The 110,917-nt window shown below is 60.8% G+C and carries 115 protein-coding genes and 2 tRNA genes (2 of these 117 cut by a window edge); 39 read left to right on the plus strand and 78 right to left on the minus strand.

Annotation, left to right across the window (positions count from 1 at the left end; translation table 11 throughout):
* A protein-coding gene (locus tag FHX03_RS03000; RefSeq protein ID WP_183852557.1) for a DUF2093 domain-containing protein crosses the window boundary here: on the plus strand, window positions 1-91 show its final stretch. 140 nt of this gene lie to the left of the window's left edge; 91 of the gene's 231 nt are visible here — the last part of the coding sequence; the start codon falls outside the window, past its left edge; the stop codon is at window positions 89-91.
* 117 nt (window positions 92-208) lie between these two features.
* Here the strand turns inward: FHX03_RS03000 and FHX03_RS03005 are convergent, their stop codons facing one another.
* The 3 genes from FHX03_RS03005 to FHX03_RS03015 form a co-directional block, all read right to left on the minus strand.
* Window positions 209-1,126 (minus strand): sugar ABC transporter substrate-binding protein, encoded by a 918-nt coding sequence (locus FHX03_RS03005; protein ID WP_183852559.1) that lies wholly within the window; start codon window positions 1,124-1,126, stop codon window positions 209-211.
* Window positions 1,127-1,205: 79 nt separating this feature from the next.
* On the minus strand, window positions 1,206-1,970 hold the full coding sequence (locus tag FHX03_RS03010; RefSeq protein ID WP_183777254.1) for an ATP-binding cassette domain-containing protein: 765 nt from the start codon (window positions 1,968-1,970) through the stop codon (window positions 1,206-1,208).
* Window positions 1,967-3,025: an ABC transporter permease gene (locus tag FHX03_RS03015; RefSeq protein WP_183852561.1), complete on the minus strand. Its 1,059-nt coding sequence runs from the start codon at window positions 3,023-3,025 to the stop codon at window positions 1,967-1,969. Before FHX03_RS03015 ends, FHX03_RS03010 begins: the two co-directional genes overlap by 4 nt.
* 99 nt (window positions 3,026-3,124) lie before the next feature.
* Here FHX03_RS03015 and FHX03_RS03020 point away from each other — a divergent pair, with 99 nt between their 5' ends.
* Window positions 3,125-4,009: a GntR family transcriptional regulator gene (locus FHX03_RS03020; protein WP_097624012.1), complete on the plus strand. Its 885-nt coding sequence runs from the start codon at window positions 3,125-3,127 to the stop codon at window positions 4,007-4,009.
* A gap of 99 nt (window positions 4,010-4,108) precedes the next feature.
* Here FHX03_RS03020 and lpxK read toward each other — a convergent pair whose 3' ends face one another.
* The 6 genes from lpxK to FHX03_RS03050 form a co-directional block, all read right to left on the minus strand.
* A complete protein-coding gene (gene lpxK / locus FHX03_RS03025; protein ID WP_183852563.1) occupies window positions 4,109-5,182 on the minus strand; it encodes a tetraacyldisaccharide 4'-kinase in 1,074 nt (357 codons plus the stop codon).
* 103 nt (window positions 5,183-5,285) lie between these two features.
* Window positions 5,286-6,008 carry an HAD family hydrolase gene (locus FHX03_RS03030; protein WP_183852565.1) on the minus strand — a complete coding sequence of 241 codons (723 nt, stop codon included), beginning with the start codon at window positions 6,006-6,008 and terminating at the stop codon, window positions 5,286-5,288.
* Window positions 6,009-6,017: 9 nt separating this feature from the next.
* Window positions 6,018-7,337 carry a lipid IV(A) 3-deoxy-D-manno-octulosonic acid transferase gene (waaA, locus tag FHX03_RS03035; RefSeq protein WP_097624009.1) on the minus strand — a complete coding sequence of 440 codons (1,320 nt, stop codon included), beginning with the start codon at window positions 7,335-7,337 and terminating at the stop codon, window positions 6,018-6,020.
* Between the two features lie 188 nt (window positions 7,338-7,525).
* Window positions 7,526-7,765: a DUF4170 domain-containing protein gene (locus FHX03_RS03040; RefSeq protein ID WP_012556727.1), complete on the minus strand. Its 240-nt coding sequence runs from the start codon at window positions 7,763-7,765 to the stop codon at window positions 7,526-7,528.
* Window positions 7,766-7,826: 61 nt separating this feature from the next.
* The gene (locus FHX03_RS03045) at window positions 7,827-8,636 is read right to left on the minus strand and encodes a 3'(2'),5'-bisphosphate nucleotidase CysQ (RefSeq protein WP_097624171.1); all 810 of its coding nucleotides are present in this window, start codon (window positions 8,634-8,636) and stop codon (window positions 7,827-7,829) included.
* Between the two features lie 74 nt (window positions 8,637-8,710).
* Entirely contained in the window at window positions 8,711-10,057 is a 1,347-nt protein-coding gene (locus tag FHX03_RS03050; RefSeq protein WP_183777251.1) for a TldD/PmbA family protein, read from the minus strand.
* Window positions 10,058-10,176: 119 nt separating this feature from the next.
* Between FHX03_RS03050 and FHX03_RS03055 the strand changes: the two genes are divergently transcribed.
* The 4 genes from FHX03_RS03055 to FHX03_RS03070 all read left to right on the plus strand — a co-directional run bounded on the left by FHX03_RS03055 (window position 10,177) and on the right by FHX03_RS03070 (window position 14,397).
* A complete protein-coding gene (locus FHX03_RS03055; protein WP_183852566.1) occupies window positions 10,177-11,991 on the plus strand; it encodes a monovalent cation:proton antiporter-2 (CPA2) family protein in 1,815 nt (604 codons plus the stop codon).
* An 81-nt stretch (window positions 11,992-12,072) separates the two neighbouring features.
* Window positions 12,073-12,474 (plus strand): DUF2946 family protein, encoded by a 402-nt coding sequence (locus FHX03_RS03060; protein ID WP_183777249.1) that lies wholly within the window; start codon window positions 12,073-12,075, stop codon window positions 12,472-12,474.
* An 86-nt stretch (window positions 12,475-12,560) separates the two neighbouring features.
* Window positions 12,561-13,934 carry a PepSY-associated TM helix domain-containing protein gene (locus tag FHX03_RS03065; protein WP_183852568.1) on the plus strand — a complete coding sequence of 458 codons (1,374 nt, stop codon included), beginning with the start codon at window positions 12,561-12,563 and terminating at the stop codon, window positions 13,932-13,934.
* A 13-nt stretch (window positions 13,935-13,947) separates the two neighbouring features.
* Window positions 13,948-14,397: a copper uptake system-associated protein gene (locus tag FHX03_RS03070; protein ID WP_183852570.1), complete on the plus strand. Its 450-nt coding sequence runs from the start codon at window positions 13,948-13,950 to the stop codon at window positions 14,395-14,397.
* Between the two features lie 9 nt (window positions 14,398-14,406).
* Here FHX03_RS03070 and FHX03_RS03075 read toward each other — a convergent pair whose 3' ends face one another.
* From FHX03_RS03075 to FHX03_RS03085, 3 genes are read right to left on the minus strand one after another with little or no spacing between them, the layout of a single operon-like run.
* Window positions 14,407-15,288 (minus strand): patatin-like phospholipase family protein, encoded by an 882-nt coding sequence (locus FHX03_RS03075; RefSeq protein ID WP_183777246.1) that lies wholly within the window; start codon window positions 15,286-15,288, stop codon window positions 14,407-14,409.
* Window positions 15,289-15,301: 13 nt separating this feature from the next.
* The gene (rsmD, locus tag FHX03_RS03080; protein WP_012556719.1) at window positions 15,302-15,862 is read right to left on the minus strand and encodes a 16S rRNA (guanine(966)-N(2))-methyltransferase RsmD; all 561 of its coding nucleotides are present in this window, start codon (window positions 15,860-15,862) and stop codon (window positions 15,302-15,304) included.
* On the minus strand, window positions 15,843-17,873 hold the full coding sequence (locus FHX03_RS03085) for a pseudouridine synthase (RefSeq protein WP_183852572.1): 2,031 nt from the start codon (window positions 17,871-17,873) through the stop codon (window positions 15,843-15,845). The genes rsmD and FHX03_RS03085 overlap by 20 nt, the downstream gene beginning before the upstream one ends.
* A gap of 90 nt (window positions 17,874-17,963) precedes the next feature.
* Here FHX03_RS03085 and FHX03_RS03090 point away from each other — a divergent pair, with 90 nt between their 5' ends.
* Entirely contained in the window at window positions 17,964-18,401 is a 438-nt protein-coding gene (locus tag FHX03_RS03090; protein WP_097624000.1) for a nucleoside deaminase, read from the plus strand.
* A 40-nt stretch (window positions 18,402-18,441) separates the two neighbouring features.
* On the opposite strand, the gene FHX03_RS03095 is transcribed toward FHX03_RS03090, so the two are convergent.
* Window positions 18,442-19,071, minus strand: coding sequence for a hypothetical protein (locus FHX03_RS03095; protein ID WP_097623999.1), 630 nt, complete (start codon window positions 19,069-19,071; stop codon window positions 18,442-18,444).
* Window positions 19,072-19,202: 131 nt separating this feature from the next.
* Complete coding sequence (gene ileS / locus FHX03_RS03100) at window positions 19,203-22,094, minus strand: isoleucine--tRNA ligase (RefSeq protein ID WP_183777244.1); 2,892 nt, start codon at window positions 22,092-22,094, stop codon at window positions 19,203-19,205.
* Window positions 22,095-22,488: 394 nt separating this feature from the next.
* Here ileS and FHX03_RS03105 point away from each other — a divergent pair, with 394 nt between their 5' ends.
* The gene (locus FHX03_RS03105) at window positions 22,489-22,800 is read left to right on the plus strand and encodes an antitoxin Xre/MbcA/ParS toxin-binding domain-containing protein (RefSeq protein WP_245426701.1); all 312 of its coding nucleotides are present in this window, start codon (window positions 22,489-22,491) and stop codon (window positions 22,798-22,800) included.
* 3 nt (window positions 22,801-22,803) lie between these two features.
* A complete protein-coding gene (locus FHX03_RS03110; RefSeq protein ID WP_097623996.1) occupies window positions 22,804-23,238 on the plus strand; it encodes an RES family NAD+ phosphorylase in 435 nt (144 codons plus the stop codon).
* Here FHX03_RS03110 and FHX03_RS03115 read toward each other — a convergent pair.
* Entirely contained in the window at window positions 23,227-24,219 is a 993-nt protein-coding gene (locus FHX03_RS03115; RefSeq protein WP_097623995.1) for a bifunctional riboflavin kinase/FAD synthetase, read from the minus strand. The two genes, FHX03_RS03110 and FHX03_RS03115, sit on opposite strands and share 12 nt — an antisense overlap.
* A gap of 31 nt (window positions 24,220-24,250) precedes the next feature.
* Entirely contained in the window at window positions 24,251-25,099 is an 849-nt protein-coding gene (locus tag FHX03_RS03120) for a TIGR01459 family HAD-type hydrolase (protein ID WP_097623994.1), read from the minus strand.
* 284 nt (window positions 25,100-25,383) lie between these two features.
* On the opposite strand from FHX03_RS03120, the gene groES reads away from it, so the two are divergent.
* From groES to FHX03_RS03135, 3 genes are all read left to right on the plus strand, one after another.
* Window positions 25,384-25,680: a co-chaperone GroES gene (gene groES, locus FHX03_RS03125; protein ID WP_003545797.1), complete on the plus strand. Its 297-nt coding sequence runs from the start codon at window positions 25,384-25,386 to the stop codon at window positions 25,678-25,680.
* Window positions 25,681-25,751: 71 nt separating this feature from the next.
* Window positions 25,752-27,392 carry a chaperonin GroEL gene (gene groL / locus FHX03_RS03130; RefSeq protein ID WP_097623993.1) on the plus strand — a complete coding sequence of 547 codons (1,641 nt, stop codon included), beginning with the start codon at window positions 25,752-25,754 and terminating at the stop codon, window positions 27,390-27,392.
* A gap of 566 nt (window positions 27,393-27,958) precedes the next feature.
* Complete coding sequence (locus FHX03_RS03135; RefSeq protein WP_097623992.1) at window positions 27,959-28,405, plus strand: hypothetical protein; 447 nt, start codon at window positions 27,959-27,961, stop codon at window positions 28,403-28,405.
* Between the two features lie 71 nt (window positions 28,406-28,476).
* On the opposite strand, the gene FHX03_RS03140 is transcribed toward FHX03_RS03135, so the two are convergent.
* Window positions 28,477-29,187, minus strand: a complete 711-nt coding sequence (locus FHX03_RS03140; RefSeq protein WP_097623991.1) for a glutathione binding-like protein — start codon at window positions 29,185-29,187, stop codon at window positions 28,477-28,479.
* Window positions 29,188-29,399: 212 nt separating this feature from the next.
* Here FHX03_RS03140 and FHX03_RS03145 point away from each other — a divergent pair, with 212 nt between their 5' ends.
* Window positions 29,400-29,813 carry a DoxX family protein gene (locus tag FHX03_RS03145; RefSeq protein WP_097623990.1) on the plus strand — a complete coding sequence of 138 codons (414 nt, stop codon included), beginning with the start codon at window positions 29,400-29,402 and terminating at the stop codon, window positions 29,811-29,813.
* 81 nt (window positions 29,814-29,894) lie between these two features.
* On the opposite strand, the gene hisG is transcribed toward FHX03_RS03145, so the two are convergent.
* The 3 genes from hisG to hisS all read right to left on the minus strand — a co-directional run bounded on the left by hisG (window position 29,895) and on the right by hisS (window position 33,406).
* The gene (hisG, locus tag FHX03_RS03150) at window positions 29,895-30,590 is read right to left on the minus strand and encodes an ATP phosphoribosyltransferase (RefSeq protein ID WP_183852574.1); all 696 of its coding nucleotides are present in this window, start codon (window positions 30,588-30,590) and stop codon (window positions 29,895-29,897) included.
* Complete coding sequence (locus FHX03_RS03155) at window positions 30,587-31,708, minus strand: ATP phosphoribosyltransferase regulatory subunit (RefSeq protein WP_097623988.1); 1,122 nt, start codon at window positions 31,706-31,708, stop codon at window positions 30,587-30,589. Before FHX03_RS03155 ends, hisG begins: the two co-directional genes overlap by 4 nt.
* A 174-nt stretch (window positions 31,709-31,882) precedes the next feature.
* A complete protein-coding gene (gene hisS / locus FHX03_RS03160; RefSeq protein WP_097623987.1) occupies window positions 31,883-33,406 on the minus strand; it encodes a histidine--tRNA ligase in 1,524 nt (507 codons plus the stop codon).
* Window positions 33,407-33,540: 134 nt separating this feature from the next.
* On the opposite strand from hisS, the gene FHX03_RS03165 reads away from it, so the two are divergent.
* The 3 genes from FHX03_RS03165 to FHX03_RS03175 all read left to right on the plus strand — a co-directional run bounded on the left by FHX03_RS03165 (window position 33,541) and on the right by FHX03_RS03175 (window position 35,157).
* Complete coding sequence (locus FHX03_RS03165; RefSeq protein ID WP_183852577.1) at window positions 33,541-34,296, plus strand: hypothetical protein; 756 nt, start codon at window positions 33,541-33,543, stop codon at window positions 34,294-34,296.
* 59 nt (window positions 34,297-34,355) lie between these two features.
* Complete coding sequence (locus FHX03_RS03170) at window positions 34,356-34,721, plus strand: hypothetical protein (protein ID WP_183777241.1); 366 nt, start codon at window positions 34,356-34,358, stop codon at window positions 34,719-34,721.
* 76 nt (window positions 34,722-34,797) lie between these two features.
* Window positions 34,798-35,157: a DUF305 domain-containing protein gene (locus tag FHX03_RS03175; protein ID WP_183777240.1), complete on the plus strand. Its 360-nt coding sequence runs from the start codon at window positions 34,798-34,800 to the stop codon at window positions 35,155-35,157.
* A 189-nt stretch (window positions 35,158-35,346) separates the two neighbouring features.
* On the opposite strand, the gene FHX03_RS03180 is transcribed toward FHX03_RS03175, so the two are convergent.
* Entirely contained in the window at window positions 35,347-36,396 is a 1,050-nt protein-coding gene (locus FHX03_RS03180) for an aldo/keto reductase (protein WP_183852579.1), read from the minus strand.
* Between the two features lie 352 nt (window positions 36,397-36,748).
* Between FHX03_RS03180 and FHX03_RS03185 the strand changes: the two genes are divergently transcribed.
* Entirely contained in the window at window positions 36,749-37,453 is a 705-nt protein-coding gene (locus tag FHX03_RS03185; RefSeq protein WP_003588314.1) for an HAD family hydrolase, read from the plus strand.
* A gap of 19 nt (window positions 37,454-37,472) precedes the next feature.
* Here FHX03_RS03185 and FHX03_RS03190 read toward each other — a convergent pair whose 3' ends face one another.
* Entirely contained in the window at window positions 37,473-37,982 is a 510-nt protein-coding gene (locus FHX03_RS03190; RefSeq protein WP_097623983.1) for a hypothetical protein, read from the minus strand.
* Entirely contained in the window at window positions 37,979-38,608 is a 630-nt protein-coding gene (locus FHX03_RS03195; RefSeq protein WP_097623982.1) for a DNA-3-methyladenine glycosylase I, read from the minus strand. Before FHX03_RS03195 ends, FHX03_RS03190 begins: the two co-directional genes overlap by 4 nt.
* A 261-nt stretch (window positions 38,609-38,869) precedes the next feature.
* Here FHX03_RS03195 and FHX03_RS03200 point away from each other — a divergent pair, with 261 nt between their 5' ends.
* The 3 genes from FHX03_RS03200 to FHX03_RS03210 all read left to right on the plus strand — a co-directional run bounded on the left by FHX03_RS03200 (window position 38,870) and on the right by FHX03_RS03210 (window position 41,240).
* Window positions 38,870-39,619 carry a L,D-transpeptidase gene (locus FHX03_RS03200; RefSeq protein WP_183777237.1) on the plus strand — a complete coding sequence of 250 codons (750 nt, stop codon included), beginning with the start codon at window positions 38,870-38,872 and terminating at the stop codon, window positions 39,617-39,619.
* A 135-nt stretch (window positions 39,620-39,754) separates the two neighbouring features.
* Window positions 39,755-40,441 carry a L,D-transpeptidase gene (locus FHX03_RS03205; protein WP_183777236.1) on the plus strand — a complete coding sequence of 229 codons (687 nt, stop codon included), beginning with the start codon at window positions 39,755-39,757 and terminating at the stop codon, window positions 40,439-40,441.
* Window positions 40,442-40,565: 124 nt separating this feature from the next.
* The gene (locus tag FHX03_RS03210) at window positions 40,566-41,240 is read left to right on the plus strand and encodes an outer membrane protein (protein WP_097623979.1); all 675 of its coding nucleotides are present in this window, start codon (window positions 40,566-40,568) and stop codon (window positions 41,238-41,240) included.
* A gap of 99 nt (window positions 41,241-41,339) precedes the next feature.
* Here the strand turns inward: FHX03_RS03210 and FHX03_RS03215 are convergent, their stop codons facing one another.
* The 4 genes from FHX03_RS03215 to FHX03_RS03230 all read right to left on the minus strand — a co-directional run bounded on the left by FHX03_RS03215 (window position 41,340) and on the right by FHX03_RS03230 (window position 46,003).
* The gene (locus FHX03_RS03215; RefSeq protein ID WP_097623978.1) at window positions 41,340-41,780 is read right to left on the minus strand and encodes a hypothetical protein; all 441 of its coding nucleotides are present in this window, start codon (window positions 41,778-41,780) and stop codon (window positions 41,340-41,342) included.
* 39 nt (window positions 41,781-41,819) lie between these two features.
* Window positions 41,820-43,130 carry a glycolate oxidase subunit GlcF gene (glcF, locus tag FHX03_RS03220; protein WP_097623977.1) on the minus strand — a complete coding sequence of 437 codons (1,311 nt, stop codon included), beginning with the start codon at window positions 43,128-43,130 and terminating at the stop codon, window positions 41,820-41,822.
* A gap of 237 nt (window positions 43,131-43,367) precedes the next feature.
* Window positions 43,368-44,567, minus strand: a complete 1,200-nt coding sequence (locus FHX03_RS03225; RefSeq protein ID WP_183852581.1) for an FAD-binding protein — start codon at window positions 44,565-44,567, stop codon at window positions 43,368-43,370.
* Window positions 44,564-46,003 (minus strand): FAD-linked oxidase C-terminal domain-containing protein, encoded by a 1,440-nt coding sequence (locus FHX03_RS03230; RefSeq protein WP_183852583.1) that lies wholly within the window; start codon window positions 46,001-46,003, stop codon window positions 44,564-44,566. The genes FHX03_RS03225 and FHX03_RS03230 overlap by 4 nt, the downstream gene beginning before the upstream one ends.
* A 147-nt stretch (window positions 46,004-46,150) precedes the next feature.
* On the opposite strand from FHX03_RS03230, the gene FHX03_RS03235 reads away from it, so the two are divergent.
* Window positions 46,151-47,047, plus strand: a complete 897-nt coding sequence (locus tag FHX03_RS03235; protein ID WP_097623974.1) for a LysR family transcriptional regulator — start codon at window positions 46,151-46,153, stop codon at window positions 47,045-47,047.
* Window positions 47,048-47,060: 13 nt separating this feature from the next.
* On the opposite strand, the gene FHX03_RS03240 is transcribed toward FHX03_RS03235, so the two are convergent.
* A complete protein-coding gene (locus FHX03_RS03240; RefSeq protein WP_183852585.1) occupies window positions 47,061-47,912 on the minus strand; it encodes a LysR family transcriptional regulator in 852 nt (283 codons plus the stop codon).
* A gap of 134 nt (window positions 47,913-48,046) precedes the next feature.
* Here FHX03_RS03240 and FHX03_RS03245 point away from each other — a divergent pair, with 134 nt between their 5' ends.
* Window positions 48,047-49,060 (plus strand): zinc-dependent alcohol dehydrogenase family protein, encoded by a 1,014-nt coding sequence (locus FHX03_RS03245; RefSeq protein ID WP_097623972.1) that lies wholly within the window; start codon window positions 48,047-48,049, stop codon window positions 49,058-49,060.
* A gap of 110 nt (window positions 49,061-49,170) precedes the next feature.
* On the opposite strand, the gene FHX03_RS03250 is transcribed toward FHX03_RS03245, so the two are convergent.
* Window positions 49,171-50,328 carry an adenosylhomocysteinase gene (locus FHX03_RS03250; protein WP_183777232.1) on the minus strand — a complete coding sequence of 386 codons (1,158 nt, stop codon included), beginning with the start codon at window positions 50,326-50,328 and terminating at the stop codon, window positions 49,171-49,173.
* Between the two features lie 65 nt (window positions 50,329-50,393).
* A complete protein-coding gene (locus FHX03_RS03255) occupies window positions 50,394-51,299 on the minus strand; it encodes a LysR substrate-binding domain-containing protein (protein WP_183777231.1) in 906 nt (301 codons plus the stop codon).
* A gap of 263 nt (window positions 51,300-51,562) precedes the next feature.
* Between FHX03_RS03255 and FHX03_RS03260 the strand changes: the two genes are divergently transcribed.
* The 5 genes from FHX03_RS03260 (at window position 51,563) to FHX03_RS03280 (ending at window position 56,942) form a co-directional block, all read left to right on the plus strand.
* The gene (locus FHX03_RS03260; RefSeq protein ID WP_097623969.1) at window positions 51,563-52,093 is read left to right on the plus strand and encodes an NUDIX hydrolase; all 531 of its coding nucleotides are present in this window, start codon (window positions 51,563-51,565) and stop codon (window positions 52,091-52,093) included.
* 64 nt (window positions 52,094-52,157) lie between these two features.
* Window positions 52,158-53,657 (plus strand): inorganic phosphate transporter, encoded by a 1,500-nt coding sequence (locus tag FHX03_RS03265; RefSeq protein WP_097623968.1) that lies wholly within the window; start codon window positions 52,158-52,160, stop codon window positions 53,655-53,657.
* 16 nt (window positions 53,658-53,673) lie between these two features.
* A complete protein-coding gene (locus FHX03_RS03270) occupies window positions 53,674-54,411 on the plus strand; it encodes a 16S rRNA (uracil(1498)-N(3))-methyltransferase (protein ID WP_097623967.1) in 738 nt (245 codons plus the stop codon).
* A gap of 146 nt (window positions 54,412-54,557) precedes the next feature.
* The gene (locus FHX03_RS03275; protein WP_183852587.1) at window positions 54,558-55,931 is read left to right on the plus strand and encodes a glutamate--cysteine ligase; all 1,374 of its coding nucleotides are present in this window, start codon (window positions 54,558-54,560) and stop codon (window positions 55,929-55,931) included.
* Window positions 55,932-56,078: 147 nt separating this feature from the next.
* Window positions 56,079-56,942 (plus strand): DUF937 domain-containing protein, encoded by an 864-nt coding sequence (locus FHX03_RS03280; protein WP_097623965.1) that lies wholly within the window; start codon window positions 56,079-56,081, stop codon window positions 56,940-56,942.
* 88 nt (window positions 56,943-57,030) lie between these two features.
* On the opposite strand, the gene FHX03_RS03285 is transcribed toward FHX03_RS03280, so the two are convergent.
* Window positions 57,031-57,330 (minus strand): DUF1127 domain-containing protein, encoded by a 300-nt coding sequence (locus FHX03_RS03285; RefSeq protein ID WP_012556688.1) that lies wholly within the window; start codon window positions 57,328-57,330, stop codon window positions 57,031-57,033.
* Window positions 57,331-57,534: 204 nt separating this feature from the next.
* Here FHX03_RS03285 and FHX03_RS03290 point away from each other — a divergent pair, with 204 nt between their 5' ends.
* Entirely contained in the window at window positions 57,535-58,491 is a 957-nt protein-coding gene (locus FHX03_RS03290; protein WP_003588350.1) for a LysR substrate-binding domain-containing protein, read from the plus strand.
* A 20-nt stretch (window positions 58,492-58,511) separates the two neighbouring features.
* Here the strand turns inward: FHX03_RS03290 and FHX03_RS03295 are convergent, their stop codons facing one another.
* From FHX03_RS03295 to FHX03_RS03305, 3 genes are all read right to left on the minus strand, one after another.
* Entirely contained in the window at window positions 58,512-59,153 is a 642-nt protein-coding gene (locus tag FHX03_RS03295) for a TetR family transcriptional regulator (protein WP_097623964.1), read from the minus strand.
* Between the two features lie 290 nt (window positions 59,154-59,443).
* Window positions 59,444-59,860 carry an MAPEG family protein gene (locus FHX03_RS03300; RefSeq protein ID WP_097623963.1) on the minus strand — a complete coding sequence of 139 codons (417 nt, stop codon included), beginning with the start codon at window positions 59,858-59,860 and terminating at the stop codon, window positions 59,444-59,446.
* A gap of 108 nt (window positions 59,861-59,968) precedes the next feature.
* Entirely contained in the window at window positions 59,969-60,724 is a 756-nt protein-coding gene (locus FHX03_RS03305) for an SDR family oxidoreductase (protein ID WP_183777229.1), read from the minus strand.
* Between the two features lie 92 nt (window positions 60,725-60,816).
* Between FHX03_RS03305 and FHX03_RS03310 the strand changes: the two genes are divergently transcribed.
* On the plus strand, window positions 60,817-61,734 hold the full coding sequence (locus FHX03_RS03310; protein WP_097623961.1) for a LysR family transcriptional regulator: 918 nt from the start codon (window positions 60,817-60,819) through the stop codon (window positions 61,732-61,734).
* Window positions 61,735-61,741: 7 nt separating this feature from the next.
* On the opposite strand, the gene FHX03_RS03315 is transcribed toward FHX03_RS03310, so the two are convergent.
* From FHX03_RS03315 to FHX03_RS03325, 3 genes are all read right to left on the minus strand, one after another.
* Window positions 61,742-62,293, minus strand: coding sequence for a hypothetical protein (locus FHX03_RS03315; protein ID WP_183852589.1), 552 nt, complete (start codon window positions 62,291-62,293; stop codon window positions 61,742-61,744).
* 2 nt (window positions 62,294-62,295) lie between these two features.
* Window positions 62,296-63,780 (minus strand): IMP dehydrogenase, encoded by a 1,485-nt coding sequence (gene guaB / locus FHX03_RS03320; protein WP_183777228.1) that lies wholly within the window; start codon window positions 63,778-63,780, stop codon window positions 62,296-62,298.
* Window positions 63,781-63,989: 209 nt separating this feature from the next.
* Window positions 63,990-64,982: an MBL fold metallo-hydrolase gene (locus FHX03_RS03325; protein ID WP_097623959.1), complete on the minus strand. Its 993-nt coding sequence runs from the start codon at window positions 64,980-64,982 to the stop codon at window positions 63,990-63,992.
* A gap of 249 nt (window positions 64,983-65,231) precedes the next feature.
* Between FHX03_RS03325 and FHX03_RS03330 the strand changes: the two genes are divergently transcribed.
* On the plus strand, window positions 65,232-66,653 hold the full coding sequence (locus FHX03_RS03330; protein ID WP_097623958.1) for a DHA2 family efflux MFS transporter permease subunit: 1,422 nt from the start codon (window positions 65,232-65,234) through the stop codon (window positions 66,651-66,653).
* Window positions 66,654-66,708: 55 nt separating this feature from the next.
* Here FHX03_RS03330 and FHX03_RS03335 read toward each other — a convergent pair whose 3' ends face one another.
* The 3 genes from FHX03_RS03335 to FHX03_RS03345 are packed head-to-tail and all read right to left on the minus strand — an operon-like array spanning window position 66,709 to window position 69,439.
* Window positions 66,709-67,092 (minus strand): VOC family protein, encoded by a 384-nt coding sequence (locus FHX03_RS03335; RefSeq protein WP_097623957.1) that lies wholly within the window; start codon window positions 67,090-67,092, stop codon window positions 66,709-66,711.
* 55 nt (window positions 67,093-67,147) lie between these two features.
* Window positions 67,148-67,867: an RlmE family RNA methyltransferase gene (locus tag FHX03_RS03340; RefSeq protein WP_012556679.1), complete on the minus strand. Its 720-nt coding sequence runs from the start codon at window positions 67,865-67,867 to the stop codon at window positions 67,148-67,150.
* A 9-nt stretch (window positions 67,868-67,876) separates the two neighbouring features.
* Window positions 67,877-69,439: an exopolyphosphatase gene (locus tag FHX03_RS03345; protein ID WP_183777227.1), complete on the minus strand. Its 1,563-nt coding sequence runs from the start codon at window positions 69,437-69,439 to the stop codon at window positions 67,877-67,879.
* A 244-nt stretch (window positions 69,440-69,683) separates the two neighbouring features.
* Here FHX03_RS03345 and FHX03_RS03350 point away from each other — a divergent pair.
* Window positions 69,684-69,757 (plus strand) — tRNA-Gln (locus FHX03_RS03350).
* 232 nt (window positions 69,758-69,989) lie between these two features.
* Here the strand turns inward: FHX03_RS03350 and FHX03_RS03355 are convergent.
* Both FHX03_RS03355 and gmd read right to left on the minus strand, forming a co-directional pair.
* Window positions 69,990-70,940 (minus strand): GDP-L-fucose synthase, encoded by a 951-nt coding sequence (locus FHX03_RS03355; RefSeq protein ID WP_310806854.1) that lies wholly within the window; start codon window positions 70,938-70,940, stop codon window positions 69,990-69,992.
* A complete protein-coding gene (gmd, locus tag FHX03_RS03360; protein ID WP_012556676.1) occupies window positions 70,941-72,002 on the minus strand; it encodes a GDP-mannose 4,6-dehydratase in 1,062 nt (353 codons plus the stop codon).
* Between the two features lie 183 nt (window positions 72,003-72,185).
* Here gmd and rfbB point away from each other — a divergent pair, with 183 nt between their 5' ends.
* Entirely contained in the window at window positions 72,186-73,241 is a 1,056-nt protein-coding gene (rfbB, locus tag FHX03_RS03365) for a dTDP-glucose 4,6-dehydratase (RefSeq protein WP_183777226.1), read from the plus strand.
* Between the two features lie 40 nt (window positions 73,242-73,281).
* Here the strand turns inward: rfbB and FHX03_RS03370 are convergent, their stop codons facing one another.
* The 21 genes from FHX03_RS03370 to rfbA form a co-directional block, all read right to left on the minus strand.
* Window positions 73,282-74,253: a hypothetical protein gene (locus FHX03_RS03370; RefSeq protein WP_097623953.1), complete on the minus strand. Its 972-nt coding sequence runs from the start codon at window positions 74,251-74,253 to the stop codon at window positions 73,282-73,284.
* Window positions 74,250-75,062, minus strand: a complete 813-nt coding sequence (locus FHX03_RS03375; RefSeq protein WP_097623952.1) for a class I SAM-dependent methyltransferase — start codon at window positions 75,060-75,062, stop codon at window positions 74,250-74,252. Before FHX03_RS03375 ends, FHX03_RS03370 begins: the two co-directional genes overlap by 4 nt.
* Window positions 75,062-75,943, minus strand: coding sequence for a glycosyltransferase (locus FHX03_RS03380; RefSeq protein ID WP_239619872.1), 882 nt, complete (start codon window positions 75,941-75,943; stop codon window positions 75,062-75,064). Before FHX03_RS03380 ends, FHX03_RS03375 begins: the two co-directional genes overlap by 1 nt.
* Window positions 75,944-76,205: 262 nt before the next feature.
* Window positions 76,206-77,213 (minus strand): class I SAM-dependent methyltransferase, encoded by a 1,008-nt coding sequence (locus FHX03_RS03385; RefSeq protein WP_097623950.1) that lies wholly within the window; start codon window positions 77,211-77,213, stop codon window positions 76,206-76,208.
* A complete protein-coding gene (locus FHX03_RS03390) occupies window positions 77,210-78,088 on the minus strand; it encodes a glycosyltransferase family 2 protein (RefSeq protein WP_097623949.1) in 879 nt (292 codons plus the stop codon). The genes FHX03_RS03385 and FHX03_RS03390 overlap by 4 nt, the downstream gene beginning before the upstream one ends.
* 3 nt (window positions 78,089-78,091) lie before the next feature.
* Window positions 78,092-79,006 carry a TIGR04325 family methyltransferase gene (locus tag FHX03_RS03395; protein ID WP_097623948.1) on the minus strand — a complete coding sequence of 305 codons (915 nt, stop codon included), beginning with the start codon at window positions 79,004-79,006 and terminating at the stop codon, window positions 78,092-78,094.
* Window positions 79,003-79,869, minus strand: coding sequence for a hypothetical protein (locus tag FHX03_RS03400; RefSeq protein ID WP_183852591.1), 867 nt, complete (start codon window positions 79,867-79,869; stop codon window positions 79,003-79,005). Before FHX03_RS03400 ends, FHX03_RS03395 begins: the two co-directional genes overlap by 4 nt.
* Complete coding sequence (locus FHX03_RS03405) at window positions 79,854-80,486, minus strand: PIG-L deacetylase family protein (protein WP_003556714.1); 633 nt, start codon at window positions 80,484-80,486, stop codon at window positions 79,854-79,856. Before FHX03_RS03405 ends, FHX03_RS03400 begins: the two co-directional genes overlap by 16 nt.
* Window positions 80,483-81,184, minus strand: a complete 702-nt coding sequence (locus FHX03_RS03410; protein ID WP_097623947.1) for a WbqC family protein — start codon at window positions 81,182-81,184, stop codon at window positions 80,483-80,485. The genes FHX03_RS03405 and FHX03_RS03410 overlap by 4 nt, the downstream gene beginning before the upstream one ends.
* Window positions 81,181-82,146, minus strand: a complete 966-nt coding sequence (locus FHX03_RS03415; protein ID WP_097623946.1) for a PseG/SpsG family protein — start codon at window positions 82,144-82,146, stop codon at window positions 81,181-81,183. Before FHX03_RS03415 ends, FHX03_RS03410 begins: the two co-directional genes overlap by 4 nt.
* A complete protein-coding gene (locus FHX03_RS03420; RefSeq protein ID WP_097623945.1) occupies window positions 82,128-82,805 on the minus strand; it encodes a cytidylyltransferase domain-containing protein in 678 nt (225 codons plus the stop codon). The genes FHX03_RS03415 and FHX03_RS03420 overlap by 19 nt, the downstream gene beginning before the upstream one ends.
* The gene (locus FHX03_RS03425; protein WP_097623944.1) at window positions 82,802-83,818 is read right to left on the minus strand and encodes an N-acetylneuraminate synthase family protein; all 1,017 of its coding nucleotides are present in this window, start codon (window positions 83,816-83,818) and stop codon (window positions 82,802-82,804) included. Before FHX03_RS03425 ends, FHX03_RS03420 begins: the two co-directional genes overlap by 4 nt.
* Window positions 83,819-83,901: 83 nt before the next feature.
* Window positions 83,902-84,972 (minus strand): radical SAM/SPASM domain-containing protein, encoded by a 1,071-nt coding sequence (locus FHX03_RS03430; RefSeq protein WP_097623943.1) that lies wholly within the window; start codon window positions 84,970-84,972, stop codon window positions 83,902-83,904.
* A 1-nt stretch (window position 84,973) separates the two neighbouring features.
* On the minus strand, window positions 84,974-85,819 hold the full coding sequence (locus FHX03_RS03435; RefSeq protein WP_097623942.1) for an NAD-dependent epimerase/dehydratase family protein: 846 nt from the start codon (window positions 85,817-85,819) through the stop codon (window positions 84,974-84,976).
* The gene (locus FHX03_RS03440; RefSeq protein WP_097623941.1) at window positions 85,812-86,525 is read right to left on the minus strand and encodes a nucleotidyltransferase family protein; all 714 of its coding nucleotides are present in this window, start codon (window positions 86,523-86,525) and stop codon (window positions 85,812-85,814) included. Before FHX03_RS03440 ends, FHX03_RS03435 begins: the two co-directional genes overlap by 8 nt.
* Window positions 86,518-87,498, minus strand: coding sequence for an NAD-dependent 4,6-dehydratase LegB (locus FHX03_RS03445; RefSeq protein ID WP_097623940.1), 981 nt, complete (start codon window positions 87,496-87,498; stop codon window positions 86,518-86,520). The genes FHX03_RS03440 and FHX03_RS03445 overlap by 8 nt, the downstream gene beginning before the upstream one ends.
* Complete coding sequence (locus tag FHX03_RS03450; RefSeq protein ID WP_097623939.1) at window positions 87,495-88,814, minus strand: ABC transporter ATP-binding protein; 1,320 nt, start codon at window positions 88,812-88,814, stop codon at window positions 87,495-87,497. The genes FHX03_RS03445 and FHX03_RS03450 overlap by 4 nt, the downstream gene beginning before the upstream one ends.
* The gene (locus FHX03_RS03455; RefSeq protein WP_012556661.1) at window positions 88,814-89,692 is read right to left on the minus strand and encodes an ABC transporter permease; all 879 of its coding nucleotides are present in this window, start codon (window positions 89,690-89,692) and stop codon (window positions 88,814-88,816) included. Before FHX03_RS03455 ends, FHX03_RS03450 begins: the two co-directional genes overlap by 1 nt.
* Complete coding sequence (locus tag FHX03_RS03460) at window positions 89,689-90,795, minus strand: DegT/DnrJ/EryC1/StrS family aminotransferase (protein WP_097623938.1); 1,107 nt, start codon at window positions 90,793-90,795, stop codon at window positions 89,689-89,691. Before FHX03_RS03460 ends, FHX03_RS03455 begins: the two co-directional genes overlap by 4 nt.
* 1 nt (window position 90,796) lies before the next feature.
* Window positions 90,797-91,171, minus strand: coding sequence for a sugar 3,4-ketoisomerase (locus FHX03_RS03465; RefSeq protein WP_012556659.1), 375 nt, complete (start codon window positions 91,169-91,171; stop codon window positions 90,797-90,799).
* A gap of 24 nt (window positions 91,172-91,195) precedes the next feature.
* The gene (rfbA, locus tag FHX03_RS03470; protein WP_183852593.1) at window positions 91,196-92,107 is read right to left on the minus strand and encodes a glucose-1-phosphate thymidylyltransferase RfbA; all 912 of its coding nucleotides are present in this window, start codon (window positions 92,105-92,107) and stop codon (window positions 91,196-91,198) included.
* Between the two features lie 251 nt (window positions 92,108-92,358).
* Between rfbA and FHX03_RS03475 the strand changes: the two genes are divergently transcribed.
* The gene (locus tag FHX03_RS03475; protein ID WP_097623936.1) at window positions 92,359-93,147 is read left to right on the plus strand and encodes a glycosyltransferase family 2 protein; all 789 of its coding nucleotides are present in this window, start codon (window positions 92,359-92,361) and stop codon (window positions 93,145-93,147) included.
* Between the two features lie 42 nt (window positions 93,148-93,189).
* Here FHX03_RS03475 and FHX03_RS03480 read toward each other — a convergent pair whose 3' ends face one another.
* From FHX03_RS03480 to FHX03_RS03490, 3 genes are read right to left on the minus strand one after another with little or no spacing between them, the layout of a single operon-like run.
* Window positions 93,190-93,993 (minus strand): anti-sigma factor family protein, encoded by an 804-nt coding sequence (locus FHX03_RS03480; RefSeq protein ID WP_183852595.1) that lies wholly within the window; start codon window positions 93,991-93,993, stop codon window positions 93,190-93,192.
* Window positions 93,990-94,595 carry an RNA polymerase sigma factor gene (locus tag FHX03_RS03485; RefSeq protein ID WP_097623934.1) on the minus strand — a complete coding sequence of 202 codons (606 nt, stop codon included), beginning with the start codon at window positions 94,593-94,595 and terminating at the stop codon, window positions 93,990-93,992. The genes FHX03_RS03480 and FHX03_RS03485 overlap by 4 nt, the downstream gene beginning before the upstream one ends.
* A gap of 48 nt (window positions 94,596-94,643) precedes the next feature.
* Complete coding sequence (locus FHX03_RS03490) at window positions 94,644-95,180, minus strand: tetratricopeptide repeat protein (protein WP_097623933.1); 537 nt, start codon at window positions 95,178-95,180, stop codon at window positions 94,644-94,646.
* Between the two features lie 169 nt (window positions 95,181-95,349).
* Between FHX03_RS03490 and FHX03_RS03495 the strand changes: the two genes are divergently transcribed.
* The 3 genes from FHX03_RS03495 (at window position 95,350) to FHX03_RS03505 (ending at window position 98,223) form a co-directional block, all read left to right on the plus strand.
* On the plus strand, window positions 95,350-96,402 hold the full coding sequence (locus FHX03_RS03495; protein WP_097623932.1) for a type III polyketide synthase: 1,053 nt from the start codon (window positions 95,350-95,352) through the stop codon (window positions 96,400-96,402).
* Window positions 96,399-96,902, plus strand: a complete 504-nt coding sequence (locus FHX03_RS03500) for an isoprenylcysteine carboxyl methyltransferase family protein (protein ID WP_097623931.1) — start codon at window positions 96,399-96,401, stop codon at window positions 96,900-96,902. Before FHX03_RS03495 ends, FHX03_RS03500 begins: the two co-directional genes overlap by 4 nt.
* Before the next feature lie 73 nt (window positions 96,903-96,975).
* Window positions 96,976-98,223, plus strand: coding sequence for an NAD(P)/FAD-dependent oxidoreductase (locus FHX03_RS03505; protein ID WP_183852597.1), 1,248 nt, complete (start codon window positions 96,976-96,978; stop codon window positions 98,221-98,223).
* Here FHX03_RS03505 and FHX03_RS03510 read toward each other — a convergent pair.
* The 8 genes from FHX03_RS03510 to FHX03_RS03545 all read right to left on the minus strand — a co-directional run bounded on the left by FHX03_RS03510 (window position 98,213) and on the right by FHX03_RS03545 (window position 107,004).
* Window positions 98,213-98,752, minus strand: coding sequence for a gluconokinase (locus tag FHX03_RS03510; protein WP_183852599.1), 540 nt, complete (start codon window positions 98,750-98,752; stop codon window positions 98,213-98,215). The two genes, FHX03_RS03505 and FHX03_RS03510, sit on opposite strands and share 11 nt — an antisense overlap.
* 85 nt (window positions 98,753-98,837) lie before the next feature.
* Complete coding sequence (locus FHX03_RS03515) at window positions 98,838-99,791, minus strand: peptide ABC transporter ATP-binding protein (RefSeq protein WP_097623928.1); 954 nt, start codon at window positions 99,789-99,791, stop codon at window positions 98,838-98,840.
* A complete protein-coding gene (locus FHX03_RS03520; RefSeq protein ID WP_097623927.1) occupies window positions 99,788-100,804 on the minus strand; it encodes an ABC transporter ATP-binding protein in 1,017 nt (338 codons plus the stop codon). The genes FHX03_RS03515 and FHX03_RS03520 overlap by 4 nt, the downstream gene beginning before the upstream one ends.
* Complete coding sequence (locus tag FHX03_RS03525) at window positions 100,804-101,694, minus strand: ABC transporter permease subunit (RefSeq protein WP_003588415.1); 891 nt, start codon at window positions 101,692-101,694, stop codon at window positions 100,804-100,806. Before FHX03_RS03525 ends, FHX03_RS03520 begins: the two co-directional genes overlap by 1 nt.
* Before the next feature lie 9 nt (window positions 101,695-101,703).
* The gene (locus FHX03_RS03530; protein WP_097623925.1) at window positions 101,704-102,708 is read right to left on the minus strand and encodes an ABC transporter permease subunit; all 1,005 of its coding nucleotides are present in this window, start codon (window positions 102,706-102,708) and stop codon (window positions 101,704-101,706) included.
* A gap of 87 nt (window positions 102,709-102,795) precedes the next feature.
* Complete coding sequence (locus tag FHX03_RS03535) at window positions 102,796-104,391, minus strand: ABC transporter substrate-binding protein (RefSeq protein WP_003588419.1); 1,596 nt, start codon at window positions 104,389-104,391, stop codon at window positions 102,796-102,798.
* A 360-nt stretch (window positions 104,392-104,751) separates the two neighbouring features.
* Window positions 104,752-105,234, minus strand: coding sequence for an iron-responsive transcriptional regulator RirA (rirA, locus tag FHX03_RS03540; protein WP_003588420.1), 483 nt, complete (start codon window positions 105,232-105,234; stop codon window positions 104,752-104,754).
* 273 nt (window positions 105,235-105,507) lie between these two features.
* Window positions 105,508-107,004, minus strand: a complete 1,497-nt coding sequence (locus FHX03_RS03545; RefSeq protein WP_097623923.1) for a CoA-acylating methylmalonate-semialdehyde dehydrogenase — start codon at window positions 107,002-107,004, stop codon at window positions 105,508-105,510.
* Between the two features lie 181 nt (window positions 107,005-107,185).
* On the opposite strand from FHX03_RS03545, the gene FHX03_RS03550 reads away from it, so the two are divergent.
* Complete coding sequence (locus FHX03_RS03550; protein WP_183777224.1) at window positions 107,186-107,500, plus strand: putative quinol monooxygenase; 315 nt, start codon at window positions 107,186-107,188, stop codon at window positions 107,498-107,500.
* Window positions 107,497-108,378 (plus strand): LysR family transcriptional regulator, encoded by an 882-nt coding sequence (locus FHX03_RS03555; protein WP_097623921.1) that lies wholly within the window; start codon window positions 107,497-107,499, stop codon window positions 108,376-108,378. Before FHX03_RS03550 ends, FHX03_RS03555 begins: the two co-directional genes overlap by 4 nt.
* Here FHX03_RS03555 and FHX03_RS03560 read toward each other — a convergent pair.
* The 4 genes from FHX03_RS03560 to FHX03_RS03575 all read right to left on the minus strand — a co-directional run bounded on the left by FHX03_RS03560 (window position 108,375) and on the right by FHX03_RS03575 (window position 109,779).
* Window positions 108,375-108,542: a hypothetical protein gene (locus FHX03_RS03560; protein ID WP_097623920.1), complete on the minus strand. Its 168-nt coding sequence runs from the start codon at window positions 108,540-108,542 to the stop codon at window positions 108,375-108,377. The genes FHX03_RS03555 and FHX03_RS03560 overlap by 4 nt on opposite strands.
* Before the next feature lie 48 nt (window positions 108,543-108,590).
* On the minus strand, window positions 108,591-109,028 hold the full coding sequence (locus FHX03_RS03565) for a DUF4174 domain-containing protein (protein WP_183852601.1): 438 nt from the start codon (window positions 109,026-109,028) through the stop codon (window positions 108,591-108,593).
* Window positions 109,029-109,122: 94 nt separating this feature from the next.
* Window positions 109,123-109,199: transfer RNA gene (locus FHX03_RS03570), tRNA-His, on the minus strand.
* A 130-nt stretch (window positions 109,200-109,329) separates the two neighbouring features.
* Window positions 109,330-109,779 (minus strand): phasin, encoded by a 450-nt coding sequence (locus FHX03_RS03575; protein WP_097623918.1) that lies wholly within the window; start codon window positions 109,777-109,779, stop codon window positions 109,330-109,332.
* 214 nt (window positions 109,780-109,993) lie between these two features.
* Between FHX03_RS03575 and FHX03_RS03580 the strand changes: the two genes are divergently transcribed.
* Window positions 109,994-110,917, plus strand: partial view of an ATP-binding protein gene (locus tag FHX03_RS03580; RefSeq protein ID WP_097623917.1) — the beginning only. 2,940 nt of this gene lie beyond the right edge of the window; only the first 924 of its 3,864 coding nucleotides appear in the window; it begins with the start codon at window positions 109,994-109,996; the stop codon falls past the right edge of the window.

Raw genomic sequence — 110,917 nt, forward strand, 5'->3', positions numbered from 1 at the left:
GAGCGTCGCCCGCCAGGAGCCCTATGCCGACGTGATCTCGGCGATCGAAGCCGACAAACGCGCCGGCGTGCTGCCGAACCAGCGGCGTTAAAGCGCGGCCGCGTGCGAGAGGCCGCAGGTCCGGCCCGCCCCACGAAGGACAGGCCGTTTGCTAGGCAACAGCAAGGTCGATATGCGCTCTCTGCAAATTGCACAGAGCGGCAACGGTTTACTTGAATTGCGCCATATTCTCGGGCGTCACGAGCGCGGCGCCGGAATCGATCAAAGACTCCACCGTCTCTCCGCGAATCGATTTTACCAGCGCATCCACACCGAGTTCAGCCATCTTGGTGGGGAATTGCGCCACCGAAGCATCCTCGACTCCGCTCTTCAGCGCTTCCTCTTCACCACAGCAGAAGTCGAAACCGACCAGCACAATCTTGTCATTGGCAGTGCCGGCGTTCTTGATGGCGCGCGCAGCGCCAGCAGCGGGCGGGCCGCAAGCGGCATAAATGGCCTTGAGGTCCGGGTTCTTCGTCAGCAGGTCTTCGGCGACACTGATCCCGAGTTCCTCAGTGCAGTTTGTTGCGCCTTTCCCGACGATCTTGACGTCAAGGCCCTGCAGCCCTTCAAGCATGCCCTTCACACGGTCATCAAGCGCTGGCACACCTGGCACACCCTCGAGAATCCCGAGCGTATCGCCCGCTTTGAGAACCGTTTTGAGATATTCGCCCGCGATTTTGCCCGCGGCAAAATTATTGGTCGTGGCAAGCGCCGTTCTGCCTTTCCAATCCGGAATATTGTTATCCATCAGGACGACCTTGACGCCGGCTGCCACCGCCTTGTCCAGAGCCGTGGACACGGTAGGATCGACGGGCGTTAGGGCGATGCCCTGCACGCCTCGTGTCACCATCGACTCGATCTGTGCAATCTGGCCCTCGATGTCAGTCGCGGACGTCCCCTGTCCGTAGATGATCTCGACGCCGGGATTTCTCTTTGCATAATCTTTTGCTGCGTTCTCCATTGTTGCGAAGAACGGAACCGGGAACTTGGTTATAAAGCCGAGCTTGACCGGCTCCTGCGCCAAGGATGGGACTACAGCGAGAGCCAGAAGCGCAAGAGCTCCCAGCAGGGATTGCGGTTTCATCATAACACCTCCCATGTTTCGATCGCCCTCCTCTAGAGCGATCTCGTTGTCCACTGCCCTATCGAAGCAGTGATCTCCCTTAAGCCTCGGCGCCCACAATCATCGCGACAAGGTCCTGCTTGTTCGCTTCGGCTGGCTTCAGTTCACCCACCTTGCGACCCTGCCGCAGCACCACGGCCCGATCGGCGATTTCGACGACATGTTCCATATTGTGCGTGATTATGATCACGGCATTGCCTTCGGCTTTGAGCTGATTGACAAGGTCAAGAACTTGGCGAGATTCTCGCACGCCGAGGGCGGCCGTTGGCTCGTCAAGGATCACAAGCTTGCGCGCAAAAACAATGGCGCGCGCGACCGCGATCGCCTGTCGCTGTCCACCAGACATCAGCGCGACCGGCGCGTCGAACCGCGGCAGCTTGACTTTCAGGCGATCGATCACACGCGCTGCTTCCCGCTTCATCACGCCGGTGTTGAGGAAGCGGAGCGGGCGTGGCAGCCAGGAAGGGAAAGAGATTTCTCGCCCGCAATAGAAATTCTGCACAGGGGTCAGATTGTCGAAAAGCGCCAGATCCTGATAGACGGTTTCAATGCCGGCGCGGCGGGCCGCCGCCGCTGAATGGAGCAATACGGGAGCACCATCCACGAGGATCTCTCCTTCGTCGAGGCAATGAAGCCCACTAATGCATTTGACGAGCGTCGACTTGCCGGCGCCGTTGTCACCCAGAAGAGCGGTTACCTCGCCTGCATATGCATCAAAGCTTACATTTTTCAGGGCATGAATGGCGCCAAAGCGCTTCTGCGCATTTCGAACCGAAAGGACCGGTGGAGCGGATGCAGCGTTCATTGCACTCTCGCCGATTGAAGCACACGCGCGCGCGCCTCGAGATGGTTACGAAGCACATCGGCCTCAACGGCGATGACGATGACGAGACCGATCGCGATCATTTGAAAGAACACGTCGACGCCGAGAAGGTTAAGGGCGTTGCGGATGACGCCGATTAGCACGGCGCCGATCAGAGCGTGGCCGAGATGGCCTCGTCCGCCGAGGAAGCTGGCACCGCCGATTATCACCGCGGCAATCGTATCGAGCTCCAAGAGATTGCCGTAGATCGGCGAGGCGGCGCCGGTTCGTCCCGCCAGCAGCACCGCGCCGGCGCCGGCACAAAAGCCTGAGATAATGTAGGTCGAGAGCAGAACGCCCTTTACCGGTATACCCATGCTTCTGGCGGCATTCGGCGAGCCACCGACCGCATAGATCCATCGGCCACAGACCATTGACTTCGTCAAAATCAGAAAAAGAAGCCCGAAGATCCCGACGGCAAGGAAGGAATTGGGCACACCAAACGTCGTACCGCCGCCGATCGCAGTAATTGCATTGGGCATCCCGCGCATGGTGGTGTGGCCAGGGGCCAGTGCCAGTGCAAGGCCACGGCAGATACTCAAGGTCGCGAGGGTAATAATGAAGGGGTGTGGCAGCCTGCCATAGACAAATACCACGCCGTTTACCGCCCCGATTGCAGCACCCGAAAGCAGCATGGCCATAATGACGGCGATCGAGGCATCAACCTGCTGATAGACCAGTCCGCCGATGACTGTCGCGAGCGCGAGATTCGAGCCGACAGACAGGTCGACACCGCGAGTCAGGATAACGAGCTGCTGCCCCATCGCCACCAGAGCAATCACCGCCGTCTGCGCCAGGATGTTCCCCAGGTTGCCGGGCTTTAGAAAAGCCGGCGTGATCAGACTGACGATGGCGATGAGGATGATGAGGATCAGCAATGGGCCTAAGCTCAAAAGCTTCAGTCCTAATGTGATGCCAGATTGTCTCGGGTGGAAGGTTGCACCTTGCGAACCTCCAGGTCGGGACGAATTCTGAGGCAGAATCCCAGAGTCTTCCAAATTTCCCCAGCCTCCCTGGTTTTTTATACATAAGAAACATATGATACACGTACGTCAAATTGTTTCTTATGGATATCTAAACATGCCGGGAGTTGTGCAATGAGGACGGATACGACCTTTAAGAGGGCCTTCAATGATATGATCGATATCATTCGGACATCCGGTCTTGGGGAGGAATTGCCGTCCGAAAACGCACTGCGCGCCCAGCTTGGCGTGAGCAGAACGACGGTGCGGAAGGTGCTGGCGGCGATGTCCGCACGTGGGATCATCATATCCGAAGCGCATAGGCGGATCATACGCGAGCAGCCGCGGCAGATAGAGCGTTATCCGAAGGAAGAGACCTTAGCCATCTCGGAACAGGTCGAGACGAGTTTCATGGAATGGATGCTGCGCGGCGATGCCTGTCCGGGCACAGAAATCAATGAGGCTGAATTAGCTCGGAAATTCGGCGTCGCGACAACCATAGTCCGTGAATTTCTCAATCGATTTCAGAAATATGGGCTGATCGAGAGGCGTCAGAATGCAGGCTGGGTTTTTAAAGGGTTCACCGCGAGTTTCGCACTCGAACTGTTCGAAATCAGAGAAATGTTCGAAATGCGCTCCGCACGTCTCTTCGCTACCCTGCCCGACAGCTCACCCATCTGGAAGCAGGTGCGTGCAATACGAGCGGCGCATTTGGAACTGCTCGCGGACATCGATGCCCGGTTTCAGGATTTCTCGGAACTGGACAGCCGGTTCCATCGCCTGATTGTGGCTGTCGCGCCAAACCGCTTTATCGAAAGCTTCCAAGACGTGATCGCCATGGTCTTCCACTATCACTATCAGTGGAACAAGCGGGATGAACGCGCCCGGAATGAGGTCGCCATTGGGGAACATCTCGCGCTGATCGATGCCCTCGAAAGCCGCAATGTCGCGTTGATCGATCACGCTTGTCGGTCGCATCTGACCTCCGCCCGTGAAACTTTGCTTCATTCGATCGTGTAACCACATTGCGATTGGGGGTAGCAGAAAGCCGACGAACCGGCGGACAAGAGGCCGGCGATCCATAGCCTCCGCAAACCAACGCGAGTTCGCGGCAGTCTTTTAGAGCGGCCCAGCCTTTCCGGGCATCGCTTTAACGCCGGCCTTCATCTCCCTTAGGCGCCGCTCGCGGCAGGCAACGATCGCCCGGTCGATGATCAGGCTCGGGGCGAGGTGATCCTCGAACACCATGTCGACCTCGATCACCTGGCACTTTTCCGCGAGCTGTGCCGCCCTGCCGGGATGGCCGGAAAGGCGGACGAAATCCTTTGAGGTGGTGACGATCAGCAAGCCCTGACGCTCGGCGGTCGTCAGGATGTCGTCGATCTCGTCCTCGGTCAGGTGCTCGTGGTCGCCGAGGGACTTGGCGACGGCGATTTCGGCGCCGCGCGATTCGACCGTGCGGAAGAATTTGGCGGGATCGGCAATGCCGGCAAAGGCGAACACCTTCATGCCCGCGAGCGTATTGTCGCCGCGCACTTTCAGCGAGGCGGTGAAATAGGGCTTTGCGGCGCGTGCCGCCATGCGGACGATGCTGTCGGCGGCATTGCCGCCGCCGACCTTCAACAGCGCGGTGGCCGAACGCAGTTGCTGGCGGATCGGGGCGCGCACCGGGCCGGCCGGCACGATATGGCCGTTGCCGAGGCCGCGGGTCGCGTCGATGACCAGCAGGGCATAATCGATCACCAGCCGGGCGCTCTGGAAACCGTCGTCCATGATGATGAGATCGGCGCCCTCCGCGACCAGACGCTGTGCCCCGTCGACGCGCCTCCGCGAAATCACCGTCAGCGCCTCCCGGGCAAGCAGCAGCGGCTCATCGCCGACGGCGACCGCCCGGTGATGATCGGGATCAACCACGGTCGTCACATCGAGCGAGCCGCCGTAACCGCGGCTGAGAAAGCCGGGTTTCAGCCCTTTCGCCTTGGCGGCGCGGGCAATGGTCAGCGCCGTCGGCGTCTTGCCGGCGCCGCCGACGGTGAAATTCCCGACGCAGATGACCGGAATGGCAACGGAGGCGCGGCGCGCATGGGCCATGCGGTGGCCGGCGATACGACCGTAGAGAAAGGAAACCGGCAGCAGCAGCCAGGCCCGCCAATCGGCTTTCCTCCACCAGAACGGCGGCGCTTCGGATATCATCTTGCCGTTCCGCTCCCCTGCCCGCCTTACGGCAACCAGCCCCTTGCTTTTCGACCGGCCGGATTGAGAAGCCAAATTCAATGAAAATGCAAGCCCTTACCAGTCAGGCCGGCTGCAGATCCGGCAGCAGTGCCTCGAGAGCGGTGATATCGTCGAGCACATGATCGGCGGCGGCGGCCAGCGAATCGCGCGAACCGGTTCCGGTCAGCACCGCGATCCTGAGCCCCGTTCCGGCATTCAGGCCCATGTGCAGATCGTGATTATTGTCGCCGACCATCGCCACTTCCTCGGGCGAAAGACCGGTCGCAGCGCAGAAGCCGAGCACCATGCCCGGCTCCGGCTTGACGCCGAAACCGCTGTCATATCCGGCGATATAATCGACATAGCGGGCGAAACCGAAACGTTCCGCGGTCTGGCGGATCGAGCGCTCATTGTCGCTGGAGGCGACGCCGAGCTTGAAGCCGCGCCGATGCAGCCTGGCGAAGAAGTCAGCGAGATCGGTTACCGGCACGGAAAATTCGGCGGCGTTGGAAAACAGCTCGTCGAGGCGCACCGTCAGTTCGCCGACATCGACCATCGAACCCGCGGCAACCAGACCCTCGGCAATCTGGCGGGTATTGCCGGCGGCAAGCAGGCTGTCAGGCACGATATGGCCAGTTACCGGATCCATGCCGCAGGCAGACAGCAGCCGGTCGGCGAGAAGCGGATCGCCTTCAGCGGCGATACGGGCAAGTTCGCGGTTTACCGGCAGCCAGCTCTCGTCATAGTCGAGCAGCGTGCCGTCCTTGTCGAAGAGAATGCCTTTGATTAGGGACGCTGCCGCCATGCTTTATCCTCAGAGCTGGGCCACGGCCTTGGGCAGCAGCCGCGCCTTCACCGTCAGCGGATTGATATAGGGTTCCAGCCCCTTGACGGTCGCGGTCAGCGCACCGCGCATCTCGTGCACGGCGGTGATGCCGGCCTCGATCATATTGCGGCGGGCTTCGTCATTGGTCAAAAGGTAATGCACGCCCTTGGCCAGCATTTCGGTATCGCGCACCATGCGGGCGCTGCCGCTGCGGGCAAGCTTCTGATAGGCATCGCGGAAATTCTGCACATGGCCGCCGGAGAGAACGGCGCAGCCGAGCATGGCGGGCTCCAGCGGATTCTGGCCGCCTTCGGCAAAAAGCGAGCGGCCGACGAAGGCGATTTCCGTCAGTCGCAAATAGAGGCCCATTTCGCCGATCGTATCGCCGAGGAAGATATCGACATCGGCCGACAGGACATCGTCGCGGGTGCGGCGGGCGACCTTCAGCCCCAGCTTGACCAGAGCCGCCTCGATCTCGTCGCAACGGTCGGGATGGCGAGGCACGATGATCGTCAGCTGACGATCGCGCTCCCTCAGCGCCCGATGAACGATGGCAGCGGCATTCTCCTCGCCGTCGAAGGTCGAGATCGCCGCCCAGGTCTTGCGGTCGCCGATCTGCTTCTTGTAGCGGGCGAGGACAGCGCTGTCATAAGGGGGTGCGTCGGTATCGACTTTCAGATTGCCCGAGGTGATAACGGGAACGGCGCCGAGATCGCGGAAACGTTCGGCATCGATATCCGACTGGGCGATGACGAGGGCGAGATTCTCGAACAAGGCTTCGGCGATTGCCGGCCGGCGGCGCCAGCGGGCAAAGGAACGATCCGACATGCGGGCATTGATCAGGATCTGCGGAATTCGGCGGCGGCCGAGTTCCAGCACTGTTGCCGGCCAGATCTCGGATTCGGCGATGATGGCGCAATCGGGCGCCCAATAATCGAGGAAGCGGCTGACCGAGGGCTTCAGGTCGAGCGGCACATATTGGTGGATCGCGTCATTGCCGAGGCGCTCGGCGGCGAGCCTGGCCGAGGTGATCGTGCCCGTGGTCAAGATGACATGGATGTCGCGGCGGCGGATTTCGCGGATCAGCGGAATGACGGCATTGGTTTCACCGACACTTGCAGCATGGAACCAGACGAGCGGGCCCTGCGGCCGGTTGGCGCTCGGATAGCCGAAGCGTTCCAGGCGGCGCGCCCGGTCTTCCTTGCCCTTGGCCGTGCGGTAGGTGATATAGAGGCCGACGACAGGAGAGGCCACGGTTCCCGCCAGACGGTATGCGCTCAGACCGAACCGAGCCATCCGGGAACTCATTGCGCCAGTCTCCGATCCAAGATCGACATCAAACCCATTCCCTCATTATCGTTGCGGCCGGAATGGCCGATGAATTTGTTCAGAATGCGTCAAACGATCCGGATCGACGGACGGCCGGTGCACGAACCCGGCGCGACGAACCGCAGGCCGCCGATACGTGCCGCGGCCGATGGCCGAGATCGGCTGCTTCAGGCCTTTTCCTGCGGATCGAGCAAACGATGCATGTGGACGATGAAATAGCGCATATGCGCATTGTCGACCGTCTGCTGCGCTTTCGACTTCCAGGCCGTCAGCGCCGTGGCATAATCCGGGAAAATGCCGACGATATCGAGACCCTTCAGATCGCGGAACTGGACGTTGTCGAGGCTTTCCAGTTCGCCGCCAAAAACGAGATGCAAAAGCTGCTTCTTGTCACCGGAGTCAGTCATTTTTTGTTCTCTTTCTGCTATTCTCCTCCGCCACCCCATCTGCGGGATTTTGACGGAAACGTCAACTGTCTCGTCGTCCCGCAAAGGCCGCGAGAAACTCGCTGATGCGGGGCGTCGGTGCTGCGCAGAGGACGTTGTGGGTCACGTCGGCGCGATTGTAGACGATCGGCCTGCCGTCGAGATCGACGAGGCCACCGCCAGCGCAGCTAAGGATCAGATCGGCGGCGGCCAGATCCCAATCATGCGAATTGCTCTTGACGAAGGTGCCTTCGAGACGACCGTCCGCCACCATGGCGATGCGATAGGCAAGCGAGGGAATGTGTTTGTGGCGGCTGACCCGGTCGCGAAACTCCGGCGGAAAGGTCGTCAACAGGTCCTCGCCGACCGCAAGGCGGCTCGTCTCCTCCGGTCCCGCGGCGGAGACGGTGAAGGGCACGCCGTTTTTCAGCGCCACGCCGCCGTCGACGGCCTCATAGAGTTCCTCGAGCGCCGGGGCATAGAGCACGCCGGCGACCGGACGGCCGCGATGAACGACCGCGACGCTGACGCACCAGAGCTTCTGCCCGCCGAGAAAGGCGCGCGTGCCGTCGATCGGGTCGATGATGAACAGCGTCTCATGCGAGAGGCGGCCGGCATCATCGTCGGTTTCCTCAGACAGCCAGCCATAATCTGGCCGGGCCTTGCGCAGAATGGTTTCGAGCGTCTTGTTGGCGGCGAAATCGGCGGCGCTGACGGGGGAGCGGTCGTCGTTTTTCCACCAGACCTCGGGAGACTGGTTGAAGAAACCGAAAGCGACCGCACCGGCCTCTTTCGCAGCATCGACGATCAGCGTGAGATCGCTCTGCCAACGGGGCTTTTCCCTATCGCTCATCCCGTCAAATCCGTCCAACTTTCGTTTGAGCATGATGTCGTCCGAAAACCGCACACACTTTTCGGCATCATGCTCTACCGCCCTGCCAGGGTCATGCCTTCGATGGCGAAGGTCGGGGCCGCGACGCCGAACTTGCGGTCGATGTCGTTTGCCGGCGTCAGGCGCATGAACATCTCCTTGAGATTCGAGGCGATCGTCACCTCGGAGACCGGGAAGGTCAGTTCGCCGTTCTCGATCCAGAAACCGGTGGCGCCGCGGCTGTATTCGCCGGTGATCATGTTGACGCCGTGGCCGATCAATTCGGTGACATAAAAGCCATTGCCGACGCTGCGGATCAGTTCCTCCGGCGTGATGTCGCCGGGTTCAAGGGCAAGATTGGTGGAGGACGGCGAAACGGCAGTGCCGCCGCGCACGCCGCGGCCGTTGGTCTGAAGGCCGAGCTCGCGACCGGTCGAGGTCGACAGGAACCAATGCTTCAAGACGCCGTCCTCGATCATCACCATCCGCTCGCCCGATACGCCCTCGCCGTCGAAGGGCCGCGAGGAGGGGCCGCGCACGATCAACGGATCGTCGGTGATAGACAGGCCCGATTTCAGTACCTGCTGACCCATCCTGTCGCGCAGGAAGCTCGACTTGCGGGCGACGGCGGCGCCATTGATTGCGCCGGCGATATGGCCGACGAAGCCGCGGGCGACTCGCGGATCGAAGATGACGGTGACATCCTTGCCGGTCGGCACCTGGCGCGGGTTGATGCGCTTTATCACTCGTTCGCCGGCTCGGCGGCCGATCACGGCGGGATCGTCGAGCTCGGCATAATAGAGCCGGCTGTCGAAATCATAATCGCGCTCCATGCCGGTGCCTTCTCCGGCGATGACGCTGACGGAATGGCCGAAACGCGAGGCCATGTAGCTGCCTTCGAAACCGTGCGAGGTGGCGAGAACCAGGCCGCCCATGCCGGCCGAGGCACCGGCGCCGGAGGAATTGGTGACGCCCTCGACCGCAAGGGCCGCGGCCTCAGCTGCAAGGCCTGCCTCGCGCAGCATCTCGGAGGAGACCTCGGTGGTATCGAGCAATTGCAGGTCGGGGTAGGATTTCGCTAGGCTCGCCTCATCCGCGAGGCAGGCGAAGGGATCTTCCGGCGAGACTTTGGCCATGGCGACGGCGCGTTCGGCCAGCGCCTGCAGATCGAAGCCCGGATTGGCCGAAACGCTGGCAACGCGCTTGCCGATGAAGACGCGCAGCGAAAAATCGTCGCTTTCGGAGGATTCCGTGCCCTCGACCTTGCCGAGGCGGACGCTGACCGATTGCGAGCGCGACCGGACGACGACGGCGTCGGCGGCGTCGGCCCCTGCCTTCCTGGCCAGATCGATCAATTGACTTGCGCGGGAAAGAAGTGTCGAGGAATCGATTTCAGAGGACATGATTTGGCCTTTCCTTCGGCTTCCATTTATTGTGCACTCACCCAAGCATCAAGGCCGCCGCCGCCGATTCTTTGTCGGGGCTGCCGGCCTGTTCCCCGCCGTCGAAAGAAATCGCCCCGATGTCCGCGTCCAATGCCTTTTTTTCCGAAACGATCCTGCTGCTCGGCGGAGCGGTGGTCGCCGCGCCGATATTCAAGAAGCTCGGGCTCGGCACGGTGCTCGGCTATCTCGCCGCCGGCATCGTCATCGGGCCGGTTTTCCACGGCATCACCGATGGCGAACAGATCCTTGCCGTCGCCGAACTCGGCGTCGTCTTCCTGCTTTTCATCATCGGGCTGGAGCTGAAACCCAGCCGCCTCTGGCAAATGCGCCGCGACATTTTCGGCCTCGGCACGGCGCAGGTGGTGGTGACCGGGCTGGCGCTGACCGCGCTTGCCTGGTTTTCTGAGGTTCTCGACTGGCGCGGCAGCATCGTCGCCGGCTTCGGCCTGGCACTATCCTCGACGGCCTTCGCCATGCAGATCCTCGAGGGCGACGGCGACGTCAACACGAGGTATGGGCAGCGCTCCTTCTCGATGCTGCTGTTCCAGGACCTTGCAATCGTGCCGCTCTTGGCGCTGATCACCGTGCTCGACGGCGGCGGCAAGGGCAGCCCTGCGCCGCTCACCGATTTTGCGGTCGCCGTCGGCGCGGTCGCGGCGATGGTCGTCATGGGGCGCTACCTGCTGACGCCGCTCTTCCAGGTCATCGCGCGCACCGGTGCGCGCGAAGCGATGATCGCCGCCGCCCTCTTCGTCGTCATGGGATCGGCGAGCCTGATGCAGCTTGCCGGGCTTTCGATGGCGATGGGCGCCTTCCTCTCCGGGGTGATGCTCGCCGAATCCTCCTATCGGCACGAGCTGGAGGCCGATATCGAGCCCTTCCGCGGCGTGCTGCTCGCCATCTTCTTCATCGCCGTCGGCCTGTCGCTGCAGCTCGACGTGCTTGCCGACAACGTGCTCTTCGTCATCGTCGCGGTGCCGATCATCATGGCGGTCAAGGCGATCATCATCTACGGGCTCTGCCGGATCTCCGGCTCTCCGCATGATGATGCGATCCGCATCGCCTTCCTGCTGCCGCAGGGCGGCGAATTCGGCTTCGTGCTGTTTACCGCGGCGGCGACCGTCGGGCTGATGTCGGCGAGCACGGCATCGCTGCTGGTCGCGATCGTCACGCTGTCCATGGCGCTGACGCCGATCGGCGCGGCGCTTGCGAAGCGTCTGCTCAGCGGCGACGAGCATGAGGAGCTGGACGAGGATTTCGAGGGCGCCGGCGCCGACGTGCTGATGGTCGGCTTCTCGCGTTTCGGCCAGATCGCCGCGCAGATCCTGCTTGCCGGCGGGCGCAGCGTCACCGTCATCGAATTTTCGGCGGACCGCATCCGCCAGGCCTCCTCTTTCGGCTTCCGCATCTATTTCGGTGACGGCACCCGCAAGGACGTGCTGCGCTCGGCCGGCATCGACCGGGCAAAGATCGTGCTCGTCTGCACGCAGAAGAAGGAGGTCACCGACAAGGTGGTGGAGCTGGTGCAGGCGGATTATCCGCACACAAGGCTCTACGTGCGCTCCTACGACCGTATCCATTCGATCGAACTGCGCAACAAGGGCGTCGACTACGAGTTGCGCGAAACGCTGGAATCCGGCCTGCTCTTCGGGCGGCGGACGCTGGAGGCGCTCGGCGTTCCCGAGGTCGACGCCTATGAGATCGGCGAGGATATCCGCAAGCGCGACGAGGCGCGCCTGGTGCTGCAGGTGTCGGAAGGGCTGCAGGCCGGCCGCGACATGCTGTTTTCCCACCCTGTCCGCCCCGAACCGCTCGTGAAGCCGAAGCGCGCCGCCGATCCATTCGAGGACGATCCGCTGGCGGGAACGGTGGATGCGACGGCGGAGGCCTGATCGCCGCCGATCGGCTTGTTAAATTGACGCATTGAATATGCGCTCGGCGGCGTCTATCAGCGGGTGATCGGAGAGGGACACTTGATCAGACGGGCGAGACAGATGGAGCAATGGGCACTGCGCATCCTGTGCGCGGCGACGTTGGTTTTTGTCGCATTCGCCCATCAGGCTCCCGTCGCCGGTGAGTCCGGTCCGACCGAACTCGCGCAATATGTACTGCCCGATGGAACGCTGCCGTCGCTTTGCGCCACCGTCAGTGACAAATCCGATCAAGGCCAGCACGACAAAACCCATTCGCATGGTTGCGAGGCCTGCCGGATCGGCGCCTCGACCCTGCTGCCGGCGCCGATGGATGTCGCCGGTGCTCCGATACCCTTTGCGGTCGCGGTCGAACTGCCGATCCGGGCCGAAAGCTTCCCTCGCCGGCTTTTCCCGCCCAATACCGGTCCCCGCGCTCCGCCTTCCGATCCGATCCTCGCCTGAACCTCGTGTTGCGGCAGGCGCCGTGACGCCTTTCAACGCCGGCCGAACTGCTTCCCGCAGCCGGCCGCGGATACGGATCCATCCTCATGTCGACTATCACTGCCGCCGGACCGGCGGAGGACGCCGCCAGCGGCGTTTCGCTCTACCGCGCCATCTGGCGCTGGCATTTCTTTGCCGGGCTTCTCGTCATACCCTTCATGCTCAATCTGGCCGTGACCGGATCGCTCTATCTTTTCAAGGACGAGATCAACAACAGCTTCTTCGGCTACCGTTATACCGTCCAGCCCGCCGGCCAGGCGCTGCCGGCCGAGCGGATCGCGGACATCGCCACCGCCGCGGTGCCGAGCTCGGCGGCGACCTCCTACAAGGAGCCGGCCGGACCTGAGCGATCGGCCATCGTCACCGTCGCCAGCGATGCCGGCACGACACTGGTCTTCGTCGACCCTTATGCCGGCAAGGTGCTCGATGTGGTCGGATCGACCGATGAGTTCAATTATGTCGTCAAGCGCATCCACAGCCTGGCCTATTTCGGCGGTATAGCGAACCGGCTGATTGAGATCACCGGCGGCTTTGCCATGGTGCTCGTCGTCACCGGCATCTATCTCTGGTGGCCGCGCCGCCAGACAGGCGGTGTCGTCAGCGTGCGGGGAACGCCGGGCCGCCGGGTTTTCTGGCGTGACCTGCATGCGGTGACGGGCGCCTTCGCCGGGGTGCTGATCTTCTTCCTGGCGATAACAGGCATGCCATGGTCGGGCTATTGGGGCGCGAACGCCAATGCCTGGCTGACCGAACACGGCCTCGGCTATCCCGTCCAGCTCTGGGACGACATGCCGAAATCGCAGAAGGTGACCGAGGACATCCTGCCGAAGAGCGGCTGGATCGTCGAAAAGGCGCCGGTTCCGCTTTCCGATATCGCCGCAGCACAATCGGCCAAGCCGATCGGTCTCGACAAGGCCGTGGAGATCGCCAGGCGGCTGGGCATGGCGCCGGGCTTCGACGTGGCCATTCCCTCCGACGAGACGGGCGTCTATACCGCCTCGCTCTATCCCGACGATCTGGCCAACGAACGCACCATCCATATCGACCAGTATTCCGGCAAACCGCTGATCGATATCGGCTTCAATCAGTATCCGTTGCTCGGCAAGGCGATCGAGTGGGGCATCAATGTCCACCAGGGACAGGAATGGGGGCGTTTCAACCAGTTGCTGATGCTCGCGACCTGCCTGGCCATCGTGCTCAGCTGCGTGAGTGCCGTCATCATGTGGTGGAAACGGCGCCCGGCCGGCCGGCTCGGCGTGCCACCCATGCCGCCAAAACGCGCGGTCTATTACGGCCTGTGGCTGATTACCACAATCTTCGCCGTCGCCTTCCCGATGAGCGGGCTCGCCATTGTCGCCATGATCGCCTTCGACCAGATCGTCGTGCGCTTCGTGCCCGTGTTGAAACGCGTTGCCGCTTAAGGGAGACCATTCGATGAAGATGATCATTGCCCTTCTAGCCTGCATGCTTTTCGCATCCATGGCAGCCGCGGACGACGATCCGCAGCAGGCGATCCCGGCAAGGCTGAAGCTGATGTTTGAAAGGCTTGATAAGCCATTGGACATCGCCCCGGTCGTCGTCCAGGCCGATTGGGCGATCGCCGGCTGGCGCCAAGCTGGGCGCGGCGGACGCGTCTTGCTGAAAAAGACGCATCATGGCTGGAGCATCTATCTCAGTAGCGGCGACAGCCTGAAGGATGCCGGGACGCCGGAGAAAATCGGCCTCCCGGCAAGTGACGCGGCCGGACTGGCTGCGAAGCTGAAAGAGGCCGAGACAAGCCTTGATCCCTCCGCGCTGGCGCTGTTCTCAAGCTTCGAAGGCACGGTCATGATGATGAACGCGGCGTCAAACGGGGCGGGTGGCCATGAGGGCCACGCCCAATAACACCGTGTCCTAGCGCTTCAGCCGCGCTTCGATTTCCCGGTCGAGGGCGAATTTCAGCTCGTCCTTGACGCCGACCGACATGGCCAGCACCTCGCGGGCCTTGAGGAAATCCATGACGCCGGTGCGGCCGACCGCCGGGCGCAGGAAGATGTGCGGCTGGCAGAGCTTCAGCTTCAGCGTGATCGCCGTCTGCATCATCAGCTGGCCGGAGCCGAAGATGCTCTCCATGCGGTTCGGAATATGGGTGCCGTCGCCTTCCGGCGCGCCGACGACATCGATGCCGACGACGATATCGGCAAGATCCATCAGCGGTTCATAGGGCACCGGATTGCTGATACCGCCGTCGATCATCACCCGGCCGCGCAGGCGCACCGGCATGAAGACGGCGGGAATGGCGGAAGACGCGGCAAGCGCCGGAAACAGCTCGCCTTCTTCGATGATGACTTCGTTCTGCCCGTAATAATCCGTGGTGATGACCTTCATCGGCACCAGCAGATCCTCGAAGCGGGCCGGCAACTCGGCCGGCAGAAAGGCTTTCAGGATCCGCTCCAGATTGAACTGGCCGATGCGGATGCCCTTGGCCACCGCATCGCGCACCGTCGCCGGCCGCAGGCCCCAGATGCGGGCGACGACCGCCGTCTTGTTGCCGACGGTCGTCAGCGCATGTTCGCGGATTTCGGCCCCCGACATGCCGGCAGCCATGCCGGCCCCCATGATCGCGCCCATCGACGAACCCGATATCGCCACCGGGCGGATGCCGAGTTCGTCGAGCGTCTCGATGATATGGATGTGGGCAAGTCCGCGCGCGCCACCGCCGCCGAAAGCGACGGCGACCGTTGGAAGATCGCTGATCGCAGGCAGTTTCGGACTGATGATCTCTGCCTGCTGCACGCCCCGCCCCCGCTTATTGCGGCTGATACCGGAAGAAATGCACCCTCGTATCACCAAAGATGCGGTTTTCGAGGAAAACATAGGAAGGATGCACGGATACGACAATATCGGCGCGTTCCTCGAGCACCGCGATCGCGCCGGGCCTGAGCCAGCCGCCGCCGGCCGCCGCCGCCATCGCCTTTTCGCCGAGGCCTTTGCCATAGGGCGGGTCGGCAAACAGCACGTCGAAGGCTTCGAGATTGCCGACGCTGCCGAGATCGGTCGCATCGCGGCGCAGGATGCGCGTGCGGCCGTGCAGGCCGAGCGCATCGATGTTTTCCCAGAGCAGCGCCCTGCCCTCGACGCTGTTTTCGACGAAGAGCGCGTGACGACAGCCGCGTGAAACGGCTTCGAGACCGACCGCGCCGGTTCCGGCAAAAAGGTCAAGGATCCGGGTGCCATCGACGCATTCCGGATAGGCATGGCTCAATATATTGAACAGGCTCTCGCGCGTCCGGTCGGCAGTCGGCCGGATCTCGTTGGATTTTGGCACGGCGAGAGGCCGTCCGCGAAATTCACCGCCGACGATCCGCACCGCGCGTCATTCCCTTTCCTTTTCCACCACCTCTGGACGGCCCGCCCGCGGGCCTGTCGCCGCCCGGTCTGTCGCCGCCTGATTTGGCGTCCTTCGGCTTACCGGAAAAATTCTTGGCCGCGCCCGGCTTGGCGCCAAAGCCCTTGCCGCGCGGCTTATCGCCCGAAGACCGGCCGCCCGCAGATTTGTCGCCGAAGGATTTCTCGCCACGCGGACGCTCGGAGCGGCCTTCGCCGGCAAAACTTCTGGCTGCGCGCGGACGTTCATCACCGTCCTCGCGCGGCCTGCGTTCACCCCGCGGCTTATCGCCGAAGGGGCGGTCGCCACGCGAAGGACGATCCCCGAAAGGCCGGTCACCGCGCGGACGCTCCGAACGGGCATCACCGGTGGAGGATCTGGCGGCACGAGGGCGTTCGTCACCATCGCCACGCGGTTTGCGATCCCCGCGCGGCTTGTCGCCGAAGGGCCGGTCGCCACGCGAGGGACGATCACCGAAAGGCCGATCGCCGCGCGGACGCTCGGGGCGGCCTTCACCGGCAGAGCTTCTGCTACGCGGACGTTCGTCACCCCCTTCACGGGGCCTGCGGTCGCCGCGGGCCGGGCGGTCGCCAAAACCGCGCTCTTCACGGCCCGGACGATCCCCGAACGGACGCTTGCGGCCGCGGGCTTCGCCTTCATCCTTGCGATTGGGCTGCTCGCTCGAGCGGATCCATTCGCCGTCCTCTTCGCGCACCCGATTGATCTGTGTGCGCGGGCGATCCTCGATATGGTGGGAACCGGTGCTTTTTGCCGGCACCTGCTCGCCGCGCCGGCGCGCGGTCTGCTCATTCTTGGCAGCTTTCGCCGCAGCTTTTTCGCCGAGCGGCCGGGCGCCCGGCGCCATCCAGACATTGGCGCTGCGGCGCTGGCCGAGCGGCTGGGGACGTTTCGGCTTGTCGTCGTCGAAGCGGCCGCCATCGCGGCGGTCGTCATCTCTACGCCCGCCACCGCGGCGATCGTCGCGCTTGGTGTCGAGGCGGCTCAGCGCCCGTTCGCGCTTGTCCTCGTCGCGGCGCGGACGCTGCTCGCGCCTTTCCGGTACTGGGGCTTCAGCCCCTTCCTCGGCGGCAACCGCCGGCGCGTTATAGATCGGCGCATCGAAATTCGCCTTGGCTTCCTCGATCAGGCGCGGGCCGAGCTGGTCGCGAAGCGTGCGGCCGCGCACTTCGATGACATGGCCTTCCGGTAAGTCGCCGAGCTGGAACGGGCCGTAGGAGATGCGGATCAGACGATTGACGTCAAGGCCGAGCGCGCCCATCACGTTCTTGATTTCGCGGTTCTTGCCTTCGCGAAGACCCATGGTGATCCAGACGTTCGAGCCCTGCGTGCGGTCGAGCGTCGCCTCGATCGAACCGTAGAGCACGCCGTCGACGGCAATGCCGTCCTTCAGCTTGTCGAGAGCGTCCTGATCGATGTCGCCATGGGCGCGGACACGGTAGCGGCGCAGCCAGCCGGTCGCCGGCAGCTCGAGCGCACGGGCAAGACCGCCGTCATTGGTCAGCAGCAGCAGGCCTTCGGTGTTGATATCGAGACGGCCAATCGACATGACGCGCGGCAGTTCTTCCGGCAGGTTGTCGAAGACGGTCGCGCGGCCTTCCGGATCGGCATTGGTGGTCACCAGCCCGGCCGGCTTATGATAGAGCCACAGCCTGGTGCGCTCGATGCCGCGGATCGGCACGCCGTCGACCTCGATGCGATCGGCCAGCGTGACGTTGACGACAGGGGTGTCGAGAACCGCGCCGTTCAGCGTCACGCGGCCTTCCATGATCATGCGCTCGATGTCGCGGCGGGAGGCGACGCCGGCGCGCGCCATCACCTTGGAAATGCGTTCGGCCTTGGCCTCGCCTTCGGTCTCGGCCGCGATCGCAGCCTTTGCCGGCTTCGTGCCGCCCGACTTCGCGCCGGCCTTCGGCCCGCTGTCGCGTGAAAAGGGCTTTGCGCCCGGGCGTTTTGGCTTGTCTTTGGGTGTCATTTGTTGTTTGCCTGCCTTTTGGGCCTGTCTATCAGGTCACGCATCTGCGGTTAAGTGGAAATTCTTGCGATCGTGAAGACAAATCGTTTCATGGAGATGGCGCTCGAAGAGGCACGCGCCGCCGGAGACCGCGGCGAGGTGCCGATCGGCGCCGTCGTCGTCATCGACGATATTGCCGTTTCGCGCTCGGGAAACCGCACGCGCGAGCTTAATGACGTGACCGCACATGCCGAAATCGCCGCGATCCGGCTGGCCTGCGAAGCTCTCGGCCAGGAGCGTCTTGTCGGCGCCGATCTTTATGTGACACTCGAGCCTTGCACCATGTGCGCGGCAGCCATCTCGTTTGCGCGTATCCGCAGGCTCTATTACGGCGCCGAGGACCCGAAAGGCGGCGGCGTCGACAATGGCGTGCGATTTTATGCGCAACCGACCTGCCACCACGCACCGGAAGTCTATTCCGGCTTCAACGAGGTGCAATCGGCCGATATATTGCGAACATTCTTCTCGCAAAAGAGAGAGGCGCCGTAGTCTCTACAGCGCCTCGCGTCTATTCAGGCAGATAAGGAGACTATTGCAGGAAGTTCCACCACTGCTTGCCGCTGTTGGCGATCGCCGCATCCTTCTTGCGCTTCTTCTGCTTCTTGAGTTCGGGCTCGCCGACATCATCGAGCTTTGCCGGGTCGTCGACGGTGCGGTAGCCGGGCGGCGGATCGGAAATATAGCGGCGCTGATCGACATAGGAGCCCTTCTGCAGGGCGCGGGCTTCGCGATAGGCCTTGGTCTGGGCTTCGGTCGTACGCCGGCCGCCCTCGATGGCGGAGCTTGCCAGCGGCGAGCGGTAATTCGGATTGTCGGAGTTGGCGTCGGCTTCCCCGACCAGGCGGGCGCGGGTTTCCTCCGGCGATTCAATCCACTGCGGATTGTCCTTGTTGGCGACGGTCGGCTGTGGCGCAACGAGAGTTTCCCTCTGCGCCTGGGCCGGCAGCACCAGCGTCGGGCGCGGCGTGTATTTGACGCCCTTGTTCTTCGGGTCCGGCCCGGTCAGCGACACGGACTGGCCGAGATCGTCGGTCAATTGCTCCATGGCGGTCTTGTCGGTGCCGTAGGTCGGGCTGCTGGCGCAGCTGGAGACCAGGGAGCATCCCGCCATGACAACAGACAGGCAGGCGCCCATACGGAACCAATGCGTTGCGAACATGAAAACCCTTCCAGCCACCGGTGCAATCGTTGCCCTACCGGACAACCGTCCCCCTGACGCAAAAATCCGGCCATTTTCAGGCAGCTTTTACCGGATGAACCGCGAAAACGCAATTCACCCGGCAATATTCTTCACGCGAGCCGGGCAAGCTCGCGAAGCGCGGCAGCGTCACGGGCCGAGACATCGGGATATTCCGGATCGGAACCGACATCCCTGGTGATGCGCCAGGAGCGGGCGCATTTTTGGCCCTCCGCCAGCTTCGGCACGACGCTGACCAGAGGCACCTCGGCAAGGCGGAAAGCCTCCGCCGGGCCTTCGCCGGCCGCAATCTCGATTGCCGAGGTGATGCAGACTTCGGTGAAGTCCTGGCCTTCCAGCGCCTTCATCAGTTCCGGATCGGCGATGTGGACGACGGGAGCGGCTTCCAGCGAAGAGCCGATGCGCTTGTCCTTGCGCTCGATTTCCAGGGCGCCTGTGACAACCGAGCGGACAGCGCGGATCTTCTTCCACTTCTCGGCCAGGGCATCGTTGCGCCATTCCTTGGCAACAGGGGCAAACTGCTCCAGATGCACGGAAACGGCGGACGGGTTGCGCGACAGCCAGGCCTCCTCGGTGGTGAAGGGCAGCATCGGGGCAAGCCAGGTCACCATGCAATCGAAGATCTGGCGGATGACATGCAGGCTGGCGCGCCGGCGCAGGCTCGACGGCGCGTCGCAATAGAGTGCGTCCTTGCGGACATCGAAATAGAAGGCCGAAAGCTCGACATTGGCGAAATCGATCAGCGCACGGGCGATCTTCTTGAAATCGAAGGCATCGTAATTCTCGCGCACCAGCTCGTCGAGTTCGGCAAGCCGGTGCAGCATCAGCTGCTCCAGTTCCGGCAGATCGGCAAAAGCGATCTCCTCGCCCTTGTCGTGGGCAAGTGTGCCCAGCATCCAGCGGATGGTGTTGCGCAGCTTGCGATAGGCGTCGACATTGGTCTGGATGATCGTCTTGCCGACGCGCAGGTCGTCGGCATAGTCGGAGGTCATCACCCACAGACGCAGGATGTCAGCGCCGGCATCCTTCATTACTTCCTGCGGCGCGGTGACGTTGCCCTTCGACTTCGACATCTTCTCGCCCTTCTCGTCCATGGTGAAGCCATGGGTGAGGACGGCGTTGTAAGGCGCGCGGCCGCGGGTGGCTGCCGATTCCAACAGCGACGAATGGAACCAGCCGCGATGCTGGTCCGAGCCTTCGAGATAGAGATCGGCCGGCCACTTCAGGTCCGGACGGTCCTCCAGCGTGAAGGTGTGCGTCGAGCCGGAGTCGAACCACACGTCGAGGATATCCATGACCTGCTTCCAGCGGGAATGGTCATGGTCGTTGCCGAGGAAGCGCTCCTTGGCGCCATCGGCAAACCAGGCGTCGGCGCCCTCCTGTTCGAAGGCTTCGAGGATACGGGTGTTGACGGCTTCATCGACCAGGACCTCGCCCTCATCGTCGGCAAAGACGGCGATCGGCACGCCCCATGCTCTCTGACGGGACAGAACCCAGTCCGGGCGGCCCTCGATCATGGCGCGCAAGCGGTTCTGGCCGGCGGCGGGCACGAAGCGGGTGTCGTCGATCGCACCCAGCGCGCGCGAACGCAGCGTCGTGCCGTCGGCAAGCGTCTTGTCCATATAGACGAACCATTGCGGCGTGTTGCGGAAGATCACCGGCTTCTTCGAGCGCCAGGAATGCGGATACTGGTGCTTCAGCCGGCCGCGGGCAAAGAGCGCGTTGCGTTCGATCAGCGCCTTGATGACGCGGTCGTTGGCATCGCCCTTCTTGCCGTTGTCGTCGATGACGCGGGCGCCTTCGAAGCCGGGGGCGTCCGATGTGTAGAAGCCGCCGTCGTCGACCGGGAACGGGATCTTGGTGTCGATGCCGCGGGCCTCAAGCGTGCGGACAGCCGACATCCAGGCATCAAAGTCTTCGCGGCCGTGGCTGGGCGCCGTGTGCACGAAACCGGTGCCCGCATCGTCGGTGACGTGATCGCCATCGAGCAATGGCACTGGGAATTCATAGCCGCCGTCCAGACCCTTGAAGGGATGCGCACAGGCCATCGCTGCGAAGTCGGCCGCGGAGACATCGCTCAGGCGCTTGTACTGCAGCTTGGACTTGGCAAAGGACTCCTCAGCCAGTTTATCGGCAAAGATCAGCTTTTCGCCCGGACGCGGACCAAAATCGTTCTCGGCGGCCGTCACCTCATAGAGGCCGTAGGAAACACGCGCGGAAAAGGAGACCGCGCGGTTGCCGGGGATCGTCCAGGGCGTCGTCGTCCAGATGACCACGAACGCATCCTTGAGCGCAGCCGGACCTTCGACGACGGGGAATTTCACCCAGATCGTGTCGCTCTCATAGTCCTGGTATTCGACCTCGGCCTCGGCCAGCGCCGTGCGCTCGACGACCGACCACATGATCGGCTTGGAGCCGCGATAAAGCTGACCGCTTGCGGCGATCTTCAAGAGTTCGCCGGCGATGCGCGACTCCGCGTGGAAGTTCATCGTCGTATAGGGATTGTCGAAGTCGCCCTCGATGCCGAGACGCTTGAACTCTTCTGCCTGGACCTTGATCCAGCCGGCGGCGAATTCACGGCATTCCCGGCGGAATTCGTTGACCGGGACCTCGTCCTTGTTCTTGCCCTTTTCGCGGTACTTTTCCTCGATCTTCCATTCGATCGGCAGGCCGTGGCAATCCCAGCCGGGCACGTAATTGGCGTCGTAGCCGCGCATCTGGAACGAGCGGTTGATGACGTCCTTGAGGATCTTGTTCAGCGCGTGGCCGATGTGGATGTTGCCGTTGGCGTAGGGCGGGCCATCGTGCAGCACGAATTTTTCGCGGCCGGCGGCAGAGGCGCGCAGTTTCTTGTAGAGACCCATCTCCTGCCAGCGCTTGACCAGCTCCGGCTCCTTCTGCGGCAGGCCGGCACGCATCGGGAAATCGGTTTCGGGCAAATAGAGGGTCTTCGAATAGTCGATCTTTTCGGCTGTGTCGGTCATATCGGGACAATCGTTTCTGGCGGCCCAGGAAGGGGCGCAACGGCGTGAAAAAGCTGGTGACGGAAGCGCTCATATCCAAGCGCCAAAAACCCGGACCTCCCGGCCGCTTAGCGCGCGCGGAAGGCCGGGCCGATAATTCGCATCATCATTGCCAGCCGATATTTTGTCATCGCGCCGGTTCATAGGCGTTTTTGCCGGGAAAAGGAAGAGGCCGGCTGCCACAACGGAAGCAATTGAAGATGGCGCCAAATGCGCATATATATTGGGGCAAGTGGCATAAAGGTCATTCACGGCAATGCTTGGTTTTCTTCAGACACCAGAATCGATGACTATACGCGAGCGCCTCGAGATCGCTTCGCACGGCTCCGTCCAGGTTTATGACGGAGCAATGGCATTGAAATTGACAGAACTCGGCTTTTCCGTGGAGGAAATATATCGTTTCGTCGCACCGCGCCGAACTCTGGCGAGACGCAATGCGAACGGCGAGCCGCTGACGGTCGAGGAAAACGACGGCGCCTTACGCATCGTGCGGATCGCGGACATGGCTAAGCGCATTTTCGGCGACAGAGCCGTTGCGTTCGATTGGCTGCGCAAGCCCAATCGCGGCATGGACGGCATCGCGCCGATCGATCTGCTGGAATCGGAAACCGGCGCCCGCCTCGTCGAGCAGGCCCTGCACCAGATCGACCACGGGATTTACGTCTAGGCCATGATCTTATGGCGTATCTCGAATTATGCCGATCTTTCCGGACGCGGCGGGCTGCTTGCACCGGGACGATGGCATCATCAGGGAATTCCCGTCGTCTATTGCTGTGATCACCCGTCGACTGCGCTCCTCGAAATTCTGGTACAGGTCGACCTGCATCAAATTCCGAGAGATTTTCAGCTCCTGAAAATCCGTTGCCCGGATAACATCGAAGTCTTCGATATCGGGATCGATCCTGCTGCGATCAACCAGACCAGCCTGACGCGCGACCGTGGCAACAAATTACTGGAAGACAATGAATTCTGTCTCCTGCGCGTCCCATCGGCAATCATGCCAGAGGCCGCGAATATTCTTATCAATCCGCGTCATCCGGACGCGTCGCGCCTGACGATCGAAAAAACGATCCGCTATCCTTTCGACAGCCGGCTATTGCGCTGAGGAAAAGCAGAGTTTCTGATCAAGCGCGCCGAGCGGCTTGACACCTGCAAGCAGCGCCCTCGCCTCTTCCTCATCGCGCTTAATCTGGGCGACCAGCGGATCGAGGCCGTCGAATTTTAGCTCGGGGCGGAGATAGCCGAAGAAGGAGACGGAGCAGAGCTCACCGTAGAGATCGCCGCTGAAATCGAAAAGATAGGTTTCGAGCAGCGGCGCGCCGTTCTCCGTCACCGTCGGGCGGCGGCCGTAGCTCGCGACGGCGTCGTGCAGCGTGCCGTCCTGGCGGCGGAAGCGGACGGCGTAAATGCCGGCAGCAAGTTCAACCTCCGGCGGCAGGCGCATGTTGGCAGTGGGAAAACCGAGCTGGCGGCCGAGCTTTTCGCCGTCGATCACCTCGGCCTCAACCGTATAACGATAGCCCAGCATGCCGGCGACTTCGCTGACGCTGCCTTCTTTCAGCAGCGCGCGGATATGGCTCGACGAGACGACATCGGCATTTTCGTCGCGGAAGGCATCGATCAGGGTGACGCCGAAGCCATAGGTCTGGCCGGCATTCATCAGGAAGGCCGGACCGCCCTCGCGGCCGCGGCCGAAATGGAAATCGAAACCGGTGACGACCTCAGAGGCGCCGAGCCAATCCTTGAGGATCGAATGGATGAAATCATCGGCCGAGCGCTGCGAGAACTCGTAGTCGAAGGGGTATTCGATCACCGCGTTGAAGCCCAGCGTTTCCAGGATGCGGGCCTTCAGCGGCGCAGGCGTGAGGCGAAAGACCGGGGTCTCGGGCCGGAAGACCGTGCGCGGATGCGGCTCGAACGTCAGCACCAAAGCCGGGATGCCGCGCGCCTTGGAGATTTCGAGTGCGCGGTTGAGCACCGACTGGTGGCCGCGGTGCACGCCGTCGAAATTACCGATGGCAATGACGCCGCCCTTGAGATGGGCGGGCAAGGGTTCCCGGGTTTCATTGCGGTGGAAGACGGTCATCGGCTGGCTTCTCTTTATGCAAGGCGTGTCTTCATGCAAGGCGGGGCATCCACCACTTCGGCGCGGCGTTTTCCCGATCGAGATAGGCGTTGAGGATCGCCTCGTCGGTCTCGCCGTTCAAGGTGTATTCCCGGGCGTGGATACCGCCGCTGATGTAGAGAAGGTCGAGGCCATAATTCAAGGCGCCGCGCACATCGGTGGGCATGCCGTCGCCGATTGCCAGCACGCGCTCGACGGGGAAATCGCCGCGAAGCTCGCGGGCAGCGGCCAGCGTCGCCTCATAGATCGGCCGGTGCGGTTTTCCGGCGATGCGAGTGCTGCCGCCAAGCTGCTCGTAATAGGCGGCCATGGCGCCGGCGCAGGGGATGATGCGATGGCCGCGCTCGACGACGAGGTCGGGATTGGCGCAGATCATCGGCACCTCGCGGGATTTGAACTCCAGAAGCATGTCGGTGTAATCCTCCGGCTTCTGGGTCTCATCGTCGAAAAAGCCGGTGCAGACGAGCGATTGCGCTTCTTCAGCCGGCCGGCGCTCGACATCGAGGCCGTCGAGCAGCGGGCTGTCACGCTCGGGGCCGAGCAGAAAGACCGTCTTCGGCCCTTCGGCGATCAGCCGGCGCGTGACGTCGCCAGAGGTGACGATCCGGTCATAGGCGCCGTCGGGAACGCCGATCTGGCGCAGTTGCTCGACCACCTGCCAGGAAAGGCGCGGCGAATTGGTGATGAGGACGACGGCGACGCCGCTGGCGCGGGCCGCTTCAAGAGCTGCGGCCGCCTTCGGAAACGGATCGACGCCATTGTGAACGACGCCCCAGACATCGCAGAGCACCACGTCATAGTGAGCTGTGATTTCCGAGAAGTTTTCTATCCGCCTGGCCATTCCGATTTCCCGATTTGCTTCAGTCACCGGTGACATTGCAAAGGCGCAAGGCGATGGCAAGGAATTTTCTTTGCCGTTCGCCCAGCATGCCGGTTTCGGCGGCAATCTCCGCAATTCTCCGGCCTCTTCACAATTCCGGCACAAAAATTCGTGATTGCTCTCATTGACTCCTCTCGGAGCCATCCCTAAATGCTCGTCGCTAGCACTCACTGCAAGGGAGTGCTAACATCTATCCATGTGGGCCGCTCCGGCCCGCGAATGTCATTCGATCGAGGGATTAGACAATGGCAAGCACCAACTTCCGCCCCCTTCACGACCGCGTCGTTGTTCGCCGCGTTGAGTCCGAAGCCAAGACCAAGGGTGGCATCATCATTCCCGATACCGCCAAGGAAAAGCCGCAGGAAGGCGAAATCGTCGCCGTCGGTTCCGGCGCTCGTGACGAGTCCGGCAAGGTCGTCGCACTCGACGTCAAGGCTGGCGACCGCATCCTGTTCGGCAAGTGGTCCGGCACCGAAGTCAAGATCGACGGCGAAGACCTTCTGATCATGAAGGAAGCCGACATTATGGGCATCATCGGCTGATCAGCCGCTGGCCTTTCCGACGTAGCCGACGGGTCCCAAAACCCGGACACTCGAATTGAGGAGTTTCAATCATGGCATCTAAAGAAATCAAGTTTGGTCGTACCGCGCGCGAAAAGATGCTGCGTGGCGTCGACATTCTCGCCGATGCAGTCAAGGTAACGCTCGGCCCGAAGGGCCGTAACGTCATCATCGACAAGTCCTTCGGCGCTCCGCGCATCACCAAGGACGGCGTTTCCGTCGCCAAGGAAATCGAACTCGAAGACAAGTTCGAAAACATGGGCGCCCAGATGGTCCGCGAAGTTGCTTCGAAGACCAACGACATCGCCGGCGACGGCACCACGACTGCAACCGTTCTTGCCCAGGCGATCGTTCGCGAAGGCAACAAGGCCGTTGCAGCCGGCATGAACCCGATGGACCTGAAGCGCGGTATCGACCTCGCTGTGGCCGACGTCGTGAAGGATCTCCAGGCCAAGGCCAAGAAGATCTCCACCTCTGAAGAAGTTGCACAGGTCGGCACGATCTCGGCAAACGGCGACAAGCAGGTCGGTCTCGACATTGCTGAAGCCATGCAGAAGGTCGGCAACGAAGGCGTCATCACAGTTGAAGAAGCCAAGACCGCCGAAACCGAACTCGAAGTCGTCGAAGGCATGCAGTTCGACCGCGGCTACCTCAGCCCCTACTTCGTGACCAACCCGGAAAAGATGATCGCCGACCTCGAAGACGTCTTCATTCTCCTTCACGAGAAGAAGCTCTCGAACCTGCAGTCGATGCTTCCGGTTCTCGAAGCTGTCGTCCAGACCGGCAAGCCGCTCCTGATCATCGCTGAAGACGTCGAAGGCGAAGCTCTTGCTACGCTCGTCGTCAACAAGCTGCGCGGCGGTCTCAAGATCGCTGCCGTCAAGGCTCCTGGCTTCGGCGACCGCCGCAAGGCCATGCTCGAAGACATCGCCATCCTGACCGGCGGCACCGTGATCTCCGAAGACCTCGGCATCAAGCTCGAGAGCGTCACGCTCGACATGCTCGGCCGTGCGAAGAAGGTTTCGATCTCCAAGGAAAACACCACGATCGTCGACGGTTCGGGCGCCAAGTCCGACATCGAAGGCCGTGTTGCCCAGATCAAGGCCCAGATCGAAGAAACCACCTCCGACTACGACCGCGAGAAGCTGCAGGAACGCCTTGCCAAGCTCGCTGGCGGCGTTGCCGTCATCCGCGTCGGCGGCTCGACTGAAGTCGAAGTGAAGGAAAAGAAGGACCGCATCGACGACGCCCTCAACGCGACGCGCGCTGCCGTTCAGGAAGGCATCGTCCCCGGCGGCGGTATCGCACTCTTGCGCTCCTCCACGAAGATCACCGTCAAGGGTGCAAACGACGACCAGGAAGCCGGCATCAACATCGTTCGCCGCGCCCTGCAGTCGCTGGTTCGCCAGATCGCTGAAAACGCAGGCGACGAAGCCTCGATCGTTGTCGGCAAGGTCTTGGACAAGAATGAAGACAACTACGGCTACAACGCCCAGACGTCCGAATTCGGCGACATGATCTCCATGGGTATCGTCGACCCGCTCAAGGTCGTTCGCACCGCGCTGCAGAACGCTGCTTCTGTCGCATCGCTGCTGATCACCACCGAAGCCATGATCGCCGAACTGCCGAAGAAGGATGCCCCTGCCGGCATGCCTGGCGGCATGGGCGGAATGGGCGGAATGGACATGATGTGATAGGCGAAAGCCTGCACTGATCACCATTCCGGCATCCGGAATAGGAAGGGCGGCCCTCGGGTCGCCCTTTTCTTTTGCGCTCAAAGCGATTCGGTCCGTTGCGCGCAATTTTATGGCGCGTTGCCGGCTCCTGCCCCGGAAACTTGCGCGAAACTTGCGTTGGCGCGTTTTTTCAGGCCGCCGGCCTCGGCGCGGGAATGCGGTGTTGGGGCGCCATTTCTGACCTCATATCGAGTGGAATGGTATCCAAATCGCGCGAAATTGATGTGTCGGCGCGGCTTTCCCGCTGGATAAGGCGAGAGTGGCGGCATCCCAGGGGAAAATGCCGATCCGAACACCCCTTAAAAAGCCGTTGCCGTTTGTTCAAAAGCTCCTATAAATCCGCGCTGCAATTGAAGTGCGCCTACCAAACGGGCGCGAGAGACGATCCTTGACGTTCCGCCGGCCCGAGGGCCGCGGCAACAATCGCCGGTAAAAGCACGGGCATCATGCCTGCTGCTGCGTGATCCTGTTTTTGTGTTTACCGAGCGTGCGGCGGAGGAGCTGCATCCGAACGGGGGAACGCCTTGTTTAAGATCGCCAAAGCCAATGCAGCCGTACCTTTGACACCCGGCTCGCTGGAGCACCACAATCAAAATGACGAGATGGTGGCTCAGTTTTCGATTTCCGAGGCCTGGACCGGAGATTTGTCGAGCGGCATGCTCCGCCTCGGCGAATGGAGCGCGATGCTGCACGGCCTCTCCGCACGAGACTGCGGGCTATTGAGCCTGATCCGCTGCTATGACAGCAAGGACCGCGGCCACATCCTGGAGCTATTCGAGCAGGCGGCGACGCTCTGCTCCTCCTTCTGTTTTTCGACGACGATCATCATGCCGAACGGCTTGCGCCAGCCGCTCTTCTGCATGGGCGAGTCGAACGGGCTCGAGGAAAAATACAGCGGCAGCATGGTCGGCGTCTTTATTTTTCCGCGCTTCAAGCTCGAAGGCGCAAGGCAGATCACAAGTCCGCGATAAGACCACCCATGCAGAGCAAAAAGGCCGTCTCCGAGTTCCCCGGGGACGGTCTTTGTGTTTTCCGGCAGTCCCTACTCCGGCTTGACCGGAATGTTGAGCCCCTTCTCGCTGGCCGGACGGGCGATGCAGCGCTGCAGCCAGTCCATCACGGCGGGGAAATTCGCATAGTCGAGAACCTCGCGGCCGCCGTAGAAGATATCGGCGCCGCGAACCCAGGTGAAGGTGGTGATGTCGGCGATCGTATACTGATTGCCCATGATCCACTGCCGACCCTTCAGGCGGCCTTCGAGCACGCCGAGCAGCCGCTTGGATTCGTCGCGATAGCGCTCCACCGGATAGGAATTGTTGGCGACCTTGTCGGCGGCGAATTTGTAGAAATGCCCGAACTGGCCGAACATCGGGCCGATACCGGCCATCTGGAAAAACACCCACTGGATGCATTCATAGCGGCCGGCAGCATCCTCGGGGATGAGCTTGCCCGTCTTTTCCGCGAGATAAAGCAGGATGGCGCCGGATTCGAAAAGGCCGATCGGTTTACCATCAGGCCCGTTCGGATCGATGATCGCCGGAATGCGGCCGTTCGGGTTGAGGGATTCGAATTCCGGCGACTTCTGCTCGTTGGCGGCGAAGGAAATATAATGCGGCTCATAGGCGAGCCCGAACTCTTCGAGGGCGACCGATACTTTCACCCCATTTGGGGTCTGCAGGGAATAGAGCTGGATGATGTCGGAATTTTTCGCCGGCCAGCGCTTCGTGATCGGAAATGCGGACAGATCTGCCATCGGATTCTCCTTGTTGGGCGCCGACCATAAGAGACCGGGTGCGGCAAAGGCAAGCGGCCGTCCGCAGGAGATCGTTCCACATTATTGAACGAACTGTCCGCGTCTGTTTATCTATCCATAACGGAGGAAAAGAGCGACATAGGACGCATCCGAGGTCCACACGGTGCCGGGGCACCAAGATCTCCAGAGCCATTCAAACGGAGACTGCATCCATGTCGAACGCCATTATCCTGATTGCCCGCATCCTTCTGTCTTTCATGTTCGTCCTTTCCGGCTTCATGAAGCTAACCGATCCTGCCGGTACTGCGGGCATGATCGCAGGTGCCGGCCTGCCGGCCGCAACCCTGTTGGCCTATGTCGCAGGCCTTTTTGAACTGCTCGCCGGCCTTGCGGTTCTCACAGGCTTCCAGGTCCGCATTGCCGGCTGGCTGCTGGCGGGCTTCTGTGTCTTCACGGCGGTTGCCTTCCATCTGCCCTACGCAAGTGGCGCGGATCTCGTGAATATTCTCAACCAGATCATGGTCATGAAGAACATCACGCTTGCCGGCGCGTACATATTGCTCGCCACCGTCGGTGCCGGTGCCTATTCGATTGACGCCCGCCGCGGCGCCTATGCGACTGCCTGATCCAGCAGACATCCTCCCAGACATGAGAGAACCCGCCGTCATTGAATTGACGGCGGGTTTTCTTATGCATTGATGGCTAGATCAGAGGGCGGCGCGCACCGCGTCGATAATCGCCTGCACGACGGGTTCATCGGCATGGCTTTCCTTGCGGGCGCGCACAAGGCAGGCCTGCGAATGCAGGATAACGCCGTCCTGGAGCACCTTCAGATGGTTGGCGCGTAGGGTCGAGCCGGTGGAGGTGATGTCGACGATGATATCGGCCGAGCCTGAGGCGGGAGCGCCCTCGGTGGCGCCGAGGCTTTCGACGATGCGATAGAGCTGGATGCCGTGCTGGCTTGAAAAGAACTGCTGGGTCAGGCGCCAGTATTTGGTGGCGATGGCCAGGCGCCTGGAGTGGCGGGCACGAAAATCGGCAGCGACATCGCCGAGATCGGCCATGGTCTCGACATCCAGCCAGATCTCCGGCACGGCGACGACGACATCGGCATGGCCGAAACCGAGGCGGGCGCAGAATTCGACGCGCTTGTCGACCTCGGCAAAACCTTCCCGCATCAGATCCTCGCCGGTGACGCCGAAATCGACGGTGCCGTTGCCGAGTTCCCGGGAAATTTCGGAGGCCGAGAGGAAGGCCACCTCGACATCGTCCCAGCCTTCGACACGGCCGCGATAGGAGCGGTCGTTGCCGACGGCCGTGATCGTCATGCCGGCCCGCTCGAAGATCGCCGAAGCGTCGTCCTTCATCCGGCCCTTGGAGGGAAGCGCGATGGTGATGGTCATACGGCTGCCCTTTCGGTTTCGATGCGGTCGAGCCAGAAGGAGAAGCCGACAGCCGGAATGCGGTCCGTCGCACCGAGGAAAGTCAGGAGCCTATCGTAGCGGCCGCCGCCGGCCAGAACCGCGCTCGATCCCTCAGCCGTCACCTCGAAGACGAGACCGGTATAATAATCGAGCGGTCGTCCGAAGGCGGCGCGGTAGTCGAGACAGGAAAGATCGACGCCGGCATCGGCAAGGGCGCCGACACGACCGTTGAAGCGGGAAAGCGCATTGCCAAGTTTCAGGCCGGCAGCATCGGCAAAACCGGCCAGTGCTGCGGACGCATTGACGAGCGGTACGTCGAGCGACAGGAACTCTTCCAGCACATGGAAGGCTGCATCGTCGAGGCGCGTTTCGGAGAGGATGAGCTTTTCCTTGAGCCGCCGGGCGATCTCCAGCGGCGAGCGACCGGCATTGGTCGAATAGCCCGTCGCCTGCATTTCCTGCTCGAGATGGGCGACCAGCGCCTGCTCGTCGCCTGACGCAACAAGCTTGGCGATATCGTCGTCGAGGCCGGTGACGAATTGCGGGCTGACGAGACCGGCCAGCAACGCTTCCAGCTGCGTCATGTTGCCGAAGGCGTGGATCAGCCGCTTCTGCCAGCCGAGCGGCAGGCCGAGCGCCTGGACAACGGCCTCGAAGACCGCCTGGTCGCCCAGCGTCACCGACAGGCGCCGGCCCGGCAGCAGACGGGCGAGAATGCCGGTGGCATCGCCGATGGCGCGGGCATCGGCGCTCGGTATGTTGATATCGCCGAGATCCTCGATGCCGGCCTGATAGAACTCATTGGCGCCATCGCGGCGCTGGCGAAAGACCTCCCCGAGATAGGCGTAACGCTTCGGCGTGCCGGTCGCCGTCTCGATGTGGCGCAGACAGACGGGAATGGTGAATTCGGGGCGCAGGCAGAGGCTGGCGCCGGTTTCACTCTCCGTCATGAAGATGCGGCGACGCAGATCCTCGCCGGCGATATCGAGGAAAGGTTCGGCCGGCTGAATGACAGGCGTATCGATGCGCTCGGCCTTGCGGGCGTCGAATTCGGAAAGCAGGTCGTTGGCAAATTCGGGGAGGTTGATCAGGGGCATGGTGTCGCTCCCGGGAAAAGTCCCCTCCCCAACCCCTGCCCACAAGGGGGAGGGATTATCCCGTGGCGACCGTCGAAACAAATCGAAAGAACCGTCGAGGAAGCAGACGTTGAGTTGGGCACAGCGTCACCACTTGAAGCCCCTCCCCCTTGTGGGCAGGGGTTGGGGAGGGGTCTATTGCGCATCGCCCGCCCTCTTCCGATCCTCCGCCTGCGCCGCAAGGATTTCCCTCACCTTGGCGACCAAGTCGGCTTCCGGCGTCGTCTCCTGCGCCACGCGGGCTTCGCGCCAGCTGGCATTGTCCTCGATCTCGCCGGAGAGCCGCTTGCCCTCGATCAGATCCTTGATCTGCACCACACCGGTTGCGCGTTCGTCGCCGCCCTGGATGATGGCGACGGGGCAGCCGCGACGGTCGGCATATTTCAGCTGGTTGCCGAACTTCTTCCAATTGCCCTGGAACATCTCGGCGCGGATGCCGGCGGCGCGCAGTTGCTGCGTCATCTTCTGATAACGGCCCATCGCCTCGACGTCGCCATCCATGACGGTCACCAGCACCGGCTCGATCACTTCGCTGGCGCCAAGCTTGCCGAGGTTCTTCAGCGCCGTCATCAGCCGGGAGACGCCGATCGAAAAGCCGGTGGCCGGCACCGGCTGGCCCATGAAACGCGAGACGAGACCATCATAACGGCCACCGCCGCCGACCGAACCGAAGACGACCTTTTCGCCCTTTTCGTTGGTGACGTCGAAGCTCAATTCGGCCTCATAGACCGGGCCGGTATAATATTCGAGGCCGCGCACGACGGAGGGATCGATCTTGATGCGATCGGACTCGTAGCCTGCGCTCTTGACCAGCGCGCCAATGAAGTTCAGTTCCTCGACGCCTTCGCCGCCCTTCGACGTTCCGGCAACGAGTTCGGCGAGTCGGGCAGCGCTTTCGGCGTAGTCCTTGATGCCGACGAAGAACAGCACCTTGTCGATCTGCGCCTGGTCGAGACCGGCGCCCTTGGTGAAGTCGCCGGATTCATCCTTGCGGCCGGGGCCGAGCAGCAGGGCCACACCTTCGGGGCCGAACTTGTCGAGCTTATCGATGGCACGCAACACGTTCAGCCGCTGGCCGGCCTTGTCGTCGCCGCCGAGGCCGATCGCTTCCAAGACGCCGTCCAGAACCTTGCGGTTGTTGACGCGGATGACGTAGTCGCCGCGCTTGATGCCGAGCGCCTCAAGCGTATCGGCCATCATCATGCACATTTCCGCATCGGCCTGGACGCCCGGCGCGCCGACGGTATCGGCATCAAACTGCATGAACTGGCGGAAGCGGCCAGGGCCCGGCTTCTCATTGCGGAAGACGTAGCCGGCGCGATAGGTGCGGTAGGGAAGCTGGATCTCGTTGAAATTCTCGGCGACATGACGGGCAAGCGGCGCCGTCAGATCGTAGCGCAGCGACATCCATTGCTCGTCGTCATCCTGCAGCGAGAAGACGCCCTCGTTCGGCCGGTCGCTGTCGGGCAGGAACTTGCCGAGCGCATCGGTATATTCGAACTGCGGCGTTTCGAGCGGGTCGAAACCATAATGCTCATAGACTTCCCGGATCTTTGCCGTCATCTCGTTGACGGCGCGGATATCGCCGGCCGTCCGGTCGACGAAGCCGCGCGGCAGGCGGGCCTTGAGCTTTTGCGGTTTCTTCTGCTTGTCATTCATTTCCGGGAATTCCACTGACTGTGACAGTGGCGGTTTCCTAGCGGATTGGGCGGGGAGCGGCAAGGGCGAAGGGTCTTGAAGCCGCAAGCCGAATCGATTGAAGCAGAGGCGCCTATCAGAATGCGGATATGCTCATGATCACCGAAACGCTTCTTTATGCCGCGACATGGCCGCTGACCGGCAAGGCGCATCGCAAGTTCATCCGCTATTCCGTCAATCTCTGGTCGCGGGCCGGGCGTTGCGCCCGGGGTTGGGCCGAACATGAGACGATGAGCCGGAACGCGATCCGCGCGGCGGCGGCTGGTCTCAGGCAGAAACGGACCGCCGTCGTGCTCGGCTCCGGCTTGTTGCGCGACGTGCCGATCGACGAACTGGCAGGCGCGTTCGATACCGTCGTTCTGGTCGATCTCGTTCATCTCGCCTCGGTGCGCCTATGGCTGGCGGCCAAGGGCTATCGCAATATCAGGCTGATCGAACGCGATCTCTCCGGCTATGACGATCTCGCCGCCGGCAAGGAGCCGGAGCCGCTCGGCTTCCTGCGCACCGTGCCCTATCTCGATTTCGTGGTTTCGGCAAATCTCCTGTCGCAGATCGGCCGCGGCGTAAAACGGCGCTGCGACGCCGAGGCGGCCGGAATGCCTGAAGATACGGTGGAACGGCTGATTGCGGCGCATCTCGTCGGGCTTTCGGGGCTCTCCTGCCGCCATTGCCTGGTGAGCGACATCGCCTATGCCGTCATCGACCGCAACGGCCGGACGCATGAGGAGGCCGACCTGCTGCACGGCATCCCGCCGCCGCCGGTCAAAGCCACCTGGACATGGCCGGTGGCGCCGCTTGGCGAGGAGAGCCGGGATTACCGGATCGAGCACAAGGTGATTGCCGCCTGGTGACCAGGATGTGACCGCCGATCGGCTTGGCTTGCATCCGGCATTCCCCTATATGAAGGACGATGCGCACGCTCGCTCTCATCACGATGGTTCTCGGCTGGCTGGTCTACAGCGCCATGTCTGCTTGGGCAGGCTGTCCGACCTGTGCGTCGATGAGTGCACCCGCCGCCGCCGAAGCCGGCATGCATCATGAGATGGCCGGCATGCAGATGCCTGACGCGGCGGGCAAGGCGGATCCCTTGAAAGACCCTTGCACCAGCGGCAATGCCGCGCATATGCCGCTGTGCGCCGCCTGTCTTCTGCTGCCGCCGACGGTGACGGTCATGGATGGCGGAAAGTCCGTTTTCTTCTATCCCGCCCCCGCGCTTGCGCGCGCTCTGGATGACAGAAGACCCGCACCGCAGGCACCCCCTCCCCGACTGTCCTGATATCACGCTGATGCATTGAGAAGCGAGCGGCCTCAGTCGCCCGCGAACCTATTGTCAGACAGAGGAAGGATCTTTCATGTCTCTGAAAATCATCCCGTTTACCGCCATGCTCGCCATCATTGCCGCTCCCGTCCTTGCCGAAGACAAGGCCATGGATATGAGCAAGCCGATGGGCAGCCACGACGCGGCAAGCCATGCCTTCACCGAGGCGAACGACAAGATGCACAAGAATATGATGATCGAATATAGTGGCGATGCCGACGCGGATTTCGTCCGCGGCATGATCCCGCATCATCAAGGCGCGATCGACATGGCAAAGATCGAGCTTCAATACGGCAAGGATCCGGAAATCCGCAAACTCGCCGAAGGGGTGATCAAGGCGCAGGAAGCCGAGATCGCCGAGATGAACGCCTGGCTTAAGGCCCACGGCAAGTAAGTATCCCTAACCGGTGAAGGGGATTTCAGACAAAAGGCCACGGTTCGTGCCGTGGCTGCCCCTCACCCTAACCCTCTCCCCGTCCTGACGGGGAGCGAGGTGGGAACCGAAAGGTTGCGGCATAGTCCCTTCGCCCCGCAAGCGGGGAGAAGGTGCCGGTAGGCGGATGAGGGCCCCCTGTCGGCGATCTCAGCCTTTCGGCTCGAAATCGGCCGGGCGGCGGCCGGCGCCTTGTCGCTCCAGCATCCAGCCCGGATATTCGGGGGCAAGCGCGCTGACCTCGTCGAGCTTCGTCATATCGTCCCCGTCGAGCTTCAGCTTGACGGCGGCAAGATTCTGGTCGAGCTGGTCGACATGCTTGGCGCCGATGATGACGGTGGTGACGAAAGGCTTGGCGAGGATATAGGCGAGCGCCACGGTGGCGACGCTGACGCCGTGCTTTTCGGCGACCTCACGCATGACGGCGACGCAGGCCCAGGCCTTGTCCTTATCGACCGGCGGGAAGTCGAAACTGGCGCGGCGGCCCTCGCCATTGCCGGGCGCGCCGGGACCGTATTTGCCCGACAGGAGACCGCCGGCGAGCGGCGACCAAACCATCAGGCCGAGCTTCTCCTCCTGCATCATCGGCACGATGTCGCGTTCGAGGTCGCGTCCGGCGATGGAATAATAGGCCTGCACCGTCTCGAAACGGGCAAAGCCGCGGCGTTCGGAGAGGCCGAGCGCCTTGGAAATGCGCCAGGCCTGCCAGTTGGAGACGCCGATATAGCGCACGAGGCCGCGGGACACGAGATCGTCGAAGGCGCGCAGCGTCTCCTCGATCGGCGTCACCGTGTCGGTCGCGTGGATCTGATAGAGGTCGATATGATCGGTCTGCAGACGCTTGAGGCTCGCCTCGACCGAATCCATGATGTGGCCGCGCGAGGCGCCGCGGTCGTTCGGCTTCTCGCCCATGACGCCATAGACCTTGGTAGCGATGACGACGTCCTTGCGGGGCACGTCGAGGTTCTTCAGCGCCTGGCCGAGCAGCCTTTCGGACTCGCCGGCGGAGTAGACATCGGCCGTGTCGATGAAATTGACGCCAGAGCCGAGCGAGCGCTCGACCATCCGGTCGGCGGCATTCTGGTCGACATCGGCGATGGCGCCCCACATGGTGCCCTGTTTGGCTTCGCCGAAGGTCATGGTGCCCAGGCAGATTTCCGAGACGAAAAGTCCCGTATTTCCGAGTTGATTGTAACGCATGGTCGAAAAAATCCTTTGTGTCTGCCGCAAGAGGGGCTTGCGAACCTAAGAACTTCATTTTTTGATTATTGGCCTGCGCGTGACAGGCACAGCCGTGGCTGGCTGCAGGGTGAGGCAAACTCGATGTAGTGCGGCGGCGGCGCTTTTCAACGCCGCGCCCTTTGCAGCCCGGGAAACCGATGCCCTTGTCTCGACACAGGCGACCGATAGATTTCCGGTCATATTTCAAGAACAGGATGATTTTGGGCCGGGTCGGCCTCAGATCTGAATCCTGTTCTCAATTTTAGAGTTAGAGCATGATGTCGTCCGAAAGCCGCTCGCACTTTTCGGCATCATGCTCGAAGGTACGCATATGACGACGCGACCACTGACCACGATCGGGTTCGATGCCGACGACACGCTCTGGCAGAACGAACAATATTATCGGCTGACGGAAGCGCATTTCACCGGGCTTCTTGCCGATTTCGCCGAAGGACCGAAGATCTCCGAGCGGCTGCTGGAAGCTGAGAAGCGCAACCTTCGCCATTACGGCTTCGGCATCAAGGGTTTTACGCTGTCGATGATCGAGACGGCGATCGAGATCACCGAAGGCAAGGTTCCCGCCGGCGTGATCGCCAAGATCCTCGATACGGGCCGCGATCTTCTTTCCCATCCTGTCGAGACCATGCCGCATGTGCGCGACACGCTGGAAGCGCTTTCCGGCAAATATCTGCTTGTGATGATCACCAAGGGCGACCTGTTCGACCAGGAGCGCAAGCTCGCCCAGTCCGGGCTCGGCGACTTCTTCGATGCCGTCGAGATCGTCTCCGACAAGACGGCCGTCACCTATCGTCGCATCTTCGCCAAGGTCGGCGATGGACCGGAACGGGCGATGATGGTCGGCAATTCGCTGAAATCGGACATCGTGCCGGCGATCGCCGCCGGCAGCTACGGCGTCTTCGTGCCGCATGAACTCACCTGGGTGCTGGAACATGTGGACGAACCGACGGAGGCGCCGCGATTTCGCAAGATCGGTCATCTCGGCGAATTGCGTGACCTCATCGACCGGCTGGCATAGGCGGGCCGCTCGCCCGCCTTTATTGCTGTTTGGCGGGCGCCTTCGGGAACAGCGACGGGCGTTCTGGCTCGGCCGGCGGCTGCGGCTGTTTCGGGGCAGCCGCCAAAGGCTCGATCAGGATGCTGAAGGGGGCGCCGAGGCCGCGGCGCGGCGACACCTTGGAATAATAGGGACGCATCAGCCAGGTGGTGTTTTCCTTGACCGTCGTCTCGAAGCTCATGCCGTCCTCGTCGGTGCCGAAGAAGGCCTCGTCATCCGGTTTCGACAGGTCGAAGATTGCCAGGAAGGCGAATTTGCTCTTGGTGGCAAAGTCGATCTTCATGTGCTGGCCGGCGCGCACCGGCAGCGTGTAGACATGGCCGTTGCCGAACTTCGTCCAGCCCTTCAACTGCATGGTGACGGCCGGGAATTGCAGCTTCTCCAGCTTTTCACCGGGATCCAGCTGCGGCGTCTGCGCCAGAGCGGGGACCGTCAGGAGAAGGAGGGCAGCGGCGGCGATCAATGTTCTCACGGATGCATCTTCTTTCATGGTCGGACCAAAACGGCGCGCATCGCCTCGACCTCGGGCCGGCAGAAACAGCCCTCCAGATGATCGTTGACGAGGCCCATCGCCTGCATGAAAGCATAAACTGTGGTCGGGCCGACAAAGGTCCAGCCGCGTTTCTTCAGATCCTTGGAAATGATCGTCGAGGTCGGCGTCGTCGGATTGGCGACGATATGCTCGCGGTCGACTACTCCGGGCCGTTCGTTATGACCCGGCTCATAGCGCCAGAAATAATGGGCGAGCGAACCGAATTCATCTCTCAGCGCAATAGCGCGCCTGGCATTGTTGATGGTCGAGACGATCTTGCCGCGATGGCGGATGATGCCGGCATCGGCAAGGCAGCGGGTGACGTCCTCGTCGCCGAAGAGGGCAACCTTTTCGAAATCGAAGCCGGAAAAAGCGGCACGGAAATTCTCGCGCTTGCGCAGGATGGTCAGCCAGGAAAGCCCGGACTGGAAACCTTCGAGGCAGATCTTCTCGAAGAGGCGGATATCATCGGTGACAGGGCGGCCCCATTCCTCGTCATGATAGCGGAGATAATCCGGCAGATTGGCGTGCCAGTGGCAGCGGCTCCTGCCGTCCTCGCCGATGATGATGCCTGTCTCGCTCATGTCCGCTTCATTTCCGGGTCCGTCCGTTCGCCGGTCCGCCTGGTTTTCCGGTCATGATTCCGGCTTTACCATTTGCAAACCGTCTTTCCAAACCGAACGGTAACCCTGACGAAAAGTTTATTCGGCCGGTCGGGTTTTCATGAATCGATCTTTACCATTCGCTGGCGGATTGGGTGGCAGCGTCTTTCCCGGGTGGAACATCTCCGCCCGGGCGGACGTCTCCGCCAGCGCATTTTCGGCCATTTGTAGAGAGTCCGCCCGATGATGAAACAGCTTGTTCTTGCCGCAGCCCTGTTCGGCATATGCTCCACGGCCGCCCTTGCAGACGACCGCTACGCCACCCGTCCGCCGGTCGTGCTCAGCCCCGATCTGACCGCACCCTGGATCAACCAGCTCGGGGGCGGCACGGTTCGCCCCGTCGTCTATCAGCGACCGGTCGTCCAGTTGCAGCAGCGCGGCCTTTTCCAGCGCCGCGTCATCCGCCAGGCGCCGCAGGTCGCACCGCAGACCGTTTCGGCGATCAACCCGGGCATACCGGCGATCCGCCATCCGATCGAGCCGCAATTCCTGCCGCAGATGGTCGATTACGACACTCAGGAAAAGCCCGGCACCATCGTCATCGATACCAATAACCGCTTCCTCTATCTGGTGATGGATGGCGGCAAGGCGCGGCGTTACGGCGTCGGCGTCGGCAAGCCCGGCTTCGAATGGGCCGGCGCCCACAAGATCACCCGCAAACAGGAATGGCCGGACTGGACGCCGCCTTCCGAAATGATCAGCCGTGAAGCAGCCAAGGGCCACTACCTGCCGGCGCGGATGGATGGCGGTGCGGAAAACCCGCTCGGTGCCCGCGCCATGTATCTCGGCTCGACGCTTTACCGTATCCACGGCACCAACGCGCCTTGGTCGATCGGTAGCGCCGTCTCCTCCGGTTGCATCCGCTTGCGCAACGAAGATGTCGTCGATCTCTATGACCGCGTCCGCGTCGGAACCCGCGTCGTCGTCATGTAACGGCACATACAATATCTTGGAAGCCGCAAGAACAGCCGGCTTCCTTCCCCGAAATTGCTTTATCCGGCCGGGCCGATCTTGAATCGGGCAGAAGTTCATGTAGCTTCAGGCAGATTTGCTTGAGGGGAATCGATCATGATCAAATTGATGCCAGGTCTGGCCGCGGCCGGACTTGTCCTGTCCTTGATGTCTACATCCGCCTTTGCCGCGCCTGCCGGCTCCGACAACACCCAGCGCCCGGCGCACGTCGTGCGTGTGGCGCAGATGCCGAAATATGTGAAGCCGCAGTTCAAGCGCAAGAAAGTGCGGCTGGTGACGACGGAAGCCGCCGGCACCGTGATCATCGATACCAACAACAAATATCTCTATCTCGTCGAAGGCAACAACCGGGCCACCCGCTACGGCATCGGCGTCGGCCGCGACGGCTTCGGCTGGTCGGGCGTCGTCAAGATCGGCCGCAAAGCCGAATGGCCGGGCTGGACACCGCCGGCCGAGATGCGCCGCCGCGAAGCCGCCAAGGGTCACATCATTCCCGCTTTCCAGGAAGGCGGCGAGGATAATCCGCTCGGTGCGCGGGCCATGTATCTCTACCAGGGCGGCCGCGACACGATCTTCCGCATCCACGGCACCAACCAGCCCTGGACGATTGGCCTCAACATGTCTTCCGGCTGCATCCGGATGATGAACGAAGATGTGACGCATCTCTATGATCGCGCCCCTGTCGGCACCAAGGTGATCGTCATCGGCCCCGGCAACAGGCAAGGCAAGGTCGCGTTCGAGGACAGAGGCATCGACGTGCTCCGCACAATGTTCGGCGGCTGAGCAACACTCACGAAAAAAACGAAAGGCGCTTTCGGATGCGCCTTTCGTTTTGCTTAGACATTGCGGCACAAAGCTGGCACATCTGCCGCAAGGTCGACTTATTTTACAATATCGGGGCTATTCAATGACATATGCGCTGCGTTCCTCAGCATCCCTGCTTGCGGGCATTGCGTTTTTCACGATCTGTTCGGCAGCCTCCGCTTCGGCGGAAGATCTGCAATTTTCTGTCTATGGCGGCTACCAGACGGCACCGCACAGCGGCGTCGATCTCTCCGACGGCACGCATTTCACCGCCGGCTGGGAAGGCAAATCCTTCGGCGCCCCGCCTTATTACGGCGGCCGCGTCACCTGGTGGCTCGAGAACTTCAACAAGCCGAACTGGGGTATCTCGCTCGATTATACCCATGACAAGGTCTATGCCGACGACGATACACTGGCCAAGACCGGCTGGTCGCATTTCGAATTCACCGACGGCCTGAACCTCCTGACGGTGAACGGGCTCTATCGCTTTCAGGATCCGAGCCGCCGCTGGACCCCCTATCTCGGCGCCGGTGTGGGCGTGAACATTCCGCATGTCGAAGTGATTCGCCCCGAAGGCAAGACCTGGGCTTATGAATTCGGCGGCGTGACGCTGCAGGCCCAGGCCGGCGTCGACTTCAAGGTGACCGACCGCTGGTCGACCTTCGTCGAATACAAGGGCACCTATTCGCGCATCGACGTTCCGATCGACAGCGGCGTGGACCTGAAGACCAACATCTTCACCAACGCCGTCAATGTCGGCGTCTCGTTCCACTGGTAATTAACTCATTAGAGCGGTCCAGCTTTTGGGGCCGCTCTATTTTTTTGCTAAGGCGCAATTCCAGACGGAAACGCGCTTCGTGGTTTTTCTGGCATTGCTCTATTTCTTGCCGCAGCTGACCTTGCCTTCGACGGCATAGGGTTTTTCACCGCCTTCGATCGTCAGGGAATAGGTGCCGCTGAAATTTGCCGCCGGCTTGCCGCGTTCGCCGGCAACCACGACCAGATCCAGCGTTGCCCCGCCGGTGTCATCTTCGCCGCCATCGAAGACCTCCAGAAGCAGATCGCCGTCGCGCGACCAATGGTTGGTCAGATGCTGCGATTCGAAAACACGCTTGCCGAACACGGTCGCTTGGGCCGGATCCTTGACAACAAGCGCGCCGCGGAAATGGTTGAGCTTGTGGCCGGCTTCGCTTTCGAAACCGCTTTCGAGCGTGAAGCGCGCTTCCTTGTCATCGGCGGAACAGAAAAAACGGCTGTCGGCATGGGCGGCGCCCGCCGCACCGAGCAGTCCCGCAAACACGATCATTCCCCGCCACATCGTCTAAACTCCCGAGACAGGCCCGACAGGCCTTTCACGTCAGCCTAACGGCAAACCTGTTAATTTTTCCGGCACAGCGCCGCCATAGGCCCAATCGAGCAGCTCGACCGTATGCAGGATCGGCATGCCGGTGCCGGTGGCGATCTGGGTGATGCAGCCGATATTGCCGGTGGCGATGATGTCGGCCTTGGTGGCTTCGATGTTTTTGACCTTGCGTGCCTTCAGCGCAGCCGAGATCTCCGGCTGCATGATGTTGTAGGTGCCAGCCGAACCGCAGCAGAGATGGCCTTCGGCGGGATCGCGCACCGTAAAACCCGCCGCCTTCAACAATTGCTTCGGCGTCAGCGTGATGCGCTGGCCGTGCTGCATGGAACAGGCGGAGTGATAGGCGATCGTGATGCCCTTCGGCGTGTGCACCGGCAGCTCGAGGGTTGCCAGATATTCGGTGATGTCTTTGGCGAGGCCCGAGACCCTCGCCGCCTTTGCGGCATAGGCGGGATCGAGGCGCAGCATATGGCCGTAATCCTTGATCGTCGTGCCGCAGCCCGAGGCGGTGATGATGATCGCGTCGAGCCCTTGCCCTTCGATCTCGCGCGTCCAGAGATCGACATTGGTGCGCGCACTGGCGAGCGCCTGGTCGGCGCGGCCCATGTGATGAACCAGCGAACCGCAGCAGACCTCGCCTTCTGGCAGCACCACCTCGACGCCGAGCCGGGTCAGCAGCCGGATCGCCGCCGCGTTGATACCGGGATCGAGCACCGGCTGGGCGCAGCCGGAGAGCATCGCCACCCGGCCGCGCCGTTCCGTTTCGGGCAGGTAGCTGCCGGGTTTTGCCATGGCTGAAGCGGCGGGGATGCGGCGCGGCGCAAGCGCCAGCATGGCGGCGAAGGGCTTGAGAGTGGCCCCCAGCATCAGCCCGGCGAAGGGCCGGCCGAGGCGGGCGAGATTGAGCGCCAGGCGAAATCGGCTGGGATAGGGCAGCACGGCGGCAAGGATCGCCCGTGTCAGCCTGTTCATCAATGGGCGCCGGTAGGTCTTTTCGATATGGGCGCGGGCGTGATCGACAAGATGCATATAGTCGACGCCAGAGGGACAGGTGGTGACGCAGGCAAGGCAGGAGAGACAGCGGTCGATATGGGTGACGACCTCGGCATCGGCCGGCCGGCCGTTTTCCAGCATGTCCTTGATCAGATAGATGCGACCGCGCGGGCTGTCGAGCTCATTGCCGAGCGTCACATAGGTGGGACAGGTGGCGGTGCAGAAACCGCAATGGACACATTTGCGCAGGATCTTCTCGGATTCGGCGACATCGGGATCGGCGAGCTGGGTGGGGGTGAAGTTGGTTTGCATTAGCGGGGCCTCCGCCTTGGGCGCGCTGTACCCGGGGCGCCCCCCTCTGTCCTGCCGGACATCTCCCCCACAAGGGGGGAGATCGGATGGGATTGACGGCCTCCCCAAACAACGAAATTGCTGCGACTGCGATACGCCAGATAGGAAGCGATCGTCCCACCTCTTGCCGATCTCCCCCCTTGTGGGGGAGATGTCCGGCAGGACAGAGGGGGGTACTCCGCGCACAGGCTCATCTTCTCACCCCATCTTCCCCGGATTGAAGATCCCCGCCGGATCGAACTTCTCTTTCACCCGCCGCGACAGCATCGCCACCGCCTCGGCCTCCGGATGAAACGCCGCGGTTGCCGCCCGCACCTGCTCCGATGCACGGATCAGCGTCGCATGGCCACCGCCGAGCGCCTTGATGTAGCGGCGGACCAGCTCGCCTTCGGGGCCGGCTTCCATGCGCAGCCAGACGAGACCGCCCTGCCAATCATAAAAGGCATCGACGCCGGCTTCGAGGCGAAGGGCTGCAACCAGCAGATGGCCGGTGCCGGGGGCGACCGAGACGCGCCAGACCGGCCGCGCCGTGCCGTCGGCATAGGGCAGCACATCGCGGATTTCTTGCCAGAGCCGGCGGCTTTCCGGCGCATCCAGCCGCGTGACCGCTGCGAAGGCCGACATTGCTGCCGCAAGTTTTTCCAAGCGCGCGTCAACCGAACCGGCGAGACCTTCGATGCGCAGCACCGTCGCCTCGCCCTCGGGCAGGTTTCCGGCGAGGAATTTCCAGGTCACCGTCAGCGGCAGATGGGCGGCGCCGGAGACTTCGACCGGCAGCGCCATTGCCGCCGCCATGGCGTTGGCCGCCTCGGCGTCGTTGAGGCCCGACAGTACCACCGTGCGCTCGGTCTTCGGACGCGGCGGCACCCGGAAGGTGACTTCGGTGAGGAAGCCCAGCGTGCCGTGCGAGCCGGCGATCAGCTTCACGAGGTCGAGGCCGGTGACATTCTTCATCACCCGGCCGCCGGCCTTGATGATCTCGCCCTTGCCGTTGACGAAGCGTACACCGAGCAGGCTGTCGCGAGCGGCCCCCGCAACGAGCCGTCGCGGGCCGGAGACATTGGCGGCAAAGACGCCGCCGATGGTCGGCTCGCCCGATGTGCCCATGACAGGGCGATGATCCATCGGCTCGAAGACGAGCATCTGGCCGCTCTCCTCAAACGCCGCCTCGACCTCGGCGAGCGGCGTTCCCGATCGCACCGTCATGACCATTTCGCCGGGATTATAGGCGACGATGCCGGCAAGCCCGGTCGAGCGCAGCCGGTCCTCGGCGGCAACGGCATTGCCGAAGCCTGCGCGGCTATCGCCGCCGCAGATAGCCAGCGGTCGGCCGCTCCCGGCATGGGTGCGGACGATCGCTGCCGCCTCTTCCTCGCTCGTCGGCATCAGATCGATCATGCGGCGGGGCGCCCTTCGAGCGGAAAGACCTTCGACGGATTGAGAAGCCAGCCGGGATCGAAGGCGGCGCGCGCCGCCATCTGCTGGGCGAGATCGACTTCCGAATATTGGTGCCGCATCAGGTCGCGCTTCTCGATGCCGACGCCATGTTCGCCGGTGAGGCAGCCGCCGGCATCGACGCAGAGTTTGAGAATATCGTTGCCGGCGGCCTCGGCGCGGGCGGCATCCTCGGGATCGTTGGCGTTGAAGAGGATCAGCGGATGCATGTTGCCGTCGCCGGCATGGAAGACATTGGCGACCCGCAGGCCGTAATGATCGATGATCTCGGCCGTCTTTTTCAGCACATGGGAAAGCTGGCTGAGCGGCACGGTGCCGTCCATGCAGATATAGTCGGCGATGCGTCCGGTGGCGCCGAAGGCGGATTTGCGGCCCTTCCAGATCAGCGCCGCTTCGGTCGCCGACTGACATTCCCGCACCGTCTTGACGCCATGCTGGCGGGCGATCTCGACAATGTCCTTCAGCGTGGCGTCCATTTCTGCTTCCGAGCCTTCGACCTCGACGATCAGAAGAGCGCCTACGTCGAGGGGATAACCGGCATGGGCAAAGGCCTCGCAGATCTCGATCGCCGGCTTGTCCATGAATTCTATCGCAACCGGGATGATGCCGGCGGCGATGACATCGGCGACACAGGCGCCGGCCTCTTCCGAAGCTTCGAAGCCGAAGAGCACCGGGCGCGCGCCCTCCGGCTTGGCGATCAGCCGCACTGTCGCCTCGGTGACGATGCCGAGCTGGCCTTCGTGACCGCAGACGAGGCCGAGCAAATCGTAACCGGCGGCATCCAGCGCCTTGCCGCCGAGTTCGATCACCGTGCCGTCGACCAGCACCATCCGGACGCCGAGCAGATTGTTGGTCGTGACGCCGTATTTCAGGCAATGGGCGCCGCCGGAATTCATACCGATATTGCCGCCGATGGTGCAGGCGAGCTGCGAACTCGGATCGGGTGCGTAGAAAAAGCCGTCCGCCGAGACGGATTCCGAAATATTGAGATTGGTGACACCGGCTTGAACCACCGCGACCCGGTTCGGCAGATCGATCTCGAGGATGCGGTTCATCTTCGACAGGCCGAGTACGACGGCATCCTCCTGCGGAATGGCGCCGCCCGAAAGCGAGGTGCCGGCACCGCGCGGCACGACGGGAATGCCGTAGCGGTGGCAATAGCGCATGACCGCCGAAACCTCAGCCGTGCTGCGCGGCAGGGCGACGGCGAGCGGCAGGCGGCGATAGGACACGAAAGCGTCGGTCTCGAAGGGAACCAGTTCGCGCGCCTCATGCACCAGGCATTCCGGCGGTAGAAGATCGGTGAGATCGGCGACGATCTGGGCTCGGCGCGCCAGGACATCGGCTCGGGGTTTGAGAAACGGGATGGCGTCGGACATGGCGTTCTCCCTAGCCCCTTTCATCGGGAAAATGACGACAGGAACCGGCCGCGAACCTTCTGCCGCCGATAAATCGGCTTAGCACTTTCCCGAAAGCGGCGCAAATGCTAAGCACTTATGCCAAAAGGGGAAAAAATCGAAAACCGTATGACCAATCTGGGCGATCTCGAAATCTTTGCCAAGGTCGTTTCGACGGGCAGCATGTCGCTTGCCGGGCGGGCGCTCGGCTTTTCCCCGGCCGTCGTCTCCAAGCGGATCAAGCGGCTGGAGGACCGGCTCGGCACCCGGCTGTTGCAGCGCACGACGCGGCAGATCTCGCTGACGGAAGCCGGCCAGGGTTTCTACGACCGCGTCCTCGGTATCCTCGCCGGGCTGGAAGAGGCGGAATTCTACATTTCCGGCCGCTCGGCGCAGATGCACGGGACGCTGAAAATCTCGGCGCCGACCTCCTTCGGGCGCATGCACATCGCGCCGCATCTGAAGGCGTTCATGGAGACGCATCCGGAGCTGGCGATCAACCTGGTGCTGACCGATGAATTCAGCGACATCGTCGGCGGCGGCTTCGATCTGGCGATCCGCATTGCCGAACTCACCGATTCGAGCCTCGTCGCCCGGCGGCTGGCGCCGGTGCGCCGGCTGCTCTGCGCCTCGCCGGATTATCTCGCGGCACACGGCAAGCCTAGAGATATCGACGATTTGAAACATCATCGCTGCCTGCCGGCGCACAATGGCGACACTTGGCGGCTGAACGGGCCGGACGGAATGCTCAGCCTGCGGCCGGAGGGAATGCTGGTCACCAATTCCAGCGAGGTGATCCGCGAGGCAGTCATCTCAGGCCTCGGGATCGCGCTGCGCTCCACCTGGGATATCGGCGAAGAGCTGAAAGCCGGGAAGCTGGTGCAAGTGCTGCCCGCCTATGAGGGCTCGCACAATGTGGCGCTGTCGGCCGTCTATCCCAGCCGGCAATTCCTGCCGGCCAAGGTGCGGCTGTTCATCGACTATCTCGCCGAGCTTTACGGACCTGTCCCCTATTGGGAACGCTGACGGCGGTGCTCGCTCAGCGCGCCAGCCTCTCGATGACGAGATCCAGCAGGGCGCGCAGTCGCGCCAGGCGCTTCATGTCGCGGTGATAGCCGATCCAGGTGTCGCGGCCGGGCGGCGCCTCACCGAGATCGACCAGTTCGATGGCAGCAAGCGAATCGCCGAGAGGCCGCGGCAGGACGGCGAGCCCCGCTCCATTGGCACAGAGCGCCGCCTGAACATCGCGGCTGTTGCTGCGCATGACAATTTCGGCCCGCGGCAAGAGCCGTTGCAGCCAGCCGGCATCCGGCATGTCGCCGAAAGCTTGGTCCATGGTGACGAGGCGGGCGCCCACCCCGTCAAATGCCCTCGGGTGCGGCGCGCCGCGACGGATGTAAAGGCCGTATTTAATATGGATAAGCTTGCGGGATATGATCTCCGCTTCCGTAAAGGGCTGAATACGAAAAACGAGGTCGGCTTCGCGTCGTGGCAGGCTAAGCAGCCGGCTGTCGGTCAATAGTTCGACCACCACCTTGGGATGGAGTTGCGAGAATTCCGCCAGCACCGGCGAAAGCACATGCGCACCGAACCAGTCGGACGAGGACAGCCTGAGAAAACCACCGAGCTGGCGGCTGCCACCGGCAAGGATGCGCTCCATAGCAAGCGTCTCCTCCTCGATGCGTTCGGCACCGGCGAGCACGGCCGCGCCTTCCTCGGTCAGCACGAAGCCCTCAGTCGTGCGCTGAAATAACGTCTGCCCAACAGACGCTTCCAGGGCACGCAACCGCCGGCCCATCGTCGGCTGCGTCAGACCGAGGCTGCGGGCTGCGGCTCCGAGCGTTCCGAACCGCGCGATCGCCAGAAAAATCTTCAGGTCGCTCCATTCCATCGCGCGTATCCATCAAACACAAATGCATGGGCTGCAGTCTTTTTCTTTTATTTTCATTCGCGTTTCAATGAGCGATCTTTCTTCCAGGAAAGCCCGTTGCGACCGTAGACGCCGCGCGAACGAAGGAGAATTGCATGTCGAGACAATCAACGATGAAAGTGATGCTGGCGGAATCGCCGAATTCGCCATTACGGATCGCCGATGTTCCGAAGCCTGTGCCGGGTGAAGGCCAAGTCCTGGTGCGCATCTTGGCGAGCGGGGTCAATCCGCTCGATCTCAAGATCAGAGCCGGCAATGCGGCCCATGCGCGCCACCCGCTTCCGGCCGTGCTTGGCATCGATATGGCCGGCATCGTCGAAGAGATCGGACCTGGCGTCGGCGGTTTCCGTCGCGGCGACGCCGTCTATGGCATGACCGGCGGGGTCGGCGGCGTTCAGGGATCGCTTGCCGAATTCGCAGCGGTCGACGCCGCGCTGTTGGCGCCAAAGCCGCAGAACCTTTCGATGCGCGAGGCAGCCGCCCTGCCGCTGATCTCCATTACCGCCTGGGAAGGGCTGGTCGACCGCGCCGGGGTCAGCGCCGACCGCAAGGTCCTCGTGCTTGGCGGCGGCGGTGTCGGCCATATCGTCGCCCAGATCGCCAAGGCTGCTGGAGCCGAGGTCTATGTCGTCGACGGCGCTTCGAAAGCGGACTATCTCGCCGGCCTAGGTGCAACGCCGATCGATCGTGCCGCGGAAACAGTAGAAAGCTATGTCGCTAGACATACCGGTGGCAAAGGTTTCGATCTGGTCTACGACACGGTCGGCGGCCAGGGGCTCGATACGGCGTTCCAGGCCGTCAGCCGGTTCGGCCATGTGGTGAGCTGCCTTGGCTGGGGAAATCACGCGCTGGCGCCGCTCTCCTTTAAGGCGGCGACCTATTCCGGGGTTTTCACGCTGCTCCCGCTTCTAACCAGCGAAGGACGCCCACATCACGGCGAGATTATGCGGGAAATGACGAGACTGGTCGAAGCCGGCAAGGTGATGCCGAGGCTCGACCCGCACCGCTTCACACTTGACGATACCGACGAGGCACATCGGCTGATCGAAAACCGGCAGGCGGACGGGAAGGTCGTCGTCGACATCGACGGATCTCACGGTGCCGAATGACTGGAACAGGATGATTTGAGGCTCCGGTCGGCCTTAGATCTATTCCTTCGCTAAATGAGAGAGTTGCGCCTGGTGTCGTCCGAAAACACTCACATTTTTAGGCATCTTCCTCAGCACGTGAGATCAAGATAAGCATTCGCCACCATCGCGTCGATATCCCTGGGCACCGGCACGACGCAGGCTTCGGGACCGGCCTCGCCCCTGGCGATGCGTTCCAGGCAGCGGGCCTGCAGGGTGAAGCCGAGATCCATCGATTCGACCGTGTTGCCGAGCGGCCGTGGGCCGGCGAGATTGGCCATGTGGCCGCCGCCCAGCACGTGGAAGGAGCGGCCGTCCCGCAGATGGAAGGTCTCGATATGATCGGCCTCGTAGCGATCGATGCCGATGACATCGGGATGGCGGCGGAAGGCCTCGACATCGATCTCATGCGGGAAATGGCCGCCATTCATCAGGATCGCGCCATCCTTGACGAGCGGCAGGTCGGCTGCCGTGACGATGCCGGCAAACCCGGTGACGGTGACGATTATATCGGCCGAGCGGATTGCCGCCTCGCGCAGCGGCGTGGCGAAACCATCGAGATGGGCCTCGAGTGTCGTCACGGCGTCGATTTCGACGACGCTGACGGTGGAAAAAGCGTTGCGGAAACAGGCGGCCGTGCCCTTGCCGCAGGCGCCGTAGCCGAACACCGTCACGCGTTTGCCGTTGGTCGAGCGGTTGGTGAAGCGCAAATAGCTTTCGAACAGGCTTTGTCCGACGGCATGCCTGTTTTCGGCGAACTGCTTGATCGGGCTGTCGTTGATGATGAGGATCGGCATATTGAGGCGTTCGCGCAGCGGCAGCAAGCGGGTGCGGCCCGAGGTAGTTTCCTCGGTGCCGCCACGGAGATTGGCATGGGGTTTTTCCGCCGCGATGGCGAAGAGATCGCCGCCATTGTCGAGCAGCAGATCCGGCCTTTCGGCTATCACCGCTTCGAGGCTGGCATGATGGGCGGCCGGATCGATCGTCTGCGTGGCGAAGACCGTAAAACCCTGCGAACGCAGAAACTCGACCGTCGAAGGCTGGGTGCTGTTGAGATTGCCGGTGCAGATGAGGCGCGCCCCGCCGGCGCGAAGCGTCATCAGCAGCGCCACCGTCTTCGGCTCAAGATGAATGCCCGTGCCGATCGACAGTCCCTCGAAGGGCCGCGTCCGCTCGAATTCGGCTGCCGTCGCCTTCAGCAGCCGGCAGCTGCCGCCGATCCAGTCGATGCGCGTCGCGGTCTTTTCCATCATCTCATCCCTGTTGCCGATATCCCGCTATTTCTAGCGATGCCACAGGGCGGCGACTATGGAGTTTATTCCGATGTTGGAGCAGAAAAACTGCCCTTTCCGCGCCCGGATTGGCGCAGCCAGCCGGACAAAGCAGCGAAAGCCGGACGTTTTGCATCCGGCGTGCGGCAGCAGAGGCTGTAGCCGGACGGCCGGGCGATGAAACCATAGGGCGCGACCAGCTGCCCGCGCTGAAGATCGTCCTCGATCGAGGCGCGCGGCGCAAGGGCGATGCCGAGCCCGGAGCGGGCGGCACCGAGCGCCAGCAGCAAATCCTCGAATTCTTGGGCGCGGGAAAAGATGACCGGCGGCGTGCCGCTTTCGGCAAACCATTCGTCCCAGAGTTTTGGAACGCTGCGGCTCGCAAGCATTGTCAGCCGGCCCATCGCCGCCGGGCTCTCCGAGAGCGTCGCTGCAAGCGCCGGCGTTGCGACCGGACCGAACTCGTCTTCCATGAAGCGCACCGCGGTCACGCCGGCAGCCGGCCGGTATTCGCCGCCCATGATCACCGCGTCCAGTTCCGGGTGCATTTGCAATGGTTCGACGACGGTCATCGGCACGATATCGACCGCCGTATCGCCGAGGTTCGCCTGCATGTCGGCAACACGCGGCATCAGCCACCAGACGGCGAAGGCGGAGGGCACGCCGAGCCGGATGCGGCCCGGCACGATGCCCGAGAGCTCGTAAGCAGCGCGTTGCAGAATGTCGAAAGCCGCGCTCGATGCTGCGGCGAAAGCGCTCGCCTCTCCGGTCGGGACCAGCCGGCGGCCGTCACGAACAAAGAGCTTGCGGCCGAAGTGACCCTCCAGCGTGGCAATCTGCTGGCGCACCGCGCCGCGCACCACCTTCAGCTCTTCGGCGGCCTTCAGAATGCTGCCGTGGCGGCAGACGGCCTCGAAGGCGCGGACGGCATTGAGCGGTGGAAGACGCATGATTACCACGATCAGAAATGACAGTGGATCACTTGATCTTGCCATTGAAGGAAAGGCAAGACCGCGCCATATTGAACACCTGTGCAATGCGACGCATTCGAGACACGACGTGACGGATTTCTGAGCCTGCCCCAGCTCGATTTCCCTTATTGAACGGCGATCAAATCCCGTTTCGGAACGTCCGCGGCTTTGGATTGTGTAAGCTTTTCGTGATACACGTATATGAGTGATTCCTAACAACCACTGCGAAGGTGACCCGACAATTGACTCTTCTCGCCCGATTGGCATCCGATGTGCAACTGATGTTCCGGCGTCCGCCGCGACAGCAATACGGTGCGATCTGCTATCGGGTGAAAAAGAAGAGTGACGATGTCGAGGTGATGCTAATGACGAGCCGCGACACCGGCCGCTGGGTCATTCCCAAGGGCTGGCCGATGACGGGTAAATGCGCTCATGAGGTCGCCGCACAGGAGGCCTTTGAGGAAGCCGGCGTCCGCGGCGCGGTCGAGACGGAGACGCTCGGCGCTTACAGCTATTCGAAAGTCCTGCGGGACGGCGTACAGGTGGCCTGCAAGGTGCAGGTCTATGCGCTCGAAGTCACCGACATGGCGAAGAACTTCAAGGAAAAGGGTGAACGCCGCATCGAATGGGTCTCGTTCGACGAGGCGGCGGGGCGCGTGCGCGAGCCGGAACTGCGCGGCCTTTTCCTGGCCTTCAAGCGAAAGATAACTGAGCGGCTTTCGGCCAAAGCGGCAAAGCAGGGATCTGCGGGAAAGCAAATCCCGGCGGAATGAATCCTGCCATCTTGCGCTGCTAGGAAAGTGGCGTAGAAGCAGATTTCATCCCCCGGAATAAAGAATGCCGCCACGTCCCACAGTCCTCACGAAACGCACGCTCGACAAGGATCTCGACAAAATAACCCATGCCGAGGAGGCGGCGAAGCATGTTTTGCGGCGGCTGGTGGCGCCTGGCCTCGGGTTGATCTTTGTCGGCCTCGCCATGCTGTTTGCCGGTGTCTATGTGCTCGACCAACCGGGAGCGGTGCTCGTCGTGGCGGCGGCGGCGCTTGCCGGCTACATGGCGATGAACATCGGCGCCAATGACGTGACCAACAATGTCGGTGCGGCCGTCGGGGCGCGCGCCATGACGATGGGTCAGGCGCTGGTCATCGCCGCTATTTTCGAAGTTCTCGGCGCCACGGTCGCCGGCGGCGAGGTCGTCAAGACGATTTCCTCGAATATCGTCGATACCGTCGAGGTGCCGCAGGCGCTGCTCGGCTGGATCATGATGGCAGCGCTGATGGCGGCCGCCCTCTGGATCAATCTCGCAACCTGGATGAATGCGCCGGTTTCCACCACCCATGCGATCGTCGGCGCGGTGATCGGCGCCGGCATCGCAGCCGTCGGGACGGAACCGGTGAACTGGCGGGTGATGCTGGAAATCACCTCGAGCTGGATCACCTCTCCGCTGATCGGCGGACTGATCGCGGCCGGACTGCTTTATTTCGTCAAGACGCTGATCATCTATCGCGACGACAAGATCGCGGCGGCTCGGCGCTGGGTGCCGGTGTTGGTCGGGGTGATGGCCGGCGGCTTCATGGCCTATATGGTGCTGCAGCTGTCGCCCACCGGCAAATTTCCGTCTTTCACCATCATCCTTATCGGCATCGGCATCGGGCTGGTGAGCTGGCTTATTGCCCGGCCGCTTGTGCTCGCCCAGGCGCGCAATCTCGAAAACCGCAACAGCTCGCTGCGGCTGCTGTTCCGGCTGCCACTCATCGGCTCGGCGGCGCTGCTGTCCTTCGCACATGGCGCAAATGACGTTTCGAATGCGGTCGGGCCGCTTTCGGCGATCGTCCACTCGGTCGGCATCGGCGGCGGTGACGGCGTTGGCCATCCGCCGCTCTGGGTGATGCTGATCGGCGCCTTCGGCATCTCCGTCGGCCTGCTGCTGTTCGGGCCGCGCCTCATTCGCTTGGTCGGCGAGGAGATCACCAAGCTCAATCCGATGCGGGCCTATTGCGTCGCGCTATCGACCGCCTTCACCGTCATCGTCGCCTCCTGGCTCGGTCTGCCGGTCAGCACCACGCATATCGCCGTCGGCTCCGTCTTCGGCGTCGGCTTCTTCCGCGAATGGTACACCCGCCATTCGAAGCGTCGCATCGCCTATATCAGGCGCAGGGCCGAGAGCTTCGATATCGACGAGCCGGAGGATCCGAACATCCACGAGACGCGGCGGCGCTATCTCGTCCGCCGCTCGCATTTCATGACGATCATTGCCGCCTGGATCGTCACCGTGCCGGTTTCGGCAGCGCTTGCGGCAGTGATTTATTGGGTTATGTTCGCGCTTTTCGTCTGAAACTCACGGGTCCTAAATGCGCGCCAATTTCCGCATGCAACGGCTTTTCGTCGACGCGCCGCTTTCCGGCGGCGCCGCCCTCGAGGCGACTGCCGACCAGTTCAACTATCTCGCCAATGTGCTGAGGATGGAAGAAGGTGGGGAAGTCCTGCTCTTCAACGGCCGCGACGGCGAGTGGAAGGCCACCCTCACCTTCCCCACCCGCAAACGCATCCTGCTGACGGCGATCGAAGAGACGCGGCCGCAGCCGGCACCCTGCGACCTGCATTATCTCTTTGCGCCGCTCAAGGTCGGCCGCATGGATTATCTCGTGCAGAAGGCCGTGGAAATGGGCGCCGGCCTGCTGCAACCGGTCATGACCCAGCACGTACAGGGTAAGATCACCAATCTCGACAAGCTGCGTGCCAATGTCGTCGAGGCGGCGGAGCAATGCGGCGTTCTCGGCATTCCCGATGTCGCCGAGCCGGTGCGGCTTCTCGACCTGCTCGACCGCTGGCCGAAAGAGCGGCGCATCATCTATTGCGACGAGGGCGATGCCGGGCAAAACCCGCTGCCGGTGCTGTCGGCGATCCGGGAAAGGCACCTCGCGCTGCTCGTCGGGCCGGAAGGCGGCTTTTCCGAGGAAGAGCGGGCGCGGCTTCGAAGCCTCGATTTCGTCACCGCCATTCCGCTTGGACCGCGCATCCTGCGGGCCGATACGGCAGCCGTTGCGGCGCTCGCCGTGGTGCAGGCGGCGATCGGCGACTGGAACTGACGAGAAAAACGGGTGGACATGGAAATCGTTGTTATTTTTTTGATGCGTCATTGAAAGAATTTCACTTGCAACATACGTGACTTGGGTCCTAATCAGCCTTCCAGCTGCCCGGCCCCTGGGCGCCTTTTTGAATACAGGTACCCCGCATGGCCCGCGACACCACCGACCAGACACCGCTCTCTTCGGTTCAGGATCTGACCGATTATATCGCCGCCGGCAACAAGCCGCGGGAGCGCTTCCGGATCGGCACCGAACACGAGAAATTCGCCTTCTTCCGCGCCGACAACAGCCCGGTTCCCTATTTCGGCGATGCCAGCATTTCAGCCCTTTTGACCGGCCTGCAGGCGAAAAGCGGCTGGGAGCCGATCATGGACGGCGGCAACATCATCGGGCTTGCCGAGCAGAGCGGCATGGGCGCGATCTCGATCGAGCCCGGCGGCCAGTTCGAACTCTCCGGCGCACCGTTGGAAACGATCCACGAAACCTGCAGGGAATCGAACCAGCATCTGGCGACGCTGCGCGAAATCGCCGAGCCGATGGGTATTCGCTTCCTCGGCATCGGCGGCAGCCCGAAATGGACCTATGCGGAAACCCCGCACATGCCGAAATCGCGCTACGAGATCATGACCCGCTATATGCCGAAAGTCGGCAGCCAGGGTCTCGACATGATGTACCGCACCTGCACGATCCAGGTGAATCTCGATTTTTCCTCTGAAGACGACATGCGCAAGAAAATGCGCGTTTCGATGAAGCTGCAATCGCTGGCAACCGCCCTCTTTGCATCCTCGCCCTTCACCGAGGGCAAGCCGAACGGGCTGCTCTCCTGGCGCGGCGATATCTGGCGCGATACCGACAACCGGCGCTCGGGCTTGCTCGATTTCACCTTCCGCGACGATTTCGGTTTCCGCGACTATGCCGAATGGGCGCTCGATGTGCCGATGTACTTCATCGTTCGCGACGGCCGCTATCACGACTGTACCCATGTCACTTTCCGCCAGTTCATGAATGGCGCATTGAAGGGTGAGATCGCCGATCCGGCGCCGACGATGGGCGACTGGACGAACCATCTTTCGACGCTCTTCCCCGACGTGCGGCTGAAGCGTTTCCTGGAAATGCGCGGCGCCGACGGCGGCCCGTGGCGGCGCATCTGTGCCTTGCCGGCCTTCTGGGTCGGTCTGCTTTACGACGATGCCGCACTCGACGCCGCCGACCAGTTGACGAAAGATTGGAACTTTGCCGAGATCGGCGCACTGCGCGATGCCGTTCCGGCGCAAGGGCTGAAGGCTGAATTTCGCAGGCATCCGCTCTTCGACATGGCGCGCGAAGTGGTCGGCATTTCAAGGGCCGGCCTCAAGGCGCGCGGCAAGCTCAACCGGGAAGGCCAGGACGAGACGATCTTCCTGGCGCCGCTCGACGAGGTGCTCGCCAAGAAGGCGACGCTCGCCGAGGATCTGCTTTCGCTCTATCACGGCCGCTGGAACGGCTCCGTCGAACCGGTGTTCGAGGATTATCAGTACTGAGCCTGCCCGGGGTCTTCGCCAACTCGGAAAACCACCCGGCAGCTTTGCAGTACGGCTTTAAGTTCTTATGGCAAAAAGCCGTTTGCACATTTCCTTTTCCGGATATAGTGGCGTGACACGCGTCACGACTCGGGGAAAGGGACCTCCATGCTGCCACTCTTCGACATGATGATGCAGGCGCAGAACGGCGCGGCGATGGAAGCGATCGCCCGCCAGTTCAACCTCGCCCAGGAACAGGCAACCAAGGCGATGGCGGCGCTGATGCCGGCCTTTTCTGCCGGCCTGAAGCGCAGCACCAGCAACCCTTATGACTTCGTCGGGCTGATGCAGGCCGTCTCCTCCGGCAATTATGCGCGCTATTTCGAGGATATGAACCGGGCCTTCACGCCGGAGGGCATTTCCGACGGCAACAATATCCTTGCCCAGCTTTTCGGCTCGAAAGAGGTTTCGCGGGCGGTCGCCGCCCAGGCCGCACAGATGACCGGCATCGGCCAGGATATCTACAAGCGGATGCTGCCGGTGCTGGCCGATACGCTAATGGGCGGGCTCTTCAAGCAGACGACCGGCCAGATGGCTTCGCCGATCAACCCCTTCGTCAATACGGCGATGGGCGAGACCATCCAGCAATGGCTTGAGAGTACCGGCTTCGCGCCGAAACCGAAGGCCGCGCAGCCGAGCATCTTCGACAATCCCTTCACACAGGCGATGCAGCAGATGTTTTCGGTGCCCAAGGCCGAACCGGCACCTCAGCCGAACCCCTTCCTCGACAACCCTTTCGCCAAGGCCTTCCAGGAGATGATGGCCGGGCTTGGGCAGCCGGCGGCGGCCAAGCAACCGGCTGCCAAGACGCAAGAGGCGCCGAAGGAAGAGGCGAAGGTCACTGCCGACAGCTATACCGAGATCCTGAACGCCATGTTCGACAGCGGGCTGGAAGTGCAGAAGACCTACCAGAGAAACCTGGAAGCGATCTTCGAAACCTACCGACCGAAGCCGCCTGAAACCAAGGCATAAAAAAACCCGGAGATGGCTTGGGAAAAGCCGGTCTCCGGGTCAAGCGGCAGGGCTATTGGCTATCACCCTGCGGGGAAACTCGACGCTCCTATTCGTTGTAGGAGCGGAAGAGCTGCAGGCGCCAGCGATTGCGCGCCGAGCGCGTCAGATGTTCCGATGGGTCCTCGAAAAAGGTCGAGGCCAGAAACGCAGAGGTCAGGTCAGCCCTGCTCAGGCCGATATCCCTCAGCTGACTGTCATTCAGATCGTGCAGCGTGTTGATCTCCATGCGATTGCGGAACCCGCGAAAGAGGGAGACCAGCGGAGCGAGGCCTGCGACCAGACGCTGGAAAAGCGTCGGGGCGAGCTTGCCGCAGTCGAGTTCTGTTGTCCGGTTTGTCATAAGCATCGAACTCTCCTTTCTCGAGGGCACGCAACAACCCACCCCTCCCGCGAGGTCGTGCGGGAAGGGATAAGGCTGAATTCTGCTTGGACAGGCAGGGCGTCTGTCCTTCACTTTGCTTGATTTGCATCCCGAAGATGCCAAAGACCTATTGATCAGTCCAACGAATGTTTCTAATGATTATCATCAGCTATCTTTATGGGTGACACAATGTCCGCGCCTCTTGATCTCGACCAGTTGCAGACTTTCATCGCCATCGTCGATTCCGGCAGCTTCACCAAGGCCGCCGACAGGGTCTACAAGACCCAATCGGCCGTTTCCATGCAGATGCGCCGTCTCGAAGAGCGCATCGGCAAGCAGTTGTTCATCAAGGACGGACGCGGCAACCGGCTGACGGTCGAGGGTGAAAAACTGCTCAACTATGCCCGGCGCATCATCCGTCTCAACAATGAGGCGATCGCCGCCTTCGACGACAACAGGCTGGAGGGGACGCTGCGCATTGGCACGCCTGACGATTATGCCGACCGCTACATGCCCGAAATCATCGGCCGCTTCGCCAAGACGCATCCGAATGTCGAGCTCTACATCGTCTGCGAGCCCTCGGTGGATCTGGCCGAGCGCATGCACAAGGGCGAACTCGATATCGCGCTCGTCACCCACAATCCGCGCGAGCGCATGTCCGATGTGGTAAGAACCGAGCCGCTCTGCTGGGTGGGTTCGGCCAACCATCCGATCCGCGACGACGCGCCGGTGCCGCTTGCCGTCGGCCGGCGCGATTGCCAATGGCGCCAGCTCGCCTGCTCGGCGCTCGATGCGGTGGGGCGCGAACACCAGATCCTGTTCACCAGCTGGTCCTGCACCGTCGTTGCCGCCGCCGTGCTTGCCGGCATGGCGGTCTCGGTGATGCCGGAATCGGCGCTGCGAACCGGCATGAAGGTGCTGAGCCAGGCGGACGGCTTTCCGGCGCTGCCGCCGGTGCAGATCGGCATCATGAAGCGCCCGGGCGTTTCGCTCTCGCTGATGAATGCGATCACCGCGCATATCACCGCCTGCCTCGACAACATCACGCCGGCCGTCGTCGACGATACGCTGGAGGCCGATGTCAAATCCGCCCAGGCACGCCTTTATCCGCGGCTGAAGGCGGCCAATATGGTGCCTAGCTGGTAAGAGGTAGAAGCTGAGTACCGTCAGGCGGCGCGCTTCGCGGTCGCGGCGAAAAGGGAAGCGCGGATGACGCGTTTCCACTCATCGAGCATGCGGCGCGCCAGGGCCTTGTCGCTGACGGCAGCAAGCCGGATGACGGCGCCGATCAGGTGGCTGAACAGGTAAGTGCGCGCATACATCTCTTCGTCGCAAAGGTCGGGCGCCAGCCGGCGCACGGCCTCCTGAAAGATGCCGGCGACGCGGCCGCTATGCTCGATGTTCAACTGCAGCAGATCCTGGTCGGTCTCCGTTCCCATCCAGACGCCGAGATAGACGGGATCATCATGGTAGGACTCGTAATACCAGTCGATGATGTCGCAAACGAGGTCGAGCGCCTGGTCGAGCGTCTGAACGTCGGCGAACATCGTCGCCGTCTTCGCCTGGATTGCCGCGGCGTGCTGGTCGAACAGAGCTTTGACGATCGCCGCCTTTTCGGGAAAATACTGGTAGACCGAGCCGATCGGCACTTTGGCGGCAACGGCAAGTTCCGTCATCCGCATGGCGCTGACGCCCTTTTCGGCAATGATCTTGGCGGCGGCGGCGAGAATGACGTCCAGCCTCTGGATACTGCGCTCCTGCTTCGGCTTCCTGCGCAAGCCGATCCGATCCATGCTTTCTACGCCCATGTCGTTCCCGTTCTTATTGTTCGCGCGGGGTAAGCATCATGCCAAATCAGCGCGTCGGGCGGGTATGACATTGCAGGTCTTCATCAGTCGTAAATGAAAACACTCGCATTTTAACGACCGGCAAAGCCATGTGAAATCAGGCCTCTAGATCATATCATACTAATTGATCAGCGGTGGAAAGACCTGAAATAGTTGTAGGATTCTTTGACCGAAGAGATATCCATGCCACTGCCCGAGACGAGCGACAATTGCTGTCCACCCGGGCGCCTGACGAGGCTTCGCGCCGGTCCTCAGCCCATCACGATCCATGCGGCGAGCCAGACCCACATCGCTCCCAACGCCAGGTATCCAGCGGCGAAAAGCGGGCTGCGGTAGCGCAGATCGTTGCTGGTGACATGGACGGCGGCATGGGCGTACCGCAGGGCGACGAAGAGCCAGGCGAGGCCGACGGCGACGACATTATCGGACTCGGTGACATAGAGAAGAATACAGCAGGCATAGAACAGCACGGGCAGTTCGAACTGATTGGCGAGGCAGTTTTTGACGACGAGGCTTTCAGCCGGCTCGCCGCGATTTTCGCGGTAATCCGATTTCGCGACGTTGCCGGCGCGGACCATTTTTGCGCGCCGCTGCCCAAGAAGGGCATAAAGACCGTAGACCAGCGCCACATGGGCAAGGAGTGGCCAAAAGATTTGATAGCCGGTCATTTCGGCACTTCCTTTTCCGCTTTCGCATGTCGCGAGGAGCATTAGCGGAAAGGTTAAGCGGATGCCAGGGGCGGCTCGCCGCTGGCATCCTCAAAGCCGATATTGTCTTTACACCTGGGCGCTGCCGCCATCGACGAAGAGTTCGGCCCCGGTAACGAAGCTGGAATCATCCGAGGCGAGGAAGAGTGCGGCAGCGGCAACTTCCTCGGCACGGCCAACCCTGCCCATTGGCACCTGAGCCGCCAGGGCATCGAGCAAGCCCTGCTGTTGGGCTGGATCCTTACCCGCCAATTCGACCAGTCCGGTCGTTTCCGTCGGGCCAGGACTGAGCGTGTTGATCCGAATGCCGCGATCCTTCAAGTCGAGGATCCAATTGCGCGCAAAGCTGCGCAAGGCGGCTTTCGATGCGGCGTAAACGCTGAAGGCGGGTGTGCCGGTCGAGCCTGCTGTCGATCCCGTCAAGATGATCGACGATCCTCGCGAGAGCAGCGGCAAGGCCTTCTGTACCGTGAAGAGAACCCCCTTCACGTTTCGATCGAATGTGTCGTCATACTGCTCTTCCGTGATTTCGCCGAGGGGCAACATGGAGCCGCCACCTGCGTTGACGAAGAGCACGTCAACTCTCCCGGCCTCGGCCTTCACCTTCTCATAGACGCGATCGAGGTCGGCGAGATTGGCTGAATCAGCCTGAATACCCACAACTCCGCCGCCGATCTCAGCGATTGCTGCATCGAGAACATCCTTGCGACGGCCCGTGATGAAAACCCGTGCGCCCTCGGCCACGAAGCGCTTGGCTGCGGCAAGGCCAATGCCGGAAGTGGCGCCGGTGATAACCGCAATCTTCGAATTCAATCGTTGTGTCATTGTCGTCTCCTTTGGTTCGACTGAAGCTGAGATATGGACGGGGGTATCGTTTCGGAATAGAAAGAATTGAAAGCCATTGTTTCAGGAATGAAATGAACAAATTTCCCGATTTCGAGGGACTGGCAATGTTCGCAAAGGTCGCCGAGGAGCGTTCTTTCGTTCGGGCTGCGCAGACGCTCGGCGTGTCGGTGCCGACGGTTTCGCGGGCCGTAAGCCGTCTTGAGCAGAGGTTGGGCGCAAGGCTCTTCAACCGCACCTCTCGACAACTCGCTTTGACCGATTTCGGCCTGCGACTGGTCGAAAGCGCCGCACGGATCTATGCCGAGGCCGAGATGGCAGAGGACACCGCCCGGGAGCTTGCCACCCGACCGAAGGGGCTCATCAGGCTTGCCGCGCCGATGGACTTCGGGACACGCTGGCTGGCCCCAATCCTGCCTGACTTTTTCGAGCTCTTTCCGGAGATTTCGATCGACCTGCACATGAGCGATGCCGTCGTCGATATCGTGGGAGACGGCTTCGATGCGGCACTCCGAATCGCGGTACTACCGGATTCGTCATTGGTCGCGCGCAGGCTGGCGCCGGTGGATCGCTTCATTCTCGCAGCACCCGCATACCTTAAACAGTACGGCGTGCCGGAACATCCCCGCGAGCTAACGGCTCACCATTGCCTCGGGTACGCCTACAGGGCGCGACAGGATGTCTGGCGCCTGCGCAATAGCGAAGGCAAGGAGGAGGTCATTTCACCAAGCGGCTCTCTCAGGGCCACCAATTCGCAAGCATTGGTTCCGATGGCGCTACGGGGCCTCGGGATCATCGAACTCCCCGAATTTCTCGCGCATGACTATCTCGTCGACGGCCAATTGACGCCAATCCTTCCCGACTGGACGCTGCCCACCGGCGCACTGTATTTCGTCACACCTTCGGCTCGGAGCCGGCCAGCGAAGGTCGAGGTCCTTGCCGATTTCATGATGGCGAGACTGTCAAATCCGGTTTGGCGGAGGAGGAACTGACGCCGCTTCAATCCCGGCCTGGCGACAGCCAACGGGCGATGGCAAGCCTGACAAGGACGATGCACGAGATGGCGAGGCTGGCGAATTTCAGCCTTGTCATCCATGGCAGCAGCTGTGCGGCAAGGCCTGCGGAAGGACTGTCGCCGAAGGCGATAAGGCTCGAGATGTTCTCGCCGTAGTCGGCGACGCCGTAGACGAAGGGCAGCAGATAAATCGCCTGGCCGACGAGCGGATGCGATCGTCCGAACCACGCGCCGAGAGGGCCAAGCTTGAGCGAGGCGAGAAATAGCAGCGCCGTCAGCAAGGCAGGAAAGATCAGTTCCGGCCCGAAATACATGGCGCTGAGCAGCTTCGCCGCGGTCTCGTTCTGATCGAGCAGCGTCTGCATGTGGAAGACGGCCGCTTCGTCGTAACCGGCGAAATATGTATCGAGCACCGCCTGCCCGGTTTCATGCTTGAAGGGAACGACGAAGCCGAAGGTCGTCCAGGCGAGCACGGCAAGGCAGAGGCCTGCGAGCAGCGCGATGATCCAAAGGGGAATCCCGCTGCCCGCCTTCATGATCAGAGACCGGCGCCCGGATAGTTCGGGCTTTCGCGGGTGATCGTCACATCATGGGCGTGGCTTTCGCGAAGGCCGGCGCCGGAGATGCGCACGAAGGTCGCGCGCTCCTGGAAATCCTTCAGGTCCTTGCCGCCGACATAACCCATGGCCGCCTTGAGGCCGCCGGCGAGCTGGTGGACGACGGCCGAGACCGGTCCCTTGTAGGGAACCTGACCCTCAATACCCTCCGGCACGAGTTTCAGCGTGTCGCGCACCTCAGCCTGGAAATAACGGTCGGCCGAGCCGCGGGCCATGGCGCCGACGGAGCCCATGCCGCGATAGGCCTTGAAGGAACGGCCCTGGTAGAGATAGACCTCGCCCGGGCTCTCATCGGTGCCGGCCAGCAGCGAGCCGATCATGACGGCGGAAGCGCCGGCGGCGATCGCCTTGGCAAGATCGCCGGAAAATTTGATGCCGCCATCGGCGATGACGGGCACGTCCTGAGCCTGTGCTGCCTGAACCGCCGACATGATGGCGGCAAGCTGGGGAACGCCGACGCCGGCGACGATGCGCGTTGTGCAGATCGAGCCCGGGCCGATGCCGACCTTGACGGCATCCGCACCCGCATCGATCAGCGCTCTGGTGCCGTCATAGGTGGCGACGTTGCCGGCCATGATGCGCACCGAGTTGGACAGCTTCTTGACGCGGGTGACGGCATCGAGGACGCGCTGCGAGTGGCCATGGGCGGTATCGACGACCAAGAGGTCGACGCCGGCCTCGATCAGCCGTTCGGCGCGCTCGAAGCCGTCATCGCCGACGCTGATGGCGGCGGCGGCGCGAAGCCTGCCCTGCGCATCCTTGGAGGCGTTCGGGTTCAGCTGCGACTTCTCGATATCCTTGACGGTGATCAGGCCGACGCAGCGGCCTTCGGTATCGATGACCAGCAGCTTCTCGATCCGGTGCGAATGCAGCAGGCGCTTGGCCTCCTGCTGATCGACGCTCTCCTTGACGGTGACCAGATTGTCCTTGGTCATCAGCTCGTGGATCTTCTGCTCCGGATCGGAGGCGAAGCGCACATCGCGGTTGGTCAGGATGCCGACGAGGCGGCCCGACTTCTCGACGACCGGGATACCGGAAATGCCGTGTGATTTCATCAGACCGAGTGCTTCGGCAAGCTTTGCCTCCGGACCGATGGTGACCGGATTGACGACCATGCCGCTTTCGAACTTCTTCACCTGGCGGACCTCTTCGGCCTGCTCGACCGGCGTCAGGTTGCGGTGGATGACACCGAGGCCGCCGGCCTGGGCCATGGCGATCGCCAGACGGCTTTCGGTGACGGTATCCATGGCTGAAGAAAGGATCGGGATGTTGAGTTCAAAATCCCGGGCGATGCGGGTCGCGATATTCGTCTGGCCGGGCATGACCTCGGAGTGGCCGGGCTGCAGCAGCACGTCGTCGAAGGTAAGCGCGTCCGCGCCGGTTGCCGTTTCAATGATGCGTGCCATGGCCAAATTCCTTCATTTAAGAAAATGCAACCTGGCCCGGAAACGAATCGTCCGCCCCGGCGGTGTGCATGGGATTGCTTGGAAGTTGGCGAGGGCTGGTAACACGTCTATGACAGGAAGGAAATAGCAAAAAGCCCGGCGTGTCCGCCGGGCTCGTCATGGGTGCCATGCACAGAGAGCAATTCCGGGAAACCCCGAACGGCTCTCGATCAGATGTCGAACTGATAGGTCTTCGGCACGAAGCGATAGCCGCCATCCTGCTTCTCGGCAAAACCGACCGCCGGGAACGGCATGTGATAGCCGAGGAAGGCGATCTTCTCGCTCGCGATCATGTCGAAGACCTTGCGGCGGGTGGCCGCTGCCTGCGCCTTGTCCATGTCGAAGCGCACTTCCCAATCCGGTCGCAGCAGCGACAGGATATAGTGATTGGCGGTATCGCCGGTGAGAACGAGGCGCTTGCCCTCGGATTCGACGTGGAAGACCATATGCCCCGGCGAGTGGCCGGCCGCCAGCATTGCCGTCATGCCGGGCGCGACACTGTCACCGTCCTTGATGAAGGTGGTCTTTTCGGCAAGCGGCGCAACATTGGCAAGCACCGCCTTGTGGCCGCCTTCGGCCGGCGTTCCCTCGCGTGCCTTGTTCGACCAGAAATCATATTCGGCCTGGCCGACGACATAGCGGGCGTTTTTGAAGGCCGCCGCGCCGTTTTCCATCAGGCCGCCGATATGATCGCCGTGCAGATGGGTGAGCGCCACCAGGGTGACGTCGTCGGTCGAATAGCCTGCGGCCTTCAGCCCCTTGGTAAGCTGGCCGGCGCCCCGTGCGCGGCCGCTTTCGCCAAAGCCGGTATCGATGAGGATGACATCCGAACCGGTATCGATGAGCGCCGGCGTATAGCCGTTCACGAATTTGTCGGCCGGCAGGAAGTTTGCCGTCAGCAGCGCCTGAACTATTTCGGGGGCCTGATTGGTCCCGAAGGTTTCATAAGGCTTTTCGGAGACATTGATGCCATCACGGACGACGGTGAACTTATAGGAACCAAGCTTGAATTGATTGATCTCGGGCAAAGGCGTCAAATTCATTTTATTGCTTTCTCCAGTCGCGGCCGCTTCGGCCTTCTCTCTTAAAATGACCGGCGCCACGAGCAGGCCGAGGCCTGCCGCAAAAAGGGTGCGCCGCTTTATTCCCGACGAAATTGCCATATGTCCATCCTTCCATGACGTGCTGCATCGCCGCACGGCCCCCGATGTCGATTCCAGCCGGATTTCTTTTGCCGACGGAAAAGACATATCTCAATCTTGACACGCGACGTTGTCGGACAAGCCGTTTCACGCAGACGTGAAGCAAACGTGTCGCCGAGGCGGATTGAGGGATTGGCAGGCTCCTGATGTGGGACTAAACAGCACGGGCCTTCCCAGCTCCCATCTGCAGCCCACCAAGGCCTCCCGACTATGAACCGCATCGTGCCGCTGATCCTCGCCGTCGCTCTTTTCATGGAGCAGATGGACTCCACCGTCATAGCAACCGCGCTGCCGGCGATCGCAGCGGATCTCAATGTCGGGCCGATCACGCTGAAACTGGCGCTGACCTCCTATATGGTGGCGCTGGCGGTGTTCATCCCGGTCAGCGGCTGGATGGCCGACAGGTTCGGCGCCAAGAAGATCTTCCGCCTTGCCATCTCGGTCTTCGTCATCGGCTCGATCTTCTGCGCCATCTCGTCCAACCTCGTCGAATTCGTGTTCGCCCGCTTCCTACAGGGCATGGGCGGAGCGATGATGACGCCGGTCGGCCGTCTGGTGCTGGTGCGCACGACGAAGCGCAGTGATCTGGTCTCGGCCATGGCGCTGCTCACCATCCCGGCGCTGGTCGGCCCGCTCACCGGTCCGCCGCTCGGCGGCTTTATCACCACCTATTTCAGCTGGCACTGGATCTTCCTGATCAACGTGCCGGTCGGCATCATCGGCATCTGGCTGGCGACGATCTTCCTGCCGGAGGTCGAGGCGACGGCGCCGCCGAAGCTTGATTTCACCGGTTTCATGCTCACCTCGCTTTCGGCCGCGGGCGTCGTCTTCGGCCTGTCGGTGGTGAGCCTGCCGGCCCTGCCGCCGATCATCGGCGTCACCGCCACCGCGATCGGCCTCATCTGCGGCTTCCTATATATTAGCCATGCCAGACGCCACCCGGCGCCGATTCTCAACCTCGACCTGTTCAAGAACCCGACCTTCCGGGCCTCGACCCTCGGCGGCACGCTCTTTCGCATCTGCGTCGGCGCCATGCCCTTCCTGACGCCGCTGATGCTGCAGCTGGGCTTCGGGCTGACGCCATTCCAATCCGGCCTGATCACCTTTGCCGGCGCTATCGGGGCGATCACCACCAAGTTCATGGCAAAGCGCGTCTTCGCCGCTGCCGGCTTCCGCACGACGCTGCTTTGCGCCGCGATGGTGACGACCCTCGTGACCATCGTCACCGGCCTGTTCACGCCGGCAACGCCGCATCTGGTCATCATCGGCGTGCTGCTCATCGGCGGCTTCTCGCGCTCCTTCATGTTCACCGGCGTGAATGCGCTTGCCTTCGCCGATATCGACGATGCCGAAGCCAGCCAGGCGACATCGATGAGTTCGGTGATGCAGCAGGTCAGCCTGGCACTCGGTGTCGCGGTTGCCGCCGCGATCCTGGAAAGCTCGATCTATATCAGGGGAGAAGCGTTGCAGGTCGCCGATTTCCACCTTGCCTTCTATATCATCGCCGGATTGACCGTCATCGCCACCATTCCCTTCGTCAGAATGGACCGCAATGCCGGCGCACTGGTTTCCGGCCACCGCTCCAAGGTGGTGACAGTATCGACTGTTGAAGCCGAGCAGCCGGTCAAATAGGTTCAAGGTGCTACAACGTCCCTTGCGCCTCAAAAGGACGCGCGGCGCTGTCGTATTATTCCGGATTTTCGCAAACGGCAGAGAGCTTGTTGCCGTCGAGATCGCGCACATAAGCGGCATAGAAATGGGCGTGGTAGGGGCGAAGGCCCGGCCCGCCTTCATCGACGCCGCCTGCCGCAATCGCAGCCGCATGGAAAGCATCGACGGACGCCCGGGTTTCCGCCGCGAGCGCGACCATGGCGCCGTTGCCTGATGTCGCCCGGCGGCGATTGAAGGGCGTCACCACCCAGAAGCGGCAGCGCGTATCGCTGTCGGCGGAATAGCCGATTTCCTCTTCCGAATAGTGCTGGCGGCGATAGCCGAGCAGCGGCAGCACGGCATCATAAAACTGTCCTGCGCGATAAAGGTCGTTGGTTCCGAGCGTGATGTACAGAAGCATGGGATCAGCAGTTCAACTCTTGAGACCGTCATCATCGGTCCGGACCGGCTGAAGATCAAGCTTTCTCAGCGTCGCCTTCGACCTTGCGCCCCTTGAAGCCCTTGGCCAGCAAAAACATCTCGACCGATTCGGCGCGTGAGGCATTCGGCTTGACATGAACGACCTGGCGGAAGTTCTGCTTCAGCATAGCGAGCAGCTCACGCTCGGTGCCGCCCTGGAAAGTCTTGGTGAGGAAATGTCCGCCCTCCCCCAATACCTCGACGGCAAATTGCGCCGCGACTTCGCAGAGATGCATGGTGCGCAAATGGTCGGTGCGGTGGTGGCCGGTGGTCGGTGCTGCCATGTCGGAGATGACGAGATCGGGCGTGCCGCCGACGGCTTCCAGCAGCTTTTCGGGCGCAGTGGGATCGAGGAAATCGAGCTGCAGGATCTTGACGCCGGGCAGCTGCGCCATTTCGAGAAAATCGATCGCGGCCACACGGATATCCTCGTCCGTCGAGCCGGTGACCTTGGCGGCGATCTGCGACCAGCTGCCGGGTGCCGCACCCAGATCGATGATGCGCTTGGCGCCGCGCAGGATATGGTGCTTCTCGTCGATCTCCAAGAGCTTGAAGGCGGCGCGGGCGCGATAGCCCTCCAGCTGGGCGCGCTGCACATAGGGATCGTTGATGTGGCGCTGCAGCCATTGGCGGGAGGATGCCTTCATCTTCTTGTTCTTGACGCGCTGGCCGAGCTTGCGGCCGGTGCGGTTTCCCGCGATCGGTGCCTTGGTCATGCGTTCTCCTTATCTAGCACGCTGGCCGCGGCGGTTGCGGTTGCGTCGCCACACGCCGTCATCGGCCATCATGTCGGTGAGCAGGCCTTCCCTCAAGCCGCGATCGGCGACCCGCATGCGCGGGCTCGGCCAGCGGCGGCGGATCGCCTCGAGGATGGCGCAGCCGGCGAGTACCAGATCGGCCCGATCCGGCCCGATGCAGGGATTGGCGGCACGGCTTTCGAAATTCCAGGAGAGCAGCTTTGCCTGCATAGCGGAGACCTCGTCGTCGGACAGCCAAATGCCGTCGACCTTGCGCCGGTCATAACGCGGCAGGTCGAGATGGACGCCGGCAAGCGTCGTCACCGTGCCCGATGTGCCGATCAGATGGAAATCGCCGGTCTGGGCGACCTCGATCTCCGGGCAATCGAAGCCTTCGAGCATGCCGCCAACTTCGCGCACCATGCCTTCGAAAGCTTCCGGCGTGACGTCGCGCCCGCCATGACGCTCCGACAGCGTCACGACGCCGACCGGCAGCGATGTCCAGTGGGTGATGTGATTGGCCAGCCGGCTGTAGCGATTGTCGCCGATGCGAATGACGGCGATCTCCGACGAGCCGCCGCCAATATCGAAGAGCACGACGGAGCGGGTTTCACGCCCGACCAGCGAGGAGCAGCCGGAGACGGCGAGCCGCGCTTCGGTCTCTCGATCGATGATCTCGAGCGCCAGGCCGGTTTCGGCAACGACCCGGGCGAGGAATTCCTCACCATTGACCGCCTGGCGGCAGGCTTCGGTGGCGATCAACCGCATGCGGCGGATCTCCCGGTTTCTGAGCTTGGAGGCGCAGATCCTCAGCGCTTCGATCGCCCTTTCCATCGCCTCGTCGGACAGACGGCCGCTGGCCGCCAGGCCTTCGCCAAGGCGCACGATGCGGGAGAAGGCGTCGACCACCCGGAATTGCCCCGGGCGGGTCGGCTGGGCGATCAGGAGACGGCAATTGTTGGTGCCGAGATCGAGAGCGGCGTAGAGTTCGTCCGGCCACGCATGTTCGCCGGCCTGGCGATCCCCTGGATAACCGGAATTGCTATGACCATCCTGGCGCCCCCTGCGGCCGGCATTTGCGCTGTTCTGCGCCTCGCGCGACTCGGCGCGCTGCACGGTCTCTTCGGCGCGGCTCTCCTGCTGCGGCGGGGAAGGTTTTGCCGCCGTCAGCGGCCGGCCCTGAAGACCGCGCTTGCCGCGATGTTTGCGGCGGTTACGCCGGCTCGGCGTCTGCTCGCCTTCGGCCCGGGCAGCATTGCTTGCCGCTCTCGCCTGTTCCATCGCTTGGGGATGAGATGAACCGTCCTGCGCAGCGCCTTGGCCGCCACGGCGGCGACGCTTTCGCTTGCGGGCCGGACTTCCGGCCGCATCTTCCATCGGGCGCGCAGACTGCCCGGCATTGCCGGAAAGCTCATGCGAAGCGGGATGAGCCGCGCTGCGGGATTGCCCGCCACGCTTGCCCTTGCGGCGCCTGGACTTCTTGCCGTCCTTGCGCCCTGCCGCCGACGCCCCGTCAAATTGCGGCTTTGCGCCGCCTTCGGGGTCTTCCACGTTGTTTTTCCACCGCGCCGCGCAACTCCCTGAGGTATGCAGCAGGCGCTCGTTCGATTTTTGCGTTGCGGCAAGAATATCAGCGCCCGCCAAAATCACCAAATTCTTTTTTGTGAGCGGGATTTGGGGATCCTTTCACCGCTTCGCGGCAGCACCGAATTTTTTCAAAACGGGTATTTGCAATCCGCCCGCTTTTGGTTATAAGCGCCGCACAGCAGCCAAGCCATGCTTCGGCGGCGACTGCTGGGGAATAGTTCAATGGTAGAACGACGGACTCTGACTCCGTTAATCTTGGTTCGAGTCCAGGTTCCCCAGCCAAACAATTTCACTGATCAAACATTTGTTGAATCCAGACGGCGACGATTTCCCGAGCGGGTTGCCGTGTTCGAACGGCTCGGGAAATTGACAGGAAAGGTGCTTCCGTCAACGGGCTGATCACCCAGACGGCATAGCGGCGATCTTATCACTGGCATGTTGCCCAGGCGCCAGCCCTGCGACACCGTCTGTGTCGCAAAGATCGTCGCGGGGATAAATGCTGGTTTGCCTGATATCAGGCCGCTGGGTCGGACGTATTCTCGAACTCCAGGAACCAAGCATAAGTGGCTCGGATGCCATCCTCAAGCGAGATGCGCGGCTTCCAGCCCATGTCCTGCAGCTTCTGATTGCTCATCAGCTTTCGCGGCGTACCATCGGGCTTGGAAAGATCATGAATGATCTCACCCTCATAACCGACAACGCGGCAGACCAACCGCGTCAATTCGATAATTTCGAGATCCGTCCCCGAGCCGACGTTGACGTGCTGCGAGCCCGAATATGTCTTGAGAAGAAACACCAGCGCGTCGGCGCAGTCATCGACGTGCAGAAATTCGCGGCGCGGGGTTCCGGTGCCCCACACCACCATATGCGGGTCTTTGCGAAGTTTCGCAGCGTGCGCCTTGCGGATAAGCGCCGGCAGCACATGGCTGGATGTCAGGTCGAAATTGTCGCCCGGGCCATAAAGATTGGTCGGCATGGCCGAAATATAATCGCGGCCGTATTGCTTACGATAGGCTTCCGCGAGCTTAATACCGGCGATCTTGGCGATCGCGTACCATTCGTTGGTCGGCTCGAGTGCACCGGTCAAGAGAGCCTCTTCGGGAATCGGCTGTGGAGCGAGCTTCGGATAAATGCAGCTTGAACCCAGGAACAGCAGCCGGTCCACTCCCCCCTGGTGGGCGGCTTCGAAGATGTTCGCTTCGATAATCAGATTGTCATAGATGAATTCTGCCGGATAACTGTCATTGGCGAGGATACCGCCAACCTTGGCAGCGGCGAGAATGATCGCGTCGGGTCGGTTTGCTTCAACAAATTTCTCGACCTCGTCCTGCCGCTTCAAATCGACCTCACGGCGCGTGGCCGTGATGACGCTGCAATCTTCGGATTGAAGCCTGCGCACAAGAGCACTGCCGACCATACCGCGATGACCAGCAACCCAAATCTTCTTGTTGGACAAGTCGTACACTTAGATCTCTTTCCGGCTGTTTTGCGCCTTCCAGTGCTTGACATCCTCGCGCACCATTTCGGCGGCGAGTTCGCGAACCGGGGTCTTGTGCTGCCAGCCCAGCTTCTGGCGCGCCTTGGTCGGGTCACCCAGCAGAAGATCGACTTCCGTCGGGCGGAAATACCGAGGATCGACTTCCACGAGGCACGCACCGGACGCGGAATCATAACCCTTTTCGTCTACGCCGGAACCCTTCCATTCCAAAGCAATACCGACGTCTGCAAACGCCCATTCGACAAACTGGCGGACACTCGTTGTCTCGCCTGTCGCCAAGACATAGTCATCCGGCTTGTCTTGCTGCAGCATGCGCCACATGCCTTCAACATACTCACGTGCATGACCCCAGTCGCGCTTGGCGTCAAGATTGCCGAGGAAGAGCTTATCCTGAAGGCCGAGATGGATGGCGGCTACGGCCATCGTGATCTTGCGCGTGACGAAGGTCTCGCCGCGAAGCGGGCTTTCGTGATTGAAAAGAATGCCGTTCGACGCATGCATGCCATAGGCTTCGCGATAATTCACCACGATCCAGTAGGCATAGAGCTTGGCTGCGGCATAGGGAGAACGCGGGTAAAACGGCGTCTTCTCGCTCTGCGGCACTTCCTGCACAAGACCGTAGAGTTCCGAGGTCGATGCCTGGTAGAACCGGGTCTTTTCCTCGAGCCGCAGGATACGGATCGCCTCGAGCAGCCTCAACGTCCCGATACCATCGGCATCCGCCGTATATTCAGGCGTTTCGAAGCTGACGCCGACATGGCTCTGGGCGGCAAGATTGTAGATTTCATCGGGCTGCGTCTGCTGCACGATCCGCAGGAGGTTGGTCGAGTCGATCATATCGCCATAGTGCAGAATGAAGCGTGGATGCGCCTCGTGCGGATCCTGGTAAATATGCTCGATACGGCCGGTATTGAAAGACGATGACCGGCGCTTGATACCATGCACCGTATAGCCCTTGCTCAGAAGCAATTCGGCCAGATAGGCACCATCCTGACCAGTCACCCCAGTAATCAGCGCGGTTTTTGTCATTTTTTCACATCGTCTTTCGATACAATCTTCGGGACGTGTTTATGGAAACGGCCGAACTAGCGCAACCCCCATGTGACCGCGGCCTGGCCAGCGAAATAAGCATGCTCGATCTCTTCGGTTGACGTGAGATCGGCACGATGAGACTAGAACACTCCATACTGTCAGAACTCCAAGGGAGAAAATATGATCCTGGTGACGGGGGGAGCTGGTTTCATCGGTGCGAATTTCGTGCTCGATTGGCTTGCGCTTCATGATGAACCGATCGTCAATCTCGATGTGCTGACCTATGCCGGCAATCTGGAGAATCTGGCCTCCGTCTGGAACGACCCGCGCCATCTCTTTGTCAAAGGCAGCATCGCGGATTACGATCTCGTTGCGGGACTGCTCCGGTCCCATAGCCCCCGTGCGGTCCTGAATTTCGCCGCCGAAAGCCACGTCGACCGATCGATCCACGGGCCCGAAGAATTTATCCAGACGAATATCGTCGGCACGTTTCGCCTGTTGGAGGCCATCCGCGGATTTCTTGCCTTGCAGGATGAAACCTTCCTGGAAAGCTTTCGTTTTCTCCATGTGTCGACGGACGAGGTCTACGGTTCGCTCGCACCCCTGGAAGCCGCCTTTAGTGAAGATCGCAAGTACGAACCAAACAGCCCTTATTCCGCGAGCAAGGCGGCCAGCGATCATCTGGTTCGCGCCTATCATCACACCTACGGCTTACCGGTGCTGACGACGAACTGTTCGAACAACTACGGCCCCTATCATTTTCCCGAGAAGCTTATTCCCCTGGTCATCCACAATGCCCTCTCGGGCAAACAGATTCCGATCTACGGGGACGGAATGCAGGTACGCGACTGGCTTTTCGTCAAGGATCATTGCAGCGCGATCCGACGCGTTCTGGAGGCTGGAAAAGCCGGGGAAACCTACAATGTCGGCGGCAGGAACGAACTGACGAACCTGTCGGTGGTCAATACGCTCTGCGGGATCCTTGATGAATTGAGGCCACGGCCCGACCGGGCAAGCTATACGTCGCAGATGACTTTCGTGCGCGACCGCCCCGGCCATGATCGCCGGTACGCCATCGATGCGGCCAAAATCGAGCGGGAACTGAACTGGCGCCCAAGTGAGACATTCGATACGGGCATCCGCAAGACCGTCGAATGGTATCTTGCCAATGAAGCCTGGATAGAAAGCGTCACGAGCGGCAATTACCGCCAATGGATCGACCGTCAATACCAATAGGTTGGAGGACGCCAGATTTCTCGCGCCCGCTAAGGTGACCTCAATATCTGATGAAACGGTGGAGGAAACGTTTGATCGGCAGGGGTACATGACGCTGCACCCATCTGCGGAGCGCCACGGCACGAACAGGACGTAGGCCGCCGGAAAAGCCCGGCGAAATCGTCCTGATCGCATCCAGCGCTCGCATCAAGGCACGCTCGTAAGCTTCGTAAGCAACGACCGGTTCCTCGCAGACGGAGGTGTAGAATGTCGACAGTCGATTGAAATCGCCATTGGCCAGCAGCTGGAACTGATGGAAGTGATAGAAGATCAGAGGTGAGCCGTCGACCTCGATCTGACCGGACGCATCCTGCGTAAAATGCAGTTTCTCGTAATTCCAGGGGGCAACGCCGGCGCCCGGATGTTCGATGATGTGGCAATGCAGATAGAGATCCGGCCATTCGTCCAAATATTTCTGGTCGCCCATCTTGCCGTCTTCGAGGCGGTAGTAACACCATTCGATGCATTGCTCGCGCCAGCGGTCCAGGCAGCGCATTCCCTCCTCGTCGCGTCGGAAACTCACCCATTCCACGCAAAAGCGACCGTTCACCTCCCTGTCCTGCAGCCGCGGGGCAAAACGATGTTCGATAATCGCGATGGAATTATCGCCGATTTCATCGAAGATGGGTTGGATCGGCGAATAAAACAGCAGATCCGAGTCGAGATAGGTGATGAAATCGATTTCCGGGTGATGCTGCAGCACGAAGGTCGGCAGGCAGGGAGACAAGGTCCAGCAATACTCGGCGACGCCGCGCGATTTCTTGGCCTCCAGGAGTTCCGGCGTCTCCAGGTCGGCAAGCGCGATGCAGTTGATGTAGGACCTGTTGGAGGCGGTCAGTATCTCCTGCGCCTGCTGATCCATGCAGAGCACAAAAATATGCGCGTCTGGGCACCACTGGACGAGGCTCTCCATCATAGCCATGCCCTTGATGAGATAGCCACTGTCGAAAAGGGTACAGAAGTAGGTCGTCATGATTGAGATTGTTTCCTGCACAAATAGGTGCGGCTTGCATTGCCCTTGCTGCTGTCACGCGGGTCCGCATTCTCGTTCAGCGTGAAGGTCGCCAGGACTTCGAGGCCGTGAACCCGAAAGCTATCCAATAGCTCCGGCTCGGAAAAATGGATTTCCATGGTCTCGACGCCATAGGCCTGCTTGCGGAAATACTTGGTGGGTTCACCGTAGACAATGGGAGTGCGGTGAAAGATGACGTAGTCTTTGGCGACGCGGGCGCTTTCTGCAATCGCCGCTTCATAGTCGGCGATATGCAGCAGACAGCATCCCGAAACCACAACATCATAAGCATTGTCCTGATAGCTGAGCCGTGTTGCATCCTCCACATCGAACGACAGTGCCGGATAGATGCGGCGCGCCATCTCGATGAAGGCATCGGAATAATCGCAGCCGTGATACCGAAACGGCAGGCCATTTACCTCAAGCACTTCGGAGTAATATCCGCTGGAGCAACCGATTTCGAGCAACGAACCGGCCGCCGGAAGATTGTCGATCTTACGCAGCGCGGCGGTAAAGACATCGAATACATCGATGGAAGCACCGCCGCGATATTCCTTCAACTGGCGCTCGACGAGCGCTCTCTGGCGTGCAGGCAGATCATTCGCTTTCCACGATGCAGCTAGGCGCCAGCTTTCGCTGTCTCGCCGAGCTGAATCGATCTCGACGTAGTGGGACGATACCGATGCAGCCGGCAGCAGCCGTTCACGCAATCGCTTCAGCTGGCTCTTCAATACCGGAAAGCGGTTGAGAGTCGTACGAACAAATGACATCAACCCTGATTCTCCAGATGTCTCTCGAGGATCGGCATCAACTCTTTCATTCTCGACTTGTAGGTGTGATCTTTCAGCGTCCTCGCCTGGCCGGCCTTCGCGATGGCATCGGCCTCGTCGGGATGATCTATATAGTAGCGGATGAGTTCCGCGGCTTCTTCAGGACTGGAATAGGCAACGACCTCCTTGCCGACGTCGAAAATCTCACCGAGATTGTCTTTTTGGTCGGTAATGAGCAGCGATCCGACACCGGTCGCCTCATAAAGCCGCATGTTGTTGGCATTGCTCTCGGCAACATTGATATGTCGGTTGACGGTGATCCGGCTACGCGCCAGAGCGCGGTACATGTCCGGACCCCAGACTTCCCCATTATGACGCTTTCGGATGGGAGATGAGCGTGGAAGTGTCGCCGCACCATAGCCAAAAAACTGTATCGGCGTGGTTTCGGCGAGATGTTCGAGCATCGGGATCGCCTTGCCATGATGACGGCTTATGCCGCCGACGAAACTCACCGGCACGTCGCGTGGGACATCGCCGAGGATATCGAGCACCCGGGTATCGAAGCCGATCCTGAAATATTCGGATTTTATGCCCATTTCATGAAAACGAGGTACGAAATGGGGGAAGGAGGTCAGAATGAGGTCATAGGGCCGCAGAAAGTTGTCTGGCGGCAGGGGACAAGCGATTTGGCCGACGATCAAAGGCACAGTCTTTTTCAACCCCATCAGAGCATGAGGCGGAAAAAAACTGAGATCCTGACAATAAAGGACGTCCGGCTTGAATGATCGAACCCGCGCCATTGCGACTTCCAGCAGGCCGGGGAGCGCTGCCAGGCGCGCACCGATATAAGGCAGCCTAAAAAAACGATGCGGCAGTTTCATCGCCCATGGGCTGAATGGTTCGTTGTTCTCCCGCGCCCAGGCCGATTGCAGCGGAACGCAATTGCCGACGATATCGATGACATCGCAGCCGAGCTCTTTCAGGTGGCGCGAGTAGAAATCGGACGTGCCGAAAGCAGCCTCAAGCAGAGCGTCCGTCTGCTTTTGGGAGGAGGCGGACCTCAAATCCCGATTGCGATGATAATGCATCGTCAGGAATCGGGAATAGTAGGTATCGAATACGGCAATCCGCATGACGCTGATCCTAGTTCTCTGTCGCGGAGAGCCGGAGTTCGACCAGGAGACTATCGCCCTGCCCCGTTGCATCCAGAGCCCGGTTCATAAAGCCCATCATGGCGCCGGCAAGGCGTGCGCCGCGCGTAACGGTGACATTGCGGAGCTTTCGAACAAAGCTCGGGGGCTTCTGAGAACTGCCGCTTTCCGACCAGGTATTGGAGGCCCTTCCCTCCTGCCGCTGCTCCTGCGAGGTTCGCAGTTGGAGCACCGACCACAAATTGGGAGTGATCGTCCTGATGCGCTTGACATCGTAACCGGATTTTCGCGCAAGCAACGTGAAGGAGGTTCGGTTGAAATGGTTCTGATGGTACGGAATGTGCCAGTTTATCCAACGCAACTTCCAGAGCTTGCGATGAAAGGAACCGGTATTCGGGAAAGCCAATATGACGCGTCCGTCTTCATTGAGACGGCCCTTGAGGGCCGCCAGCATCGCAAGCGGATCGGGCACATGTTCGATGACCTGGTTCAGCACGATCAGATCAAATTTCTGATCTGCGAACGGCACGTCATAGATGTTGCCGATATGAACGCGTAAGCCATATTTTTCGGCAATTGTCCGAACGTTCGGATCAGCCTCCACACCCCAGCATTCCACGCCGAGCTTTTGCATCTCCAACAGAGAGAGGCAGGAGCCACAGCCGATATCCAGGACTTTCTGCCCCGGCTTGGCGAGATAATGCCCCTGGTTGTCGGTGCCGGCAGCCCACCGGCGGAATCCGGCAAGAGGTTTCTCGACAAGAGCGGCCTCTTTTTCAAGCGCATCAAAATCGATCTCCCGGCGGGGATAATAATTGCTGTAGAGCGCCGGCAGATCCTCTTCCGTCAGCCGTGGCGCAGTCGACATGTGGCCGCAAGAAACGCAGCGGTCTATCGAGTAGACGCCGGGGCAGCCGTATCGATCATCACTGATGCGCTCGATAAAGGTTCGCATCTTCGATCCGCACGCGATGCACTGCTGGTGCTGGCCGCCGCTCATATCGTTCCTTCCTTCCGTTTCGCCAATGACCTCCACGTTGAAAACGCGCGGCTGCAGGAGAAATACGCCATACGGATCGGCGCAGTTATGCGTTGCACCGGTGACCCGACAAGCGAGTAAAAAATAAGACGCTGAAACACGTTGTGCGCCGAACGCCTGCCAAACAACCGCTTTCGCCACGAAAGGCTGGACGCGTCGTTTCCATATACCGGAGGCGAATAGACGATTGCCTTGCTGCTGACAACCAGAGGCACTCCCGCACGCGCAAAGCGCATGGCGATTTCGTAGTCGGCCATGTAGTGCGGCAACAGGTTCGGTCGCATACCACCATGTCTGCGAAACAGGATCGCCGGGTAAAGCGTTCCCCGGCCACTCAGTGCATCAACACGATACTGGCGGGCGGGCGACTGTTTTTCCGTTTCGCTCAATTCCGAAAGCAGATCCCAGACAGCAAGCCGATTGATGTTGACCCTTGCCCCAATACTGACAAGCGGTGGATCCCGCCCCTCTTCATGGATGACGCTTCCGACCGCGGCTCCGCCGTTTTCTTTGGATGCCTGCACCAGCGCTTCAACAAAATTGTCGCCAAACCAGGTATCATTGTTGAGAAACAGGACATAGTCGTCCGGTCGGCAGCCGGGAAGCACATGTTTCAGTCCTTCCTCGATGGCGCCGCCCCACCAGAGATTACCGTCGCCTCGGATTTCGGTCAGATCGCTCTGCGATTGCAGGTATTTTGCGGTTCCATCGGTCGAACCGTCGTTGACGATGACGATCGTCATGGCGTCAAAGACGGTCTGCTTCCGAAGAGCTTCCAAAACCTTACGGGTATGTTCAAGGCGGTTGAAAACCGGGATAATGACGTTCACGCGCATTCGCTAGCTTTCCAGCTTCTCGAGAAACCAGCCAACATACGGCCATTCGTGCTGCTGAGGCGCTGGTGTAACGCCAATGCCCCAACGCTTCAGTTCTTGCAAGGGCGGCGGCGTCACTGAGCCAAATGTCCCGGCCGGCTGGAAACGATCCAGCACCTCATATCCATGCCTGGCAAAGCCGTCCTGCATTTCATCCGCGTTCAAGAACCATACCGGGTAGCTCGCGCTGTAGATCCACGCGGGCACATGCTGCACGAAAGGTGTGGCTGCGATATCGAACTGCGCTGCTGTCCTGTCAATCAGTATGAACTTGACGCCCTTCGACAGAAGATTTTCAAGATATTCAAGAGGGTATTCAAGATATTGGAGAACGCCGGACAGCAGAACGACATTGGGCTTCACCCGATCAATCGCCTCATCCAGACTGTCGGAAAAGCTCAACCGCGCATCTTCAAATTCCGTTCGGCCCGCGATCACAAAATGCGGCTGCTCGACGACGCACCATTTCAGTTCCGCAAGATGCGCCAATGCCGAGCGGTGCTGAAAATAAGAACTTCCCAACGCGCCCCCAAAATCGACCACCCTCAAATGAAGATCAGACCGGGATGCAACATAAAGAAGCCAGGCAAGCAGGGGGTGCGAATAGCTTCTTTCCGTGAAAACGACCGTGTCTCGCTCATATTCGGCACGACCCTGAACAACTGCACGTGTCGCTTCAACAACTTTGGCAAGAATAGCCGGCGCGTCATATCCATCTGCAGCAGCCAGTGCCGAGCGCCAATCGTTGTGAGGCCCGTCGAAAACGACGTTGTGACGCCGAAATTCGCTCAAAACGTCCTGTTCGCGGGCTTGCGGCGATTCCCGCGTGACCTCAAGCAAACAATGAATTCCCGGGAGCGAAAAATTAATCTGCCTCATTCTTCAAACCAAGCTTCGAAAGGCCGTCGGTCAAATTCGTCCAGCGCCCCACCGGGTGTAGAATTGACGATACAGATGCCATTCGCTTTCGCTATGTTTGCGATGGCTCGATATTGTCGCCACAGCCGCGCCAGCGTTTGAAAGTCATCGTGACGGTTCGTTCTCAAGGTGCCGTCCGCATTCGCGGTGCTATCCATGCCCTTTTGGACCTTGAGGTCGAACGCATATTGGTAGCTCGATGACAGGAAATGATCATGGTCGACGCCGAGCAGAATGATCTCCTTGAAACCCAGGTACATCGCTATCATCAGGGCCATCACCGGCACCGACTCGACACGCGGCACCGGTCGAGAAATATCGACGATTTCGTCCGATCGCTTATCGTCGAAGCTTTCGCCCAGCAGCAGATAGCGAACCGTTCGCCCTACAAACAGATTGTGTTTCCGCACGAGTTCCGCTTCCGTGGAGCTGAGGAACAGTTCCGCAGCTCCCAGATGTGAGTGCATCTCCTCAAACCAGCGGATCACGTCCTCGGATGTCATTAATCCATAGGTAATCTGCGGAACACAATGATAACGAGATTGGAACTTGTCAAAATCGGAATGCAGGTAGCCGTTGGAAACGGTGATAACGTTTTGGCCTTGAAGCCGCGACAGATCCAAGCCCTTGACGCTCGGGCCATTTCCTAAGATGAAACAGCGTTGGCCGGCGTGCAGACCGGCAAGCTGTCGATTTCCTGCCAGGGATCTCGCAACATCAGCAGAGATTTTGTGACGACTACTTAGCCTGCGCCTTAACTCATGCACACCATAGGGAAGCAGCATGGAGCCAAAGGTCAAAACCTTTCTCAGGGCTGCAGCCACTTCACCACCTCAAACACTTCGGCATATTTTACACCGATGCGCTGGCCGGCGTTTTCCGCTTCATTGCGGAAGAAGCTCACCCATTTCCGCCCTGTACGCTCCATCTCGGATTCATGGGCAAGGATCGCCTTTTCCTTCTGGTCCCAGTGGGAGGTAATATCGACGTAGAAATTCCCCCGGAAATCGACCGTCGAGTGATACCAGTTGCTGCGGTACATCAGTAGGCGCGGCACATGGCGGCAGCTATGCAGCGAGGCGCGCGACAAGGCCAGATGGTCATGGTGGATATCTCCGACCCAGTGGGTGTAGACCATGTCGATCTTCAGATCCTGCACCAGCTTGAGGATCTCGATATTCAGCGGATCGACGAATTCGATCTGGAGCGTTTTGAACTCGCCGCAAAACATCTTGTGGACGCCGAGAATTTCCATCGCAGCATCCGCTTCCGCCCTGGCGACCTGGCTGCTGCGCACGGACTGATCATATTGGTTGGAAAAGCCGGATACGGTTGCAACATAGACATAAACCGTGTCGCCGTTTGCCGCATGGCGTGCCAGTGCACCGCCACAGCCGAGCTCCACGTCGTCAAAATGGGCACCGATCGCGAGAATATTCATTTGCAACTCCAGAGCAGGTCACGCGTGCCTGCAATACCACAATTCAGCAGTGTGTCGAGGATGCTGAGATAGGGCATGAACTCGCCGAAAGGCTGCGGGTATACGGGATGGACGAAATGTTGCCATTCGATCTCGACCCCCGCTGCCTCGAACACCTCAGGCCGCATGTAGTCGCGCGCGCCCAGGCCTGAGAGGTAACGCGTTGCTCCGACTTTGCGCAGCAGTTCGACGAGCAACTCATTCTTATGCCCCTTGGGGCTTAAAGTGCTCGACCGCACCGTCGGCATGGTGATCTCAAGCATCTCCAGAATGCCTTCGAGGAAATGCATGTTGAAATCGGCCAACAGCTCGAACCGCTGGCCGTAGAGGGCCTCGATACAGGGAAAGACTTCGCTCCAGCCCCCGGACTTGCGATAATTTTCGCGAAGCAGGGAAAGGTTCTGATCGATCCATCCGGTGCCCGGCGCCAGTTCCACCTCGTTAATCGGAGTGCCGAGACTCGGCTTTTTGATTCCGACGGTGAGCCACCGGTCACCTTGCGCGGTCTTGATCTTATCGCGGTGCGTCCAGCTTTTGCTTGTGCCATGGACGAACTGGACGTGATCCAGAACGATATAGAGGTCAGCGTTCAGGAAACGCTGAAAAAAGCCGAGATATGAAGCGAAGTCCGGCTGATGAATAACCGCCGTGATGGTCATGCAGCCAATCTTTCCAGCAAATCGGCAACACGCCCTACGCCGCCGAGGTCGACCCTGGTCATGGCAGTCTCGCTCATGCTCCTGATGGGAAGCGCCTCTTCCAGGATGCCCAGATCGAATGCCGAGTGATGTCCGGCAAAGAACGCGGCCCCCAATCCTTCCAGAGCACGGCCGACCGGGATTTCGAAAGCCTCGTTGGCGATCACCACGCACGGCAGGCCGGCCGCACAGGCTTCGAAGGGCGTAACGCCACCGCCGGTAATCGCCAGATCGTGCCCATACATCTCTGCCGCAAGCGACGGCACCTGGTTCAACAGCTTGAACCGATCCGGCTCTGCGGTCGAGACGACTTCTTCAAGCTCCGCCATATGCTGGAAGCTCGGGCCCGTGACGATGGTGACTGGAAAAGGCTTGCCGCTCAGCCATTTGGCGACGCGCACCGTCACTCCGTAGGTATCGGCGCCTCCGAGCGTGACGAGTATCGATGCAAGGCTTTGCCGAACTCTGCGATACCTGGCGATTTCAGGATTGAGTATCATGTACTCCACCCCCAGCCGAACATCCTCGCCCTTCAGATCCTCCGTCTTTTCGAAAAGGAGCGCGCAGATATTCATGTCGGCAAGTTCTGCGCCATTGCCGCGATCATCAAAAGTCACGAGCTTGGCGCCCAAACGCTTGATCGTTTCGCTGTGAGGTCTTCTCGTATTGAGGCGGTCGTTGATCCAGATCGGGGAAGGAACGGCGGGGTCGACGAAAGCCTCTTCCCATCCCGTGACGGCGGCGAGATCGTAGAGCGCGACATCAAAGCCGCGCTCCCGAATGATTCTCAGCGAATTCGGATGATTATTCGCCAGGAAACGGACCGAATACCCGCGCGAACGCAGTTCGGTGGCGAGCGTCAACGACCGAAACAAATGCCCCATGCCGCGGGCATGCGAACTCTCTATGCAGAGGACGAACATAGTCTGATCGCTTCCTCTGTCCCAAGCCAGGTCCCACCCGCCTGGGCGGCGAGCGCACAGGCACGTCGCCAGTCTTCCTCGGTATCCACCGTCAGACGCAGGTTCGGAGCGACTTTGGCCGGCGGAATATCGAGCTGACCGAGCTTGAAGAGCTCGGGCCGATCGGTGAAGTATTCGTTCACATGTTCGCGATGGTGCGGCAGTTTCCCGTCGCGATGACTGCGCGACAAGGCTTCGAATGTAAATATCTCGGCGCCGACACCGATGGGCAGTTGTCCGAACGCGTGCGTGTAGTCAAACCCGTGCTTTTGGTGCAGGGCGATCAGCCTCTCCAGCTCCTCGATATCAGTGAACGGATTATCGGCGGTCAATCGCACGATATCCGACATCCCAAGCGATCTTGCACATTGGAAATAACGATCGAGAACATCGGCTTCGTCGCCGCGAAAGCAGCTTACGCCGTGCTCGAGGCACCAAGCTTCGACAATGTCGTTCTCGCCGGCCGATGATGTCGCGACGACGATCTTGGCCGGCCGCTTCAACATCTGAAGCCTGCCAAGGACATGTGCGAGAAGGGGCTTGCCGGCAATGTCGCGAAGGACTTTTCCCGGTAGCCGCGTCGATCCCATCCGCGCCTGGATGATGATTCCAAGCGTCACGCCAGATCGCTCCACTGGAGGACGGCGTCGCCTTCGAGATCTCTTAGCAGTCGTCGCCCAGTGAGAGTTTCCAAATGCTTAGGCTCGATTCCCGTCCCCGGTCGCTTAACCGAAATGTCGCCGGCGGAAATGACGTCACCGGCTTTGAGCCGTCTATTGAGAACGACGCTCTTGCGGTTGTTCAATCTGGTCGTCGCCTCACTTGCAGCCGGCTCTTTGCGACCGCTGCCTTTCATGATCTCGAATGCGCGTATCGCATCCACAAGCCATTTCATTTCCGCTGGATCAGCCGAAAGCATGTGATCGGGACCATCGGCGGCTTTGTCGTAGGTGAAATGCCGCTCGATGACCCGGGCGCCCATCGCGACCGCGCAAAGGCTCGCGACAGGGTTCAATGTATGGTCGGAATAGCCAACATCGAGATCCGGAAACGCCTTCATCATCGTTTGCATCGCACCCAGGTTCACATTTTCCGGATGCGTCGGATAGCTTGTGATGGCGTGCAGCAGGATGAGCTTGTCGTTGCCGGCTTCCTTGATGGCTGCGACGGATTCCCGAACTTCTTCGAGCGTCGACATGCCCGTCGACAGGATGATCGGCTTGCCCGTTCTTGCAAGATAGCGGAGAAAGGGGATGTTGACCGCATCGTCCGAACCCACCTTGTGGGCCCCAACACCGCATCTCTCCAGCAGGTCGACATCCGTCTCATGCGAGGGAGACGAAAACCAGTCCAGGGCTTGCTCCTCGGCATAGCGGAAAACCGCTTCGTGAAGCTCGTGACCGATTTCATATTTACGGAAAAGCTCGAATTGCGAGGTAACGCCGGTGTTTTCCATGTCGAACATGGCATTCCGGCTCGACAATGTTTCGGCCCGATAGGTCTGAAGCTTGACGGCATCCACGCCTGACGCCTTTGCCTCGTCGATCAGGCGCTTTGCCTGATCGAACGTCGTAAAGTTGCCGCCGATCTCGGCTATGATATAGCAGCGATCGGGCCGGTAGTTGCGGAACATTCGTCACTCCCTGTAATTCACGACCGGCAAGCTGCCTTGCGCGCTGATGGCATGCCCTAGGAGTATGCGCACATTGCGGTCGATTATCGCCCGATTTCCTGGTTCCGGTCGACGTAATTCCGGACAATGACCTGCCTGCCGCAAATCTGTGCGGTTTCGTCGTTGGTCTCTCTCGGCAGGTAGCACCTGCGGCAGACCTCGCTCTTCAGGAAGCCCTGCGGTTCCTTGTGCAGAGCCCGGACGGCGTTCATTTTTTCCCCGTGCCATATCTGGTGCACGGTTTCGGTGTTCGCATTGCCGATAACCTCGCGGTTCTCCTCATCGTTCGAGCACTTCATCACCAAGCCGTCGGCACCGATCACCAAACGCTGGTATTGCTGCGGGCAGGTGAAGTTGTCGAGATAGGCGATGTCTGAATCGTTGCCGAGGTAGTCGATCAGCGGATTGAAGGCGACGAGATCCACGTGCGGCGCGAAAGTGTCGTAATAGAGATCGGGGTTTTCCCGGATCGCCGGCCAGATGCCCTGCACCTTGATGACAGGACGGTGGAGACCGCGCTCGTCCTTGTATTTCTTTATGTCTTTGATCTTGTCGAGCAGGGCTTGGAACTTGATCGGCTTGCGTATCTTCTCATAGGTCTCACCGGTGCCATCGATCGAAACGGTAATCCAGTCGATGCCGGCATCGACGAGCTGGGCGAAATAGTCTCTGTTGAGCTTGAAGCCGTGCGTGAGGGTCGAGACTTCTTTGATGCCGTGATCCTTGGCATAGCGTACGCAATCGGCGAAGCGCTTGTGCAGCGTGGCTTCGCCGCGCAGCGACAGACGGATCGCAGGAACCTTGCCGCCGATCTCATCGATGATGCGGCAGTAGAGGTCCCAGTCCATCCGAGTGGTGTTGACGCTCTTCTTGAACTCATCGCTGATCGTATAGCACATCGGGCAGCGCAGGTTGCAGATCGACGCCAGCTCGAGATCGACCAGCAGCGGATAATCCGAAACCTGCTGGTTCAGGGCATATTCCGACCACTTGCGACGGTAATCTGCGTATTCGGCTTCCCAACCCTCGCCACGGTATCTGTCGAACGCGGCTTCGCGCTCGTCCGTGTCCATCGAGTAGTTGCCTTTGTTGATCGGAACGTAACGCTCGTTCAATTTAAGACTCCTTCATCAGTTCGCGGATGCCGGCGGGCAGATCCCATTCTGGCCGCCATCCAAGAACAGCGCGAGCCCTTGTAATATCGGCCCGCACGTCAGGTATTTCATTCCGCCGAACGGCGCAAGATGACACTACAGGTAGAGCAGTGCCGGCGGCTTCTTGCAAGATATCGATGATTTCCTGCACCGAATACGACCTGCCGGAGCCGATATTGATGCAGTGGTAACCTTCCGGCACGCCCATGGCCTTGGCAAAGGCGCTCAGGACATCGTCAACGAAGACATAATCACGCCGCGGACTGAGGTCCATGACCTGTATGTCCTGCTTCGCCCGTATCCGGTTCAGAAGTGTCGGTATCAGGAACTCCGGGCGCTGCCCAGCCCCATATATATTGAAAAGCCGCAATACCACGACCGGTATTTGCTCGTGTGTGGCAGCAAACTCACAAAGTTGTTCGGCAAGATGCTTGGACAACGCGTAGGGGTTATTCGGCCTGACCGGATCGCTTTCCTGGATCGGCAGTCGCTCCGGCACTCCGTAGACATAGGCGCTTGCGAATACGAGCTTGGCCTTGTGCCGCTTGCACCAGTTCAGAGCATGCTGCGTACCGAGAACATTGGCGGCCATGAAACTCGGGCCTTGCGACCAGCTATCCGGGACAAACGTCCGGCCGGCAAGATGAAACAGCGTGCCGGCTGCGGGAAGTTCCTGCCAGATTCCCTCTTCGCTTATATCACCATGCGTTCGGTCAACCGCAAGCACGTCGACACCGGCCTTTTTAAGCCTCTCAACCAGACGCTTCCCGAGAAAGCCGCCAGCACCGGTGACGATTGCATCAACCATTCAAGAACCTGGATTGCATGGTTTCGAACTGCTCGATCGCCAGTGCATAATCGTCGGGCCGTCCGATATCGAGCCAATAGCCTGGAAAATCTCGAACCGTTGCCGGTTTTCCGGCCGCAAGAAGATCAAGCATCAGTTGGTCAAAACCGTAGGCGCCCCGTTGTGGTATGTGCTCGACCGCCCCCGAAGACACCATGTAGACGCCCATGCTGACTTTGTACTCAGCCGTCGGCTTTTCCCGGAACCCCGTCAGCAGCCCCGCCTCGCTGGTGTCCAGAACGCCGTAGTCTATCCGATGCTCCCGTGTCTTTGACGAGATGGTGAATATATTCCCCTCCCGGACGTGAGCGTCATGAAAATCGGCATAGTTCAGGTCCGTCAGGATGTCTCCGTTCATCACCAAAAAATTCTCAGGCAGATCCTTGATCAATCGTAGCGGACCCATGGTGCCGAGCGGCTGATCTTCGAGCGAATAATCGATGCGCACACCCCATTTGTCGCCATCCTGGAAAAAGGCTTTGATCAGTTCAGCCTGATGGTTGACGGCAAGCGTTATATGCTGAAACCCGCCTGATATCAGCTGGCGAATGATGACCTCTAGAATGGGATAATCGCCGATCGGCATCAGCGGCTTTGGGAGCACGACGGTATAGGGCCGCAGCCGCGTTCCCATCCCTCCCGCCAGAATGACTGCACGCCTAGACATTGAAGATATCCGCCTTATATCGTGCCAGATTGTCAGGCTGACGCAGCCATTCAATCGTCGCCTGGAGCCCGTCTTTCAAGCTGTAGCGCGGCGAAAATCCCGTCAGAGACTTGATCAGGCTGTTATCACAGCACAGGCGTTCCACTTCGCTGTTTGCGGGACGCAAACGCTGTTCATCGCATTCAATCTCGATGTTGACGCCGATGATATCGGCGATCAGCCGAACGGTATCGCCGATCGATATCTCGCCGCCCGAGCCGATATTTACCGTCTGTCCGATGGCTTCGTCGCAGGCCGCGAGCGCCAGAAAGCCGTCGCATGTATCCTGCACGAAATTGAAATCCCGGGTGGGCGAGAGCGCACCAAGTTTCAGCGTCGTTCGTCCACTCAGAAGCTGCGAAATCACGGTTGGAATAACCGCCCTTGCAGATTGTCTCGGGCCGTAGGTGTTGAACGGCCGTGCGATCGTCACCGGCAGATCGAAGCTCGAATGATAGCTGTAGGCGATCGCATCGGCGCCGATTTTGGACGCCGAATAGGGCGACTGCGCCTGCAGGGGATGGCTTTCGCTGATGGGCACAAAACGTGCGGTCCCATAAACTTCGCTCGTCGAGGTCTGGATCACTCTTCCGACACCGGCGTCGAGAGCGCCTTGAAGGACGTTCAGCGTCCCATGCACATTGGTATCGATGTAGCTTGAGGGAGCCTGATAGGAATAGGGAATCGCAATCAGAGCGGCGAGATGAAAGATCGTGTCGACACCTTTGGCGACAGAGCGCATCTGAGCGGGATCACGGACGTCTCCGAGGATCACCTCGAACTTGCCGCGGTATTCGGACTGATCGAGCCAGCCCCAGCTGGAAAATGAGTTGTACTGGCAGAGGGCGCGGACTTCCACACCCGATCTCACCAGCGTCTCGACAAGATGAGAGCCGATGAACCCATCTGCTCCGGTGACAAGCGCCTTCTTCATTTCAAAACACCTTCAGAATCGCGGTGGAAGACCTTTTCAACCTCCCAAGGCAACTGTATCGCCGAAATCGACGGCTTCCGCTGTTGACCAAGCATCTGGATAATTCCGACATTATCCTCCACGTCAAACCGAATACCTTCGGCGACGGAATATATCGAGAACCGGCTCGATATGCCCAGTCGGAGGTAGAAGGTGCCGGTATTGAGAAGATATCCCGGAAATTTTACCCGAGCGCGATAATAACCGGCTGGCCGGGTATCCAAGCGCCCGACGTCGAGCTCAGGATCGGAAAGGCTGACAAGCGTGGTATAGCCGTCCTCCATCATGATCTGCATCCCGACCGAGAGACCGGAAAGAGGCTCCCTCAGCTCGTACTCGACCTCGACGGAAAATCCCTTCGACAGTTCCAGTGTTCCCGAAGCCTCGTCCTTCTCATTCAACACTGCGACACGGCATATAACCGCCTTGCCTTCGACGTCCTCGGGATTGACCGAGTAACTTGCGGTGCCGCCGAATTCCGGGCGATCGAGATAGGCCTTTATCACATCTGCCGTATCGCCCATCGCAGCGACTTTGCCATCGGCCATCAGAATCGATTTCGGGCAGATGCTGCTGATCGCCGTCATATTGTGGCTGACGAAGATAATCGTTCGACCGGCCTTCGTGACCTCCTGCATGCGCCCCATGCATTTGTTCTGGAAGTTGACGTCGCCGACGGCCAATACCTCGTCGACCAGGAGTATTTCCGGCTCGAGATGCGCCGCGACGGCGAAGGCCAGACGCACATACATGCCGGACGAATATCGCTTCACCGGCGTGTCGATAAATTCGCCGATCTCCGCAAACTCGACGATTTCATCGAATTTCGACCTGACCTCGGCACGGCTCATCCCGAGGATGGCGCCATTGAGATAGACATTCTCCCGACCGGTGAGTTCCGGATGAAACCCGGTGCCGACCTCAAGCAGGCTCGCAATTCTGCCCCGTATTCCAATGAAGCCCGAATTGGGCATGGTGATACGCGACATCACCTTCAACAGTGTGGACTTTCCCGCCCCGTTCCTGCCGATAATCCCGACGATCTCGCCCTGTCCGACTTCGAAAGAGACATCATCCAGCGCATGGAAGATGTCTCCCTTCAGCCGCGACTGTGCGCCGCGGTCGGACGTATGGTCGGATACCGAAACGTTCGGATCCGGAAGGTTGCGCCACTTCGCCCACCAGCTCTGAAGGTCGCGATAGAGGGTGCCGTGATTGATCACGCCAAGACGATAGAGTTTGCTGACGTGCTCCGCTCGAATAACGATGTCGTTCATCAGACGGTATCCATCGCATTGGCTTCCGCCCGCGAAAAAAGTGCCAGCCCGAACAGGGTGATTGCGATCGTCACTGCAAAATTGGCGAGGCAAAGACCAATGGGCAAGGCGGGAGCGTCGAATAGCGCCCAGCGGAAGGTTTGAACCGGCGTCGTCATTGGATTGAGGTAATAGAACCAATGATACCGTTCAGGGATCTGGCTGAAGGGGTACACGATCGGCGTGCCATACATCCAGAGTTGCGTCATGAACCCGACTGCGTAAACAAGATCGCGGAAACGGACCGTTAGCGCCGAAACGACAAGCCCGGCACCAATGCCCAGCACGGCGATATAGAGTAGCACCAGCGGCGTCAGCAACAGGAACCAATAGTTCAGGGCCAGATCTGGATTGGCAATTTTGAGGCCAATGGAAACCGTCAACAACAGCAGGAACTGGATCGCAAAAGCGACAAGGCCGCTCATCGCAACGGATAGCGGCACCACAAGTCTCGGAAAGTAAACCTTTCCGAACAGATTGGCGTTCTTCGAGAAGACCTCGGAGTTATTAGTCAAACAGGCAGCAAAGTAGCTCCAGATAATCGTGCCCGACATGTAAAACAGGAAGGGCGGAAGGCCATCGGTGGAAAGATTGGCGATTTTGCCGAACACGACATAATAGGTCATCGCCGTCAGCGACGGTTGGATGATATACCAGACCGGCCCGAGAATGGTCTGTTTGTAAAATGTGGTGAAATCCCGCTTGAAAAACATCCAGACGAGATCGCGATATTGCCAGACAAGGCCGAGATCCGGCGTATTTCCCTTGGAAGGCTTGATAACGATATCCCAATCGTCATCGGCACGTGCCGAGGCTGGTCCTTTCAGGTGCTCTGTCATGCCGCCAACTTCAGCTTTTCTGGCAGCGCCGCAAGAAGGCTGCAGACACGCTCTATCTCATCGCCGCTATGCCCGGCGGAAATAGGCAGGCTGAGCTCAGTGGCATGCAGCTCATCGGCGATGGGATAATCGCCGGAAAGAATGCCTTGCATTGCCTTCTGCCTATGCGGCGCGATCGGATAATGTATCTCGGTCTTGACTCCGTTATCGAGCAGCCACTGACGCAATTCGTCGCGGGCCGGGTGACGTATCCCGAAAATATGAAACACGTCATACTCGGCAGGTCGACGAAGCGGCTGTGCGAGCCATTTGGGCAGATTGGCAAAATAGATATCGGCCAGCGCCCGCTTATGTTCAGTGACCTGACCGAGGGAACGCAGTTTGACCCGCAGGAATGCCGCCTGCATCTCATCAAGCCTGGAATTTACACCGATATAGACGTTCTCATATTTCTTCTTCGAACCGTAGTTGCGCATGTGTCTCAAGCGATCTGCAAATTCGTCATCATCCGTGACGATCGCGCCCGCATCTCCGAGAGCTCCCAGATTCTTGGTCGGATAGAAGCTGAAGCAGCCGGCAATTCCGAAGGTGCCGGTCAGTTTGCCGTCATAGCGCGCGCCATGAGACTGCGCGCAATCCTCGATCACCCTCAGACCATGCTCGCTTGCAAACGCGGCGATCTCGGTCATCCGGCACGCTTTGCCGAAAAGATGCGTGACACAGATTGCCTGCGTGTGGCGAGTGAGCGCCGCAGGAAGGCGCTCCGGATCGATATTGAAGGTTTCGCGTTCGGGCTCCACCAGAACAGGTTTGTGGCCGGCGCGAAGAATTGCCAGAATAGTGGCTATATAGGTATTGGAGGCAACCATGATCTCGCTGCCTTTCGGCAGATCGAGCGCTTCGATTGAGAGGATCAACGCATCCAGACCATTGGCCACGCTGATGCAATGTTTGCTTTCCGCAAAGGCGGCGAATTCAGCTTCGAATGAGGAGACCTCATTGCCAAGTATGTACCACCCGGAACGAATGACACGGGAAGCAGCCGCCTCCAACTCTTCCATTAGCGCGCGGTTGGCCTGCGCAAGACTTTCATACTCAATCATCTCAGAGCCGCTCATAGGGGGTGTCGATGTAGTCGTCCTTATCATATCCGCGTGAGGCAAAAACGAGCAGGATCGAACCGGGACCGAAGGTCATTTCGTGCCAGTCCCTTGGCTCTACCAGCAGGCACTGGTCCGGTGACGACAAGGTGATCTCTTCCCGGGCCTTTCCATCGTCCATCAAAATCATCACGCTTCCCGAAAGCGCCACCAACGCCTGTCGAGTCTGGTGATGACGATGGCCACCGCGCGTGTATCCGTCGGCTCCATAGATCCAAAAGCTCCGGACGACCGGAAATGGCAGTATTCCGTCCATGACGGTCAGCGCGCCTCGTCCGTCGGACATCGTCTTTAACGTAAGCAGGGTAAAAGCAGACAAGATTGGTTTTCCAGTTTTGTCGGTTCAGCCGGTTGGGAAATGCGGAGCTGGCTCCCTCACCAGGCTGATGAGGTATCGACCGTAAGAGCTCTTTACAAGTGGAGCCGCCAGCCTTAGCAATTGCTCGGCATCTATGTATTCCAAATGAAAGGCGATTTCTTCGGGGCAGGCAATCTTCAGCCCCTGGCGCCGCTCGATGGTGGCAATGAATTGACTGGCTTCAAGGAGTGAATCGTGCGTGCCCGTATCAAGCCAGGCATGCCCTCTTCCCAGGACGGCAACATTCAGCCTGCCGGTCGACAAATAATGCCGATTGATGTCGGTAATTTCGGTTTCACCGCGCGGCGAGGGTTTCAAACCGGCAGCAATGTCAATCACGTCATTGTCGTAGAAATACAAACCCGTCACCGCGTAAGAAGAGCGGGGCCTGGATGGCTTTTCCTCCAAGGTGAGGACTTTCCCCTCACCGTCAAATTCTACCACCCCATACCGTTCGGGATCGTGGACTTTGTACGCGAAGATCGTCGCTTCGTCCGATCTCGCCGAAGCCGCGGATAAATCATGCGTCAGGAGGTTGCCGTAAAAGATATTGTCTCCGAGCACGAGGGCGGTTGCCTCTTGCCCGATGAATTCCCTGCCGATCGAGAATGCCTGAGGAATGCCTTCGGGCGCGGCCTGCACGGCATATTGAAGGTTCAACCCCCATTGGGCGCCGTCACCTAGCAGCTGTTCAAAGCGCGGCGTGTCCTGTGGCGTCGAGATAATCAGGATATCCCGGATACCTGCGAGCATCAGCGTTGACAGGGGATAATAGATCATCGGTTTGTCAAAAACCGGAAGAAGTTGCTTCGAAATGGCGAGGGTCGCGGGATGGAGCCGGGTACCCGAGCCCCCGGCGAGCAAGATGCCCTTGCGCAGCTTTTTCTTCGAAGACAAGAGACCTCCTGCAACTGGTAAATCCGCGCGCATTCACGAGGCTTCGTGATGACGTCGCTGTTCGACATTGCTCACTACAGATAGATCGATCGGCATGCAATGCACTTACCGAGACGGGAAGTAGCCCAATCTCTCATCAATCGAGCATTGATCCAGGATAATCTGCAGTACCGGATTGCGACGCCGCCTTTCCGTCTGCTACGGCTTGGCCAGATTTCGCCCCTTAGAATGTGAGCAAGACACCCTTCAAAATGGCTGCAGACACTGCCGATCCACGCCCTCCCCGGATAAGTCTCATCACCGTTTGCTGGAACGCAGAGCGGACCATTGCCGATACGTTGCGGTCCATCGACCAACAAACCTACCGCGATTTCGAGCACATCATCATTGACGGTGGCTCAAGCGATTCCACACTCGCCATCATTGCTTCGGCGCCGGCGGAGAACCGCCGCGTATTTTCGGGACGGGACGGAGGTATCTATGAGGCCATGAACAAGGGGATTGGCCTTGCGAGCGGCGAGATCATCGGCTTCCTGAACGCGGATGACACTTTCGAGAGCAGCGGCTCCCTCGAAACCGTGGCGGCCGCGCTGGACGATGAAGCCTATGACGGCTGCTATGGCGATCTCATTTATGTTTCCAACCAGCATCCCGATCGCACAGTCCGTTATTGGAAATCCTGTGCGTTTGAACCCGGTTTCTTTAGACGGGGCTGGTGTCCGCCGCATCCGACATTCTATGTTCGGCGTCGCATCTATGACCGGTTCGGGACGTTCGATCTGCGTTATCGGCTGGCAGCCGATGTCGAGCTTATGATGCGTTTTCTGGAAGTTGCGCGCATCAGGACCGTTTATATTCCCCGCGTATTGGTGAGGATGCGCTTGGGGGGCGCCACAAACAAGAACATTCAAAACATATCGCGTCAGAACAAGGAAGTGCTGCGTGCCCTTGCCGACCACGGCCTGGGGGTCTCGATCCTCACGTTCTGGGCATCGAAGCTTGTGAACCGTCTCGGTCAGTTCGTGAAACGAGATCGATAGCAGGATTTATCACGCCCGATTTCAGGCCGGGCCAATGGCAGGTCAGGCAGCCACCCTCCCCCGCACTCCATCGGCAATCGCCGCCATCCTGTCCGCCGCTGCATGGCCGATCAGCATGAAGGCGTGCGTTCCGTTCGACCAGTAGACGACGTTCATGCCCTTGCGGCTTTCGAGATCCGGCGCTTTGGGACCGGCATCGGAGCGGACGATGCAGAGCGCCATCGGGCCGGTTTCGGGGTCGAGATAGGCGATCTGGGCGAGCGGTTTGCCATCATATTGCAGCAGCAGAGCACGTTTGAAATCGATGCCCGGCAGCGAAACGGATTCGGGGGAGAGCGATAGGCCGAGCTTTTCGTCGAGGCCTGCGAGCTGGGTGGCCTGGTCGTCTCTTGCGGGCACGGGACCGGCAAGAGTCTCCGGTGTATAGAGCGAGATATAGTCGGCGACCACGGCGCGCCATTCGCTGTTTTCGTCCTTCGCTGAAACGCCTCTGCCGATGGCGAGGACGGCGCGGTCGATAGCGACGCCGGCGACAAGTGAGGCGGCAAGCGCGCCGAGGAAGCGGCGGCGGCTGGCGGATACAGGCGTGGCGCCGGGTTTGGCGCTCTCAGGCACTGGGATGGCGGCGAGCATCGTTTCCAGTTTCTCGCGTGGAGCCTGCGACAGCAGCGGCGCAAAGGCCTGCTCGAAGGGCAGGCTGGCGCGGGCCAGGAATTCCAGCCGCTCGGCGACAGCCTTGTCTTCGTTCACCAGACTTTCGATGCGCGCAGCTTCGTCAGCCGTCAGTTCACCGTCGATGAAGGCGGTCAGGTCCTCGTCGGAGGGAATGGTGCGTTTCGTATTCATTGCCGTCCCCCTTCCCGCTCGTCACTGGCGAGCTTGGCGCGGGCTGCCGCCAGCCGGCTCATCACGGTTCCGATCGGAATATCCAGTATGCTTGCAACCTCGCGATAGGAAAGCCCTTCGACATAGGCGAGGAACACCACTGTTCTCTGCGCCTCGGGCAGCGCATTCACCCGTTTCAGCACCTGACCCGCCATCACATGGGTTTCGGTGTCGTGGGCGCCGTCGAAGGTCAGAGCCTCCCCGGCATCGACGAAACCCTGGCCCTCACGCACCCGGCGGGAGCGGACCTCGTTCAGCCAGATCGAATGCAGGATCGAAAACAGCCAGCGGTCGAGCCGGGTGCCGGCGACGAACTGATCGGCGCGTTCCAGCGCGCGCAGGCAGGTCGCCTGCACCAGATCGTCGGCGACATCACGCTGATGCGAGAGAACGAGACCATAACGCCAGAGCCTTGCCAGATTTTCCGTCAGGCCGCTCTTGATATCCGCTGCGCTCGCGATAGCCGCCTCCGACGATCCTGCCTGCCTCGGAACCGCCGGACGAACCGGCGATTCCGTTCTCGCGCGACTATAGGCAGGAAACGAAGTGCGCGCGACCGACATTCTTACATCCCTCCCCCGTGGTTTCCCGTTCCCGCCCGGTGCCGGCAATCAGATCTTCGACGGATCGATGATGGCTGCGCTCAAGTCCTGATATTCCTCGCAGTCGGTGCCGCAGATCGACTTGATTGACTTCAACTGGTCCTTTGCCAGATCGAGCCTGCCCTTGATGACATAGGCTTCGCCGAGATATTCACGGACCTTGGCGTATTGCGGATCCATCTTCACAGACTTGAGATAATAGGAAATGCCTTCGTCGGTGCGGCCGAGCTTGCGGGTGGCGTAACCGCGATAATTCAGCACCTCGGCGGTGTTCTGGTCCTTGACCGTGTCGAGCATGGCAAGCGCCTCCTCATAGCGACCGCTCTTGGCCAGTGAATAGGCGTAGTCGGTGCGGTTCTCGTCAGAGACGTTGGCGCTCTGCTGCTTGACGCATTTCTTGCTCTTCTGGTCGTAGATCTCACCCTTCTTGCAGGTCGGCATCGTGCTGTTGTCATTGCCGGCTGCGAAGACCGGGCCCGAGAAAACGGAAGCGGCAAGGCAGCCGCCGAGAATGAGGGAAGCAATACGGATTGTCATGATCGTCATCGGAAAACTCCTCGAAAGTGACGTTGCGAGGAGAAAACACCGCTGCCCCGAGCTTTATTCGGCAGCCTCTCTATTTTCTTCATCACGGCTTCGTGAAGCCACCGAGGCCGAATAGATCGTCGAAACCGGGTGTTCTCAACGTTACGCCGGGAACGACAAGGAGAACTTAGTGACCGATACCGTAAAACTCGTCAGCCTCGCCGTCGCCGCACCCGAACATGTCATTTTCCAGAAAGAAGCGGTCGAAGCCTCCGGCCGGCTGTTTGCCGACCGTTTTGAGGATTTCCGCCATCTTGCCCGCGTCTTCGACAGCGCTGGCATTCAAAAGCGCCATGCGGCGCGACCGCTTGCCTGGTTCGACGAGCAGCATGGCTGGCAAGACCGGATGCAGGCCTATGCGGAGGTGGCAGCTGAGCTCTTTGTCGAAGCCGCCAGCTCAGCGCTTTCCCGGGCGGGGCTTGAAGCCGGCGATGTCGACTGTGTCGTGACGGTCTCGTCGACCGGTTTTACGACGCCGAGCCTCGATGCGCAGATGGCGCGCCGGATGGGCTTCAGGGCCGATATCGAGCGCGTGCCGGTGTTCGGGCTCGGCTGTGCGGCCGGTGTGTCGGGCTTTGCGATCGCCGCGCGGCTGGCGCGCAGCCGGCCGGGCGCCGTCGTGCTCTTCGTCTCGATCGAGCTCTGCACGCTTGCCTTCCGGCTTGACGAGCTGACGCGGCCGAACATCATTGCGACGGCGCTTTTCGGCGACGGTGCCGCCGCCTGCGTGCTGCGATCCGGCGAAGGCGGGCTGGCGGAGGTGGAATCGACTGGCGACCATCTCTTTCCCGACACACTCGACATCATGGGCTGGAAGATCGACGACGGCGGTTTCGGCATCGTGCTGGCGCAATCCCTGCCGCCTTTTGCCGAAAAGGAGCTGGGCCCGGCGGTGACCGCCATTCTGGCGCGAAGCGGACTGACACCTGCAGATATCGATCGCTTCATCTGCCATCCCGGCGGCACCAAAGTCCTGGCGGCGATGGAGAGCGCGCTTTCGCTGACGCCGGGCACGCTCGATCACGAGCGCGGCGTGCTTGCCGACTACGGCAATATGTCCTCGCCGACCATTCTATTCGTGCTGGAGCGGGCGATCCGCGCCGGATTGCCGGAGCGCTCCGCGATGATCGCCATGGGGCCGGGCTTTTCGGCGAGCTGCGTGACGCTTCGGAGGGTGGCATGATCTGGCCGTCGATCGCGCTCCTTGCCTTCGTGACGCTGCAGCGGTTTGGCGAACTCGTGCTAGCCCGGCGCAACACCGCCGCCCTTCTCGCCAGAGGCGCCAGGGAACTGGCGCCGGAACACTATCCGGCCATAGTGGCGCTGCACGCCGGCTGGATCATCGGCCTCTGGCTGCTGGCACCCGGCAGGCCGGTCGAGCTCTTCTGGTTTGCCGTCTTCATCGGGCTGCAGGCGCTGCGGCTTTGGGTTCTGGCGACGCTGAAAGACCGCTGGACGACGCGCATCATCATCCTGCCCGGCGCGCCGCTCGTCACATCCGGCCCCTATCGCTTCCTCCGGCATCCGAACTACGCGATCGTCGTCGGCGAGATCGCCGCCCTTCCTCTGGCGTTCGGTCTGCCCTTTTACGCAATCGGCTTTTCGCTTCTCAACGCCTGCATCCTCTATGTCCGCATGAAGGCCGAAAATGCCGCACTGAAAAGCGCAATGATTTTGAAATGAAGGCGATTTTTCGTTTGCCCGGCGGTATCGGCAGGGGCATTTTCACTGCGATAACAAAGTGGAATGCAGGGAAATGACGAAAAACGCAATCGTGCTCGGCGCCGGCATCGTCGGCGTGTCGACGGCTATCCATCTTCAACGGCGCGGCCGGCAGGTGACGCTGGTCGACCGCAAGGATCCGGGCAACGAAACCTCCTTCGGCAATGCCGGCCTGATCCAGCGCGAAGGTGTTGCGCCCTACGGCTTTCCGCAGCAGCTCGGCCTGTTGCTGCGTTATGCGCTGAACAACCGCATCGATGCGCATTACCATCTGCGCACGCTGCCGAGCCAGCTTGCCTTTCTCGCCCGCTACTGGTGGAATTCGAACGCCCGGCGCCACGCTCTCATCACCCGAGCCTATGCGCCGCTGATCGAAAATTCGATTGCCGAACACAAGGATCTCATCGAGGCGGCGCATGCCGAAGCGCTGATCCGTAGGGACGGCTGGATGAAGATCTTCCGGACTGAGGCCAAGCGCGATCAGGCCTTAGCGGAGGCAGCACTCTGGCAGAGTGAATTCGGGGTGGAATATGACGGCCTGACTTCGGCCGACATCGCCCGCATGGAGCCTGACATGACAGGCGATTTTGCCGGCGGCATCCGCTGGCGTGATCCCTGGTCGGTGCTCGATCCGCATGCGCTGACATCGGCCTATCGCGGCTATTTCGAAAGCCTCGGCGGCAGGTTCGTCACAGGCGACGCCGCCTCGCTTGGCCAGTTCGGCTCCGGCTGGAAGATTATGACCGGGGAAGGCCCGCTCGAAGCCGACGATGCGGTGATTGCGCTCGGCCCCTGGGCAGCGCTCGCAACGCGCCGCCTCGGCTATTCCTTGTCCCTTGGCGTCAAACGCGGCTATCACATGCATTATGCCGCCAAGGGAAATGCGGTGCTCAACAACTGGATGCTCGATGCCGAACGCGGCTATCTGCTGGCGCCAATGCGCCGCGGCATCCGCCTGACGACCGGCGCGGAGTTCGCAACGCTTGATGCGCCGAAGACACCGGTCCAGCTCGACCGGGCCGAGGCGGTTGCCCGCGCGATCTTTCCGCTCGGCGACAGGCTCGATCCCGAACCCTGGATGGGCGCCCGCCCCTGTACGCCGGACATGATGCCTATCATCGGCAAGGCGCCGCGCCATCAGGGCCTGTGGTTCGCCTTCGGACATGCCCATCACGGGCTGACGCTCGGGCCGGTGACCGGCCGCGTGCTTGCCGAACTCATTACCGGCGAGACGCCGTTCATCGATATTGCGGCTTATTCGCCGCAGCGTTTCAACCCGTGACGCCGAGCGTGGCAAGCCCTTCGAGAGCCGCTACCGCGATGCCTTCCACAGTATCGTCGATATTGACGGTGACGACACCTTGCTCGCCGGTGGGCACCTCAAGCGTTGCCAACTGGCTTTCGAGCAACGACACCGGCATGAAATGGCCTTTGCGCTCGCCCATCCGTTTGGTCAGCAAGGCTTTGGAGCCTTCGAGATAGACGAAGAACAGATTGCCGCCGGCCGCAGCCCGCAGCCTGTCGCGATAGATGCGCCTCAGCGCCGAGCAGGAGACGATGATGCCCTCGCCTTTCTCAAGCGAGGTCTTGATGTCGTCGCCGATGAGGTCGAGCCAGGGCATCCGGTCCGCGTCGGTCAGCGCAATGCCCCTCGACATCTTCTCGACATTGGCGGCCGGGTGCAGTGCATCGCCTTCGACGAAAGCCAGGTGCAGGGCTTCCGCGAGCTTTTCGCCGACGGAGGATTTGCCGCAACCGCTGACCCCCATGACGATGATCGCATGAGGTTTGTTCGTCCGCCGTTCCGGCATGTTTCCTCCTGAACCTTCCAACCTGTCGGTCATTCCGGACGGAAAACCGCTTCACACTTTTCCTGGAATTACTCCATTTTCCCGCTCAATCGAGCGGGAAATGACAGGCATATTGTTGGGCATCCTCTCCCCTTAATTCGGGAGAAACCTGGCGGCAATAGTCCTGCGCCTTCCAGCAGCGCGGGTTGAAATGGCAGCCGGACGGCGGCTTCAGCGGCGATGGCAGTTCGCCCTGCAGGCGGATGCGGTTCTTCTCGCGCTCGGGATCGGCGATCGGCGTCGCCGACAGCAATGCTGCCGTATAGGGATGGCGCGGCCGGGCGAAGACCTCGGCGGCGGGACCGGTCTCCACCGGGCGGCCGAGATACATCACCATCACCTCGTCGGCGATATGATGGACGACGGAGAGGCCGTGCGAGATGAAGAGATAGGCAAGGCCCATCTCCTTCTGCAGGTCCATCAACAGGTTCAGCACCTGCGCCTGGATCGACAGGTCGAGCGCCGAAACCGGCTCGTCGAGCACCAGCACCTTCGGCCGCAGCATCAAGGCGCGGGCAATGGCGATGCGCTGACGCTGGCCGCCGGAGAACATGTGCGGGTAGCGGCCATGATGCTCCGGACGCAGGCCGACGCGGGCCATCATCTCCTCCACCTTGCGGCGGCGGGCGGCGGCGTTGAGATCGGTATTGATCTTCAGCGGCTCTTCCAGGATCGAGCCGACCTTCTGGCGCGGGTTGAGCGAGCCGTAAGGATTCTGGAAGACGATCTGCACCTGGCTGCGCAGGCTGCGGTCGCCAACTTGGGCGGGCTTGCCGTCGATCAGCAATTCTCCCGCTGTGGGGTTCTCGATCATGGTGACGAGGCGGGCGAGCGTCGACTTGCCGCAGCCGGATTCGCCGACGACGGCAAGCGTCTTGCCGGAATGAAGGCTGAAGCTGACGCCGTTCAGCGCTTTGACCGTGGCATCGGCTTTGAAGAGACCACGGTTAACGGTGTAGAAGCGGGCGAGATCCCTGCCCTCAAGAACAGCGCCTGTCATACCAGGTCTCCTGCGGTTTCAGTGGCCATGACGCCGGGATGGCCGAGCGGCTTGCCGTTCTTCAAAGGATAATTGCACAAAGCCAGCCCGAGCTCCGGTCCCTGGCGTACGACGCCGCGATCGCATTCGACCGTGGCGTAGCCACAGCGCGGCGCGAAAAGACAGCCCGTAGGGCGGCCGTGCTGGCCGGGAACGACACCGGCGATCGAGGGAAGACGCTGGCCGACCTCAGCGCGTTCCGGCAGGGCGGCGAGAAGCGCTGCGGTATAAGGGTGGTGCGGATCGCGGAACAGCGCCTTCACCGGCTGCTCCTCGACCTTCTGGCCGGCATATTGCACCTGCACGCGCTCGGCAGTTTCGGCGACGACACCCATGTCGTGAGTGATCAGCACCAGCGCCATGCCCTGCTCTTTCTGTAGGCGCACGAGCAGATCGAGGATCTGCGCCTGGATCGTCACGTCGAGCGCGGTCGTCGGCTCATCGGCGATCAAGAGCTTCGGATTGCAGGCGAGTGCCATGGCGATCATGACGCGCTGGCTCATACCGCCGGACATCTGATGCGGGAAGTTCGACAGGCGGTCTTCCGGCGCCGGAATGCCGACGAGGTTCAGAAGCTCGATCGAACGTTCGCGGCGCTCCTTGCGGTTGAGGCCCATATGGACGCGCAGGGTCTCGCCGAGCTGGAAACCGACGGTGAAGCACGGATTGAGGCTCGACATCGGCTCCTGGAAGATCATCGCCATGTCCTTGCCGACGATCCTGCGGCGCTGGCGGCCGGAGATGCCGCGCAGATCCTGGCCGTCGAATTGCATGCGGTCGGCAGTGATCTTCGCCGTCCAGGGCAGAAGCCCCATCAGAGCGAGCATGGCAACGGATTTGCCCGAGCCGGATTCTCCGACGACCGACAGGATCTCGCCCTTGTCGCAGGCAAGCGATACGCGGTCGACGGCGCGGAAGAGACCTGAAGAGGTCTGGAATTCGACGGTTAGATTTTCAATTTCGAGAAGTGGCATCACGACCTCTTCAGCTTGGGGTCAAGCGCATCGCGCAGGCCGTCGCCCATCAGGTTGATGGCGAGAACGGTGATGAGAATGGCAAGACCGGGGAATGTTACGACCCACCAGGCGCGCGAGATGAACTCGCGGGATTCGGCGAGCATCGTGCCCCATTCGGGTGTCGGCGGCTGGGCACCCATACCGAGGAAGCCGAGGGCGGCGGCGTCGAGGATCGCTGCCGAGAAGGCGAGCGTCGCCTGGACGATCAGCGGCCCAAGACAGTTTGGCAGGATGGTCTTGAACATCAGACGGAACGTCCCGGCGCCGGCAACACGCGATGCGATCACATATTCCTTCTCGCGCTCCGTGATGACGGAGGCGCGCGTCAGCCGCACGAAATGCGGCTGGTTGACCAGCGAAATCGCGATCATCGCATTGGTCAGGCCCGGGCCAAGCACAGCCACCAGCACGAGGGCGAGCAGCAGCGACGGGAAGGCCAGGATGATATCCATCAGCCGCATGATCGCCGTATCGACCTTGCCGCGGAAATAGCCGGCGACGAGGCCGATCAGAACACCGCATACGACCGAAAGGGTGACGACGACGACGCCGATGAAGAGCGAGAAGCGCGCGCCGTAGATCAGGCGCGAAAGGATATCGCGGCCGACGGCATCGGTTCCGAGCGGGAAGGAGATGCTGCCGCCTTCCATCCAGGCCGGCACGGCGAGCAATACCTGGCGGTTCTGCTCGTTCGGCGTATGCGGCGCAAAGACCGGCGCGAAGACAGCGACCACAAGGATAATGACGAAGACCACGAGGCCGATGACGGCGCCCTTGTTGCGGGAGAAATAATGCCAGAACTCCGCAAGAGCGGATGGCTGGCCGGTTTTGACGGTGACGGTGCTCATGAACCGCTCCTAATGACGAATGCGCGGATTGATGAAGCCGTAGAGGACATCAACAATCAGATTGACCAGCATGATGACGCCAGCGATCAGCAGGAGGCCGCCCTGGACCACGGCGTAGTCACGCTTGAAGACCGAATCGACCATCCATTTGCCGATGCCCGGCCAGGAGAAGATCGTCTCGGTGAGAATGGCGCCGGCCAGGAGAACGCCGATCTGCAGACCGATGGTGGTGATGACCGGGATCATCGCATTGCGCAGCGCGTGCACGCCGACGACGCGCAGCGGCTTCAGGCCTTTCGAGCGGGCCGTGCGGACATAGTCCTCGCCGAGAACCTCGAGCATCGCCGAACGCGTCTGGCGCGCAATCACGGCGAGCGGAATGGTGGCCAGCACGATGGTCGGCAGAATGAGATAACTGACGGCCGAGGCGAAGGCGCCCTTCTGGCCGGACAGCAGACTGTCGATCAGCATGAAGCCGGTGACCGGCTTGAAGAAATACATCAGCGAGATGCGGCCGGAAACCGGCGTCCAGCCGAGATAGCCCGAGAAGAAGATGATCAGCAGCAGGCCCCACCAGAAAATCGGCATGGAATAACCGATGAGGGCGACACCCATCACGCTTTGATCGAACCACGTGCCTCGCTTGACGGCAGCAAAGATGCCGGCGGGCACGCCAAGACAGACGGCGAGCATGATGGCACAAAAGGAAAGTTCGAGCGTTGCCGGAAACAGCGTCAGGAATTCGCCGAGAACCGGCCGCTTGGTGACGATCGAGGTGCCGAGATCGCCGTGCAGCACTTTTCCGAGATAATCGAAATACTGCACATACATGGGCCGGTCGAAACCGAGATCGTGCATGATCTGGGCGTGCCGTTCCGGCGCCATGACACGCTCGCCCGATAAAAGCATGACGGGATCGCCGGGCAGCATGCGGATGAACGAGAAGGCAATGAGGGAAACGCCGAGGAATGTCGGGATCAGCACCGCAAGGCGGCCGATGAAAAAACGCAACATGGCAGATGTCCAATAGTTTCCGGCGGTCAGGGGGTGCCTGACCGCCGGCTGCGCCCAGCTCTGCCGGGCATTCTTACATTTTTCTTGTTATTCGGATACGTCGACGCCGTCGAAGCGGTGAATGCCGAGCGGATCCATGAAGAAGCCGGAGACCTTCTTGCTCATCGGAACGAACACGAGCGAGTGATCAAGCGTCGCCCAGGGGGCTTCCTTCTTGAAGATCAGCTGTGCCTGCTCATAGGCCTTGGTGCGCTCGCCGACATCGGCGGTCAGCTTGGCCTTGGTCATCAGGTCGTCATATTCCTTGTTGCACCACTGAGCACGGTTGTTGCCGCCGACGGCATCGCAGCCAAGCAGCGTATCCATGAAGTTGTCCGGGTCGCCATTGTCGCCGGTCCAGCCGAGGATGACGGCGCCGTCGCGCTTCACGTCGGAGGAGAGCTTCAGATATTCGGCCCATTCATGGGTGACGATCTCGACCTTGACGCCGGCCTTGGCAAAATCGGCCTGGATCAGTTCGGCAGCGCGGCGCGCGTTCAGCATGTAGGGACGCGAAACCGGCATCGCCCAGACCTTCATGCTGAGATCCTTGACGCCGGCATCGGCGAGAGCCTTCTTGGCGGCATCCGGATCGTACTTGTCGTCCTGAACGGCGTCGTTATAGGACCACATCGTCGGCGGAATGGGGTTCTTGGCAACGGCGGCCGCACCCTGGAAGACGGCGTCGATGATCGCCTGCTTGTTGATCGCCATGTTCAGCGCGCGGCGAACTTCCGGCTTGTCGAAGGGGGCCATCTGCGTGTTGTAGGCGAGGAAGCCGACATTGAGGCCGGCCTGTTCCATCACCGTTAGATTGCCGTCCTTCTTCAGCTCGGGAACGTCAGCCGCATTCGGATAAGGGATCAGGTGGCATTCGCCGGCCTTCAGCTTCTGCGCGCGGACGGCGGCGTCAGAGGTGATGGCGAAAACCAGATCGTCGATCTTTTCCTTGCCCTTGAAATAGGTTTCGTTGGCCTTGTAGCGGATGACGGCATCCGGCTGATAGGCGACGAAGGTGAAGGGGCCGGTGCCGAGCGGCTGCTGGTTGAGCTGCGCCATCTTGCCGTCGGCGGCAAGCTTGTCGGCATATTCCTTGGAAACGATCGAGGCGAAGTCCATGGCCAGGTCGGCAAGGAACGGCGCCTCGGGATGGTTGAGCGTGAACTTGACGGTGAGGTCGTCGACCTTCTCGATCGACTTGATCAGATCCGGGAAGCCCATGCCGGCGGCGTATTCGTAAGAACCGCCCTCGACATACTTGTTCCACGGATTGTCGGCCTTCAGCTGACGCTCGAAGGAGAACACGACGTCGTCGGCGTTGAAATCGCGCGTCGGCGTGAAGAAGTCGGTGGTCTGATACTTGACGCCGGGATGAAGCTTGAAGGTGTATTCCGTGCCATCGGCCGAAACGCTCCAGCTGTCGGCGAGGCCCGGTTCGATCTCGGTACCGCCATGCTTGAATTCGACCAGGCGGCTATAGACCGTGCGCGACGAGGCGTCGAAGGTCGTGCCAGCCGTATAGAGGCTCGGGTCGAAGCCTTCCGGCGAACCCTCGGAGCAATAAACAAGGGTCTTGGACCAGGCCGACGTCGCCATGACCGAAATCAGGGCCGTCGCTGCCAGCATGACAGAGATCTTTTTCATAATATTGTTTCCCGGTTGTTCTTTTTTAATGTCTGGAGACCGCAGATATGCATCCCGATCGACGGTCGATGGAACGACATTTATCTACTGAAAGCAACGGGCTACGGAGAAAATTTTTCCAGTTGGACAATTTTAGAAATTTTCAATCAAAAATCGGCCTCATTTGGACAGATTCGGATAAAAACGTCCGGGATTTCGTCGTATTTTGGATAATTGCGCCCTTTATGCGTGTCGTGGTCGGTCAGAATCGCCTGCCAGGCTTGAGACGTTTATTCTCGCCGAACCGGTAGACGCGGCAAAATAAAAACCGCGATGGCCGGGGCCATCGCGGTTTCAGAACTCTGTCCTGCTCTTTTAAATTCAGGCGGCGGGCGCAACGATCGCGGGTTTGCGATATGGCTGCTCGCCGGTGATTCCGAGAAGGAAATTGATCTGCGGACGCGCCTTGACGAGGTCGTCGATGGAATATTCCGACAGCACGGCGAAGAAGGCGTTGAGCGCCTTGCGCAGCGCCGAATTCAGGCCGCAGCTGTCAACCAGCGGGCATTCGACCACGCCATCATCTTCGAAGCATTCGGCCATGGCGAAACTGTCTTCCGTCACCCTGACGACGTCGAAGAGCGTAATGTCGGCCGCCGGCTTGCCCAGGCGCACGCCGCCATTGCGACCGCGCACGGTTTCGACGAGGCCGGCCTTGTTCAGCGGCTGGAGGATCTTGAAAAGAAACAGTTCGGACACGCCGTAAGCCCTGGCAATTTCCGGAATCCGGCTCAAGTGCCCGTCGTTGGCAGCACAATACATCAACATGCGAACCGCATAGTTGGTCTGCTTCGTCAACCGCATGCCATTCTCCTGACTCGTGCCTGTTCAGACCTATATAGGCGGTTTGGTAGTTTTGAACAATTCCAAAATATGAAATTCGCATTCAGCTTATGAGGCCAAATGACGCGACGTCAATCCTGCGCCGAAATCTTCTGGTTGCAATCCATAATGTCATGCCCGCGCCCGGCGCGCGCCGGGACGGTCGGAGATACCGGTGCGGTGTGATGGTTTCCAAGACAGTAAATAAAACGGGGGCCATAAGGCCCCCGAATTGCAAATCGATTTATCGTCAGATCACTTCATTGTTGGCATGACGAACTCAGCGCCGCTCTTGATGCCGGAGGGCCAGCGGGCGGTGACGGTCTTGGTCTTCGTCCAGAACTTGATCGAGTCCGTGCCGTGCTGGTTGAGGTCGCCGAAGCTCGAGGCTTTCCAGCCGCCAAAGGAGTGATAGGCGAGCGGAACCGGGATCGGAACGTTGATGCCGATCATGCCGATATTGATGCGCGAGGCGAAATCGCGGGCGGCATCGCCGTCACGGGTGTAGATCGCAACACCGTTGCCATATTCGTGCTTCATGGGCAGCGACAGGGCCTCTTCGTAATTCTGGGCACGAACGACGGAGAGGACAGGTCCGAAGATCTCGGTCTTGTAGATGTCCATCTCGGGTGTGACGTGATCAAACAGGCAGCCGCCGACGAAATAACCGTCCTCATAGCCCTGGAGCTTGAAGTCGCGGCCGTCGACGACGAGCTTGGCGCCTTCTTCGACGCCGCGGTCGATCAGGCCGCGAACACGGGTATAGGCATCCTTCGTGACCAGCGGGCCCATGTCCGCCTGGTCGTCGGTGTAGGGGCCGATGCGCAGCGATTCGATCTTCGGGATCAGCTTTTCGACGAGGCGGTTGGCGGTGTCCTCGCCGACCGGTACGGCAACCGAGATCGCCATGCAGCGCTCGCCGGCCGAACCGTAGCCTGCGCCCATCAGCGCGTTGACGGCCTGATCCATATCGGCATCCGGCATGATGATCATGTGGTTCTTGGCGCCGCCGAAGCACTGGGCGCGTTTGCCGTTCATCGCCGCCGTGCCGTAGACGTAGCGGGCGATCGGCGTCGAGCCGACGAAGGAGACGGCGCCGATATCGGGATCGGTGAGGATCGCGTCGACGGCACCCTTGTCGCCGTTGACGACGTTGAGGATGCCGGCGGGCAGACCGGCTTCGATCATCAGTTCGGCAAGACGAATCGGCAGGGAGGGGTCACGCTCTGAGGGCTTCAGGATGAAGGCGTTGCCGCAGGCGATCGCCGGCGCGAACATCCACATCGGGATCATACCGGGGAAATTGAAGGGGGTGATGCCGGCGCCGATGCCGACCGGCTGGCGGATCGAATACATGTCGATCGCCGGACCAGCGCCCTCGGTGAACTCGCCCTTGGCGAGATGCGGGATGCCGCAGACGAATTCGCAGACTTCCAGGCCGCGGATGACGTCGCCCTTGGCATCCTCGATCGTCTTGCCGTGCTCCTTGGAGAGCATCTCGGCGAGTTCATCCATGTGCTTGTTCAGGAGTTCGACGAATTTGAAGAAGACGCGGGCGCGACGCTGCGGATTGGTGGCAGCCCATTTCGGCTGCGCAGCCTTGGCATTTTCGACGGCGGCGCGCAGTTCCTCGACGCTTGCGAGCGCGACCGTCGCCTGCACTTCGCCGGTTGCCGGATTATAGACATTGCTCACGCGGCCGCTGGTGCCGGCGACCTGCTTGCCGCCGATGAAATGACCGATCTCACGCATGGATGCTCCTCCTGTTTTTGGGATGGCCCACAATCGCACTTCAATTTGCACAAATCAATGCGCTGATATAAGTAACCGTTGTGCGTAAATTATAGTGCCACCATTTGCATCAGGCGCTGCTGCTGCTCTCAAACTTGGAACGGCAGTCGGACAAGTCAAATCCCAAGGGGAGATCAAAACGATGAGCCGCAAACCCGTCGTCAGAATGGCGGAGCTGGAGATCGATCCGGACATGCTTGACGCCTATCGCGCCTTGCTCACCAGAGAAATCGAGGCATCCGTAGCGCTAGAAGCCGGCGTCCTTTCTCTCAGTGCCGTTTGCATCAGGGACGTCCCCAACCGGATTCGCATTCTCGAGGTCTATGCCGACAAGGAGGCATACGAGGCCCATCTGCGGACACCGCATTTCCTTGAATACAAGGCCGAAACGGCCGGCATGGTGACATCGCTGACGCTTCTCGACGTCGATCCGATCGTAATGCGGGCCAAGCCATGAACTGGGACGACGTGCGGATTTTCCTTGCCGTCGCCCGTACCGGGCAAATCCTTGCCGCCTCGAAGCGGCTGGGGCTCAATCATGCTACGCTCTCGCGCCGGCTGACCTCGCTGGAAGAGGCGCTGAAGACGCGGCTTTTCATCCGCCGGACCAATGGCTGCGAGTTGACGGCGGAAGGCGAAGTGTTCCTGGCGTCCGCCGAGCGGATGGAAACGGAAATGCTCGCAGCACAGGCCAGCCTCGGCCACACCGATACGGCGATCGCCGGGACGGTACGCGTCGGCGCGCCGGATGGTTTCGGCGTTTCTTTTCTGGCGCCACGCATGGGCCGGCTGATCGAGCGTCATCCGGCGCTGAAGATCCAGCTCGTCCCGGTGCCGCGCTCCTTTTCGCTGTCGCAGCGCGAAGCCGATATCGCCATCACGCTGGAGCGGCCCGAACAGGGCCGGCTCGTCTCCTCCAAGCTCACAGATTACACGCTCGGCCTTTATGCCTCGCGGGACTATCTCGCCTCTCGCGGCACGCCTTGTGATATCGAAGCGCTGAAGGCGCATCCGCGTATCGGCTATGTCGAAGACCTGATCTTTACCGCGTCGCTGAATTTCTCCGGCGAGGTGATGCGAAGCTGGGATGCCAGCTTCGAGATTTCGACGTCAATCGGGCAGACCGAGGCGGTGCGATCAGGCGCCGGCATCGGCATTCTGCACGATTATATCGCCCGGCAATATCCAGAGCTCCAGCGCATCTTGCCGGATGTGTCCATCAGACGCGCTTACTGGACGACCTATCACGAAACAGCCCGCGATCTGGTGCGCGTCAGGAGCGTTGTCGATTTCCTGCAGGAACTCGTCGGCGCCGAACGGCAGATCTTTCTTTAGTTCTCAGAGACGTGCTTGGCCGGTTCGTCGTTTTCATCGGGATTTGGAACCGGCGCCTCGTCCGGCAGCCTGTCCGGCTCCGGTTCGATGATCGGCGGCACCGGCTTCCAGCCGGGTGCCGGCATCGGCGGCTGATCGGGAATGGGTTCGTTGGGCACGGACATGGCCGCCTCCCTTTTGATGATAATGGATTAAACTGACGTCGGGCCGGCCTATTTGTCCGGCTTCAGCACATCGGCAGCACGCATCGGCATGCTGTCGATGATGGCGAAAAGCTCGCCATCGGTGATCGGTTCGCTGACCTTGAGTTTCACCGTACCGTCCTTGCCGACAAGGAAGGCGGCAAATTCCCCAATCTCGGCCGCCTCGAGATCAAGGCGGATCGCCTCGCCGTCAAGCCCGTCCGCCGCACCGAAGAGCGGCCGGATAGTTGCGCCCGAGATCTTGAGCACCACCAGATCACGCTCGTCTAGGGCTGAGCGGTCGGCCAAAAGCTGATTTTCCTGCCGGGCGGCGCGGGCATTATCCTTGTCGGCAAAAACGACGAAGACGCGGTTCTTCCACTGGAACGCCGCGAGGCTTTCGACCGGTGCATAAGCACTGTTCGTCTCGTCGATTTTGGTCGCGCCGTAGAGAAGGGTTTTCGACATGCATATTCTCCCGTTAACTTGGAGAACGGGTCGGGACGGCATGGGTTCCATCGAAATGGCTGGAAGCGGGGTTTCATTCTTATCGTGGAGAAAATGGTACGGTTGGGGGGTCTCGAACCTCCGACCTCAGGTGCCACAAACCTGCGCTCTAACCAACTGAGCTACAACCGCATAAATCACGCTTGGCGCGACGGGGGTCACATACGAGGACTTGGCGATGAATTCAAGCCCCATTCCTCGTCAATATACAAAAAGGCTGGACGCGTGGTCCAGCCTTTTGTCTCCGACCGGTTAAGATCGATCAGGCAACCTTGAAGGAAGCCATGGCCTTTTCGGCGGCGTCCTTGGAGGGCTTTGCGAGCTTTTCGGCAACCTGCTTGGTGGTTTCCTGGATCGACTTCGCCTGTTCGACGGTCAGCTCGGCCTGCTTGCGGATGAAGGCGGTCTGCAGCTCGAAGAATTCGGCGGCGGACTTGACGCCGAGCAGTGCTTCGAAATGCGAGAGCGAGTTCTCGGAATTGACGCGCAGGATGTCGATAGCCTTCAGGCCGAGTTCGACGCCGCCGGCCTGTGCCGTCTGGACGGTGGCTTCGAGGGTCTTGCCGGCTTCTTCGCCAGCGGTCTTCAGCTTGGCATAGGCGTCTTTGGACTGCTGAGCGCCTTTTTCGGCGAAATCACGGAAGGATTCCGCGAACTTGGACGGGTCGAAAGAAGCGATTGAAAAAACGTCGTCGGTCTTTATGGTAGCCATGGGTCGCATCCTTTGGGCTGAGGCAGTCGCTGCCTGCAATAGTTGGGATGATGCTTATATAAGACATTTCATTGTGCATTGCAACAATTATTGTGCAATGCACAAGACGTTAACCTTGCCGGCCGAAAACCCCCTGCTCTTCTGGACCCGCATGCGCCCCGCAGTTATTAATAAGCCGTTAATTTAAGAAGGCCGACAGCGACAAGGTTCGATCATGCCCGCAGTCCAATATCCGTTCATCGATATCGCCGTGCATGCACGGGTGCGGGAACGTTTTTCACGCGGCGAGGCGATGGTGCTGTTTTCGGCCGACCTTGCCCGCCTGCTCTGGGCAAACGGTGCGGGCGCCGAACTTTTCGGCCATTCGGCCGTCTATGATCTGCTCGATCAGGGCGTCGACCGCACGGATATCACCTTCCGCCAGCTGGAAACGGCCGCGCGCCAGCTTGCCGATATCGGTGACCACAGAAGCCTGATGATCCGCGTCGCCAAGGGCTTTCAGCGTGTGCAGGTGCAGGCGGCAGCCGAACTGATCCGGCTTTCTTCAGGCGAAAAGGCCATGCTGTTTTCGGTCCCGGTCTCGACAAAGCCGCTGACGTCAGGCGCATCGGCGGCGCAGATGCTGCAGGGGCTCGATGACCCGGACACCCATATGGCCGTGATCGGCGCCGACGGCGACGTCATCGCCGCTTCACCCGGCTTTGCCTCGCTCGGGATTTCGGCGCAGACGGCAAAGACCTTGATCAATCTTGCCGGCGCGCATCCCGACCGGCTGGTGAAGCGACCCGTTGCCACTAGCAGAGGCAATCTTCCGGCTGCGGTCGGCAAGCTCAGCGACGAGCCGGCGCTCAACCTGCTCTTTGCCGTGGAGACGGCGATCGGCCATCTCGACGCGATCGACGCAGCCGCGTCAAATCCGATCGATACCCCCGCCCTCGACTTGATTGATGCGCCCGTGCAGGAAGAAAGCGTGCCGCCGGCCGAAGATTTCCGCGACGAGCCCGTTGCCCACACAGGCTTTACCGAGATCATTGAGGCGGTCTCGGGGATCGAGGAAGTCGAGGAAACGCTCGAGGACATCACCGGCGAAAACGACCAGCCGGTGGAAAGCGCAGCGGCAACCGCAGACGAGATGGCC

The sequence above is a fragment of the Rhizobium sp. BK456 genome, from assembly GCF_014194045.1.
GTDB lineage: Bacteria > Pseudomonadota > Alphaproteobacteria > Rhizobiales > Rhizobiaceae > Rhizobium > Rhizobium redzepovicii.

What these genes read in the sequence shown, in the direction of transcription:
- FHX03_RS03310 (WP_097623961.1), top strand. Translation starts at nt 60,817, where the DNA reads ATGAACAAATTTCCCGATTTCGAGGGACTGGCAATGTTCGCAAAGGTC.
- FHX03_RS03090 (WP_097624000.1), top strand. Translation starts at nt 17,964, where the DNA reads ATGGAGATGGCGCTCGAAGAGGCACGCGCCGCCGGAGACCGCGGCGAG.
- FHX03_RS03500 (WP_097623931.1), top strand. Translation starts at nt 96,399, where the DNA reads ATGATCTGGCCGTCGATCGCGCTCCTTGCCTTCGTGACGCTGCAGCGG.
- FHX03_RS03115 (WP_097623995.1), bottom strand. Translation starts at nt 24,219, where the DNA reads ATGACCGTCTTCCACCGCAATGAAACCCGGGAACCCTTGCCCGCCCAT.
- FHX03_RS03280 (WP_097623965.1), top strand. Translation starts at nt 56,079, where the DNA reads ATGCTGCCACTCTTCGACATGATGATGCAGGCGCAGAACGGCGCGGCG.
- FHX03_RS03185 (WP_003588314.1), top strand. Translation starts at nt 36,749, where the DNA reads ATGACGACGCGACCACTGACCACGATCGGGTTCGATGCCGACGACACG.
- FHX03_RS03380 (WP_239619872.1), bottom strand. Translation starts at nt 75,943, where the DNA reads ATGAAACTGCCGCATCGTTTTTTTAGGCTGCCTTATATCGGTGCGCGC.
- FHX03_RS03335 (WP_097623957.1), bottom strand. Translation starts at nt 67,092, where the DNA reads ATGCTTCTGTACATCACGCTCGGAACCAACGACCTTTATCGCGCAGGA.
- FHX03_RS03205 (WP_183777236.1), top strand. Translation starts at nt 39,755, where the DNA reads ATGATCAAATTGATGCCAGGTCTGGCCGCGGCCGGACTTGTCCTGTCC.
- FHX03_RS03505 (WP_183852597.1), top strand. Translation starts at nt 96,976, where the DNA reads ATGACGAAAAACGCAATCGTGCTCGGCGCCGGCATCGTCGGCGTGTCG.
- FHX03_RS03235 (WP_097623974.1), top strand. Translation starts at nt 46,151, where the DNA reads ATGACCAATCTGGGCGATCTCGAAATCTTTGCCAAGGTCGTTTCGACG.
- FHX03_RS03275 (WP_183852587.1), top strand. Translation starts at nt 54,558, where the DNA reads ATGGCCCGCGACACCACCGACCAGACACCGCTCTCTTCGGTTCAGGAT.
- FHX03_RS03530 (WP_097623925.1), bottom strand. Translation starts at nt 102,708, where the DNA reads ATGTTGCGTTTTTTCATCGGCCGCCTTGCGGTGCTGATCCCGACATTC.
- FHX03_RS03480 (WP_183852595.1), bottom strand. Translation starts at nt 93,993, where the DNA reads ATGAATACGAAACGCACCATTCCCTCCGACGAGGACCTGACCGCCTTC.
- FHX03_RS03390 (WP_097623949.1), bottom strand. Translation starts at nt 78,088, where the DNA reads ATGCGCGTGAACGTCATTATCCCGGTTTTCAACCGCCTTGAACATACC.
- FHX03_RS03070 (WP_183852570.1), top strand. Translation starts at nt 13,948, where the DNA reads ATGAAGATGATCATTGCCCTTCTAGCCTGCATGCTTTTCGCATCCATG.
- FHX03_RS03170 (WP_183777241.1), top strand. Translation starts at nt 34,356, where the DNA reads ATGCGCACGCTCGCTCTCATCACGATGGTTCTCGGCTGGCTGGTCTAC.
- FHX03_RS03040 (WP_012556727.1), bottom strand. Translation starts at nt 7,765, where the DNA reads ATGACTGACTCCGGTGACAAGAAGCAGCTTTTGCATCTCGTTTTTGGC.
- guaB (WP_183777228.1), bottom strand. Translation starts at nt 63,780, where the DNA reads ATGGCACGCATCATTGAAACGGCAACCGGCGCGGACGCGCTTACCTTC.
- FHX03_RS03305 (WP_183777229.1), bottom strand. Translation starts at nt 60,724, where the DNA reads ATGACACAACGATTGAATTCGAAGATTGCGGTTATCACCGGCGCCACT.
- FHX03_RS03340 (WP_012556679.1), bottom strand. Translation starts at nt 67,867, where the DNA reads ATGACCAAGGCACCGATCGCGGGAAACCGCACCGGCCGCAAGCTCGGC.
- FHX03_RS03005 (WP_183852559.1), bottom strand. Translation starts at nt 1,126, where the DNA reads ATGAAACCGCAATCCCTGCTGGGAGCTCTTGCGCTTCTGGCTCTCGCT.
- FHX03_RS03300 (WP_097623963.1), bottom strand. Translation starts at nt 59,860, where the DNA reads ATGACCGGCTATCAAATCTTTTGGCCACTCCTTGCCCATGTGGCGCTG.
- FHX03_RS03440 (WP_097623941.1), bottom strand. Translation starts at nt 86,525, where the DNA reads ATGTCTAGGCGTGCAGTCATTCTGGCGGGAGGGATGGGAACGCGGCTG.
- gmd (WP_012556676.1), bottom strand. Translation starts at nt 72,002, where the DNA reads ATGACAAAAACCGCGCTGATTACTGGGGTGACTGGTCAGGATGGTGCC.
- waaA (WP_097624009.1), bottom strand. Translation starts at nt 7,337, where the DNA reads ATGAGTTCCCGGATGGCTCGGTTCGGTCTGAGCGCATACCGTCTGGCG.
- FHX03_RS03435 (WP_097623942.1), bottom strand. Translation starts at nt 85,819, where the DNA reads ATGGTTGATGCAATCGTCACCGGTGCTGGCGGCTTTCTCGGGAAGCGT.
- FHX03_RS03210 (WP_097623979.1), top strand. Translation starts at nt 40,566, where the DNA reads ATGACATATGCGCTGCGTTCCTCAGCATCCCTGCTTGCGGGCATTGCG.
- FHX03_RS03155 (WP_097623988.1), bottom strand. Translation starts at nt 31,708, where the DNA reads ATGCCCCTGATCAACCTCCCCGAATTTGCCAACGACCTGCTTTCCGAA.
- FHX03_RS03190 (WP_097623983.1), bottom strand. Translation starts at nt 37,982, where the DNA reads ATGAAAGAAGATGCATCCGTGAGAACATTGATCGCCGCCGCTGCCCTC.
- lpxK (WP_183852563.1), bottom strand. Translation starts at nt 5,182, where the DNA reads ATGATATCCGAAGCGCCGCCGTTCTGGTGGAGGAAAGCCGATTGGCGG.
- FHX03_RS03410 (WP_097623947.1), bottom strand. Translation starts at nt 81,184, where the DNA reads ATGACCATCACGGCGGTTATTCATCAGCCGGACTTCGCTTCATATCTC.
- FHX03_RS03510 (WP_183852599.1), bottom strand. Translation starts at nt 98,752, where the DNA reads ATGCCGGAACGGCGGACGAACAAACCTCATGCGATCATCGTCATGGGG.
- ileS (WP_183777244.1), bottom strand. Translation starts at nt 22,094, where the DNA reads ATGACCGACACAGCCGAAAAGATCGACTATTCGAAGACCCTCTATTTG.
- FHX03_RS03395 (WP_097623948.1), bottom strand. Translation starts at nt 79,006, where the DNA reads ATGAGGCAGATTAATTTTTCGCTCCCGGGAATTCATTGTTTGCTTGAG.
- FHX03_RS03475 (WP_097623936.1), top strand. Translation starts at nt 92,359, where the DNA reads ATGGCTGCAGACACTGCCGATCCACGCCCTCCCCGGATAAGTCTCATC.
- FHX03_RS03095 (WP_097623999.1), bottom strand. Translation starts at nt 19,071, where the DNA reads ATGTTCGCAACGCATTGGTTCCGTATGGGCGCCTGCCTGTCTGTTGTC.
- groES (WP_003545797.1), top strand. Translation starts at nt 25,384, where the DNA reads ATGGCAAGCACCAACTTCCGCCCCCTTCACGACCGCGTCGTTGTTCGC.
- FHX03_RS03545 (WP_097623923.1), bottom strand. Translation starts at nt 107,004, where the DNA reads ATGCGTGAGATCGGTCATTTCATCGGCGGCAAGCAGGTCGCCGGCACC.
- FHX03_RS03065 (WP_183852568.1), top strand. Translation starts at nt 12,561, where the DNA reads ATGTCGACTATCACTGCCGCCGGACCGGCGGAGGACGCCGCCAGCGGC.
- groL (WP_097623993.1), top strand. Translation starts at nt 25,752, where the DNA reads ATGGCATCTAAAGAAATCAAGTTTGGTCGTACCGCGCGCGAAAAGATG.
- FHX03_RS03385 (WP_097623950.1), bottom strand. Translation starts at nt 77,213, where the DNA reads ATGAGCGGCGGCCAGCACCAGCAGTGCATCGCGTGCGGATCGAAGATG.
- FHX03_RS03085 (WP_183852572.1), bottom strand. Translation starts at nt 17,873, where the DNA reads ATGACACCCAAAGACAAGCCAAAACGCCCGGGCGCAAAGCCCTTTTCA.
- FHX03_RS03520 (WP_097623927.1), bottom strand. Translation starts at nt 100,804, where the DNA reads ATGCCACTTCTCGAAATTGAAAATCTAACCGTCGAATTCCAGACCTCT.
- rirA (WP_003588420.1), bottom strand. Translation starts at nt 105,234, where the DNA reads ATGCGGTTGACGAAGCAGACCAACTATGCGGTTCGCATGTTGATGTAT.
- FHX03_RS03295 (WP_097623964.1), bottom strand. Translation starts at nt 59,153, where the DNA reads ATGGGCGTAGAAAGCATGGATCGGATCGGCTTGCGCAGGAAGCCGAAG.
- FHX03_RS03050 (WP_183777251.1), bottom strand. Translation starts at nt 10,057, where the DNA reads ATGTCCTCTGAAATCGATTCCTCGACACTTCTTTCCCGCGCAAGTCAA.
- FHX03_RS03195 (WP_097623982.1), bottom strand. Translation starts at nt 38,608, where the DNA reads ATGAGCGAGACAGGCATCATCATCGGCGAGGACGGCAGGAGCCGCTGC.
- FHX03_RS03110 (WP_097623996.1), top strand. Translation starts at nt 22,804, where the DNA reads ATGATCTTATGGCGTATCTCGAATTATGCCGATCTTTCCGGACGCGGC.
- FHX03_RS03415 (WP_097623946.1), bottom strand. Translation starts at nt 82,146, where the DNA reads ATGTTCGTCCTCTGCATAGAGAGTTCGCATGCCCGCGGCATGGGGCAT.
- FHX03_RS03230 (WP_183852583.1), bottom strand. Translation starts at nt 46,003, where the DNA reads ATGTCCGACGCCATCCCGTTTCTCAAACCCCGAGCCGATGTCCTGGCG.
- FHX03_RS03405 (WP_003556714.1), bottom strand. Translation starts at nt 80,486, where the DNA reads ATGAATATTCTCGCGATCGGTGCCCATTTTGACGACGTGGAGCTCGGC.
- FHX03_RS03175 (WP_183777240.1), top strand. Translation starts at nt 34,798, where the DNA reads ATGTCTCTGAAAATCATCCCGTTTACCGCCATGCTCGCCATCATTGCC.
- FHX03_RS03425 (WP_097623944.1), bottom strand. Translation starts at nt 83,818, where the DNA reads ATGTTCCGCAACTACCGGCCCGATCGCTGCTATATCATAGCCGAGATC.
- FHX03_RS03285 (WP_012556688.1), bottom strand. Translation starts at nt 57,330, where the DNA reads ATGCTTATGACAAACCGGACAACAGAACTCGACTGCGGCAAGCTCGCC.
- FHX03_RS03455 (WP_012556661.1), bottom strand. Translation starts at nt 89,692, where the DNA reads ATGACAGAGCACCTGAAAGGACCAGCCTCGGCACGTGCCGATGACGAT.
- FHX03_RS03450 (WP_097623939.1), bottom strand. Translation starts at nt 88,814, where the DNA reads ATGAACGACATCGTTATTCGAGCGGAGCACGTCAGCAAACTCTATCGT.
- hisS (WP_097623987.1), bottom strand. Translation starts at nt 33,406, where the DNA reads ATGAATGACAAGCAGAAGAAACCGCAAAAGCTCAAGGCCCGCCTGCCG.
- rfbB (WP_183777226.1), top strand. Translation starts at nt 72,186, where the DNA reads ATGATCCTGGTGACGGGGGGAGCTGGTTTCATCGGTGCGAATTTCGTG.
- glcF (WP_097623977.1), bottom strand. Translation starts at nt 43,130, where the DNA reads ATGCAAACCAACTTCACCCCCACCCAGCTCGCCGATCCCGATGTCGCC.
- FHX03_RS03270 (WP_097623967.1), top strand. Translation starts at nt 53,674, where the DNA reads ATGCGCGCCAATTTCCGCATGCAACGGCTTTTCGTCGACGCGCCGCTT.
- FHX03_RS03250 (WP_183777232.1), bottom strand. Translation starts at nt 50,328, where the DNA reads ATGGAAAAGACCGCGACGCGCATCGACTGGATCGGCGGCAGCTGCCGG.
- FHX03_RS03055 (WP_183852566.1), top strand. Translation starts at nt 10,177, where the DNA reads ATGTCCGCGTCCAATGCCTTTTTTTCCGAAACGATCCTGCTGCTCGGC.
- FHX03_RS03120 (WP_097623994.1), bottom strand. Translation starts at nt 25,099, where the DNA reads ATGGCCAGGCGGATAGAAAACTTCTCGGAAATCACAGCTCACTATGAC.
- FHX03_RS03575 (WP_097623918.1), bottom strand. Translation starts at nt 109,779, where the DNA reads ATGGCTACCATAAAGACCGACGACGTTTTTTCAATCGCTTCTTTCGAC.
- FHX03_RS03180 (WP_183852579.1), bottom strand. Translation starts at nt 36,396, where the DNA reads ATGCGTTACAATCAACTCGGAAATACGGGACTTTTCGTCTCGGAAATC.
- FHX03_RS03325 (WP_097623959.1), bottom strand. Translation starts at nt 64,982, where the DNA reads ATGGCAATTTCGTCGGGAATAAAGCGGCGCACCCTTTTTGCGGCAGGC.
- FHX03_RS03515 (WP_097623928.1), bottom strand. Translation starts at nt 99,791, where the DNA reads ATGACAGGCGCTGTTCTTGAGGGCAGGGATCTCGCCCGCTTCTACACC.
- FHX03_RS03550 (WP_183777224.1), top strand. Translation starts at nt 107,186, where the DNA reads ATGAGCCGCAAACCCGTCGTCAGAATGGCGGAGCTGGAGATCGATCCG.
- FHX03_RS03330 (WP_097623958.1), top strand. Translation starts at nt 65,232, where the DNA reads ATGAACCGCATCGTGCCGCTGATCCTCGCCGTCGCTCTTTTCATGGAG.
- FHX03_RS03140 (WP_097623991.1), bottom strand. Translation starts at nt 29,187, where the DNA reads ATGGCAGATCTGTCCGCATTTCCGATCACGAAGCGCTGGCCGGCGAAA.
- FHX03_RS03535 (WP_003588419.1), bottom strand. Translation starts at nt 104,391, where the DNA reads ATGAAAAAGATCTCTGTCATGCTGGCAGCGACGGCCCTGATTTCGGTC.
- FHX03_RS03460 (WP_097623938.1), bottom strand. Translation starts at nt 90,795, where the DNA reads ATGATTGAGTATGAAAGTCTTGCGCAGGCCAACCGCGCGCTAATGGAA.
- FHX03_RS03265 (WP_097623968.1), top strand. Translation starts at nt 52,158, where the DNA reads ATGCCGCCACGTCCCACAGTCCTCACGAAACGCACGCTCGACAAGGAT.
- FHX03_RS03020 (WP_097624012.1), top strand. Translation starts at nt 3,125, where the DNA reads ATGAGGACGGATACGACCTTTAAGAGGGCCTTCAATGATATGATCGAT.
- FHX03_RS03315 (WP_183852589.1), bottom strand. Translation starts at nt 62,293, where the DNA reads ATGAAGGCGGGCAGCGGGATTCCCCTTTGGATCATCGCGCTGCTCGCA.
- FHX03_RS03245 (WP_097623972.1), top strand. Translation starts at nt 48,047, where the DNA reads ATGTCGAGACAATCAACGATGAAAGTGATGCTGGCGGAATCGCCGAAT.
- hisG (WP_183852574.1), bottom strand. Translation starts at nt 30,590, where the DNA reads ATGACCATCACCATCGCGCTTCCCTCCAAGGGCCGGATGAAGGACGAC.
- FHX03_RS03525 (WP_003588415.1), bottom strand. Translation starts at nt 101,694, where the DNA reads ATGAGCACCGTCACCGTCAAAACCGGCCAGCCATCCGCTCTTGCGGAG.
- FHX03_RS03375 (WP_097623952.1), bottom strand. Translation starts at nt 75,062, where the DNA reads ATGTCATTTGTTCGTACGACTCTCAACCGCTTTCCGGTATTGAAGAGC.
- FHX03_RS03445 (WP_097623940.1), bottom strand. Translation starts at nt 87,498, where the DNA reads ATGAAGAAGGCGCTTGTCACCGGAGCAGATGGGTTCATCGGCTCTCAT.
- FHX03_RS03030 (WP_183852565.1), bottom strand. Translation starts at nt 6,008, where the DNA reads ATGGCGGCAGCGTCCCTAATCAAAGGCATTCTCTTCGACAAGGACGGC.
- FHX03_RS03555 (WP_097623921.1), top strand. Translation starts at nt 107,497, where the DNA reads ATGAACTGGGACGACGTGCGGATTTTCCTTGCCGTCGCCCGTACCGGG.
- FHX03_RS03490 (WP_097623933.1), bottom strand. Translation starts at nt 95,180, where the DNA reads ATGACGATCATGACAATCCGTATTGCTTCCCTCATTCTCGGCGGCTGC.
- FHX03_RS03240 (WP_183852585.1), bottom strand. Translation starts at nt 47,912, where the DNA reads ATGGAATGGAGCGACCTGAAGATTTTTCTGGCGATCGCGCGGTTCGGA.
- FHX03_RS03565 (WP_183852601.1), bottom strand. Translation starts at nt 109,028, where the DNA reads ATGTCGAAAACCCTTCTCTACGGCGCGACCAAAATCGACGAGACGAAC.
- FHX03_RS03560 (WP_097623920.1), bottom strand. Translation starts at nt 108,542, where the DNA reads ATGTCCGTGCCCAACGAACCCATTCCCGATCAGCCGCCGATGCCGGCA.
- FHX03_RS03290 (WP_003588350.1), top strand. Translation starts at nt 57,535, where the DNA reads ATGTCCGCGCCTCTTGATCTCGACCAGTTGCAGACTTTCATCGCCATC.
- FHX03_RS03200 (WP_183777237.1), top strand. Translation starts at nt 38,870, where the DNA reads ATGATGAAACAGCTTGTTCTTGCCGCAGCCCTGTTCGGCATATGCTCC.
- FHX03_RS03485 (WP_097623934.1), bottom strand. Translation starts at nt 94,595, where the DNA reads ATGTCGGTCGCGCGCACTTCGTTTCCTGCCTATAGTCGCGCGAGAACG.
- FHX03_RS03370 (WP_097623953.1), bottom strand. Translation starts at nt 74,253, where the DNA reads ATGACGACCTACTTCTGTACCCTTTTCGACAGTGGCTATCTCATCAAG.
- FHX03_RS03225 (WP_183852581.1), bottom strand. Translation starts at nt 44,567, where the DNA reads ATGATCGATCTGATGCCGACGAGCGAGGAAGAGGCGGCAGCGATCGTC.
- FHX03_RS03145 (WP_097623990.1), top strand. Translation starts at nt 29,400, where the DNA reads ATGTCGAACGCCATTATCCTGATTGCCCGCATCCTTCTGTCTTTCATG.
- FHX03_RS03215 (WP_097623978.1), bottom strand. Translation starts at nt 41,780, where the DNA reads ATGTGGCGGGGAATGATCGTGTTTGCGGGACTGCTCGGTGCGGCGGGC.
- FHX03_RS03045 (WP_097624171.1), bottom strand. Translation starts at nt 8,636, where the DNA reads ATGAGCGATAGGGAAAAGCCCCGTTGGCAGAGCGATCTCACGCTGATC.
- FHX03_RS03255 (WP_183777231.1), bottom strand. Translation starts at nt 51,299, where the DNA reads ATGCGTCTTCCACCGCTCAATGCCGTCCGCGCCTTCGAGGCCGTCTGC.
- FHX03_RS03010 (WP_183777254.1), bottom strand. Translation starts at nt 1,970, where the DNA reads ATGAACGCTGCATCCGCTCCACCGGTCCTTTCGGTTCGAAATGCGCAG.
- FHX03_RS03165 (WP_183852577.1), top strand. Translation starts at nt 33,541, where the DNA reads ATGATCACCGAAACGCTTCTTTATGCCGCGACATGGCCGCTGACCGGC.